This window comes from Parabacteroides caecihominis, from assembly GCF_023656785.1.
Lineage (GTDB): Bacteria > Bacteroidota > Bacteroidia > Bacteroidales > Tannerellaceae > Parabacteroides > Parabacteroides segnis.
This window is the reverse complement of record NZ_JAMOKS010000011.1, coordinates 57,672-173,014: the sequence shown is the minus strand read 5'-3', so window position 1 is coordinate 173,014 and position 115,343 is coordinate 57,672. Positions and strand designations below refer to the sequence as shown.

The window sequence follows — 115,343 nt, the reverse complement described above, 5'->3', positions numbered from 1 at the left end:
GTCATAAGCATAGACAAACACTTGGCGTCCGTCTATCTTGCCATACCCCGAAACGATCCCGTCACCCGCTATTTTGTTCTTTTCCATACCGAAATTGGTACAACGGTGAATGACAAACTTATCCAGTTCGACAAATGTACCCTTATCCAGTAACATGTCAATACGTTCACGGGCAGTCATACGTCCGGCTTCATGCTGTTTCTCTATACGTGCCATACCGCCTCCCAACGAAGCAGCCTTATCCAGTTCTTCAAACGTTTTATATAAATGTTCTTTTCCCATTTTAATCCTCTTTGTCTGTTATTATATCCAAAGTCAGAAGGACCTGGTTGCTCGTCACCGAATCCCCTTCCTTTACCTGCACATCGCGTACCGTGCAGGCCGAACTTACCTTATAATTACTCTGCATCTTCATTGCTTCGATCACTACGACAATATCGCCAGGTTCGAGACGGTCGCCTTTCTGAACAGCAACCTTCACCACCTTGCCGGGCATCGGAGAAATAATCTTATTGTCCTGCCGCTCTTCGCTATTCCTGCGCATACGCAAATATTTCACCTGCGTATCAACAATATCCACACCATAAGAGAGGAAATGGGTATTCACCGTATAGTTTTTACCACTTTCTCCGCGGATCAGTTCTGCATTATACGAAACACCGTTGTGCAAAATAGAACAGGCGCCATTTTCGGCCATTACGACATCGACTTCATAAGGGATACCGTCAATAGTCAACCGGACTTTGTTTCCATCTTTACTGACCAACGAAACATCCGCAACTCTTTTTCCAATATGTATTTCCATAAATAATAATTATTCAATAGTGCTAATGTGCCGATTATTAAATACGCAGGACTCCTTTTTGTAATCCGAATTCACGCCAGCGGCTGATCGGACGATTGTCGGAAGCCTGACCGGATCTGTTTTCCTCCAGATTGACCAGATAATCTATATAGGCAGCGATCATAGCTATATTTTCAGTCTCTGTTCCACCCTCTTCTACGGGATGTTGCAATTGTCCGGCATTTTTTTCAATAAAAGAAGTATCATACTTTCCCTGCACAAAGTCGGATGTATCCATAATCCGACGTAAGTAACCGATATTCGTTTTCAACCCGGTAATCTTATACTCATGCAATACCCGCCGCATGCGTTCGATCGCATATTGGCGCGTTGTCGCCCAAACGATCAGTTTTCCGATCATCGGGTCGTAATAAACCGGTATTTCATATCCTTCATACACATAACTGTCTACACGGACACCGATGCCGTTCGGCTCTGTCAATTGTTTAATGACACCGGGAGAAGGCATAAAACCGGCTTCTGTATCTTCTGCACAGATACGGCATTCAATGGCATGTCCGCGCTGGACGATCTCCTCCTGGCGGATATGGAGCGTTTCGTTGTTAGCCACCCGGATCTGTTCTTTTACCAGATCGACGCCTAAAACTTCCTCGGTAATCGGATGCTCCACTTGGAGACGCGTATTCATTTCCAGAAAATAAAAATTCCGATGTTTGTCCACCAAAAACTCAATGGTACCAGCACCTGAATAGTTGACAGCTTTTGCCGCAGCAACAGCCTTTTCACCCATATTTTTTCTTAACTCGGGAGTGATGAACGGAGATGGACTTTCCTCCACGATTTTCTGATTACGGCGTTGAACGGAACATTCACGTTCACAAAGATGGATTACATTCCCGTGATTGTCACCCAATACCTGAAATTCGATATGATGAGGTTCCTCCACGAATTTCTCCAGATAAACTGTGTCGTCACCAAAAGACGATAACGATTCCGAGCGGGCAGAATGATAAGCCTCCACCACATCTTCTTCTTTATAGATCAGTCGCATCCCTTTTCCTCCGCCTCCCATAGAGGCTTTCAGCATAACGGGGAAACCGATTTCCTTACATATCCGAACGGCTTCGGCAGCATCCTGCAACGGTTGTTGCGTTCCCGGAACAACCGGTACACCGGCCTCGATCATCCGCTTACGGGCTGATATCTTATCGCCCATCGCCTCCATCGTCTCAGCAGCCGGGCCAATAAAAATAATATTTTCCTCTTTACATCTGCGGGCAAAAGCCGCATTTTCCGAAAGGAAACCATAACCGGGATGAATGGCATCGGCTTTATGAATTTTCGCCGCTTGGATAATCTTTTCTATATCCAGATAACTATCTTTTGATGCGGCAGGCCCTATCAGGCAGGCCTCATCAGCATAAAGTACATGCCGTGCCGCCCGGTCGGCTTCCGAAAAAACAGCCACAGACTGTATTCCCATCTCCCGGCAGGAACGCATCACACGTACGGCGATCTCGCCACGGTTTGCAATTAATATCTTCCGTATCATATCAATGCTTTAAATGTTTATAACGGGGATTCACCTCACAGGCATAGAAATATTTCTTGATCTCATTCAAACAGGAGTTGCACAAACATCCCGGATAATGGACCTTCACATAAGCAAGCTGGAGTTCATCCAATTTCACAGGCACACAATGACAGGCGGATATATCATCTACCCGACAAACAAAAGAGCCCCCACAACGCGGACAATCTTTCTCCATAAATCTGATAAATTTAGAATAAACAATCATTTCGAACCCGTATCCTAACCCACGAGGATATGAGCCTTTAACGAACGGCAGGTCTTCTGACTGACTCCCATCCTGAAGCCTTCCCGACACATGTCAGTGGCATAAGTTATTTTCAGGATGTTATTAGAGCTTCACAGCAGCGGGACTGTCCGGGATTTACACCCGATTCCCTTTTAATCTGTATTTCCAGAATCAAAAATACAGAACCATTTCGGTGCAAAACTACAAAAATAAAAGACAAAACAATGATATAAAATAAGTTTTTTATACTTTTGCGCCCCGGTTTAGGTTTATCGCCCGTTTTTCCGCCAGCAAAAAGAAACATTCCGGAATAGAATCCGGTTCATATATAAAAAGTACGACATGAGTAGAAATGAATCTTTGCTACCCGTAGCCAAATTCATCGCAGAGTACTCCGCCCATATGATGGGATGCGGGGTACACACATCCCGGGTAGTCCGGAGTTCCAAACGAATAGGAGAAGCATATGGCGCTGATGTTAAAATCAGCATTTTTCAGAAAAATATTATTCTGACGATCTCCGACAATGATACGAAAGAAACATACAGCGAGGTGATCGATATCCCCGCTCTTCCGATAAGTTTCGAGAAGAACGCCAAACTGAGCGCTCTGAGTTGGGAAACGTATGACAAACATTTGCCGTTGGAAGAATTAAAAGATAAATATGAGGAGATTATCGCCAGCCCGCATATCGATCCGCTTTTCGTTCTGATACTGGTAGGCTTTGCCAATGCCTCTTTCTGCCGCCTGTTCGGGGGAGACATTACCTCGATGGGGATTGTCTTTTCTGCGACTATCACCGGTTTTTTCCTGAAACAACAGATGCAGATCCGGAAATTCAATCATTACATAATTTTCGTGGTATCGGCCTTTATTGCATCGCTTTGTGCCTCTACAGCGTTGATATTCGACACGACCTCGGACATTGCACTGGCAACGAGCGTCCTGTTCCTGATACCGGGCGTACCGCTGATCAATGGGGTTATCGACATTGTCGAAGGGTATATACTGACCGGTTTTGCCCGGCTGGTCAATGCGCTGATGCTGATTATCTGTATCGCGATCGGGCTTTCTTTCACATTAATGATGGTAAAAAACAATTTGATATGATAGTATTGGATATTCTTTTAGACGGACTTTTTGCAGCCATTGCAGGTATTGGTTTCGGTGCGATTTCCGACCCACCTATGCGAGCGTTTCCTTACATTGCCTTGCTGGCTGCCGTAGGCCATGCCTGCCGATTCTGCCTGATGACTTTCTTCGGGGTGGATATCGCTACCGCCTCCCTGTTCGGGGCATTGGTGATCGGATTCGGAAGTTTGTGGCTGGGAGGCAGGATTTACTGCCCGATGACAGTGCTTTATATCCCGGCTTTATTGCCGATGATCCCAGGCAAATTTGCCTACAACATGGTTTTCTCGCTGATCATGTTCCTCCAGACGATGGACGAACCGGTACAGAAAGCGAAATATATTGAAATGTTCATGTCGAACGGTTTCGTTACCTTCACCGCGATCTTCATGCTGACGGTCGGTGCGACACTGCCGATCTTCCTCCTGCCGGGTAAGGCTTTTTCATTAACACGACGCAAATAAAATCATCAGCATACGAATAACTCTATGGAAATTTTCTGGAAAACGATAGGACTCTACAATGCAGCAACCTGGGAATGGCAACTGGGAATTATCCTGATCGGGATAATATTGACCGTCCTGCTGACCCGCAACCCTCAGCCGTGGGTAAAGAACGGAATGAAAATCTATCTGATTGCCGTCTATCTGTGGATATCGGTCATCTACTACTACATCTACTGTGCCGAGCGCAGCTACAACGAAGTGATGGCCTTATTCTGGGCGATCATGGCGATACTATGGGGATGGGATGCCTTGTCAGGATACACTACTTTCGAACGTACCCGCAAATATGACTGGTTGGCGTACTTCCTGTTTGCCATGCCGTTTATCTATCCGCTGATATCGATGGTACGGGGACTGACTTTCCCGGAAATGACTTCGCCGGTCATGCCTTGTTCGGTCGTTGTTTTCACCATCGGACTCCTGTTGTTCTTCTCTAAGAATATCAACATGTTCATAGTCCTGTTTCTGACACACTGGTCGCTGATCGGCTTGTCGAAAACATATTACTTCAATATCCCGGAAGATTTCCTGCTGGCCAGTGCTTCCGTCCCGGCGTTATATCTTTTCTTCAAAGAATATTTCGCCAACAACCTGCACACCGGCTCGAAGCCGAATGCGAAATATGTAAACTTATTACTTATCCTGGTCTGCGTTGCCATTGGGATATTACTGACGACAACCATGTTTATCGAATTACTGAAAGACAAATAGCAATCCGAATAAGCAATTATAGATATTTCGTACCATCAACAGACAGGGCGATCGACCGGAATCGCCCCTGTTTTCTCTGTTTTTTTGCATAAGCAATTGATACCTTTCACATTATACATCATTATCACCAAGCAGACTTTTTGGGAAAACTTTTTATCATCAAAATCTTCAAAGTTTTCCATTTTCTCGATTTTCATATCTAATTATCAACGATTTGACATAATTTAACTCGTTAAAAGTTTTCCAAAAAGAAAACCATATAATAATTGGACATACCTTTGCAGAAGAATAAAAAGTAATACACCAATACAATTATCATGATTCAGACAGTTATCAAAAGGGATGGACGTATCGTCGGATTTAATGAGGAAAAAATAGTAACGGCGATCCGTAAAGCGATGCTGCATACGGAAAATGGAGAAGATTTGCAGTTGATCCGACAGATCACGGATCATATTTCATTCAAAGGAGAACCGCAAATGACAGTCGAAGCGATTCAGGACGCTGTCGAACTGGAATTAATGAACAGTAGCCGCAAGGATGTGGCTCAGAAATACATTGCCTACCGCAATCAGCGCAGTGTTGCCCGTAAAGCAAAAACCCGCGATATGTTCCTGGAAATCATCAATATCAAGTCGAACGACATTACCCGCGAAAATGCAAATATGAACGCAGATACCCCCGCAGGTATGATGATGAAATTTTCCAGTGAGACGACCAAACCGTTCGTTGACGATTACCTGTTGAGCGAAGAGGTAAAAGAGGCGGTTGCCAACAATTACCTGCATATTCATGATAAAGATTATTACCCGACCAAGAGCCTGACTTGCGTACAACATCCGCTGGATCGCATCCTTAAATATGGATTCTCGGCCGGACACGGTGAATCGCGCCCCGCCAAACGTATCGAAACGGCAAGTATCCTGGGATGTATCTCTTTAGAAACTGCACAAAATGAGATGCATGGCGGACAGGCGATCCCGGCTTTCGATTTTTACCTGGCACCTTATGTGCGTAACAGCTATATCGAAGAAGTCAAAAATCTGGAAGATCTGAATGGCGTAGACTATTCACACCTTTATAATAAAGAAATAGACGATTATGTAACCCGTCCGCTGGATGGCCTGGCCGGAGACAAACGACTCGTACAGCATGCTATCAATAAAACCGTCAGCCGCGTTCATCAGTCCATGGAGGCTTTCATCCACAACATGAACACGATCCATTCACGCGGTGGTAACCAGGTGGTATTCAGCTCCATCAACTACGGAACGGATACGTCTGCCGAAGGCCGCTGCATTATCCGTGAATTGCTGAAAAGCACATACCGGGGTGTCGGCAACGGCGAAACTGCCATTTTCCCGATTCAGATATGGAAAAAGAAACGGGGCGTAAGTTATCTGCCGGAAGACCGGAACTATGACCTGTATGAACTGGCCTGCAAAGTGACAGCCCGCCGCTTCTTCCCGAATTTCCTGAACCTGGATGCCACATTCAATCAGCATGAAGACTGGAGAGCCGACGATCCCGAACGTTACAAATACGAAGTGGCAACCATGGGATGCCGTACCCGCGTATTCGAAAACCGTTTCGGACCGAAAACATCTATCGGACGCGGCAACCTGTCGTTCTCGACGATCAACATCGTACGTCTGGCAATCGAATGCATGGATATTAAAAATAAGGAAGAGCGGATTGCCCGTTTCTTCGCAAAACTGGATGAAATGCTGGAAACCACGGCCCTTCAACTTCATGAACGTATGGAATTTCAGAAAACGGCTTATGCCAAACAGTTCCCACTGCTGATGTCCTCTTTATGGCTGGGCAGCGAGAAACTGAAACCGACCGATACAATTGCCCCGGTCATCAACCAGGGCACACTAGGAATCGGATTCATCGGACTGGCAGAATGCCTGGTTGCCCTGACCGGCAAACATCACGGCGAAGATGCAGCCTCACAGGAACTGGGATTACGGATCGTGACTTATATGCGCGACCGTGTAAACCAGTTCTCGGAACGTTATCAGCATAATTACAGTGTACTGGCAACTCCGGCAGAAGGACTTTCCGGTAAGTTTACCGCTAGAGACCGCAAAAAATTCGGACCGTTACCCGGTATTACCGACCGCGATTATTACACGAATTCCAACCATGTCCCGGTATATTACAAATGTAGCGCCCGCCATAAAGCAGAAGTAGAAGCCCCTTACCACGCACTGACAGGCGGCGGCCATATCTTCTATGTGGAAATAGACGGCGACGCCACCCACAACCCGGAAGTGATCATGAAGGTGGTCGACATGATGGATAAATACAATATCGGCTACGGCTCGGTAAACCATAACCGCAACCGCTGTCTGGATTGTGGCTACGAAAACGCAGCAAACCATCTGGACGAATGCCCCAAATGCGGCAGCAAACATCTGGACAAGCTACAACGCATCACCGGCTATCTGGTAGGTACAACCGATCGCTGGAACAATGCCAAGTTAGCGGAGTTGAATGACAGAATTATTCATAATTAGAAAAATACGATGTTATCGATTATTGATATTATAGAAGATACGACTGTAGACGGTCCGGGATTCCGGACCGCTATCTACGCTGCCGGCTGCCCAAACCAGTGTCCGGGTTGCCATAACCCTGAATCGTGGGATATCAATAAGGGCCGACCTGTTCCTACTGAAGAGATACTGGAAAAGGTTCTCGCAGATGATTTTGCAGATGTAACTTTCAGCGGGGGCGACCCGATGTTTCAGCCGGAAGAATTCACCAAGCTGGCACGAGCCATCAAAGAAAAAAGCCGGAAAAACATCTGGTGTTACACCGGATATAAATTTGAGAAACTGCTGGAAAACCCGAAACAGGCCGCACTGCTTCAATATGTAGACGTTCTGGTAGACGGCAAATTCAAACAAGCCCTCCATGACGAAAGCCTCCTGTTCCGAGGCAGTAGTAACCAGCGATTGATCGATGTCAAAAAATCACTGAAAGAAAATAAAGTCGTTTTCTATAATTATAACCCGTTTATATAAAAAGCAAAACGACAAAAGAATAAGATATATACAAACATTATGACAGATAACAACCTTAAATGAGAACAGACTTATTTTTCATTTAGTCATTCCAGAAAGGCTCACTACACATTTATTAACACATAGACTATCCAATAGCTACTTTTTATCTCGTTTTAAACGAAGTTCGAATTTGTTTAAAACAAAATTTAATTCGTTTAAAACGAGATAAAATTTTGTTGTAGTAGAAATTGCGCCTTTTTTAGACTAAAAATTTGTTAATTAAGACATCCGCAATACGACTATCAGTACTATTAAAAGAGAAAATTACATGTTTTTAGGCAGCTTTTATTTCCAGAACAACCAAAAATCAGCATCTGCAGCGAATAGCAATATATCAACATAACAACAGAAAACATAACAGATCAGCTATAGTTCATAAACAATATGCAACATTCTGCTAAAGTTATCACAACAATCAAGACACAACGAGCAGAAGAAACCTCACGAGAGGCTCATAAAAACAAACCAACATTCCCACCAGCCCGTACAAACCATCCACCCCACACACAAATATCATTTTGATAATCAATTAATTTCCCTGTGACTTTTCTGACAGAAAGATTTTTTAATGAATAAATATTATTTGTATTCAAAAATACTTTACTACTTTTGCAGCGGATTAAGGTGAATCACAATGCATTCTGCAAGTGATGAGAGGGAATCCGGTGAAAGTCCGGAACAATGCCCGTTGCTGTAATCCCGTTCCGGTGACTGCCGGAAATGCTTGCAACTCCATGCCACTGAATAATTGAAAATGGAGAATTGAAAATTGAAAATTACAGACTAACTAATTTTCAATTTTTAATTTTCAATTTTCAATTAATTTGGGAAGGCTTTGCAAAGCCGGGAAAGTCAGAAAACCTGCCTGATCAATTGTATTCATGCTTTCGGGATAAAAAGCAGGGATTAACAAGGCGGAATTTCAAAACAAATTCTTCCAACTTATTTGCTTACTTATATGAGACTGAAAGGTATTGCTATGTCTTTACTTTCGGTGTGTGTGCTTACACCTGCAACAACATTTGCAGAAACACTGGCTACTGATACACCGGATAAAGAACAGGTACAAACCGGCATTTGTGTGTTGACCGGCAAAATCATTGACTCCGAAACAGGAGAAGGTATACCTATGGCTACAATCAATGTTCCGGGAACATTGATTGGCACCGTCTGTGACGCAGACGGTCGTTTCCGGCTGGAACTAATCGAAGGCAAAAGTTATAATTTATTGGTCCGTTCCACCGGATACATGGAACAACGCATCAAAATCGATGCCAACGGAGCCGCCAAACAGATGAATATCCAAATGAATGCAGGGATATTCGACCTAAACGAGGTGGTCGTTACCGGGACGCGCACAGAAAAACTCATCAAAAACTCTCCCGTACTGACCAAACTGATCCCGGCCTCACAACTGCAACGCAATGATTTTGAAAACATCATGGACGCGTTGGAGTTTACAATTCCCGGATTACAGTTCAATAGTGACCCGCGCGGCGACAATATTCGCATCCAGGGACTTGAGAACAAATATATACTCATACTGGTAGATGGCGAGCGCCTGTCCAATACACCCGGCGGTCCGATTGATTTCGAGCGGCTGAGTACATCCAATATCAAACAGATAGAAGTTGTAAAAGGCGCAGCCTCAGCATTGTATGGTTCCAGTGCAATCGGTATGATCATTAATATCATCACGAAAACACCCGAACGTCCAGCAGAAGGATGGGCCAAAGTACGCTATTCACGCTACAATGAGCTTCTGATGGATGCAGCCTTTGGTACCAAATACAAGAATTTTACATCGCAGACATTATTCAACCGGAACTCGACAGACGGGTATGACCTGACTCCCGATTCACCGGGAAACTATACCCAGAACCCGTCGGCCAATATGACAATATCCGAAAAACTGGGATGGGAATATAATCACACGAAGATAAACGCATCGGCCGATTTCTTCCTTAATGAAGAAAAAAATCCGAAATTAAGCGATGAAGTAACCCATTACAAGAGTTTCAACAAAACATTCCGTGCCGGTATAGAGCAGCAATTGGGAGAAAAAAATCTGTTGAAAGGGGTTTACTACGGAGACTTTTACATTCGTCGTACAGTTTTTGAAAAGCTGGATTCAATTGGTAAAAATGCCACATCCAATGTACAGACTCTGCGTCTGACGGATATTTATACCCCACTCGATAATCTGCAGGGAATAGGCGGCATTGAGTTCAATTGGAATAAAGATTATAATGTCAAACAATACGGTGAAAATCTGAAAACCCGCAAGGTAAACGATATCAATGGATTTGTACAACTGGATTGGAAAGTAATCCCGGAACTCGATATTATCGGCGGTTTCCGTTACACGCATCATTCTGTTTTCGGAGATGCCTACACACCGAAAGTCAACGTCATGTATTCACCCGGAAATCTCCGTTTACGTGCCGGTTACAGTAAAGGATTCAAGGCTCCGGATGCAACCGAATTATTTTCTGATTTTCAGATGGGATCGGTATCCCACAATATAGGAAACCCGGATTTAAAAGCCGAACATTCCAACTATTATTCTTTTTCTGCCGAATACACATTCAGCAAATTGAATATAAGCGGAGAAATCTATCAGAATGACATTAAAGACAAGATACAGTCGTATAACGTTATTGTCGATCTGCCCGGCGGAGGCCAGGAAGCACAACTGCGATACAGAAATGTAGATAACGCCCGTATCCGGGGTGCCGAAATCTCCCTCACTTATAAACCGTTCCAATGGGTAAATCTGCAAGGGACTTATGACTTTACAGATGCTCAGGATAAAGCGACCGGATTGCAATTAACCGGAAACACCAAACATGCACTCAGCTGTAATGCCATGTTTATGTTCGATTTGTTCAAACGGGAAACGACGGTTTCTGTTGCCGGAAGATGGACTTCAAAGAAAATCAATTTCCGCGAAAAGACTATAACAGATCCCGAAACCGGAGAAACCACCCAGCAAATGGTTGACAGTCCGCAGGATGCCTACAGTTTGTGGAAACTGACCGTACAATACAGTATCTGGAAACACAAATATATGAACTTGCTGTTAACGGCTGGCGTACAAAATATTTTCAATTACACCGATCCGGTCAACTTTACGACTTACGATTCGGGACGTCGTGTTTTCGGCTCCGTTATTTTCAAATTCTAATATGCGATTATGAACATTATAAATTTTAATCATTTTATGAAAACGAGTAATTTTAAATTTTCAGTATCCGGTCTAAAACAGATCATGGTACTTGTTACATTGTGTTTGCTTTCTTCCGGATTCATTGCTTGTAGTGACGATGAGAAAGAGGAACCGGAAGTTCCGGCAGAGGCTAAATCTTTCACGGTTCATGCAACCAGTACCAATCCTGATGATTGGTGTTATTTTTCTTTTGAAAAAGGAGACAGTGTAGTAATAGACAAAGCAAATGCTGCTAAAGACCAAACCTGGGATATCGCATTCCAACGTTTTTATGTACGCACCAACAGCGGTACTTCCGGCAACGGACAAGGAGGAGCATTGGACACAAAACAAACAACATTCGATGCTGTAACTACAGTTCCGACAAGCGGTTTCATTGCTGACTCAAAAGAAAAAATGATGTTGATTATGAGCAAATTTGAGGAACACTCACTCAACACGGCTTATATGCTTTTTATAGCCTGTTGTTATCACCCACCAAGATTGCGTTGGTGAATTTCCCCTCCTACCAGGTATCCAACATCGCGATGGCCAACGACAGCCGCTTGATAAAAGTGATAGAAGTCAAGGCCGAAGATGCGTCATCGCTCAAAAGCTACGATGCCATCCTCCTTTTCGGACCGGGATTGCGCCTGACGGAAGAACAGACAGAAAATATCGAGACCGCCGGAAAGAAAGGAACTGCCGTATACACCTTTGTCTTCTCCTCCGGCTCCATCAACAACCACCATGTAGATAGTTTACAGGAACAGCAACTGGATATTTATTATAACAACCGAAGCCGTAAGAACTACCGGAACATGCTGCATTATATCCGCAGCACGTTCGACAGCCGGAAACTTTTCCAGACAAAAGCCGGGGAACCGTTATTGATTCCTTCCGACATTTTTTTCCACCTGGAAGACGGTGTGTTCTTCCGGACAGCCAACGAACTGACCAACCACCTTCGCGAAAAGAAACTATATAAAGAGAATGCCCCGCGTATCGCCTTCGTTTCAGGTATGACCTCACCGCTGGAAGGCAACCGGAGTTATATCGACAGTCTGATCACCCGACTGACGGATGCAGGTTTCAATGTCTATCCGATTGCCTCTGCTGCCCGACGCCAGGAACTGATGGAAAGTGTACATCCGGATGCCGTCGTTTACCTGCCAATGGGACGGCTGGGCGGTGACAAGACTGTAGAGTGGCTGACAGAAAACAATATCCCGCTCTTCTGTCCGCTTTCCATCATGCTGAGTCGCGACGAATGGCTGAGTGATGACAAGAACAAAGGCGTAACCGGCGGTTATCTGACTGCACGCATCGTTCTTCCCGAAATAGACGGAGGCATCGATCCGCTCGTTATCTCTACACAGAACCAGCATCCAAACGGCTATTTTATGTTTGATGCGGAAAGTGAACGCCTGGATAACTTTACACGAAATGTAAAAAACTACCTGCAACTGCGCAATAAACCCAATAAAGAGAAACGCCTGGCAATCTGTTATTTCAAAGCAGCCGGACAAGCATCACTCGTAGCCGCCGGGCTGGAAGTAGCTCCCTCTCTTTACGAATTGCTGAAACGGCTGAAACAGGAAGGCTACCAGGTAGACGGACTGCCCGACACCTTCAACAGTTTCAACCAATTGCTAAAGAAACAGGGGGCCGTATTGGGAGCTTATGCCAAAGGGGCACAGGACGATTTCATGAAAAACGGGAATCCGTTATGGGTTAGTAAAAGTACATATGAACAGTGGGCAAGCCAGACGCTCGTCCCTGAAAAATATAAGGAGGTTGTCGACAAATATGGCGAAGCACCGGGCGATTACCTGAGTACGACACGGGACGGAGAACCTTCGCTGGCTATCGCACGCCTGCAATTCGGAAATGTCGTATTATTTCCTCAACTACATGCTGCCGAAGGGGATGACGAGTTCCAAATCGTACATGGAGCAAGCGTAGCACCGCCACATGCTTATCTGGCTCCTTATCTTTGGGTGCAAAATGAATTCAAAGCTGATGCCCTGATCCATTTCGGGACACACGGTAGTTTGGAGTTCACCCCAGGCAAACAGGCAGGATTATCCAATAGGGACTGGCCGGATTGCCTGATAGGCAGCCTGCCTCATTTCTACTATTACAGTATTGCCAATGTAGGTGAAGCGATCATCGCCAAACGGCGTACGCATGCCGTCATGCTATCGCATCTTACGCCTCCGTTCATGGGAAGTCGTACACGGGGACGTTTCTCCGGCTTGTTCAGCGACATCGATGCCTGGTATCAGGCACCGGAGAGCAAACAGCAGGAGATTGGTCTGAAAATAAAAGCCTCCGTATTAAAACTGGGATTACAAAGGGACTTACAACTCGACAGCATCGCCAATAAGCCCTATACGGCAGAAGAGATAGAACGTATCGAAAACTTCGCCGAAGAAATTGCCAATGAGAAGATGACCGGGCGACTTTATACACTCGGACAGACTTACACCCCGGAAGATATCGAATCGACCGTGATAGCCATGTCGGCTGACCCGTTGGCATACAGCCTGGCACGCCTGGATGCTCTGAACGGAAAGATCACCCGCAAACAACTGGAAAACAACACCTATATTTCCCGTCGCTATCTCACTCCGGTCAAAAGTAAGCTGAAACAGCTGCTCGCTTCGCCGGTACAAAATCCGGAACGGCTGATGCAGGATTTTGCCTCACTGAGCCGCGCCGACCTGATGAAGGCACGTGCTACTGATATGGCCGTCAATCCCCGCCAGTTATCCATGAGTGAAATGATGGCAATGGCCGCCGGCGACGAGAATGACAATTCCGGTAAAAGCGACGAAAGCGGAGGCATGAAAATGCCGGCTGGCATTCCTAAAGTAGGTAAAATGCCGGACTGGGTAAAAAAACGAATCGAAGCCCGTAAACAGGCAAAAAAAGAAGGAAAAAAAGCCGTTCTGCCGGAAGTACCGCAGGAAGAGAAAGACTTTTCTTTCGCCGTTCTGGAAATCGAACGTACACTGAAAAACGTACTCAGTTACAAACAATTACTCGAATCATCCCCGGAATCGGAACTACAAGGTTTCTTGCATGCCCTGAACGGAGGCTATATCGCCCCCAGTCCCGGTGGTGATGTGGTTCTCTCGCCCAACACCCTGCCAACCGGACGGAACATGTACTCCATCAATGCCGAAGCAACACCCGGCACACGTGCCTGGGACAACGGAAAAGCATTGGCTGAAGCTACTTTGCACACTTATTTCAAGAAACACGAAGACTGGCCTCGAAAGGTCAGCTATACTTTCTGGGCCGGCGAATTTATCGAGACCGAAGGCGCCACCCTGGCACAAGCCCTCTATATGCTGGGAGTAGAGCCGGTACGTGACGGCATGGGGCGTGTTACCGATATCCGCCTGATTCCTTCTGAGGAATTAAAACGTCCGCGTATCGACATTGTCGTCCAGACTTCCGGACAACTCCGCGACCTGGCCGCCTCCCGTCTGGCAATGTTGAGTAAGGCGGTAGCCATGGCCGCTAAATCGGAGGGGGACCAATATGGCAACTATGTAGCTGAAGGCACCGTCGAATCGGAAAAACGACTGGTTGAAAAAGGCATATCCCCCAAAGAGGCCCGCGAACTGTCGACGATGCGCATATTCGGTGCCGTAAACGGCGGCTACGGAACCGGTATCACCGGACTCGTAGAAAAAGGGGATGCTTGGGAAAAAGAGTCGCAGATTGCAGACACTTATCTGAACAATATGGGAGCCATTTACGGTGATCCTGATAAATGGGGAGAAGTCGTCAAAGACCTGTTCGAAGTTGCCCTGCAAAACACCGATGTTGTGATGCAACCACGTCAGAGCAACACCTGGGGGGCTTTAAGCCTGGACCATATGTATGAATTTATGGGAGGATTGAATCTCTCCGTACGTAATGTCACCGGCAAAGACCCGGAGGCTTATCTGTCCGATTACCGCAACCGCCATAATATCCGCCTGCAAAACCTGCGGGAAGCAATCGGAGTAGAAAGTCGTACAACCCTGCTTAACCCGGAATACATCAAAGAAAAGATGAAAGGCGGAGCGACAACGGCTGAGAATTTCTCCAAGACATTCCGCAACACCTATGGCTGGAATGTAATGAAACCTTCCACCATCGACAATGAATTGTGGGATGACCTGTATAAGATGTATGTCCTCGACGAGCAACAACTGGGAATACATAACTTCTTCCGGAAAGAAAGTCCAGCCGCCCTCGAAGAAATGACTGCCGTCATGCTCGAAACCGCCCGCAAAGGATACTGGAAGGCGACAAACGAACAATTGCAGCAAATAGCCGAACTGCATACGAACCTGGTCAACGAATTCAAACCGGCCTGCACAGGATTTGTCTGCGACAATGACAAACTGAAAGAGTTTATCGCCTCCCATACCTCCACAGAACAAGCCCGCACATATCAGCGGAATATCACTGCAATAAAAGAGGCTTTGGTAGAAACCGGACAACAAGTCGTTCTGAAAAAAGACCAACTGACACAACAGCCTCAAACGGAGAGCCAGACATTGGATGGTATATTAATCGGCGTTACGGTTATAGCCTTATTCGTCATGTTGGTATTTATCCTGAAACGGAGAAAAAAGTAACGGATGGAGTATGTTATAGGCATATTACTCGGATTCATCACCCTGAACTTCCTGTTGAAAATAGGTTTCTATGAATCGTTCTACGGGATACTCGCTGCCGGTCTGGGGTGCAGCCTTTTTGTCCTGGCAATCTGGCCCTGGGCTACGGAACAGTCGAAAACACAGATAGCCGACTTTCTGGCCTCTCCGGAACGAATGCAGGATGCGGCTGTTATGATAACACTGGAATCAACGGTTATGATTGCTTTCTGTTTCGATTGTTTCGCCGGTTTACGGCAGCATGATACGTTTTTCAAACGTAACCTGACCCGTCTGCTTACCTATTATCCGGGAATACTTATCTCTGTGGTACTGGCCTATACACTCACCCAGACAATCTTTGCTTTTCCGGGAACAGACTTCCGCACTGTGGCGTGGTGCTTTGCTACAGTCACAGGGGTAGGCGTGATTGGTTGCGGTTGGTTCCTGAAAAAATTTCTGGGCGACAACAGCCTGCGATTGGAATTGCTATTTATTACGAACCTTTTTATCATTCTGCTGGGAATTATCGCCACCTAGAATGGAAATTAATAAAAAACACACGGATATGACATCTATCTCAAATGCTTTATTCTGGATATCGAATGGATTACTGGTGCCTGTAGTGGTACTGTTACTACTATTTTTCATTCGTGCCATCCTAATGGCCGGAGGTTTTTTCGAAGAATTCTGGCAGAAAACACGTTTGCAGCAGCAAATAAACAATATGCTTGAAGAAATGACACCCGGCAATGCAGAAGAACTTTGCCGTCAATTGCCCGAAAACAAAAACATTCCGTTGCTGCGTTGCCTGCAAAAGCTCTACAGCCACAAGGAAAATAGCCCTTACTGCGAACGCCTGCTAGCCAATTACGAAGTAGAAGCGGAAAAAGAGCTGGGACGCTCGCGTAGCTTTATCAAATTAGGCCCTATGCTGGGACTTATGGGGACACTGATTCCGATGGGACCGGCGCTGGTCGGACTTTCTACCGGCGATATTGCATCTATGGCTTACAATATGCAGGTCGCGTTTGCCACCACCGTAGTCGGCATGGTTATTGCCGCAATCGGTGTAGTTACCCTGCAAATAAAACAGCGATGGTATGCACGTGATATGAACGATTTGGAATATATCTATAAAAACCTGCATCATGGCACAGCGAAATAGGTTACTTCATTCGGACGGAGATTCCGACCCGATGGGCGTGGTTGCCAATCTTTTCGATGTAGCCATGGTATTTGCCGTAGCCCTGATGGTAGCGCTTGTCACCCGTTTCAATATGACGGAACTTTTCTCCAAAGAAGACTTTTCATTAGTTAAGAATCCGGGGAAAGAAAACATGGAGATAATCACTAAGAAGGGAGAATCCATCCAACGGTATACCCCTTCCGAAAACCAGGAATCGGAAGGGAAGAAAGGCCGCAAAGTCGGCATCGCTTACGAACTGGAAAACGGGGAGATTATTTATGTCCCGGAATAATGTTCTTTCTAGTCTTTTGCATATTGCCGTTTGAATGCCAACGGTGAAATATCCCGGTGCTTTTTGAAGAACTTTCCGAACGAAGACTGGTCGGAAAAGTTCAGCATATCTGCAACCTGTTGGATTGTAAGGTCCGGATTACGTAACAAAATCTCGGATTCACGTATCAGCGCCTCGCTAATCCATTGGTTGACTGTTTTTCCACTAAAACTTTTCATAATGCGTGAAAGATATTCGGGAGTAATACATAATTCGCCGGCATAGAAAGAGACGGAATGTTCCGTACGGCAATGTTTGTTCAGCAACTGGATGAACAGGAACAACAGCAAATCGCGGCTGGGAGGATTCGGACTGACATTTCCGCGGTTAGCCTGATAAACGATATTATTCATTTCCAGCAGAAAACCGCGAAGTTCATTCATGATAATATCCCGTTGCCAGGCATGTTCCGTACGTTCGATATTCCGTTCGATACGGTGCAGGCACTTTTCCAGCAAGACGCCTTCTTCCTCATTCAGTTTCTGTATCGGGCGGCTATGCCGGGAAGCGATATAGGCAGCGGGCATACGGCGGCTGTTCAGCATAATCTCCGAAAACAGGTTTCGCTCGATAATCAGGTGGTATCCCCTGAAATCAGGAGAAATACGGAAGTCCTTTACCGAATGCATATCCATAATATCCAACAGCAGGTTATCCGACAAATGATAGGTAAAATCATCTATCGTAATATCAATCTCTCCCTGCCGGACCAGAAAAATAGAAAATGCATCCAACCGGATGGAAGCCCCTTCCTTGAATCCCGGATTCTTATGGTCGCCGCCACTAAATTCTACAATAATCAATTTATCTTGATAGGACTTGGAATTCATACCAAAAGAAAGCAAGTCCTCAATAGTTAACTGCAAAACGGATTGTTCCATGAATAATTTTCTATGAACGGCAAAGATAAGAAATATATCTGAAAGCAATCCTTATCATTTTGCGGACGTCCGCAAAATGATAAGTCCTACTTCTAGCATTGAAAAACAGGGGAATATAAAATAAAAATATATCACGAATCCTATCTTTATCAGATACTAATTCTTATATTTGCAGAAATCATAATAAAAACTGTAACTATGAAAACAGAAGAAATCAAAGAGTTATTCACACGATTCGAAAGTATTGTCTGTGATTATAACGGAGTCGAATGTTGGAGTGCACGAGAATTGCAAAAATTACTAGGTTACACTAAATGGGAGAAATTCATAAATGTAATTGACAAAGCAGAAGAAGCGTGTAAAAATGCAGGAGAAATTATAGAGTATCATTTTCCCCACGTGGGGAAAATGATAAATCTAGGAAAAGGTGCTGAAAGAGAGATAGATAACATCCTCCTTACGCGCTATGCCTGCTATTTGATCGCCCAAAACGGAGATCCCCGAAAACCCGAAATCGCTTTTGCCCAAAACTATTTTGCCGTTCAAACTCGCCGTGCAGAGCTTGTAGAACAGCGCTTATTAGACTTCGAACGCATCAACGCCCGCACCAAATTAGCAGAAACAGAGAAGTTACTTTCCGGTGTTTTATACGAAAGAGGTATCGACAGTAAAGGCTTTGCCACAATACGCTCAAAGGGAGACAAAGCTCTGTTCCGCATCGATACTAAACTGTTAAAACGCAAGTTAGGTGTACCGGACAGTCGCCCACTTGCCGATTTCCTGCCAACAATCAGCATAAAAGCAAAGGACTTTGCCGCGGAAATGACATCTGTGAATGTACAGCAAAAAGATTTGTACGGACAAACCCCTATCGAAAACGAACACGTAGATAATAATCTGGCAGTAAGAGATATGCTGATTAACAGAGGTATCTTTCCCGAACAGTTCCCAGCCGGAGAAGATATAAAAAAGGTAGAAAAGCGCCTGAAAGGAGACGCCAAGAAGCTAAACGACTCCAAGAAGAAAAAAAAATAACACAGTAAAGAGTATGTTATAACGAAACCATTTTGCTGACGTCAGCAAAATGGTTTCGTGTGATATCCCCTGTTCAATTTTGGAACAACAATATTCAATTTTCAACCACACTTCATTTGAGAAAAAGTCGGACATTTGCACCGGTTATTAGTTAAGGCAGTAAATATCAAAGAGTAACAAACTATTCTCACTTGAATATCACCCTATTGATGTTTTTTATTTTGGAACAATCCGGCTGCCGGGATTATAAATAAAATAAGTACGTAGAAATGAAGAAAAATTTAATTACCAGATGCCTGGGTGGCATCGGGGTAGGGTTCTTATGCCTTGTTGCCAGCTCATGTAAAGAACAGCCGGCCATGATGGTGAACAATGAGTACAAAGTACTAAAAGTGTCTACAACCGACAAAACCCTGAGCAGTCTCTATTCTGCCACTATCCGCGGACGTCAGGACATCGACATCTATCCGCAGGTTTCAGGTTTTATCACTCAATTATGTGTGGAAGAAGGACAGGCTGTACGCAAAGGACAGTTATTGTTTGTAATCGACCAGGTGCCTTATCAGGCGGCTTTGCAGACAGCCCAAGCCAATGTGGAAGCAGCAGAAGCAGCGTTAAGCACTGCAAAACTGACGTTAGACAGCAAAAAAGAATTACATGCACAAAATGTAGTCTCCGCTTTCGACCTACAGACTGCCGAAAACTCCTGGCTAAGTGCCAAGGCCCAACTGGCACAGATGAAAGCCCTGGAACTGAATGCCCGCAATAACCTTTCCTATACAGAGGTGAAAAGTCCGTCGAACGGAGTTGTCGGAACACTCCCCTACCGCGTCGGAGCACTGGTCAGCGCCAGTCTGCCTAAGCCGTTGACCACGGTTTCGGACAATTCGGACATGTATGTCTACTTCTCCCTGACGGAAAACCAACTGCTGGGACTTACCCGCCAGTACGGCTCCAAACAGAAAGCGCTGGAAATGATGCCGGAAGTGGAATTACAACTGAACGACAAATCCGTTTACCCCGTAAAAGGAAAAGTGGAGACTATCAGCGGTGTGATTGACCGTAGCACGGGAACCGTAAGCCTGCGTGCTGTGTTCCCGAATGAAGACGGCATACTTTACAGCGGCAACTCCGGTAACATCATCCTGTCTACCGAAAAATCCGGCAGTATCGTAATTCCGCAGACAGCGACTTTCGAGATACAGGACAAAGTATATGTCTATAAGGTGGTAGACGGCAAAGCAACTTCTGCCCAGGTAAATGTCACCCGTGTAAACGGCGGACAGGAATATATCGTGAACGATGGTTTGAAGCCGGGTGACGTGATTGTTGCCGAAGGCGTAGGTTTGCTGCGTGAAGGAACCCCGATTCAGGTTAAACAATAATTGAAAGAAGGAATATGAAATTAAGAACCTTTATAGAACGCCCGGTACTATCAGCCGTTATCTCTATCGTGATAGTATTCATGGGTATCATCGGATTGACGAGCCTGCCCGTCGAACAATATCCCGATATCGCACCGCCTACCGTCATGGTAAGCACCACTTATTTCGGAGCCAGCGCCGAAACACTTCAGAAAAGTGTTATCGCCCCGTTGGAGGAAGCCATCAACGGCGTTGAAGATATGACCTATATGACCTCTACTGCGACTAATGCCGGTACCGTCTCCATCATGGTCTATTTTAAGCAAGGTACTGATCCGGACATGGCCGCTGTGAATGTGCAGAACCGTGTGTCGAAAGCCAGCGGTCAGCTTCCCGCAGAAGTGAACCAGGTCGGTGTAACGACAACGAAGCGGCAAACCAGTATGTTACAGATATTTTCCATCTACAGTCCAGATGACTCATATGATGAGAACTTCCTTTCAAACTACCTGAGCATCAACCTTAAACCGGAAATCCTCCGTATTTCGGGTGTAGGAGAGTTGATGGTAATGGGAGGCGACTATAGCATGCGTGTCTGGATGAAACCGGACGTAATGGCACAATACAATCTGATCCCGGCCGATGTTACAGCCGTCCTGGCCGAACAGAATATCGAGTCGGCTACCGGTTCGTTCGGTGAAAACTCTAAAGAGGCTTACCAGTACACGATGAAGTACAAAGGACGTCTGATACAACCGGAAGAGTTCGGAGATATCGTGATCCGCTCATCGGAGGACGGCGAAGTGTTGAAACTGAAAGATATAGCCGAAATAGAACTCGGTCGCGAAAGCTACGCATATATCGGTGAGACATCAGGACATACCGGTATCTCCTGTATGATCTTCCAGACAGCCGGTTCGAATGCAACCGAGGTAAACAATAATATCGACGCCTTTCTGAACGAAGCGCGTAAGGACCTGCCCAAAGGGGTAGAGATCGTACAGATGATGAGTTCGAACGACTTCCTCTACGCTTCTATCAATGAAGTGGTGAAGACGCTGATCGAAGCGATTATCCTGGTTATCCTTGTTGTATACATATTTTTGCAGGATATCCGTTCGACGTTGATCCCGCTGGTAGGTATCATCGTGTCGCTGGTCGGTACGTTTGCCTTCATGTCGATTGCCGGATTCAGTATCAACCTGATTACACTGTTTGCACTCGTGCTGGTGATCGGTACGGTGGTGGACGACGCCATTGTCGTCGTCGAGGCGGTGCAGGCCCGATTCGACGTCGGGTATAAATCATCGTACATGGCAAGTATGGATGCCATGAACGGTATCAGCACCGCCATTATTTCTTCTTCACTGGTATTTATGGCTGTATTTATTCCGGTATCGTTCATGAGCGGTACTTCGGGTACGTTTTACACCCAGTTCGGTCTGACGATGGCGGTTGCCGTAGGTATTTCGGCTATCAACGCATTGACGCTGAGTCCTGCTTTGTGCGCCCTGATCCTGAAACCGTATATCAATGAAGACGGTACGCAGAAAGAAAACTTTGCCGCCCGTTTCCGTAGAGCGTTCAACACGGCTTTCGATGCAATCATCACCAAATATAAAAAAGGTGTATTGTTCTTTATCAAACGGAAATGGCTTACATGGTCGTTACTGGCTTGTTCGATTGTCGTACTCGTTTTACTGATGAAGACGACTAAAACCAGTCTGGTACCTGACGAAGACCAGGGAGTACTGTTTGTCAATGTAACCACCGCAGCCGGCAACTCACTGGCTACAACCGATATCATCATGACGGATATCGAACAACGTATCAAAGATATTCCGCAGATAAAGGAATATAATAAGGTTTCCGGCTACGGACTGATCTCGGGACAGGGTAATTCGTTCGGTATGTTTATTCTGAAACTGAAACCGTGGGACGAACGTACCGCCAAAGAAGATCATGTACAATCTGTCATCGGACAGGTGTACGGACGGACTGCCGATATAAAAGATGCCAGTATCTTCGCCATGGCTCCGGGTATGATCCCGGGTTACGGTATGGGTAACGCATTGGAAATGTACATGCAGGACAAAAAGGGAGGCGATCTCACCGAGTTCTTCAATACCACCCAGCAATATCTGGCCGCCCTGCGCGAACGTCCGGAGATTGCGGCTGCTTATTCGACCTTCGCTATCAACTATCCGCAATGGGAGGTGACAGTAGACGCGGCGAAATGTAAACGTGCCGGCATTACACCGGATGCTGTTCTAAGTACCCTCTCGGGTTACTATGGCGGACAGTACGTTTCCAACTTCAACCGTTTCTCGAAGGTATATAAGGTCATGATTCAGGCTTCGCCGATCTACCGTCTGGACGACTCTTCGCTGGACAACACGTTTGTCCGTATGGCAAACGGTGAAATGTCCCCGTTGAGCCAGTTCGTAACGCTGACAAAAGTATACGGTGCAGAGTCGCTGAGCCGTTTCAATATGTACAACTCTATCAATGTGAATGCCATGCCTGCGGCAGGATATAGCTCCGGTGATGCGATCAATGCAGTAAAAGAAGTGGCATCAACCGCTCTTCCGAAAGGATATGGTTACGACTTTGCCGGTATCACCCGTGAGGAAAATCAACAGAGCGATACGACAACGGTAATCTTTATCATCTGTATCCTGATGATCTACCTGATCCTGAGTGCGCTTTACGAGAGTTTCCTAATCCCGTTTGCCGTGATCCTTTCAGTACCATTCGGCCTGATGGGTAGCTTCCTGTTTGCAAGAATGATGGGGTTGGAGAATAACATTTACCTGCAAACCGGTTTAATCATGTTGATCGGGTTATTGGCAAAGACGGCGATCTTATTAACCGAATATGCAACCGAACGCCGTGCAGCCGGTATGAGCCTGACTTCGGCCGCCCTGTCTGCCGCCAAAGTTCGTCTGCGTCCGATTCTGATGACGGCATTGACGATGGTATTCGGTCTGCTCCCGCTGGTTGTAGCGACCGGTGTAGGTGCAAACGGTAACAGTTCGTTGGGAACGGGTGCCGTCGGCGGTATGCTGATCGGAACGCTCGCCCTGCTGTTCGTCGTTCCTTCGCTGTTCATTGTATTCCAGTATCTGCAGGAAAAAGTACGCCCGATACAGTTCGAGCCGACACACGACTGGCAGATTCAGGAAGAAGTAGAAGAAGTAACTGCCGAGCGGAAAGAATATCTCGATAGTAAAAAGAAAGAAAAATAAGCAGATGAAAAATAATATCATTCTATTATCTGTCGCCACCCTCTCGCTACTGAGCGGGTGCGGCATCTACAAATCCTACCAACCGGAAACCTCCGTCCCTGACAACCTGTTCAGGGAGGAGGCGCCGGCTACGGATACGACAAGCATCGGCAATCTCGACTGGCGGGAACTTTTCACAGACCCTCAGTTGCAGGCACTGATTGAAAAAGGGTTGGAAAACAACACCGACTTCCGCACCGCCCACCTGCGGGTACAGGAGGCCGAAGCCGCCCTGATGACGTCGCGCCTGGCTTACCTGCCGGCTCTTAACCTGACTCCGCAGGGTACCATCAGCAGTTTCGACGGTTCGAAAGCCGCCAAAAGTTATCAGCTGGCGGCCTCAGCAAGTTGGGAAATAGATATATTCGGGAGACTGACAAACGCCAAAAGAAGTGCGCAGGCAGCTCTCGAACAAACCAAATCATACAAACAGGCCGTCCGGACACAGCTAATAGCCACTATAGCCAACTCCTACTACACTTTATTATTGCTCGACAAACAACTTGTCATCAGTGAACGGACGGCCTCTCTTTGGAAAGAGAATGTACAAGCCATGCAGGCATTGAAAAAGGCGGGCCTGACAAACGAAGCCGCCGTCTCGCAGTCGGAAGCAAACTGCCTCAGCGTAGAAGCCTCCCTCCTGACCTTGCGCCAGCAGATTAATGAGATGGAGAACAGCCTTTCCAACCTGCTCGGAGAAGTACCGCAGCGAGTAGAACGGGGCAACCTGGACTGCCAGGAGTTTCCCGAGACATTGTCGACCGGCGTTCCGCTCGCCCTCCTAGGCAACCGTCCGGACGTACGGCAGGCAGAATACTCGCTGGCACAGGCGTTTTATACAACGAACGGGGCACGGAGCGCTTTCTATCCGAACATCAACCTGAGCGGTGTGGCCGGATGGACCAACAGCGGAGGAGGCATCATCGCGAATCCCGGCGGTTTGCTGTTGCAGGCTATCGGTTCGCTGACACAGCCGTTATTCAACAAAGGCGCCAACATCGCCCAGCTGAAGATTGCGAAAGCGCAGCAGGAAGAAGCCTCACTGACTTTCCAGCAAAGCATCCTGAATGCGGGCAGCGAAGTGAACAACGCCCTGACCCAGTGGCAAACGGCACGCGGACGCATCACACTGGCCGACCGGCAAATCGCTTCCCTGCAAAAGGCCGTAAAAAGCACGCAGTTGCTGATGGACCACGGAAATATCACCTACCTGGAAGTGCTGACTGCCCAACAATCATTGTTGCAGGCCGAACTTTCCCAAGCGGCTGACCGCTTCGACGAAATACAAGGTGTCATCAACCTCTACCATGCTTTGGGAGGAGGGCAGGAAGAATAAAAATTCTAGCCTACCTAGAACCTCCTTTCGAGGCAGGCTAGAAAGGGGTTTCCAGGCAAGATAGAAAGTAGGTTCTAGGTTAACAAGAAAGGTGCCGCGTCTTTTAGCAGATGCGGCACCTTTTTTTATCTCTTTCCGGCAGTGCGGTCAGAGCCGGGCGGTTATATAATCGATAATATCGAGGCAGAGATTGGTTGTCAAATCATTCGTATCCAGATCAGGATTCAGCTCGACCAGGTCCATCGACTTTATCAGGTTCGTAGATAGCATATGTTCCACAAAATCTTTAAACTCGTCGGGGATCAGGCCTTCGCTGACCCGCGTTCCCGTTCCCGGAGCAAAGCGGGGGTCGATACTGTCCACATCGATACTGAAATGGACGTTGCGTATTTTCCTTTCCTTCAGTTTCCGTTTAATATCTTCCGCTACAAAGCCGATGCCTTTCAGATGGATCGTTTCCATCGTGTAGACACTTAAATGTTCCCGGTCTATCAGTGCCAACTCTCCTTCATCCAGGCTACGGGTACCCACCAGAAAGACATTCTGCGGATTCACCTTATTCCCTTGTCCGTATATATTGACAAGTTCCTCGCTACCCATGCCCATCAAAGCACTCAACGGCATACCGTGGATATTTCCGCTGGGAGAAGTTTCATTCGTATTGAGATCGCCGTGTGCATCCAGCCAGATGATACCGAAATCCTCAAAACTTTTTCCAACCCCGGAGGCACTGCCCAGTCCAAGTGAATGATCGCCACCGATAACCAGCGGGAAAGCTCCTCCGCGTAGCGTATCATAGACCAGTTCCGCCAGGTTATTGTTCACCTCCACTATCGCATCGAGGTATTTCATACTCTTGCTCCGGGCAAACTTATCCGCTTCCGACACAAGCGGGACATAGAGGTTGCCCAAATCAAAGGCACGATGCCCATTCTTCCGGATAACCTGCATCAGTCCCCGTTCACGCAGATGGTTCGGGGCCCGTTCAACGCCTTCCCGGTCACAACCTAGGTTCAAGGGGACTCCTATTACGTTTATTTTCATATGATAATTTATTTCGATTATTATCAAAAGTGAATGAATGTAGCGTCGTTGGTAAGGGCGGGACAAGATAAATATCAACCATTTCCATCTTGTCGCACCCCTACAGGGTGCCTCAGAAAGAGAAGGATTCAAAGGAACCCAGGGTTAGAACCCTGGGCTAGTTTGTTACAGGCCTACAGCCTGAAGACACCGTCACTAACTGGCTCATCCTATAATTAGCAGATAGCTCAATTATTTTTAAATTAGCACATTGCCATATTGCCACATTATTCTTCTAAAACTGAGCAAACGTTTCCCGTATGATCCCTACCGCCTCCATCATCTGGTCGCGGGTAATAATCAGCGGTGGTGTGAAGCGAATGATATGATCGTGTGTCGGTTTGGCGATCAGGCCGTTCTCTTTCAGGGCGAGGCAGATATCCCAGGCTACCTTTCCACCGTGCGGTTCAGTGACTACGGCATTCAAAAGACCTTTTCCTCTCACCTTTTTAACCATCGGATTGTCAATCCTTTCCATCTCGTTCCGGAACAGTTCTCCCATTGCATAAGCATTCTCCGACAGCTTCTCATCCCTCACCACTTCGAGGGCGGCGATACCGACAGCGGCAGCCAGCGGGTTTCCGCCATACGTAGAGCCATGTTCGCCCGGCGCGATCGTCAGCATGATCTCATCATTGGCAAGGACGGCGGAAACAGGGGTTACACCGCCCGACAATGCCTTACCTAGGATCAGGATATCGGGATGGATGTTTTCATAATCGCAAGCCAGCAGTTTCCCGGTACGACCGATACCGGTCTGTATCTCATCTGCGATGAACAGGGCGTTATGTTGTTTACAGAGGTCGTAGCACCGGCGGAGATAACCGTCATTGGGAACAACTACGCCTGCCTCTCCCTGTATCGGCTCCAACAGGAAACCGACTACATCGGGATCTTGCAATGCTTCTGCCAATGCTTCTACATTATTATATTGTACTTTAATAAAACCCGGCGTGTATGGTCCGAAGTCTTCATAGGAACTCGGGTCGGTACTCATCGAGATGATTGTAATCGTCCGCCCGTGGAAGTTCTCGCTACAAACAATAATCTTTGCTTTTTCGGGAGCGATACCCTTGATGCGGTATCCCCAACGGCGTGCCAGCTTCAGGGCGGTCTCGACCGCTTCTGCTCCGGTATTCATCGGTAACAGTTTGTCGTAGCCGAAGAACTTACAGGCAAACTCCATGTATTCACCCAATATATCAGCGTGAAATGCACGCGATACGAGTGTCAGCTTCTGCGCCTGTTCGGTTAATGCTTTGATGATTTTAGGATGACAATGCCCCTGGCTCAGGGCGGAATAACCGGACAGGAAATCAAAATAACGTTTGCCTTCCACGTCCCACACAAATACGCCTTCTCCTTTCTCGAGAACAACAGGCAGGGGATGATAGTTGTGTGCACCAAACTTCCCCTCACGGGTGATGTAATCTTCCGGTCTCATACTATTTCTGTTTTAATTGTTTTTGTCAGACTGTAAGCGTTTCATACAGCCATTGAGCCAAAGGTAGTAATTTGAGTGACAGTATGTCACCGAAAGATATATGTTAAGAAACACACTACCCCCATAGAATCAAAAAGGTATTGCCACGGTCATAGCAATACCTTTTTAACTTTATAGCGTTTTTTTACCGGAAGCCGAAATACAAATTATTGTACGGCAGCGGCACGATAGGAGTCTGGAAACTCCAGGTCTTATTATCGTCGAAGTCGAAGGGACTTTGCGTATCGGTGTAGGTCGATTTGAGTGCCAGTTCCTCTCCTGTACAACCACCGGACTTCGATTTGCCAGAACCGTCAACCAGGAAGAAAAGACCCTGGTTGGCAACGGCTGCACCACTCTTAAAAGGATCCTGGTTGATCATGCCGATCGAAATGATACGGCGGGGTTTCACATCGTCCAGGCCGTCGAGCGCCGTGTCGCCTACACCGTAACCGGAGGCAGCACCGGCCGAGAAACAATTGTGCAGTTTCAGGTGGTCACCCTGGAAAGCGATGATTCCGTAACCGTTTTTCCCGGCACTGATATCACCGAAATTGCTGCACTGAGAGATTTCGATACAATTGTCCATGCGTTCGGTCAGGTTGCCGACTGTCGATACGGCCGCAGAACAAATAACCACAGCTGCGGTAGCGGCCCCACCAGAAACGACTGCCCCGGCAACAGCCAGGATACAACCGGCAACAGCGAGTGCTATTTCGCGGTTCTGCTCAATCTTAGCCACTTGTACACTAATATCCGCCAGGCGTTCGTGCACAGCATCGGCATAGAGGTCATCTCCGTCTCCTTCCAGGCTCCGGGTGAAAGCCTGCGAGTTATCGTAAACCAACCCGGGCAATACCCCCGAACCAGCCAAAGGACCGTAATAGAGAGGCAGTGAACTGAAAACTTCACTATTCATCCGTGCAATCATTTCTTCGTTGCGCACATCGAGCTTCTGGTTATAGAGTTCGTCCCACATGCTTATATCCTGCATCAGCGGCGGGGTAGCGATAGCCTCAATCAAATCTTTGGCCGAAGCAGCAATCTTCACCACCTTCTTGGCTCCTTTGAAAAGAGCTTTCATACTGGACATTTCTTTTGGCGGAGTTTTCAAGGCTTTTATCAGCTTGTATTGCGTCTTTCCGGAGGAGATAACAACAGAAGCGATGTCGCGATTGGTGAACGACCGGGTTTCGCCGGCATGGGCAATGATCCCGGCTGTGAGATCGGTTCCGCTTACCGGACCATAATTGGTGCAAAAGTTGATCATACCGGTCGTACCGCCAAGGGCGAGGATACCAGCCGCCATTCCTTTTGAAGCGGCAACAGAAGCCAGGTTAGAACTGTTGGTCAATATATAATAAGAGGCACGTCCCAGTAATCCTCCGGAAAAGTTTTGAGCATCGACCTTGCCATTGTTATAACTATTGTTGACTACGACAGTAGGCGTGTAACCAGCCAATCCACCGGCAAAAGTGCCTGTTGCCTCTACGGAAGCCCGGTTATAGCAATCGGTCATCATCATTTGCGCTTCGCCGGCGATACCACCGGAGTTGTCAGCTCCATAAACAGCTCCGTAATTGTGGGCAGAAGTAATGATAAGGTCGTTATAACTCCCGTCACTTTTACTGATTACGGTGCTGCCTACAATACCGCCCGTACCTTCGTAACCGCTTATGCGGCCTTCATTCTGCACAACAGCAAGCGTAGAAGTACCCAGGCCACCTGCAATGCCGCCGGTTCCGAGAGCCGCCGGATGGGTCGCGCTGACATCACCTTTATTCATACAGTTACTGATATTTGCAGTTTCAATACCACCGATCAGACCACCTGCACAACGGCTACCAGCCGCATTGACCAGAGTCAGGTTGACACAACTGTCCATAATGGCAGTGGCATTGACGGTTCCGCCACCGACCAGACCACCTATAAACGATCCGTCGGAACGGTTACCCACCGGCAACCCTTCATTCACACAACGGTGCATGACCAGGACGGCTTGCGCATCGACACCACCGACCAGACCACCGACAAAATTAATACCGTATACTTCGCTCGCAGTAGCGGATATTCTCCGTACGCGGCAATTATCCAGATAAGTCGGAGTTTCTATTTCCCCGGAAATGCCCAACACGGCACCGATCAGAGTTCCAGTCGAGTTGGCGCCTATCGACACAGGGTCTACCATTGTGACGTTGCGAAACGTGGCACCGCAGGCATAGCCGAACAGTCCCGTAGCACGTACCTCGCTTCCGACCTGCTGGTCTTTCGAGTCGAGGGTGCGGATGGCGCAATAGGATATCGTGTGTCCTCCCCCGTCGTAACAACCTTTGAAAGGAAAGGCCTGCTGGTGAGCAATAGGACGGAAACCTTTGTTATAGGAGCCGACCATATTGATATCGGCGGTTTGCAAAAAGTATTTGCCTTCAAACGAATTTGTGCCGTCTTCAAGCAGTTTACGCATAACGTCAAAGCCTGTCGATGAAGCGATACGATAAGGATCGTCGACTGTACCGGTACCGAAATAGCCAGCCACCTTGTCGAAAGTAGAAGGTGAAACGGCATTGGTTCCGGTGGAGACATCAAGCGCACAACCGACATTGGCTTCACTGAAAACTTCCTCACTGGTTTTGTGGATAATAGAAGCCAAAATGTAGCGGCCTATCCGAAGTTGTGAGTCGAGGTAGAACACCGATTTGCCGTTCTCGACCGAATGGGTAGCTTTGACTGCCAACGGGGTATTCCTGTTATAGATAAAGCGGCAGCTTATTTCACCTGTGGGTATTTCGCTGCTAAGGTCGGCAGCCAGTTCGACGCGCTGCTCCTGCCCGTAATCGTCGTCACCTCCAGGTACGGGTGTCTTATTATCGTCGTCTTTACAACCGGCCAACATCAGGAAGGATGTTACCAGCAAAGCCAGGAAAAGGCGGCTGAAACGGAGAGTATGTATTTTATGTATCTTCATATTGTCTATGTATATTAAATGTATTTATCGGGATAATGGATTGGGATAACCGGAAGCTATCTTATTATTCTTCAAAGTTGGAGCAGACTCCCCATCGGTTCCGAAAGCCCAGATGTCGGACGGGAAAGCGGAATAGGTAGCCTTTTGGCGCATCTGGGTGGCATTTTTCGATTCTGATCCGCTCTTTTTCATATCACCGTCGGAGGCGGTATCGAGGTAATAGCAGTTCTGGCACTCCACGTTCTTATCGTCTTCACCGCCGATAATCCCCCAACCAGTAGATCCTACGTTATAGCAATTTTTGATCCGGAGGTCTTTTTTGCTTTTGTTCTCTTTCTGTCCGACAATACCGGCCAGGAGGGTCTTGCCCGATACCCAAGGCACTTCGCCCATGTTAAAGCAGTTCTCTACGGCTGCATGTTCGAATACACGCCCGAGGATACCGCCTACTGCACTGTTGGCATCGATCTTACCGGCATTGAAACATTGGTCGATATAGACGTTTTCTTCCTGCTGTCCCAAAATACCGCCTGCCGCGGAGACGTTTCGTCCGGATATATTGGCGTAATTGGCACAATTGGCGATCCGGATCTCATACCCTGGTTCGCTACGCAGTCCGACGATACCGCCGAAGCCGTCCACATTGCTGGTTGCCGTAGAGGTGAGGCTGACAAAATTTTTACAGTTCTCGATCAGGATACTCTTGTTATTCTTGTTTTCCACCCGTCCGACAATGCCGCCGACAGCTCCACCAGTAGCGGAAATACTACCGGTCAACTGAGTTATTCCGCTGAGTTTGATTTGACCGACATCGTCCTTATTGGTTTCCGCACGTAGATAACCGATCGCTCCGCCTGTACTGGTAGGGCATGAGGAGGTAATTACTATTTTACATATATTCGTGCCGTTGATAACCTGGGTTACCCCGGCTGTATTACGCATATATATATAGCCACATATACCACCGACAAAGCCACGTTCACCACTTAAACCTGGTTTGGCATATATGTTTGCATAAACAGCAGGTTGTTTGTTTATAACGTATGATGTAGAACCGAGATCCGCTTCAATCCTTCCTACTATACCGCCTATATAAGAATCACCTTCTATTTTCATAGATCCTCCTTCCTGGCTGACACGACTGTCCGTACCAAAGCGAAGCGGACTGCTACTTCGTCCGACCAGACCGCCGAGGTAAAAACCTGTAGCTTTTATCGATCCGTCATTGATCATGTTGATTTCACATTGGCTATCCATTTTATCCACATAACCGATAACACCCCCTACTTTCGTGGTACCAACGATAGTAGCCTCGTTAGTCCAGGTGCCTTTACAGGTGAGAGCGACTCCCCTGCCCACAATTCCGCCGCATTCGCCTCCTTTCGAATTGATAGGTCCACGGTTGGTGAAGATGGCATCCGTATTCATATTTTCCAGCTGACCGGCTACTCCGCCAACATAGTTATTAGCATTGAGATGAGCGTAAGAGATGAAAGAAGCCGACACCCTGGCTTCCAGATATTTACTCAACCCGACCAATCCACCTACATAGTCGTTTCCCGTTAGGGTAGCAGTTGTACCCGACTCTCGCAGGAATATATTCTCTCCCGACAGGGTAAGGGAACCGGTACCGGCAAATCCACCAACATAATTAGTACCTGTGATACTGATAGAGAACGGGCTTACCCTCGGTTGTTCTAAAAAGATTTCCCAGGGAAAAGCATACGAATTGTAGCTAAGCGTAGCTCCGACCTGACAACCGGTAAAGGAGCCACTGGCCTCTCCTGTGATTCCTCCCGTATAATTATACCCTTGTATGGAACCGCCTACGTAACAGTTGGTAAACGAGCCTCCGGCTCCGGTAATACCTCCCACCTTACTGCCTTTGGCGGCTGTAACCATTCCGGTCAGGACACAGTTCTTTATGTCGGAAGAAGTGGTTTTGCCAATCAATCCACCTACGTATTCAGCGGATTTATCGGATTTCACACTTACGGTAAGGCTGGAAACACAATTGGCAATCGAGGCATCGCCTGCTCCTATCAATCCGCCTATATTTGAAGTTCCGTTTACAAAGCCTGCCAAACTAATATTTTCTAACCGGGCTCCCGCTTCCGAATAACAGGCTACCGCTCCGATATAATCTTTTCCTATCAGCGCGACGGAGGTAAATTTGAGATCATGCAAATAGGCTTGCGAACCCAGTTTATAGAAAAGGCCGGCATAATCTTCCGTAGAGCTACTGGAGAGTAAGTCTATTGCATTGCCATTACCGTCCAGTATGCCGTTAAAGGAAGTGGGACCTCCGTTGATATTATGTCTTCCGGCAGGTTCCCAGCCTTTGTCGGTGGTAATTTCGGACATTTGAAAATTGATATTCGCTGTCAGTTCGAAATATTGCCCGCTCAAATCATTGCCGATAGTCAATCCGTTACATATAATATCATAAAAATTCTTTCCGCAGGCAATGGCGACAGGGTCTGCCGCACTTCCCGCCCCTATACGGTCGGTCTCCAGGTTGAAGCTCGAACGGAAAGCGATGTTGTCCGGATTTTCAACTGACAGGCGGGCCCCCAGGTAAACCGTATCCTGTACGGCTGCATCCGAATCTACCTCACCCGCTTTCACAGCCAGGTCTTTCTTTGGGAAAGTAATATAATTCAAATGGTACATCTGATGGGGCAGTTCACTCAATATCGGGTCTTCCGCATCAATGATTAACGAGTCTGCCGTCGCAGAAAGGAACGTGTTGACAGGATAAGTGATCCGGTCGTCTACCCCTTTCATATGAATACGGCAATTGATTTTAGAAAATAGTACTTCAAGCCGTCCCAGACGGGGCAATTTTACAGAAAGTTGGCGTATTCCAAACTCCTGCCCGGGAATACTATTCTCCGGAGGAACAGCTATTTCTTCTTTATCGTCACTGCAAGCCAGGAAGATAGCCTGAAAAAGGAATAACACCAAAGCTGCAAAAATTGGTTTGAAAGTGTTCATAAGCATTCACATTATTAAGTTTAACTGATATATTTCATAATCGCATTTTCACGAACAAATTGATAGGCATACAAAGAAATCACCGTTCACCATATCTCGCAGAACGAAGTGTTCAAACCTTATCTTCAGATGAGTAAAAGTATGTAAAGAAGTAGGATAATCCTCGAAACACCGATAGACAAAAGAATAGACAATTGCATAAGACAAAAGGGAGAGGCGGATAAACAAAGGATGAAAAAAAGGCTCCTTACATGAATTGTAGCATATTACACAAAAAAGGGATGACCTTTGTCATCCCCTTTTTCATGTTTGGCGTAAAAAATATATATAGTCTTGAGAATTAAATGCGTATTATTTATCGACAGTTTTAAGGCTTACCGGCTTAAACAGGAACATGAATAAAAACAGCAATACCGCCGTGCAAGCCGAAGAGATCAGGAACAATACCGGCCAGTCACATTTGTCGCCGTCACGGAACTGACCGATCAACCATCCGTTCCACAAAGTTCCTATCAGGAAACCGATCCCCCATACCAGGAAGAAAAGTAATCCCTGCGCCTGCGCCTTCATTTCTTTCGGTGCCACATTATCGGTATAGACCTGTCCGCCGACATAGAATAATCCGAAAATCAAACCGTGCACAATGATACCGATATAATAGAACCATTGCTGCCCTGTTTCCGCCCCAAAGAAAAAGGCCCCGTAACGAACCAGCATAGCAGCCATACCAAATATCAATGTATTCTTAATACCCGATTTTACCAGAATAGTCGTGGTAATTATCAGGAAAAACATCTCTGCCAATTGCCCGAAGTTCATCGTCACTGTGATATTCCGCACCTGTTCGTCCGCCAGAATCATGGAACCGTATACATGGTAAAGCGTAAACGGGATGATCGACAAGAATGTAAGAATCATAAACACACGGTAATTCTTATCTTTCATCAAAGAAAAAGCGGAGAATCCTGTAATATCCATCACCGATATCTTTGTACTCTTTGCTACCGACGGAGGAGTATGCGGAAGTGTCAGGTTGGCAAAAGCAGCAATGAAACAGACACCCGCTCCGCAATACATCGGCAGGTTCGTATCATCGAACGCTTCCATCCCCAACAGATGAATAGCTACCAGACTGAAAATCCCCGAAGCTACCCATCCGACCGAACCGAACATACGTATACGCGGGAACTGCTCGGAAGGAGCGTGGCTCATCGCAATCGTACTTGTCAGACTCTGTGTCGGCATGTGACAAAGCATCGCCATTACAACAAAGAACATGAGAGGAGGAAAATCCTGCTGCTGAGCAGCCAGCAGCAGGAAAACTCCCGTTAAAATATTCAAAACTGCCAAAATCTTCTCTGCGGCAAAATAGCGGTCGGCAATTGCTCCGATAAACGAAGAAGCCATTGCACCGATAGCCATTGCACTTAATACTAAAGAAACCTGATACACTTCCAGCTTGAGCGTGTGAGACAAATAAGCCGCCAGCGGCACCCACCAGACAGCACTCAGCATGTACTGCAAAAACATCATCAGACAAAGCTGAATCTTTGTTCCTATTCCTGTATTAAAATGTAGTGTACTCATGATAGTAATATAAAAAGGTTTCTTGTTGTGTTTTCCAATCGTTGCTCAAAAGTACTCCCTATCAAAAGAAAAGTCTGTTTGTTCCGGTTGCATTAATTCCTCTATTTATCTCATTCTGTGCTATTCTCACCTGGTATGATACGATTTTTGAAATCCGTGATACAATAAATGAAAACTGGTAATACAATTTTGCATATCTTGCAGTGTCAAACAACAAACTTATATATGAGCTATCTGAAGTTGATCTTATCTATACTTTTCCTGTCTTGTTCCTGCTGGCTTTTTGCAGAAGAAAGCAATTACCTTTTCCGGCATTACCAGGTGGAAAACGGGTTAAGCGATAATATGGTGACCTGTTGCGTACAGGATAAAAGCGGCTATATATGGATCGGGACCCGTGACGGTCTGAACCGTTTCGACGGCTATACATTTAAAGTATTCCGGAATGACCCGGACGTCCCGGAATCGCTCGGCAACAACTGGATCACACATCTGGACTGCGACCGTGACGGTAATTTATGGGTGGGTACCCTTTCCGGGCTATACCAGTACAATGAGACCAAAGAATCATTTCTGCATGTTCCTTTCACAAAAAACAAAGGGATCGACCTATTCCGGTTTGATAAAAACAATCAGCTGTGGTTGCTCATGGACGGAACACTGATACAATATAATGTATCCGACGGACAGTTTCATATCTTTGCCGGTAATAACGGACAGACCTATACCTCCTTTTGTATCATGGCAGACAATTCCCTCTGGCTGGGTGATTCGGAAGGCTTTATCTCCCTGTTGAACCCGGAAGACGGCAGTCTGGAATCGCACAACCTGTTTGCCCATTCACCTGCCACTACCTCCCGGAAGTTATCCATGCTATCTCCCTCCCCTTCTTCTGCCAACATCTATGTGGCATTTGAGCATGATGACGTGAAAATATTCAATGTTCTTTCAAAAACATATCAGGACCTGAATATCCAGGAAAAAAATCAACTGACTATCCTGATCAACTGTTTCCTTGAAAAAAACCAGAAAGAACTCTGGATCGGAACCGACTCGGGCCTGTTCATCTATGACCTGGACCTCGGAACCTGCAAACGTATCAGGCAGGACCCGTTGGACCCCTATGCACTATCCAGCCATTTTGTCTCAGCCTTGTTTAAAGACCGCGAAGACGGAGTCTGGATATGCTTCCACCAAAACGGAGTGAACTACTACTCTCCCTTCCGTCCTTTCAATGTATATTATCCCTGGAACGAAACACATTCGCTGAAAGGAGAAGTAATACGCGACATTTGTACAGACATCTACGGGAATATCTGGGTAGGGACAGAAGACGCCGGCATCAATTGCCTGGAAAAGAAAACCGGGACTTTCACCAACTACCAGCCTGTCCCCGGCATGAAAAGTCTTTCACACACCAATATCCGGGGTTTGGCGGCCTCCGGGGATAACCTGTGGGTAGGCCATGTGATACATGGCATCGACCTGATGGATATACGGACCCGGAAAGTAATCAAACACTACGACCTGCTGAAAGATGCACAAACGGTAAAGAACAGTACCGTCAAATGTATCAAGGTCCTGCGTGAGGGAGAAGTACTGGTCGGAACGGAAGACGGCATTTTCCGCTATGACTACCTGAACGACCGCTTTGTCTATGCTACCCAATTCCCGCCATTCGCCGTCAACTGCCTGTATGAGGACCGGGTCGGAAAGATATGGCTCGGCATGTTCAACCGCAGCTATTATTTCAATACGATCAGCAATAGCGGTATGTATCTCCAATATGATAAACTGAACACCCAGCGCCACAATTCAGTAAACGATGCTTGTGAAGACAAATCCGGCAATATGTGGTTTGCCACGGTGGAAGGAGTGATCAAGTATGACTTTCAAACCGGCGAATCATTACATTATACGGTGAAAAACGGCATGCCAAGTAACGTTGCTTTCCGTATTCTCCCCGATGATAATAATTATATTTGGATCAGTACTGCAAACGGACTGGTTCGCCTTAATACACAGACCGAAGAAATCACGACCTACACGGAAGCACACGGCCTCGTTACCCGGCAGTTCAATTATAATTCAGCTTTCAAAGATGAAGACGGTACCCTTTATTTTGGTACAGTGAAAGGGTTTATACACTTTAGACCGGCAGATGTACGTCCGGCAGGCGAAAAGATGGATGTCCATATCAGTTCCCTGGATATACAGAACGGAGCGGGCGGAAGGAAAGTTATCAACAGTTCAGCCGTATCGGAGGTCAAAAGCATTACACTGAATCATAAAGAATCGTCTTTCAATATCAATTTCTCTGCACTCAACTTCATTGCTCCCGGTTCGGTACAATATGCTTACCGGATGGTTAACCTCGACAGGGATTGGATCTCACTCGGAGAACGTAACATCGTTTACTTCACCGACCTGCATCCGGGCAGCTATACATTTGAAGTAAAAGCAGCCAATCTTGCCAATAGCTGGGGGGATGACATTACCCGACTACATATCACGGTACTCCCTCCCTGGTGGACATCCACTACAGCCTATGTAATTTATGCTTTCTTCTTCCTGATAATGATTGTTTACCTGATCTTCTCCTGGCAAAAGAAAGAAAGAAGGAATATGGCATACAACATGCAGATATTTGAAAGCAAAAAAGAGAAAGAACTTTACCAGGCAAAAATCGACTTCTTTATCAACATCGCACATGAGATCCGCACGCCGCTCACGCTGATCAAGAATCCGCTGGAGCGCCTGCTGAAATCGGACAAGATCGGAGAAAAAGAGAATAACTCACTGATACTGATGGATAAAAATGTATCCCGCCTGTTATCACTCGTCAACCAGTTGCTGGATTTCCGGAAAACAGAGATCGAAGGTTATCGTCTAAACTTCGTCCGCACGGAAGTCGTTTCACTCCTTTCCGAGACCGCCAAACGCTTTCAGGATATAGCCACGGAGAATAATCTACTGTTAAATCTGGATCTGTCTGTACAGGAACTATATGTTTTCGTTGACCGGGAAGCTCTCACCAAGATAATGAGCAACCTGTTTTCGAATGCCGTTAAGTATGCAGCCAAGAGCATCGTGGTGCGCTTGCATCTATCTTCCGATTACGAATCATTCATGATCGACTTTATCAACGACGGGGTTCCCGTTCCTATTGATATGAGGGATAAAATATTCGAACCTTTCTACCGTATCAAAGGTAATGAAGACAAGCCAGGGACCGGTCTGGGATTACCACTAGCTCGCTCGTTAGCCGAAATGCATCATGGAATACTTGAATTGGTGGACTTCCAGAACAACCAGACAATGTTCCGTATCACCCTGCCGGTAAAACAAACCGGAGCAGTAAAGACTACAGAAGAGGAATCTCAGCCACAGACTTCCCTTCCTAAAATAACTTATACCTGCGAAGAGGGGCGTCCGACCGTCCTGATCGTTGAAGACAATAAGGAAATGAGTGCATTCATCGCAGACGAGGTCAATGAGAACTATAATGTATTGGTGGCCGGTAATGGCTCCGAGGCATTGGACTGGTTGAAAAAACAAAGTGTACAACTTATTATAAGCGATGTCATGATGCCGGTAATGGATGGCTTCGCCCTCCTCCAACACGTAAAAGCGGATATTGAATTCAGCCATATCCCGATCATTTTATTGACAGCAAAGAATACCATGCAGTCACGCCTGGAAGGGTTGGAACTCGGAGCAGATGCTTATATAGACAAACCGTTTTCCACCAGCTTGCTGATGGCACAAATTTCAAATCTGTTATCAAACCGGGACAATATCCGTAAGTTCTATTTCAACTCACCGATCGCCAACATGAAATCAATGGCTTACACTAAAGCAGACGAAGGTTTCCTTGAAAAGTTGAACGAGATCATCAACGAACATATTGGTAATCCGGACCTGGATGTAAACATGATCGCCGACCTGATGCACCTGAGCCGCCCGACACTGTACCGTAAAATTCGTGCCATATCAGATCTTACTCCCAATGAACTGATTAAAATCAGCCGTTTAAAGAAAGCAGCCGAACTATTGCTACAGGGAAATATGAAGATATATGAGATATCGGATGCAGTAGGGTTCAGTTCACAATCTTATTTCTGGTCTGCATTTATCAAACAGTTTGGAGTAAGCCCGTCAAAATATGCAAAAGAAAACAGGTAAAAATACATACACCCTGTTGCACGGTAAAAGAAATTTAGATCATTGATAATCAACACCCATTAAGCAAATAGGACAGAAAAGGACAAAAAGGACACCCCCACATTTTCAGAAAGCAAGCCTTCACAAAGCGTTGCCCATGCCGCAGGCTCTCTTTTGCCGTCTGCTTCAGCTGACGGTTTTAAAGATTAAAGGCAAAGCCTTTTCCTCTGTGGGTTTTTAACCCCTTTAAAAGATAAAAAGTATCTATTATCCTATTCAATTAAAGATTATTCCTTATATTTGCGATTCACTAAAATACACTTAACTATGTCCTATTTATCACTTATCATTCATTGCGTTTGGAGCACTAAAAATAGAGCTCCTTTATTAAAAAATTCACATTACCGGTATGAATTATACTCTCATATCCGCAAATATTCAAAATCAAAAGGCATTCTAATCGATCATATTGGAGGTTTCACCGACCATATGCATCTTCTACTTTTTCTGAAATCAAATCAATCTGTCGGAGAGATAGAGAGGTTGATAAAAGGTGAATCATCTCACTGGTATTCTCAGATGAAATATGGACCATTACAATGGCAAGATGATTATTTTGCAGTTTCGGTAAGTCCGGATAGACTGAACACTGTCCGACAATATATCAGAAAACAAGAAGAACATCACAAGAAGTATAGTTTTGAGGAAGAATATGAATCTTTCGTGAGTATGCTTCATAAAAACAACTTGTAATTATTTTTATATTGAATAAGAAATAAAAGGGGTTGAAACCCACAGAGGAAAAGGCTCTGCCTTTAATCTTTAAAACCGTCAGCTGAAGCAGACGGCAAAAGAGAGCCTGCGGCATGAACAACACCTTATGAAACCTCATTTTCTGAAAATGTGGGGGTGTCCTTTTTGTCCTTTTCTGTCCTTTTCTTTTTATATTGGCTGATTTACAGCCATTTACTCTATAGCCTACCATGCAACAGGGTATAGGGTAACGAGGGGCGGAATATAGGGTATTCAACCATACCCTATAGAGAAAAACCGGGTATGACTCCCTAAACAAAACTCGCTTATAAACAACAAAAGGCATCCTTTCCGGGACGCCTTTTGCTATTCATATTTTTATATGGATTTCTTTCTATCTTATTCCTGATTTGCCAGGTGATTCTTCAATGGGTTGGTATACATTTCCAGAATCTTTGTACGCAGGAAGGCTTCATCCTTGTTTGGCAATACTATTTTATCCAACTGCCCCTGCAAATATTCTTCAAAGTGTTTTTTGTCTCTTAAACCATAGTTACTGCTGAAACGCTTTGTACCTGTCAACATATCGTATGCTACGTAATTACAAGGATAGAAACGGTAATGTTTATAGATTTCCTTGTCTATGATGTTTGCGATAGCAGCGATCAGTTCATTCTTTTCCATATCCTTATCCAAAGCAGCTAGCTGATCATTGATAGGCTGTGTCAATGTAAAATGAACGCGGCCCTTATTGTTCAGGATACCTGTTTCCATACTCAACAGGTCGTCACGCTGACTTTTCACATAATTAGGATCATCGCGTTTCATCTGGAACTCTTTCGCTTTCAGGAAATCACACGGATCATACTCATAAGAAATAGCTACCGGAAAGATATTCAGATCCATGATATTCGATACGACATCCTTGTCACCGCTCATGTTCAGCATTTTCAATACGCTACCCTGTGTACGGTCGTTCGAATCCTTGGCACGGCCTTCACGCTGTGCAATCCAGATCGATTCTTTCGTTTCGTTGATCGTATGACGGATATAAGCAGACAATGTACGGCTTACATCCAGCATCTGACGTACGGAAACGCCACGTTTCACGATAAAGCTGTTGTTCAGACGAACCAAAGTTTCTATCCAGGGACGGATCATCAGATTATCACCGATGGCTACCTGTGTCATACCATAACCTACATCATACAACATGACATTCAGGAAGGAAGCATCCAATACAATATCCCGATGATTGGAAATAAACGTACAAGGCTTTTTATCCTTCGGCAGACGGCTTCGTCCGGAGATCGTCAGCGAGAAAGTCGTCTTGTTAGCCACCATCATCACTGCCTCATAAGCCAGCTTCGATTTAAAATCTTCTTTCGTCTTGAAAGAACGCATTGTTTCGGAAAACTCTTTCCAGTTTACATCCGGTTTGATGTACCGGAAGGCCCGCTCGAAATCTTCGTTGGTTACCAATGCCTCGATTGCATCCCTCACCTCGTCGTTGTTCAGCGGACGAATGTCGTTAAAATTATAGGAAACTTCTGTATCCATATCGTTTAATTTTATTTACCTACCTTTTGCAGTTCGTTCTCAATAATGTCAGTCATGACATCTTTGATATCCAATCCGGCAGCCCGAACCTGCTGCGGAATAAAGCTGGTAGCTGTCATACCCGGTGTTGTATTTACTTCGAGCATTTTCGGTTCACCGTCTGCCTCAATAATAAAATCCACCCGGATAAGCCCTTTGGCGCCCAGTATATCGTAAATCTTTGATGCTTCGCGTTGTACCTTCTCCGTCAGTTCGGAAGAAATACGGGCCGGAGTGATCTCGTCAGACTCCCCGTTGTACTTGGCGTTAAAATCAAAGAACTCATTCTTTGTAACTACTTCGGTAAGCGGAAAAACTACTTCTTTCCGGGCTGCTCCCGAGCCACAGCCTACCTTATAACAACCACAGGTCACTTCTGTTCCGGAAATAAAACTCTCCAGCATGACCTCATTTCCTTCGGCAAAAGCCTTAGCTATAGCCGGTTGTAATTGTGAAGCATCCTTCACCTTGGTAACACCGAAGCTGCTTCCCCCGTCGTTGGGTTTCACAAATATCGGCAATCCCAAACGGCTCACAGCCTCTTCGTCCGTAACTGTCTGTCCTCTGAACAAACGGATGGAATCAGAGACTCTGACGCCAAAGCTACGCAAATAATTATTACAAACAAACTTATTAAAGGTCAGAGCGCTCACCAACTGACTGCATGAAGAATAAGGCATGCCTATCAAATCGAAATATCCCTGCAACCGTCCGTCTTCACCCGGAGTACCGTGAATAGTGATGTAAGCAAAGTCGAAATGCTTTACTTCGCCATTCTCACGGAAACTAAAATCATTTTTGTCTATTGGTGTATGTTCCCCTCCAGGAAGTTTTACCGCCCATTCGCCCTTCTTAACGATGGCAATATATAAATTATATTTGTCTTTATCAATAAAAGAGTAGATTCCTTCTGCACTTTTTAATGAAACAACAATTTCAGAGGAGTCTCCTCCGGCTACAATAGCAATGTTCTTTTTCATTTTTATATCTCTTTAGTATTTGCATATACCCGCCACTTTTCTATCAGTTGTGTCATATCGGCCGGAATTTCGGAATCAAAAAACATTTCCTCGCCGGTAGTAGGATGCACAAACCCCAACGTCTTGGCATGGAGTGCCTGCCGGGGACAGATAGCAAAGCAGTTCTGTACGAACTGTTTATATCTTGTAAAAGTCGTTCCTTTCAGTATTTCATTTCCGCCATAACGTTCATCGTTGAAAAGCGTATGCCCGATATATTTCATATGCACACGGATCTGATGCGTACGTCCCGTCTCCAGGCGGCATTTCACCAATGTCACATATCCCAGGCGTTCCAACACGGAGTAATGGGTAACGGCTGTCTTTCCCTGATCTCCTTCGGGAAATACTGTCATCTGCATCCGGTCGCGCGGGTCGCGTCCGATATTACCTTCGATACGGCCTTCGTCGTCTTTCACGATGCCCCATACCAGGGCACGGTATTCGCGTTTAGTTGTCTTATTGAAAAACTGCATACTGAGATGCGCCTTTGCCTCCGGTTTCTTGGCTATAAGCAACAAGCCGGAAGTATCTTTATCGATACGATGGACGAGTCCCAGTGCCGGGTCATTCGGGTCGTAGGTCGGATCATCTTTCAGATACCATGCCAAGGCATTCACCAGCGTACCGGTGTAATTGCCGTGTCCCGGATGCACAACCAGACCTGCCGGTTTGTCCACCACCATCAGATCGTCGTCTTCGTATACTATTTTAATAGGAATATTCTCGGGAATGATTTCCAGCTCCCGACGGGGACGTGTCATAACGATTGTCACGACATCCTCCGGTTTCACCCGGTAATTACTTTTTACCGGCTTGCCGTTTGCCAGGATACAACCGGCATCAGCAGCCAACTGTATCCGGTTACGGGTGGCACCCATCATCCGGTCTACCAGGAATTTATCTACCCGCAACAAGGATTGCCCGCGATCGGCAACGAAGCGGAAATGTTCATACAGTTGGGGAGTACCCTCCTCGTTCTGTTCTAACAGGTCATCGCCCTGTTCATCATCCATTTCGTCGAAAAATTCATCCATAGCTAAAACCAGTTTTCTTCTTCACTATCCAATGATTCGATGGGCATTGTCGACAGGGAGTCGATCGACAAAGAGTCGGGAAGCATCTCGGCCTCACCGCTGCTCACCTTCAGCACCAGCGGTGCCGTAAGCGGAACATGCTCACCTTTTGCCAACGCCCGTCCACGCAGATCGACAGAAACAGCCAGATCCTTGAAGTCACCCGGAACATACTCGATCTCCACATTTTCAAACCCGCGGGCTTTTAAAAGCGCATACGCCTGGCGGAATGACAAGTCTTCCACTTCCGGGATTGTTGCCATCTGCGAGGTCAAAGCATTCACGGTGATAAAAACGATACGTCCTTCTTTCACCTTCGAGCCGGCCAATGGAGACAGTTCGACGATTGCTCCCGGTTCCACGTCTTTAGAAAATACCGAGTCGATCACATTATAATGCAGATTGTTATTTTTGAAGAATTCAGCGGCTTCTTCTATCTTCAGTCCCTTCACATCCGGAACTACAACAGCCTCATTATGCCGTGTATAATGATCCAGCCATTTCAAAGCACCATAGATCAGGCCACAGGTCACGACCACTGCCAGCAGCAGGTTCAAGACGTACGGATTCTTTATCAGTTTAACAAAAAAGTTATTCATCTCTGTTTGTTTTTGTAGGCGAGATCAAAAATAGAAAACAAAGCCGTTAAAACAAAGAAAGTAAAGGCTTTTTAGCAAAAACCTCTACTTTCTTATAATAATTTCTTCTAACGGAGATTATCCGTTATATTCGTCAGATACAGTTAATTTAGCTCTTCCTTTAGCACGACGAGATGCTAATACTCTGCGGCCATTAGCAGTAGCCATTCTAGAACGGAAGCCATGCTTGTTCTTTCTTTTTCTGTTGGAAGGTTGGAATGTTCTTTTCATCTTTCTATATATTTATTTATTATTATCTTACATATCAATTCGGGCTGCAAAGATAGAGGCTTTTTTTTAATAAACAAAGAGTTAGCTGTTTTTTTCAAATTGATTTGACTATTTTTGCAAAAGAAAAACAAATCATCCACTGCTCAATAATCAATTAATAAACTGATATGTAGATATTAAAAAATACCTCCTTTGTACATATTATCAAAATTATGTTGTCCTTCAAACTTCTTGGCTTCCTCTCCTTCCGGATTCAGTTCGATTGATTTTTTCAGGTCTTCGAAAGCACCTTCTTTATCGCCTTTCAGGTTTTTGGCGCGTCCACGTTCGGCATAAGCCTTGGCAAAATCCGGCTTTATTTCAATGGCCTCATCGAAAAAGACAATAGCTTCGTCTAACAAGTTTTTAGTGATCAGCAGCGAACCTTTCAGTATACAGGCATCTTCATTGAACGGGTTCAGGTCGAGCGCCTGCTGGTAATCATCGGTGGCAGCATCCAAATCACCCAGCGATTCGTGTATTTTACCTCTTACCAGATATGTTGTTTCTTCTTCCGGAGCCAATGAGATCGCTTTCTCGATATCGGGCAAAGCCTCCTGTCCCTGTTTCATGGCAAGCAGCACCTCTGCACGAAGCAGATAAGCATCCGTGAAATCATCTTTCAGGGCAATGGCTTTCGTCAGGTCGCCAATGGCTCCCAATTGGTCGCCGGTTGTTCTTTTGGCTTTTGCCATCAGGAACCAGGCTAGATGGTTCGACTCATCCAGTTCGATCACCCGCAGGCAGTCGGCAATGACCTCGGCTTCCTTATCCAGCATAAAGAGCACGCTGACCCTTGTCAACAACGTCTGGATATGCTCCGGCTCCATTTCCACCATACGGTTCAATGTTTCCAAAGCCTTTTCCGTCTGGTTTGCCATTGAATAGGCCGATACCAGATGGTTCATTGTTTCAAAATCTTCCTGTATATTCAAGGCTTCCGTAAAGCATTTGATAGCATAGGCCACCTGGCCGATTTTTTGCGCACGGATACCGTCATATTTTAATATGTCGAAGTTTTTCTGATCGTTTTTAGCTTTTCCTTCTGCCGTATCCTCACTTTTGGAAGAAGAGAACAAAGATGTAAAGAAATTTCCCATGGTTATATGTTTATGTTCGAGGGGGCAAATATACCGATTATTTTGAATTTGCCATATGCAACAATATATCATAAACCATATAAAAACAGATTTATTTTAAAACAACAATCTACACATATCAGAATGTCATTTCAACCTACTTTTAGAGAAGCTGTACAGCCATCAATCAAGACCTGTTGTTGTTCATTTACTTGTCAGCGATTCAGCCAATAACACCGAGCCACGCCTGGACTCACAAATACAACATTATGAAATCTATAAAGAACTAAACCACGCAACGAGTCACAGATTATTCAAACGCACTATCAATATATCTTTTCATCCACAACCATTATTTCCCTTGTTACAGAAAATAAAAATGTTTTTCAACATGCTTTTTGGGGAGAAAAGAACTTCAAAAAGAAGCCAACTCAACACTTATTAACACAAATCTCGGTTTAAACGAATTACCTACTCATTTAAAATGAGAAAAAATTCGTTTTAAACGAGTAGGTAATTTCTTTTAAACGAATCATAAAAGATGTATTCGTAGACCATACTGTTAAATATTGTATCCGAAAACATTCCAGAGCATCGGTTTGAAAGAATATACGCGCCACAAAAATCCGACTGATAGAATCTTTTTGTTCAAGGATAACTTCATATTGATTCATTTTGTCAAACCCATCATTTCAAATAATTGCACATAAAAGTGTACATGTTATCTTTTCTTTGCCTCATACGCTCTGATTCTTTCCTCACAGCATTGTTTCGTAATATCCCGGAGTAATTCGACTTTAGACAGAAGCGTTTCAATATCCTTTCCGGCAACAACAAAGCGTGAACTATAGCGAGCCTGAACATATGCATCTTGCAGCAATTCAAAAAGTCGTTTTTCTTCTTCCGTATCCCGTGGAAAGGCCTTGGATGGTTCCAGAGAATGAGTTTTGGCTTTAGCCGATAACTTTAATAAACTATGCTCTTTGGGGCTATATAATGTAAAAGTCAGGATTATAGAATTATAAAAATTCTCACAAGCCTGATGAAGAAAAAAAGATGCTTCCTTATAATCAGCCTCATTATTGGCTATTATTGCATACTTTAAGAATTTATTTGCTCTTTCAAACTTTTCCTGGTAGTACTCTTCTGCCAATTCTTTTATTTCCTGAAAGTTCAGTTTGCGACGACGGGCCAATTTATAACGCCCGCTGTTGTAAAGCATAACACCTTCCTTCTTAATATCCGTATAAAAATAACGGCTTTTAAGAATGGCTTTATTCAGGTCATCAATGCTTTCATTGATAAATTGAACGGTAGTAGAGTCGTATCCGTACTTTCCTTTGTAATAATTATCTGCGGCCTTGTTCAAAAGATGATCAATAGTATAGTTATGAAAACGGGTTTTAGTAACTACCAGAATATCATAATCACTCATAAAACAGGTTGGTACACCGTATTCGATACGCTGGTCGTAATCAACGTAAGTATTTCGGGCATAACTACCATAGAGGATAATCATCTCGCAATCAGGAAGAACGTCCAATACACATTTTACAATTCTCTTGAGTTCATCCCGTTTCTTTTCAGGGAGGTAGTTGATGGATGTTTTCATTTTCAGCTTATGTATGTGCAACAAAGATATAACCACTATTCTACTTATCAAAATAATAGCTTATTTATCAATTAGCAAAAGATGTGGGTCCGATGATGATTGTACTGTGGATACCGCACCAACATTTATCGTTTTTTTAGACTGTCTGATTATAGCTCAACCCTTATTACAGACAATATCTGACAAAACTCAGACAAGATATGTAGGTCTGCCAAACGATTTATGCAGTCTTTTGCAATATCTAAAATACTAAAACAGGGTATTGGAAATAAACTTATTTATTAACCACAAAATCATGTATTATTATGATTGAGAAAAAAGAAGTACAACATTTTATCCTGACAAAAAGGGTATTCGCAGGAGCCGGGCTTGTTTTACTGACCAGCCTTTCGGGTTATGCCAATACGATGACAGGAAACAGTAACGAACCTGCTATCCAATCCGTTCTTCAGCAGACCAAAAACGTAACAGGTATTGTAAAAGACGCATTGGGAGATCCAATCATTGGCGTTAACGTTGTTGTGAAAGGGACTACAATCGGTACGGTGACTGATATGAACGGGGCCTATTCACTTCAGGCAGATGCCAATGCAACACTCGTTATCAGTTATATCGGTTACAAAACACAGGAAATACCTGTAAAAGGACAGACCGCAATCAACATCACACTATCCGAGGACTCGGAAGCACTTGACGAAGTAGTGGTTGTAGGTTACGGAACACAGAAAAAAGTAAATCTAACAGGATCGGTTTCATCCGTTAATTTTGCAGATCAGGCCTTAAGCCGTCCGATCACTGATGTTTCATCAGCACTGGCAGGTTTAAGTTCCGGTGTAACTGTTCGTCAGTTATCCGGCAACCCGGGTGAAGAAGCGACTTCGATACGCATACGCGGCGTCGGGACACTCAACAATGCCTCGCCCCTCGTTATTATTGATGGCATGGAAGGAGATATGAATATCCTCAATCCTAATGACATCCAGAATATATCCATACTGAAAGATGCAGCTTCTTCGGCCATTTACGGTTCTCGGGCAGCTAACGGCGTTATCCTCGTAACAACAAAGAAAGGGAATAAAGAACGCGTAAACGTAACTTATTCCGGACGTGTTTCACTTACCAGTCCAACAAACCTGTTGGATGCAGTAACGAATTATGCCGATTATATGACATTGATGAATGAGAGTGCCACCAACCTGGGAGGCAGCGGCGATTTTGCCCAAAGCACAATTGATGCTTGGCGGGCTGCCGGCAAAGACCCGAATGGAGTCAACGAAAATGGAGTCCCCAATTGGCTGGCCTATCCAAATACCGACTGGCAGAAAGAGGTCTACGGAAACAGGGTATCCCAGGATCACTCCATTTCTGTTAACGGAGGCAGTAAAAATGTAACATATCTATTATCAGCCGGTTATATGGACAATCAGGGATTGGTTGAAAGAACCGGAATGCAACGCTTTAACATGCGTGCAAACGTTGAAGTGAATGTAACCGACTGGTTAACCGTTGGTACACGGACGTATGGTGTTTACCAAACCAAAGACCCCGGGAACTTCGGTCCGCGTGATAAAAGTAGCGGTGTAAACCAGTATATAGGCCAAACAACACCCGGACTTATTCCACGTTATAACGGTCAGTACGGTTATCCGGAAGCAACCGGTGAACATCCCACTGCAAACGGATTGCTATTCATACTGAATAACACGGACGGCTCAAACGAGTCATCCCGTTTCAATACGACGGCATACACCAAGATCACCTTCTTCAAAGGTTTCAGCTGGGATGTAAACTTCAACTATTATCGTCGTTTTGATGAGATAAATAATCATACCGTTCCTCAGGAAAAGGTTAAATTCAGCACAGGTGAAGTCGTAGTTCATAAAACAGACCCTGCCGATATGACAACCAGGTATACGAATAAAGGAGAACATTCCTATACACTCGAAAACATTCTGCGTTATGAAACGACGATCAATGCAGATCATGATTTAAATGCACTGGCAGGATATCAGGAGTATTATTTCAAATATTATGATCATGAATCAGAGAAAAAAGGATTGATCGATGAAAATATCTATACGCCTTCATCCGCCACAAATATGACCAATATCAAAGGTACAGCCAAAGACCGTGCGATGCGTTCATTCTTCGGGCGTGTAAACTATGCCTATAAATCACGTTATCTGTTAGAAGCTAACCTGCGCTATGACGGTTCTTCCCGCTTTGCCGATGGACACCGTTGGGGCGTATTTCCTTCTTTCTCGGCAGGCTGGCGTATGTCGGAAGAATCATTCATGAAAGAAACGACCTGGTTAGATAACCTGAAGATTCGCGCCTCATGGGGACAACTGGGAAATAACGGAACGGGCGATTCCAATCTGGGAGAATATGATTACCAGGCCGTATACGGCACTGTTCCTTATTCCTTTAACGGAACACAGGTTACCGGCTTGAGACCAAAAAAAATATCCAATATATTCCTGAGTTGGGAAACAACTAACGTAACTAATGTCGGTATCGACGGTTCTTTCTTGAACAACAGGCTTACAGCCGAATTAGATGCATATCATAAACTTACAGACGGTATCCTGACAACAGCTCCGATCTATCTGACTGTAGGCGATAAAGATGCTCCTACAGCCAATATTGCAAAAGTAGCAAACAAAGGTTTTGAAGTTACAATCGGCTGGAAAGACCATATTGGTAAAGTTAATTATTCCATATCCGGCAACTTTGCATACAACAATAACAAAGTGACCAAATATAAAGGGAAACTGGAAAAAAGCTGGATTACAGATGAGAATGGAAACAAAGTTTTCAAGAATAACCTGGGTGAAGTTTCAAAAGGCGGAAACACTCTTGTTTTAGAGGATCATCCGATGAATGAATATTACATACAGAACACCTATTCCGGAGATGGCAGTTACTATAATAAAGACGGTACTGTCAACCCGAACGGAGGTCCTAAAGACGGTATGATCCGGTCGGAACAGGATATGAAGTGGATTGAAGACATGACTGCTGCCGGTAACAAGTTTATGCCACTTGAAACGATTGGCAAACAACAGATATGGTACGGAGACTTTATCTATAGAGACTCTAACGGCGACGGTATTTACGGGGGATCAGACGATAAGGAGTTCACCGGAACATCCGGTCAACCCAAAGTAAACTTCGGTTTACAACTGGGAGCCAGTTGGAACAACTTCGATATATCCATGAGTTTTGCAGGCAGTGCCGGTTTTGACTTATTATGGAATGAAGAAGGATATAACTCCACTGCCACACGCAAGGGATGCCAAATATCCGGACTGGCGGCAAAAGATCACTATTTCAGAGATGAAAACAATCCGTCGGCCAGTAATTTGAACGGTAAATACCCAAGACTGACTTTCGGACAGGCCGGACAGAATATTGCTGCCAGCAATTTTTATCTGTATGATGGTTCCTATCTGAAAATGAAGAATCTGACTGTCGGATATACTGTTCCACAAAATTTCTCACGCAAAATATATATGGATAATCTACGTGTATATGTATCAACAGAAAATTTATTCACGATCACTTCATTCCCGGGACAAGATCCTGAAATCGGAGCATCGTCCGGTTATCCTCCTCTAAGACAAGTTGCTTTTGGGTTAAATGTTACATTCTAAAAAACAAGTACGATATGAAACTGATTAAAAATATAATACTATTGTGTTCTGCAGCTTTTATCACAAACAGTTGCCAGCAAGGGTTATTGGATACAAACCCGTATCAAGCAATGGGATCAGGCCAGATGTGGACAAACGAAAGTCTGGCAGATATGGGAGTTAACGCGATTTATAACACATTCCGTTATGACAGGATAGGCCGACGTATATATATGTATGATGCCCTTGCCAATGTCTCTCAGAACCGTGACGGGGAAGCTCTTTTGCAGGGAACCGCAACAACAGGCGCAGACTTGTTCAGCGGTTATTGGAAAGAACATTATGAAGGTGTAAGCCGTGCAAACGATGCAATCACCAACCTGCCGGAAAAAGCTCCTTTATCAGCTGAAAAAATGGGACGTTTGGTTGCCGAATCTAAATTCCTGCGTGCATTCTTCTATTACAGATTAAACGAAGTGTTCAAAGGTGTTCCGATCTATACGACTCCCACAAGTGTCAGCGAGTATACCCTGGGCCGCGAAACAGAAGCAAAAGTATGGGAGTTTATCATCAGCGATCTGACCGATTGCATCAACGAGCCTAATTTTCCGGACCGTTATGTAAAAGGTAACTCTCTTTACGGACGTGCAACCAAAGGTGCCGCATATGCATTGCGCGGAAAGGCATATATGTGGCTAAAGGAATGGGCAAAAGCGGAAGCCGATTTCAAAAAAGTAGGAGAAGCGGGATATAAACTGTTTGAAGGAAGCTATAGCGACCTGTTCAAAGAGGCAAATGAACAATGCGAGGAAATGATCCTTACGGTTCAGAATATAGGAGTGGTAAACTGCGGATCAGATACGCAAAAGGCACTGGGTACACGTAGTTCATACGGATCAGGATGGAATACTTTTTGTCCGAACCCGGACCATGTCGACTCTTATGCAAATATAGACGGAAGCCCGTTCAACTGGGACGATATTATACCCGGCTACAATTTGATGAAGCCGAATGACAGAGTCGTATTCTTCCTGCGTGATAATATGACCGATGCTGAAAAAGGGAAAATCAATAGTCCAGAGATGTCACAATATCTTCCGGAAGGAAATGAGGCACGTATTATGAAAGCATATGAAAACCGCGATCCTCGTCTGAAAATGACTATAATCACACCGTATTCCACCTACAGAGGAGTTTTAAGCGGCAAGGAAAACACCGTGACCCTTAGACATCCGTACCGTACAGACAATCTTCCCGAACAGGATTTGCAGCTGGCATCAAGTGGTAAGTATTATTACCTGTATCGTAAGTTTGTTTACGAGGGATTGGATGAAACCCCTAGCCGTGACTACGGTCCGATCGACCAACCGATCATCCGTTATGCAGATGTTTTATTGTTGCAGGCAGAAGCCTTAAACGAACAGGGAAAAACTGCAGAAGCGATCGAATGCGTAAATAAAGTCAGGGCAAGAGCCGGAGTTGCATTACTGAACAGTAATCAATATACGCAGGTTGCAGGGCAAGACAATATGCGCGAACGTATCCGCAACGAACGTCGCTGGGAACTTAATTGCGAAGGAGTTCTTCTCTTCGATGAAATGCGCTGGAGAACATGGGAGAATACATTCAAGCCGACAAACGGGACGAAAGAAATCTGGGGAGGTATTTATAAATCATGTGCAGCATGGAAAGGTGATTATATGTATGCATGGCCAATCCCGCTCAAGGAATGCCAGATGAATACAAACCTTATTCAAAATGACGGATGGACTAACTAATCTCACTGATTGAAAGAATAAAGGGTCCGGTATTTTTAATCCGGCCCTTTTTCACTATTATTGTATCTACTTTAAAAATTACAGAATTATGATCGATAATAATATAAGAAGCATTTTATTAACCGGAGGATTCACAAGTACGATTCTTTTAGGCGGTTGTAATGTTCCCTTACCTCCTCAAACAGATCACCCCAATGTAATTTACGTATTTCCCGATCAGATGCGTAACCATGCAATGGGGTTCTGGAGAAAAGCCGGATTTCGAGATGCCGTACATTTTACCGGCGACCCGGTATATACACCCAATCTAAACCAGTTTGCCGACGAATCCATCGTGCTAACCTCGGCAATGAGTAATTTCCCGGTCAGTAGTCCTTACAGGGGGTGCTTTTTTACCGGAAAATTCCCGACAAACAGCGGAGTGCCTTTGAACTGCAAGGCAGACCGCCCTGTGAGTTCACTACCTATAGATGCTGAATGCATCAGTGATGTATTCAGCAAATCCGGTTATAATTGTGCTTATATCGGTAAGCTGCATCTGGACCACCCGACCCCGAACGACCCGGATAATCCGGGGGAATACGTAGGAGAAGCCCGTCCCGCCTGGGATGCTTATACTCCTCCAGAACGCAGACATGGGTTCGATTACTGGTATTCGTATGGGACATTCGACGTACATAAGCACCCGCATTACTGGGACACGGAAGGAAAGCGCCACGATATAAATGAGTGGTCTCCCAAACATGAAGCCGATAAGGCGATCGCTTATTTGCGTAATGAAGGGAATGTCAGGGATAAAAATAAACCGTTTTTTATGGTAGTAAGTTTCAACCCACCACACGGTCCTTATCATTCCCTGAACGATTGCATGGAGGAAGATTACAATCTTTATAAAGACAAACCGCTGGATAGCCTGCTGATACGTCCGAATGTAAATTTCAATATGTCTAAAAATAAATGTGTCCCCTATTATTTTGCATCTGTAACCGGAGTAGACCGGGAATTCGGGCGTATACTGGAAGAATTGAAAAAACTGGGGCTGGATAAAAGCACAATTGTCGTATTCACTTCCGACCATGGGGAAACAATGTGTAGTCAAGGTGTAGAAGATGCCAAAAATTCTCCTTATGCTGAAAGTATGAACGTACCTTTCCTTATCCGCTATCCCCAGAAACTGGCTCCGCGGATCGATCAGGAAATGATACTTTCCACACCGGATATTATGCCCACATTACTTGGACTCTCAGGTTTAGGGAATAAAATCCCTACAGCTGTTGAAGGCAGGAATTATGCAGACTGGTTCCTGGAAAAAAGTAAAAGAACCCCTTTACGGAATGCTGCATTATATATACGGAATGCTGACGGCGAAAAGGATGCAGATGGTAATATTACTTCTTATTTTCCTATAGCACGAGGTATCAAAACAACACGGTACACACTGGCTCTTACTATCAACAAGAATACTAAGGAATTGGAAAATGCCCTTTTGTTCGACGATCTGAATGATCCCTACCAGATGCATAACCTCCCTTTGGAGGAAAACAAGGAAGTTGTAGCTATGCTTTGCGAAAAAATGGTGCCTCTGCTTGTAGAGGCTAACGACCCCTGGTATAAAGAACATATTCTAAAAAATATGATTCCTTACAATTAAGATAAGACCTCTTTTCTTCAATTGTATGGAAAGAGGTCTTTCTTATAGCCACAGATAGATTTCAAATATCAAGCAAAAAGCTTTGATTTCTGTAATAATGATTCTATTTTTGATTCGTTGAATATGCTTGTGTATGCTAAAAATCAAACGTTGTTTCCCTATAATACTATTAATCTGCATTTTACTTAAAACAAATATAAGTCAGGCAGAGACAGATTATTTTTTCAAACAAATATCCATACAGGATGGTATGTCCCAATCTAACGTGAAATGTATTCTCTGCGACTATAAAGGACAGATATGGGTAGGTACACTTTCCGGATTGAACAGATACGACAGACAAACGATAAAACAATATGAATCTGATAGCAATGACCATTTTTCTCTCCCGAACAATGAAATTGTCTTTTGCATTGAAGATTCACTATACAACATATGGGTAAGTACCGAACGGGGAACAGCTAAATATGACCGGGAAAAGGATAATTTTATTCCGGTAGAAACGATTGACGGAGAACCGGTTAATGCACATGCCCACCTTACAACCGAAGGAGGTATCCTGTTTGCCGGACACAATAAATTCTTTAAATATTCGTATGCAGATAACAGCATACGGAACCTACCGGTAAATGGACCGGAGAAAGTAAATGCCTACATCAAGAAATTATGCCTGTACGATGCCCACACTCTATTAGTGTCAACACGCAGGAATGGAATATGGATGTACAATACAGGGACAGGCTTCATCCGGAGATGCCCGTTTATCCCGGAAAAAAATATCCGTGCACTTCATGTAGATGCCACCCAAACCATATGGGTAGCACCCTATGGAAAAGGATTATATGGTTATAATTGGGTAGGGAAACAGATATATCATTTTTCAACTGAAAATTCTGAGTTGACTAATAATATTATTCTCGATATATTGGAAAAGGATAATGAACTATGGCTGGCAACCGATGGCGGAGGTATTAACATATTAAACCTGAAAACCAAGACAATCCGCTCTATTGAGCATACTCCCGGAGATGAACATTCGTTACCCTCAAATTCTTTCAGTTGCTTATACAGCGACAGCGAAGATAATGTCTGGGCCGGAAGTATACGTTCCGGACTAATCGGCATCAAACAGGTATATCTGCGAACCTACAAGGATGCACCAATGAATATACCATACGGACTTAGCGAAAAAGCTGTTTCCTGCCTGTATGAAGACAAAGGCAGAATTATCTGGATCGGAACAGACGGGGGTGGCGTTAATCGTTTCAATCCGGAAACACGAACCTTTACCCATTATCCCTCAACATATGGGTTAAAAGTTATTTCGATTACAAACTACAGCGATACAGAATTGCTGTTATCGCTATACGGTAAAGGTATTTTCCTGTTCAACAAACAAACCGGGAAGACCGGACAACTTCTGTTCCGCAACCAAACAGAAAACGACCAATTATTCAGACGGGGAATGGCAGTCAATATCTTCCGTGCTGCAAATGAAAAAATATATCTTTTCGGAACCAAGGTCTATGAATTCAACCCAGCAAGCCAGATATTCACTGAAGTGACTTTTAATATTCCAACAGATAATTTTTTTATCCTACAACCTTTTTACTCTACCCCGGAAGAAACCTACCTATTCTGTATGTTTGGAATTTATGTACTTAAGCACAAGGAAAACAAACTCTATTCCCTTTTTTTAAGTAACGAAGAAATACTCCATACTAATGCAGCCTGCTATAGTCCCGACGGAACTATATGGATAGGGACAACCAAAGGATTATACCGGTTAGATACCAAAACTCAGGAAGTTAAAAATATTCACACTCCCCTGTTTAAAAATATAAATTCACTTTGCTCCGACCCTAAAGGCAGAATCTGGGTCGGAGCAAAGAGCATGCTCTTTGCTTATTTACCGGAAAAGAATAATTTCATCCTGTTCGATTCGTCAGATGGCGTTTCGGTAAATGAATTTATATCCAGGGCTAACTTGACTGCACAAAATGGCGATATTTACATGGGAGGCGTATCCGGAATGCTCCATATCCGAAACAACATGTCAATCCCTACTTATCCGGACCCGGTTATCAACCTACTCGACGTAGAACTGGACGGTGTTCCTGTCGGATACAAGATAACATCGGAAAATGATTTGATATCCATTCCCTGGGATCATTCATCACTTATCATCAAAATTATAGCAAAAGAAAAAGACTTGTTACGAAAAAAGGTATTCCGCTACTGGATTGAAGGACTTTCTGACAAATATATCGAAACACAGGATCATTCTATTTCACTCAGGTCGTTACCTGTTAGAAATTACAAAATATGGGTGTCGGTAAGTCAAAGAGACGGCAACTGGAGTAGTCCTGTCAAAATATTAACGGTAGAAGTACCCCCCCCCTGGTGGAAGACGACTTGGTTCTTTTTGCTCTCCATACTACTCATAACTGGTAGCATTGTGTTCTTTGTGCAACTGATCATCAAGCAAAAGGAAGATAAGTTACAATTAGAAATGAAAGAACATGAAAAAAAGACATATGAAGACAAAGTCCGGTTCCTTATTAATATCAGCCATGAATTACGGACTCCGCTGACATTGATATATGCTCCGTTAAAACGTATTCTGGGATCTGACAAAATAAAAGACGAGGAGACCAATAACCAACTGACCACGGTGTATAAGCAAGTTTCACAGATGAAGAACCTGATCAACATAGTACTGAATGTCCGGAAAATGGAAACAGGTAATGATACTGTTAATTACAAAGTCCATCCTTTACCAGAATGGATACGGTCTGTTGCCGAGGATTTCAGACAGGAACTGGATAATAAAAATATAAAACTAGCATACAACTTTGCTCCGGATATAAAAGACTTGGCTTTTGATGAAGCCAAGTCTCAGATAATATTATCCAACTTATTAATGAATGCTTTAAAATACAGCGAAGAAGATACACTGATCACTTTATCCGTCAAAAAAGTAGAAAATTACATTCGTATTTCCGTTTCAGATCAAGGTATTGGTTTACAAAACTTAGATCTATCCCGTTTATTTACCCGTTTTTATCAGGGGAACCAAAAACAAGACCTTAGCAGTAGTGGCATCGGCTTATCTTATTCACGCATACTGGCCGAACAACAAGGAGGCCGCCTCAATGCCATGGATAATACCGACAAAGGAGCCACATTCTATTTAGAATTGCCTGTTAAAAACCAGGCTGGAGAAAGTGAAAGCCAAACAAAACCCTATCTAAATGACTTATTGTTTACACAGGAAGTATCAACTCCTGAAATACAGAATTTCATGCTTGACTCTTATTCTGTCCTGATCGTTGAGGATCAGACAGACCTGCGTAACTGGCTAAAGGGAATATGCCGGGAATACTTCAAGAGCGTATATACCGCAGAAGATGGTATTCAAGCGATAGATATAACAAAACGACGTTTGCCGGATATCATTGTCAGTGATATAATGATGCCACGTATGGATGGTTTCAAACTCTGTAAGCAAATAAAAGGTAGTATCGAAATCAGTCATATTCCGGTTATCTTACTGACAGCCAGGAATGATGCAAACAGCACGACTACCGGTTATAAACTGGGAGCCGACAGTTACATATCCAAACCTTTCGATATAGATTTTCTGCTTATAGTCATCCGTAATCTCTTAAAAAATCGGGAAACTGTAAAACTGAAATACAAGGAAAGCCTATCCTTCGCAATTCCGCAAGAAAGTACATTCAGCTACGCGGACGAACAGTTTATTCAGAAATTAAATCTGTTAATCCTGGATAATCTGGATAATCCGGAACTGGACGTAAATTTCCTGATAACCAATATGGCAATGAGCCGAGCTTCCTTATACAGCAAGATGAAAGCTGTTCTGGACATTGGTCTGAACGATTATATAAACAAATTCCGAATGGAAAAAGCGACACAGCTACTTACACAAACAGAACTGAGCATAGAAGAAGTATCGGAACAAAGTGGCTTTGGAAGTCAACGCTATTTCAGTAGTTTATTTAAACAAACTTATGGTATCTCACCTTCAAAATACAGACAGGAAAAACGCAAATAGAAAAATACAAATAATAATATCACAGGCTCAAAAAGTAACCATTTATCACAATACACTATGATTTATTTACGAAACAAAACATTCAAAAGAATAAATATTCTATTCTTTTACTTTTTTTATAGTCTTCCAGCAAAGAAAATTGCGAGATTTTGTTATTTTTGCATGCAATTTATAACTTGGCGGAGATTGTTTTGATCGCTTCCCACAACACTTATTGTCATAAATATTAGATATGGAAAACATAGAAACTGGACTTTTGTTAATGGTAGTCGGAATGACCACGGTATTTGCAATTCTTTTAATCGTAATCTATTTAGGAAAAGGATTAATCACATTGGTTAACAAGTACGCACCGGAAGAAGTCATCGTAAAAAAACAAGTAACAACACAACCTGTTGCGGCCGGACAGTCCGGAAATATTCCGGGTAAGACTACCGCCGCTATCGTAGCCGCTGTCAGCATGGTAACAGGTGGACAAGGAAAGGTTACCAAAATTGAAAAATTATAATACTAGCTATACATAATATATCATGAAAAGAGAAATCAAATTCAGTTTGGTCTTCAGAGACATGTGGCAATCTGCCGGAAAATATGTTCCCAGAGTAGACCAGCTAACCAGAGTTGCCCCCGCTATTGTTGAAATGGGCTGTTTTGCCCGCGTTGAAACCAACGGAGGGGGATTCGAGCAAGTTAATTTACTATTCGGAGAAAATCCCAATAAAGCCGTACGTGAATGGACGAAGCCATTCCATGAAGCAGGTATTCAAACACATATGCTGGACCGTGCACTGAACGGCCTCCGCATGAGTCCGGTTCCGGCAGATGTACGCCAGCTATTCTACAAGGTAAAGAAAGCACAGGGCACCGACATCACCCGTACATTCTGCGGCCTGAATGACGTACGCAACATTGCTCCTTCCATCCAGTATGCCAAAGAAGCCGGGATGATCTCCCAGTGTTCGCTTTGTATCACCCACTCGCCTATCCACACGGTCGAATATTATACCAAGATGGCCCTGGAACTGATCGAACTGGGAGCAGACGAAATATGTATCAAGGATATGGCAGGTATCGGACGTCCTTATTCATTGGGACAGATCGTTGCCAATATCAAAGCGAAACACCCTGAAATACCTATCCAGTATCATAGCCATGCAGGTCCCGGATTCAATGTAGCTTCTATCCTGGAAGTGTGCAACGCCGGTTGCGACTATATCGACGTAGGTATGGAGCCGCTGTCATGGGGTACAGGCCATGCCGACCTGCTGACCGTGCAGGCCATGTTGAAAGATGCCGGTTACAAAGTACCGGAAATCAATATGGAAGCCTACATGAAAGTACGCAGCATGATCCAGGAATTTATGGATGATTTCTTAGGATTGTATATCAGTCCGAAAAACCGCCTGATGAACTCATTGCTGATTGGCCCGGGACTTCCCGGCGGTATGATGGGTAGCCTGATGTCTGACCTGGAAAAGAATCTGGAATCGATCAACAAAAACAATATCAAGAACAACAAGCCGCTGATGTCGCAAGACCAGCTGCTGATCAAGCTGTTCGACGAAGTGGCTTATGTATGGCCACGTGTCGGTTATCCTCCATTGGTAACACCGTTCAGCCAGTATGTAAAGAACCTGGCACTGATGAACGTAATGCAGATGGAAAAAGGGAAAGCACGCTGGAGCATGATCGCCGACGACATCTGGGATATGCTTCTCGGAAAGGCCGGAAGACTGCCTGGTCCGCTGGCTCCTGAAATCATCGAAAAGGCAAAAGCCGAAGGACGCGAATTCTTCGAAGGAAATCCGCAGGACAACTACCCGGATGCTCTTGACAAATATCGTAAGATGATGAACGAGAAACAATGGGAAACCGGCGAAGACGACGAAGAGTTGTTCGAATATGCAATGCACCCGGCTCAGTACGAAGCCTACCGTTCCGGAAAAGCGAAAGTTGAATTTCTGGCTGATGTTGCCCAGAAAAAAGCTGCTTTGCAGGAAAAGGCACAACCGGCAGCACTGGCCACAGCCGCTCCGGCAGCTTTGCCTACAACACCCCAGGTGCTGACTGTAGATGTAGACGGACAGCCTTACCGCGTAACAGTTGCCTTCGGAGATACAGCTAATACCGCACCGGCAACTGCTCCTGCCCAGGCCGCACAACCCGCAGCACCGGCCGCTCCAGCACCTGCCGGAGCCGGAAATGAAATTCTTTCACCACTGGAAGGAAAATTCTTCCTGGTAAAGAACACTTCCGACACGCCGCTTAAAGTTGGTGATATGGTAAAAGAAGGCGATGTGCTTTGTTATGTGGAAGCAATGAAAACATATAATGCCGTACGTTCGGAATTCAGCGGAAAGATCACTTCCATCAACTACGCTGGTGGCGACACGGTTTCTGAAGACGACATATTAATGACTATACAGTAATGAACGAGATATTTCAAAATCTGTATGAAATGACTGCGTTCAGCAACATTATTGCTGAACCGCAGTTCCTGATCATGTATGCAATCGCATTCATATTGCTTTATCTGGGTATCAAGAAGCAATACGAACCTTTGCTGCTTGTTCCTATTGCATTCGGGGTATTGCTCGCCAATTTCCCCGGAGGTGACATGGGGGTGATCCAGGCTGATGAAAACGGATTGATCAATATTAACGGGGTAATGAAAAACATCTGGGAAATGCCGCTGCACGACATTGCGCATGAACTGGGAATCATGAATTTCATCTATTACATGTTGATCAAGACCGGTTTCCTTCCGCCAATCATTTTTATGGGTGTAGGAGCATTGACCGACTTCGGCCCGATGCTTCGTAATCTTCGCCTGTCGATTTTCGGTGCGGCTGCCCAGGTAGGTATTTTCACCGTTTTACTGGTAGCGATCCTGATGGGATTCACTCCGCAGGAAGCGGCTTCACTGGGTATCATCGGTGGCGCAGACGGTCCTACGGCTATCTTTACCACCATCAAACTGGCTCCGCATCTATTAGGCCCGATCGCTATCGCAGCTTATTCATACATGGCGTTGGTTCCGGTAATCATCCCTTTGGTGGTTAAAGCGCTCTGCTCTAAAAAAGAGTTATGTATCAATATGAAGGAACAGGAAAAGAAATATCCGTCAACTACCGAGATCAAGAATCTGCGGGTGTTGAAAATTATTTTCCCCATTGTTGTGACGACTGTTGTAGCATTGTTCGTTCCAAGTGCTGTGCCTTTGATCGGTATGCTGATGTTCGGTAACTTGGTAAAAGAAATCGGAACCAATACATTCCGTCTGTACGATGCCGCCTCCAACAGTATCATGAATGCAGCAACAATCTTCCTGGGACTATCGGTAGGTGCAACCATGACGGCAGAAGCCTTCCTGAACTTTACAACGATCGGTATTGTGATCGGCGGATTCCTGGCTTTTGCCTTGTCTATCGCCGGCGGTATCTTCTTCGTAAAACTGTTCAACCTGTTCACCAAGAAGAAAATCAATCCGCTTATCGGTGCAACCGGATTAAGTGCCGTCCCGATGGCTTCACGTGTTGCCAATGATATCGCATTGCAATACGATCCCAAAAACCATGTATTGCAGTATTGCATGGCCAGCAACATTTCCGGCGTAATCGGTTCGGCTGTTGCAGCCGGCGTATTGATCTCGTTCCTGGGATAAAAAAACTGCAACTATTTATAAAAAGTCCCTGTAATCTGCTCAATGCAAGTTGCAGGGATTTTTGTTTAATACATTTTTTGGAGAACAAAGCGGTTAATTCCGGACTTTTTACACGAATATTAACCTTTTCTAATAAATAAATTGCCCGCAAATGCTGTAATCCAAAAATAAATACTTTAATTTGTGACTTGATATAGGAATGCTTTTTATCCTTTTCTTAAATGTGATTGAATATGAAGGACACTCATGAAACTAATCTGCCAGCTGAAGAGACCGGCAAATTAGAAGAAACTAAAGCACCGGAAGTAACACCGGAAAACACTGCGGCTGAAGTTGAAACAACTGAAACCCCGGATGAAGCGACAGCGAACGCTATCAGCAAATTGTCAAAAGAAGAGATTCTTGAAAAATTGGCAGAACTGGTAAATGCTGCTGCCGAAACGGCACGCAACGAAGTGGAATCGTTGAAACAGGCATTTTATAAAATCCACAGAGCCGAAGTTGAAGAATCGAAGAAAACATTCCTCGAAGGTGGTGGAGAAGAAAAGGATTTCGTCGCTCCTGAAGATGAAGGCGAAGACAAACTGAAAGAATTGCTGGCCGTTTTTAAAGAAAAAAGAGCTGCAATCCTGGCAGAAGAAGAACGCATAAAGGCTGCGAACTATGCACTGAAACTTCAATTGATCGACCAGTTAAAAGTGCTGACCGAAAGTCAGGACGACTTCAATAAGCTATACAACGACTTTAAAGACATCCAGCAGAGATGGAAAGAAATTAAAGCCGTACCACAGGAACATGCAAACGAACTGTGGAAAAACTATCAGACTTACAGCGAAAGATTCTATGATATAATCAAGATCAATAACCAGTTCCGCGATTACGACTTCAAGAAAAATCTGGAATTGAAAACTGCTCTATGTGAAACAGTTGAAAAGCTGCAAACCGAACCGGATGTCGTGTCCGCATTCCACCAGCTTCAAAAACTACATCAGCAATGGCGTGAGATCGGTCCGGTTGCCAAAGAACTGCGCGAAGAGTTATGGGCTCGTTTCAAAGCGGCTTCTACCGTGATCAACAAACGTCATCAGGAGCATTTCGAATCGCTGAAATCGAAAGAACAGGAAAACCTGGTTGCAAAAACAGCTATCTGCGAAGAAATAGAAGGTATCGACTTCGATGCTTTGAAGACATTCAAAGACTGGGAAGAAAAGAATAAAGAGGTGATCGCTTTACAGGATAAATGGAAAACAATCGGTTTCGCACCGAAAAAATCCAATGTAAAGATTTTCGAACGCTTCCGCGCTGCCTGTGATGTATATTTCAACAAGAAAAGCGCTTTCTACAAGAATATCAAGGAAGAGATGGAAAAGAATCTCGAACTGAAAAAAGCCTTGTGTGAAAAAGCGGAAGCTCTGAAAGACAGCGTAGAATGGAAGAGTACGACTGAAAAAATGATCGCTCTTCAGAAAGAATGGAAAACGATCGGTTCGGTTGCCCGCAAGCACTCGGATGTTGTATGGAAACGTTTCATTTCTGCCTGTGATTATTTCTTCGAACAGAAAAATAAAAATGTTTCCTCCCAGAAGGGCGTAGAACAGACAAATCTGGCCGCTAAAAAAGCATTGATCGAAAAGATCAATAAGCTGGACGAAACATTAAGTGCAGATGAAGCATTGGCTGAACTGAAAGACATGATGGCTGAATGGAATGCAATCGGTCATGTACCTTTCAAGGAAAAAGATAAAATCTATAAAGAATATCACGAAGCAGTAGACAGCCAGTTCGACCGTTTGAAAGTAGACCAGACAGATCGTAAGATGCAGTCATTCCGCAGTAACCTGAACGATATGGCAGGCGAACATGGAAAAGGCAAACTGTATGGCGAACGTGAAAAGCTGATGAGAATGTATGACCGCATGAAAAATGAATTGCAAACATACGAAAACAATATCGGCTTCCTCAGCATCTCCTCGAAAGGCGGTGGCGGTCTCGTGAAAGAGATGGAGCGCAAGATCGAAAAACTAAAAGATGAGATGGCGCTCATAATTAAAAAGATCGATGCAATAGATGAAAATCTTGAATAAATAAAACGAAGCCGTCTCGCTAACAGACGGCTTCGCTGTTTATATACATCTACTATTTTATATGATATCCCAGATACATTTATTTAATCCCGGACATGAAACTGCCGTACTGCTAGGCACGGAGAACTATACACCTCCGGCAAACGTACGAAGAATGATACAGGAGTTATCATATCTTCCTGTATGGTATGCCGATAGCAACGATTACGTATTTACAGAAGAGATCGCTTCGCCCCGTTTCTTTTCTTTACAACCCAAAGAGCTCAGGCCGTTTGCCACGCTTGTTTCCGTAAAAGAATTGAAAGAGTTAGCTCCTTCTCTTCCGGAACTGGCTGCGTCTCCCTGGGGAATATCTCCGCACAGCCTGTACGTCTTTGAGAAACTGAAACAAGAATTACAATTGAATTTATCCGTACCGACCTGGAAAGAAGAATATTTCCGGCTGACCGGCAGGCAGACAGCAGCAGAATGCCTTGAACGAATCCGCCAGCTGTTACCCGACCTTCCCATACCGGCTACTCCAAAATTCTGTAAAAAGATCAGGGAAATAGAAAAATACCTGATCCTACAAAATGCCCCTTTTGTTGTAAAGACTCCTTATTCTTCGTCCGGACGCGGTTTACACTGGATACCGGAGCGCAAACTCACCCCCAAAGACCGTACCTGGATAGAAGGGGCTATCAATAAACAGGGCACTGTCAGTATTGAATGCGGACTAGACAAGGTCCATGATTTAGCGATGGAGTTTTATTCCGATGGGAAAGGCCATGTCACCTATGAAGGACTCTCCGTCTTCAGTACGGAAAAAAAAGGTTCCTACTCCGGAAATGTATTGGGAAGTCAGGAATATCTGGCTACACCGATCAAACGTTGGATAGGAGAAGATGTTTACCAGCGGACCCAGGAAGCGGTTACAGAAGCCCTGAAAAGCATTTATGGAAATATATACCATGGATATCTGGGAGTGGATATGATCGTCTACAAAACAAAAGACGGTTCGTATGCCCTCCATCCCTGTATCGAGATCAATATGCGCTATACGATGGGAATGGTCGCCCTCCGCCTCAGTCAAAGATATCTGGCTCCGCATGCCATTGGCGATTTCCATATCACTTATGACAGTAAAGCCGGAGATGCCTACGAACGTCATCGTTTCATGAAAGGAGCTTACCCGCTCACCATAGAAAATGGCAAAATCAGGGAAGGATACTTGTCTTTATGCCCGGTGACAAAGGAGACAAAGTACAGAGCCTATATTTTAGTTGTGTAGATAGTTTTCTCTATCTACACAATTGTTCAATAATCTCTTTTTCCAGAGGATACCTAACGACCAGTTCTTCTTTCCGGGCCAGTTCGAAATCTTTATATTCAAATCCAGGAGCGACAGCACAACTTACCAATGTAAAACCTTTCGGATTTTTCAGGCGGGCAGCAAACCAAATATCAGGTTCAACAGTGATCTGTAACTGTCCTCCCTCCTGATCCGAAAGTTCACGACAAACAAGTTGTCCTTTTTCGAAAGAATAGATATGTAAAGGTTCGCCCTTATGGAAAAACCAGCTTTCCGGAGATTGAATACGGTGAAAAGCCGAAAAGTCCGCCTCTTCCAACAGATAATAGATCGTTGTCAACACTCTGCAGTCGGATGGATATCCGGGAATAGGTTTCCACCTGTCCGGACGATATACTTCTTTAAAATAACCACCCTCCGGATGCAGAGACATATTTAGTTTTTCAATCCAATAAGAAGAATCCTTGCTACGATCCATAAGCTGTATATCTTATTATTTATGACGACGAACGCTACGAATAGTACCCGTCTTTTCTGTTCCTAATTTATACCCCAAAGATAATCCAAATGTAAATGTACGGTCACGTATTCCATCCGATAAACAGGTGAAACTAGGTAAATAAGCGATATTAAATCCTAATTGCATATTCCTGAAGTCTTTCCGGATGCCACCCACACATTTCAAACCGAACAGGACAGGATGAATGCCATCCAACTTTTCTTTGGTGGGTTCAAAATCAGAGGGACGGTGTTCATCAAAATCAACATAAGTTACTACCACCGATTTCAATTTAAAATCAAGACGGGGACCAACACCGATAAAAAAGGTATATCCGTCATGACTTGTCTTTTTAATGTCGAATGTCGTACTCAATGTGAGGTAATGTAACTTATCTTTTTCTGTAACTCTCCCCCACTCTTCTCCTGTCACCGAATTATAAGGTATTTTCACCTGACCACCTCTTCGGGTATAACCGATATTGCTGGATAAATTATACCAGCCTTTATCCAAATACTGATACCCTAACGACATCTGATAGGGATAGACCTTATTCGTACTGGCTTTTTTTGCTCGCATAGATGTTATGCCAAAACCGTTTTCCAACGTTATCACTTGTGCATTTCCCTTTACGGCAATACATAACAACATACACACCAACCATACACAACTCTTATTTTTCATAATCTTCATTTAATTCGTTATGAGAATTAAACGAGAGTCGAAACAATTTCGTATGTTACCCCTCTATATTTAGGACGACTACAGGGGATTTTTTATTATACTGGCAAAAACAGCGTCTCTGCAATTACGTGCAACAGGTATTTCATGGCCTGCCACATTCAGGACATTCCCTTCGACCAAATTAACATGGTTCACATTCACGATATATGAACGGTGTGTTTGTATAAAACTTTCTTCGGGCAAAGAGTTGATGATATTTTTCATTGTGGAATGAACCAGAATCTTTTCTTTCAGCGTATAAATAGATATGTAGTTTTCCAGGCCTTCCACAAAAAGAATATCTTTAAAAAACACCTTCTTCATCTGTTTATCGCTCTTCACAAAAAAGAAATCCTTTACTTCGACAGGTACCTCTTTCTGAAGAAGATCATGCACTTTATTAACAGCTTTCAGGAAACGCTCAAAAGAGATTGGCTTCAATAGATAATCCGTCACATCAAGTTCATACCCCTTCAGGGCATATTGTTCATAAGCGGAGGTGATGATCACCTTGGGTGGATTTGTCAGGGTAGCCAGTAAATCCAGGCCGGAAAGATAAGGCATCTCTATATCCAGAAAGAGCAAATCCGGTTGTTCGGTTTTCAACAGGGTGTTCAATTGGATGGCATCTTCACATACTCCCGTCAACGTCAGGAAATTCACTTTCTCCACATACGACTGCAATCCCTGACGGGCTACCGGTTCATCATCGGTAATAATACATTTTATATTCATACGCTTTCTGTTTCAATCATTAATTTAGCCACAAAATGATCCGGCTGTTCCTGTAGATCCAGACTATGTTTATCCGGATACAAAAGGAGAAGCCTCCTTCTAAGATTTTCCAGTCCTATCCCCTTCCGATGTGATTTTATCTCTGCATCCAACGGTTTGGAATTAAATAGACTGAACAGGATCTTACCTTTCTCACACGACATATCCAGATCAATATGGTAATCGCCTCCTACATACTTAAAAGCATTCTCTATCAACGGAAGGAAAAGTAACGGGTAAATTTCCTGCTCCTTTAAATCTTCCGATATACGAACATTCAGCACCAAACGTTCACTCATACGTAAACGCTGAAAATTCATATAGGTCTTCAAATAATCAATTTCTTTTTGAATAGGAACTTTCTTATTTCCGCCATATAACTGATAACGTAATAAATCCGACAGCATCTCCAAAGTATGCCGGGGAACCTTATTCTTCTCATCAATCTGGAAATAAACCGTGTTCAAAGCATTAAAAAGGAAATGAGGGTGATATTGCGCCCGAAGAAATTTCAATTCGATTTCCAATTGGTCAACCTTGATTTTCTCCATTTGCAAGGATTGCTGATTGTACTCTTTCTCCAACTTGTCATTACGGATAATGATGTAATACAAAAAGAAATACAATATACAAACGACATCTGCTATTACATAATCGGCAATCTTATCCCCCAGAAATAAAATACCTATGTTATCTCCCAGGTACAATATCAGATTCACGGCAAAAAACAGATAAACCAGCAACAATGTGTATTCCAACATTACCGAAATATTTTTAGCCCTGACTCTCTTCATATAGTAACGGGCATAAAAGTCAAATGCATAACTCATTAAAACCGATACGAATAATGCCAACAGATGAAATGGTACTGAATTTGACCAAAACGGATTATGCGACGGTAAATCAGTCACCAACCGTATTGTGTTAAACATTACGACACCCAGAATCAGCGGAGATATCCAACGAGATAATGACTTCATATCCTTCTCTTTATTTTATTATTACAAATTTATTCTTTTACTCTGATCTATATCACTTTTACGACCGGAATCTTTCGTCTCATATCCTTTACTGAAGCGCCAGGAAAAAGATATGCCGACCAATGTGTTATCATACCGTTCTTTGGTAAAAGCCCGTTGTCCCGGTACTGCCAGTTCCATATTGTACCGATAAGAATGAAAAATATCCCGGGCAAATAAGCCCACCGTTGCTTTATCTTTCAATACTTTCTTCTGTATCCCACAATTCACTTGCCAGACAGGACTGAGCGTGGCTTGTCCTGCCGCCATTTTTCCGTTATAGGAACCGGATAACTCGGCGCTCCATCCTTTACCAAAGCTAAACTGATTATTTAACCCGGCAATCCAGGTACAATCTTCATTCACTTTATTGGATAATTCCTCCGACCATTGATAACGGTTATAGATAAATGCCGCATTGGCATTCAGGTTCCAGAAAGAAGCTAACGAAAGTACCCCTGTATTTACACGGGGTCCCAATGATATTGCCCGGGTCAGATTAAGGGGAGTGATAAAAACACGTTTGTTTTCTTCTACAATATAACTTTTTACTATTGCTTTACTGGTATAGGAAAATAGAAAACCGGCCTTGAACAAATCCTTAAAAGCATAGGATACCTCTATATTATCCGTCTTCTCCGGCTTTAATAAGGTATTGCCTCTTTCATAAGTATAATTGTCAAATATATAGGCAGACGGATTGAGGTCACCATAATTTGGGCGGTTGATACGTTTCCCGTAAAACAAAGAGACTTTGCCTTTTCCCAAAGGATATTCCATCAATACGGTCGGAAATAAATCTATACTATGAGCCGAGAAAGAGGAATCGCAGGATGCAGATGTTTGCCGCCCTTTATACCTCGTATGTTCCAAACGAAGTCCCGCCTGAACAGACAGTTGCCCGAACCGGGCGTTTCCTTCCACATAAGCGGCATTGATATTTTCTTTATAGGAGAAACCCTGGGTAAAATTATCATCACCAATCCATGTATCCTGTTCACGGTTTGCATACAAGGCATCGTTATCTATGGAAACATACGAAGATTTTGCTCCCAGGTTCAATATCCAGTCATTTTCGAACGGAAGTTTCAGATTTATCTGTCCGGCGTACAGATGAATGTTTCCTTTGATATCTCCCCGCAGAGAATCCTGTCTTTCAGTCTGATTGCTCAAGTTCCGGAAAGAATTATAGATAAACTGATCCTCATCCGAATGAACGTTCAGATAGTCGAACGAAGCATCCAGCACTTTGCCGGTAGAATCAAACCGGTGCGTCAGCGTTATCCCGCCGGAAAAGTTTCTTCTATGCCTGTCATTCAGGTTTAAAGTATGTGCCGTTGAATCCGGGACATTCTGCGGACATAAGGAAAAAGAAGAGTTCATATCCCCTTCATTTTCTCCATGAAACAAATTTCCATTCGTTGAAACTCCGATTGTCGTACGGGGCGACAGATAGATGTCCACACCCGTCCGGTAATAATGGGAGGCATAGGGTGATTCACTATAAGAGTCCTGATATAACTTCAATTCAGAGGACAGTCCGGTCAACTCTTCGGAATATAAGCGGTTTATTTCCAGATCATGTTGGTCGTTCCCCTGATAAAGGGAATAAGTCAGGTAAAAATTAAACTTACCATTCCGCCTGTTTAAGGAGATACTACCATTGCCTTTGCTGCGTATTCCCTGGGAGATGCCACCGTTTACCGATAAGTTCAATCCCTGAAGTTTAATCTTTTTCGTATGGATATCGATCAGTCCGGAGTTGCCGCTGGCATCATAACGGGCAGAAGGATGCGTGATCAGGTCGATCTTATCGGCAGTTGAAGCGGGAGTCGATTTCAACAGGTTAACTAGCTCCTGGCCGGAAAGGTAAGTCGATTTTCCATCGATCAGGACATTCACACCGCTTTTTCCATTCATATAGATGGTTCCATCCTTATTAACGACAATACCGGGAAGGGTTTCCAGCACTTCATACAAACTGCCTTGTTTACGGACCACAGATGCTTCCAGATGATATGTCATCTTATCCGCCTTTATTTCCAATTCGGGGAGTTTGGCAACGACAACAACTTCTTCAATATCCTGATCCGGGATGGTATCAGGCATAATGAACTGTGAAAAGGCATCCTCCGAAAAAAAGACACTCAATAATATAACCAATAAAAACTTGTTTCCACTCATATCTTTTGTTTTTACACCAAAAGTAGACGAGTGGAAACAAGCCCGGAAATTATTGTGACAAACGGAAGGATTCCTTTGACGAATGGTTATTCATCCTCAAATTCTTTCAATTCCTCCAATCCTTTTTCTATGGTTTCTATAGATTTCTTATCCACATATTTATAGCATAAATAACCGATGCAAACACCGAACAACACGCCTATCGCATCTACAATCATATGGTAAAGGCTACGGTAATGATGATGTATGAAAAAGATAGATACTATTACTATCAGAGCGACCAAAGGCCCCACAAACATTCCACAGCGCTGTATTTTTCTGAACTTTATACACCATGCCATAGCCTCATAAATAGATAGTTTATTCAAATCCAAACGCTCCAAAAAACGGAAATAACAAATACAGTAAATAAGAACGCTCCCCCCCAGCAATCCGGAAATAATCATTGCTGCCGGACGAATAACCACAATATTTTTCATAATCAACACTAAAATAAACATGATGAAAACAAGGACAATGCCTCCCCAATTCATCCATTTTAATCTTGACAGGGCCGAGTTGGTTCGTGTTACAATCATATCCTTAATAATCCTTTTATTCAATATCTCATTTTGTGCTAATCGCTCGTTCAACACATTCCAGCCTGCTTTTAATTCTTCCAGTTCCATATTCTTTTCAATTTAACTGTTTGACATGATTCTTAGTTTCTCTTTAATACGATTGAGTTTTACTGCCACATTATTACGGGAAAGTCCGGTAATATCCGCCATCTCCTGATAGCTCTTTTCTTCCAGCCAAAGCAGGATCAGTGCACGCTCCAAACGTCCCAGCCGGTTTATCATCCGGTAAAGTTCATAAAGCTGGGCTGTTTTATCTTCTTCTTCCGCAAAATTTTCCAGGTCGACCGAAATCGGTACCACTTCCGGTTTGGACTTTGACTTGCGGAAAAAAGAAATACAAGTATTCAGCCCGATGCGATACACCCAGGTGGAAGCCTTACACTCGCCCCGGAAGCGGGGAAATGCTTTCCACAGGTTTATCACGACCTCCTGATATAAATCATTCAGATTTTCCGGATCACTTGCATAGATATAGCAGACCTTATATATTACCTGCTTATATTCTTCTACAAGTGCGATAAACTCCTTCTCTTGTTGCTGTGCTTTCATTTACTAACAATCGTATTGTTTACTATATCAGTCGTATGCAAAGATGGATAATTACAAGGAAGATGAAAAATTATATTATTTATTAACAAAATAAATAGGGCCTGTTTCCTGGAAAACTCTACTTTTGTTTCAAATAAGAAACAAAGTTTCATATCAGAAACCATAAAACAATCTAAAAGGACCATGATTACTCAAGAAGAAATGCAAGAGAAAAACGCTGCAAAATACAATATTCCGATGCTGGAAAAGAGCTTCGAACTATTGGAATTTCTGGTTAACTACCCCAGCGGACTAACCATGCAGGAACTTGTGAATTTACTAGATACTCCCAAAACGACCATATACAGGCTGCTCAGCTCCATGCAAGGCATGGGCTACCTGACAAAAGATGCCGATACACAACGGTTCTCCTTATCCAAAAGATTTCTGAAACTGGGACTGGCCGCCCTGGGAGAATCAAATATCGTAGAACAATCATTAGCCCCGATGCGTGCCCTCCGCGATACGATCAAAGAGAGTGTCATGCTGGGTGTCTTTATGGAAAACCGGATAGTCCTTCTCGAACAAGTTTTAGGGTCACATAATTTCACCTTCCTGTTACGTCCCGGAACAAGTTTTTGCCTGCACGCATCGGCGCCAGGCAAAATATTTTTAGCCTATCTTTCGGACGAAGAACGCGAAAAGGCTATGCAAACCATCCAATACACAGTCTTCAACAAACATACGATAGCCGACGAAACGCAGATGCGCAAAGAGATCAACCGCATCAGAAAAATGGGGTATGCATCCGACCTGGAAGAAGAAATGGCCGGCGTTCATTGCATCGCCACTCCGATATTCAATCAGTTCGGGACCATCGCGGCCACCATTTGGACCTCCGGCCCATCCGGCCGACTGGATAAAGAAAAATTCCCGGAGACATCGAAAGAACTGATCCGGACTGCTCGTATTATCTCCGCTAACCTGGGGTATATTCCTGAATAAATTCTTACTTTCTTAATATTGGCATCATGAAAAGCTACTACAAATTCTTAATTCTTCTAACCTTCCTATGCGGAGGAAGCATACTGCTTTCTGCCGAACAGATGGATCCTAAAAAGATTGCGCTGACTCCCAAAGCAAAAGAACAGTTGGCTGGAAAACAAATAGTATATGTAGAACGGGAACAGTATGCCCCCGACCATCACAACACAGCCACCATGTTTCAGAAAGGAGAAATCAACGAAGACAGTTTCTGTCCGGGAGGAGCACTCAGGATATTTGATGTCAACACAGCAGAAATCACCACACTGATCGAACTGAAAGACGGATTGGTCCGCGACCCTGAATTGTCTTTCGACGGGAAAAAGATCATCTTTTCCATGCGGAAGAATAAGGATGATTTCTATCATATCTATGAAATAAACACGGATGGAAGCGAATTAAAGCAATTGACTTTCGCCGAAGGAGTATCCGATATAGATCCTTTATATCTGCCGGACGGAGGAATCGTGTTCAGTTCTACCCGCCAGCCCAAATATTGCATGTGCAACCGGCATATCATGTGTAACCTGTACCGAATGGAGGCGGATGGTGCCAATATCACACAAATCGGCGTTAGCACGTTATTCGAAGGGCATTCCTCTTTATTGAATGACGGCAGAATCCTGTACGATCGCTGGGAATACGTAGACCGTAACTTCGGTGATGCACAGGGATTATGGACGGTAAACCCTGACGGAACAAAACATTCTATATACTATGGCAACAATACTCAATCACCGGGTGGAGTAATCGACGCCCGGCAAATCCCCGGAACCGACCAGGTAATCTGTATCTTCGGCTCCTGCCATGACCGTCCCTGGGGAGCCCTTGCCATTATAGACAGAAAAAAAGGAGTAGACGGCGTTGAACCCGTCGTACAGATATGGCCCGAAGACAGCAGGAAACTGGTTGACAACGGCGATCTTGACTCATTCAAATGGATCGAATACTTCTTTGAAGACCCTTATCCTCTCAATGAGAACTTCTTCCTGGCTTCCCGTACAATCTGGGCAAAGCCGGGCGGATGGATGCATCTCGACTCCAAGTCCGGTATCTACCTGATTGGTCGCGACGGTACACAAGAACTGATTATCGAAGGAAACAGAAGCCTTTTCGATCCGATGATTATCGAACCGCGCCCTAAACCTCATGCCATACCATCCAACAGGAATTATACAGATAAGAAAGGTTCCTTCTACGTGCAAAATGTCTATCATGGCACACATATGAAAGGCGTCGAACCGGGAACAGCCAAATACCTGCGTGTCATCGAATCTCCGGAGAAAAGGACATGGACAAAGAATGGCTGGGGCGGACAAGGCGAACAGGCACCGGCCGTTAACTGGCACAGCTTCGAGAATAAACGTATCCTGGGAGAAGTACCGGTAGAAGAAGACGGTTCTGCCAATTTCGAAGTTCCTTCGGGTACATTCGTCTATTTCCAGTTGCTCGACAAGGATAAGAAAATGATCCAGTCCATGCGCAGCGGAACAATGGTTATGCCGGGAGAGGTAAATGGTTGTATCGGTTGCCACGAAGACCGCCTGAGTGTTCCGAGTGCAATGGGTCCCAAACCATTGGCCTTAAAAAAGGCTCCTGTAAAGATGAATGGCTGGATGGGTAAGGCACCCAGGAACTTCTCCTTTATGGAACAGGTTCAGCCGATTCTGGATAAAAGCTGTGTACGTTGTCATGATTTCGACCAGAAGAACCGTGACAAGCTGGTGTTGGCAAAAGACAAAAATCCATTCTTCAATGCCGCCTACGTCAATTTATATGTAAAGAAAGAAATTACACTCATCGGTGGAGGCCCCGCACAGATACAGGAGCCTTATTCCTGGGGATCGCATGCCAGCAAGCTGACAAAGGTCATTGAAGGCAATCATCACGATGTGAAATTATCCCCCAAAGATAAAGAGATACTTTACACCTGGATGGACCTGAACGGCGTTTACTATCCGGTTTATGAGTCCGCTTTCGACTCTACACTTGCCGGACGAAGCCCGCTATATAATTACGAAATACAAGAATTAATAAAACTGACGGAAGTAAACATCTGGGACCTCAACCACCACGGCCGAAAACTGACTGCACAAATATCTTTCGACCGCCCGGAGGTCAGTCCATGCCTGGATAAAATCAGAAACAACAAGCAGAAATATGCCCGTGCTGTCGAAATCATCCGCACCGGACAAAAGCGGCTGAAAGCTACTCCACGCGGAGATATTGAAAAAGACCTCGTTCCCTGCGAACGGCATAAAGCACAGCTACGGAAATATGCGGAACGTCTGAAAGTCGAACAGCAAAACTGTTCGGTCATCGGACAAGGTGATAAGATTTACGACAAATAATATAAACACACAACCATGAGTACACTCGATTTATTCAGCCTGAAAGGGAAAAAAGGCTTTATCACCGGAGCCGCACGCGGTATCGGAAAATGTCTTGCCGATGCATTCACAGAAATGGGCGCCTCTATCGCCATTGTCGACATAGATATTGCAGAGGCAGAAAAGACAGCCAAAGAACTGGCCGCCCGTTACTCAGCCCACACCATCGCCATCCGCTGTGATGTGACGGATGCAGAAGATGTAGGACAAATGATGGACACATTTATCAAAGAGTACGGCAGCATCGACTTTGCCATCAACAATGCCGGAATAGCAAACACTTATGCAGCAGAGGAAATCTCATCCAAAGACTTCAAGAAAGTTGTCGACATCAATCTGAACGGCGTCTTTCTGACAGCCCAGGCCGCAGCGCGCCAGATGATAAAAGAAGGGAAAGCCGGCAGTATCGTAAACACGGCCTCCATGTCCGCCCACATCATCAACACCCCACAGACAATAGCCAACTATTGTGCCTCAAAGGGTGGCGTGCTTCTGCTGACTAAAGCACTGGCAGTCGAATGGGCCAAGTATAATATACGCGTCAACTGTGTCAGTCCGGGATATATGGCAACTGAGCTGGTTGCAGAGATGAAGGACATGCACGAAGGATGGATATCGAAAATCCCGGCCGGTCGCCTCGGTGTGCCGGAAGACCTTATCGGAGCCTATTTATACCTGTTAAGCGATGCCGCACGCTACACAACAGGGACAGATTTAATTGTTGACGGCGGTTACACAAGTTTATAATCATGAGCACCCACAATCCTATCATCTCCTCCCGGGAAATCGCACGCCTGATCGATATTAGTGCCGTACGTGCAGATTCCACCCGTCAGGACGTGGAAGACATCATCGACGGAGCTATAAAACACAACTTCATCTGCGTCTTCCCCATGCCCGGCATGCTTCCGCTCGTTTTTGAGAAATTGAAAGACCATCCGCAGATCGGAATCGGAGGTGTTGTCGGTTTCCCTTCCGGCGGAGAGACAACGGCAAGCAAGCAGTTCCAGGCTAAAGAACTGAAAGAGGCTGGCTGTAACGAAATCGACATGGTTCTGAATATCGGCAAACTAAAGTCCGGCATGTTGAACGATATAGAAGACGAAATCCGGCAGATCAAAGCCGCCGTTTCCCCTCTTCCTTTAAAAGTAATCATGGAAGTCGTCCTCCTCACCGATGAAGAGATAAAAACAGCTTCCTCCATCATCCTGAAAGCCGGGGCGGATTACATTAAAACCGGAACCGGCTGGGCGGGAGCAACTACGCTCCATCATATCAATCTGATCAAAGAGACCGTCGGCGACGCCATCAAATTAAAAGTGGCGGGAGGCGTCCGCACGCTCGACACATTGCAGGAAATGTATCAAATGGGCGTCAGCCGTTTCGGTATTGGCTATAAATCGGCCCTCAGCATCATGGAAGAATGTATAAACAGGGAAACACATGAATGAAAAAGTAATATCCTATGATCTGGGAACAGGAGGGATAAAAGCCTCTCTCTTCAATCGCAACGGAGAAGTTCTACATTCCGTCTTTATCCCCTATCCGACTGCCTACCCACAACCTGGCTGGCAGGAACAGGCACCCGAAGACTGGTGGCAGGCTATCATCCGTTCCACCCGGCACCTGCTGGATAAGACTAAGATCGATAAAAATGAAATAACCGCCCTTGCCATCTCCGGACACAGCCTGGGCGTCGTTCCGATCGGCAAAGACGGTAGCCTGTTGCAGGCTGCCACCCCTATCTGGTCCGATCGCCGGGCCAGTAGCGAGGCTGAAACGTTCTTCAACCGGATCGATTATAAAGAATGGTATGAGACAACCGGCAACGGTTTCCCGCCGGAATGTTACTCGGTCTTCAAGATCATGTGGTACAAAAAACATTTCCCGGAACAATATAAGGTTACAGACAAAATAATCGGAACAAAAGACTACTGTAACTACCGGTTTACCGGCCGCCTTTGCACCGACTATTCGTATGCCTCCGGAAGCGGAGTTTTCGACTTAAAAACCTGGAATTATAAAGAGGAATATATACAGGCTTCCGGCATCCGCCCGGATATATTCCCGGAAATACTGGACTCGGACGCTATCGTCGGGACAATTACTCCCGAAGCCTCTCTCGAAACCGGATTGCCGGAACATGTCAGGGTTATCTGCGGTGGTGTGGATAACTCTTGTATGGCCCTGGGAAGCAAAGGTATCAAACCATCCCGTATTTATACCTCGCTGGGATCTTCTGCCTGGATCGCCCTGGTATCCGAAAATCCGGTGCTCGACTTTGACAAAAAGCCTTATGTCTTTGCACACGTCATCAAAGGAATGTATGCCTCCGCCACCTGCATATTCTCGGCAGGGAGTAGCCTGCAATGGGTACGAAATACGATCTGTCCCGATCTGTTATCGGCCGAAGAACAAGGTGGAGAAGACGCCTATATAGCCATGAACAAACTGGCAGAGACTTCGGCTCCGGGCGCGAATGGCTTGCTCTTCAACCCAAGCCTGGCTGGCGGTTCAAGCATCGAGCCCAGCCCGGATATGACAGGAGCCTTTACCGGACTGAGATTGGGGAATACACGTGCCGACCTGATTCGTGCCACCATGGAAGGTATCGCTTTGAATCTTCGCATCGCACTGGATCTGTTCAGGAAATATCACGCCTCATTCTCCGAGATGTTATTTGTCGGCGGTGGCACAAAAAGTGATTTCTGGATGCAGCTCTTTGCCGACATCTACGAACTGGAAATCCAAAAGACAAACATCGGGCAGGAGGCGGCTTCGTTGGGAGCTGCGGCACTCGCCCTGAAAGGTACAGGTCTTTGGAATAGTTATGAAAAGATCGACACCCTGCATCAGGAACAACAACGGTTCAGGCCCGATCCCCGTCATCAGGCAACCTACCGGAAAGCCCTCGACAACTTCAAGGCACTTGCCGACAGCATAGCTTCCCTGAATAGTATAAACAAATAAAAGTAAAGATAACATGGAACAAACAAAAGAAAAGGTATTCACCAAAAAGTACACAAATGCAGATTTTTATGTAGACGGAAAGTTCAACGGCGAAGTCGTCCTGAAAGCCTATCTCGAAATGTTTGAATTTTATGGAGTTCCCTTTACAGACTTTATGAAGGAGAACATGTGGATATCCGATTTCGGCTTAGGAGATTTCGAACATGCCGGTATGGCCGGCGTATTTTGGGTTAACGACCCGGTTAACCGCCATTTCGGACACGAAATATATCTGTTACCCGGACAAATGATCCCGGAACACCGTCATGTGGCAACCCCTGAGTATCCGGCTAAATTCGAATCATGGATGGTACGCAACGGGTCGGCTTATAATTTCGGAATCGGTGATCCTACCCCCAATCCTCCGGCATTGCCTGAAAGTCAGAAAGGGGCTATCACCGTCTCCAACTTCACTTATATGAAAGTCGGCGATATACTTCCGCTGAAGGAACTTTTGTCTCCTCATTTCCTTCGTGCAGGCGACAATGGCGCCATCATCTCAGAATTCGGAACATACCAGGATGGGAACGGATTAAAATTCACCAATCAAAAGGCTGTGTTCACAGACGTGCTACGTCCTTAAACAATCAGGTGACCGTATAATCCCGTACGGTCACCGCAAATCCTACCGGTTATTCTTGATCAGGTTCATAAATTCCTCACGCGTCTTAGCCTGCTGGAAGAAACCTGTAAAGTCGGAAGTTGTCGTCAGGGAATTCTGTTTCTCCACACCGCGCATCTGCATGCACATGTGCTGTGCTTCGATCACCACCATGACACCCAGCGGGTCCAACGTTTGCTGGATGCAGTCCTTGATCTGCATAGTCAGGCGTTCCTGGATTTGCAGGCGGCGGGCAAAGATATCCACTACCCGGGGAATCTTGCTCAGACCCGTAATATATTTCTTGGGAATATAAGCGACATGGGCCTTTCCGAAGAACGGAAGCATATGATGTTCACACAGCGAAAAGAAATCAATATCTTTTACAATAACCATCTGCTTGTAGTCCTCTTCCTGAAACATAGCAGAAGCAAGCACCTTTGCAGGGTCTTCGTTGTATCCTTTGGTTAAAAACTGCATAGCTTTTGCTACACGTTCCGGCGTTTTGATCAGACCTTCACGTTCGGCATCTTCGCCCAGCAGGCCTAATATTTGTTTGTAATGGCCGGCCAGTTCTTCGCGTGCCGCCAAGGTCTTGTCGTCTATTTCTTTTGTCATTTCTATAATTATCCGTGTCAGGCACGGGGACAAGTTTCTTATTTTCTTAGTTAATTCAATGGGATTTTTACTTCTTCCCGGACAATATACATTTCTTTTCCGAACGAAGGGAAAGCAGTCATCAACAGGCGTTGCATATGATATGCTTCTTCGTGTGAACGGAAATCACCTACACGCAGTTTCCAAAACGGTGCGGTATAGCTGACATAAGTCGGGACATCAGGGAAAAGTTCCTTGATCTTCTTTTCTTTTTCGAACGCTTCATCTTTCGACTTACGTTGGCTATTTCCGGAAAACACCTGTGTCCGGAATCCCTGTATCTTCAGGAAGGCAGTACTATCCGTCTTCTCTACATTATCACCATACAGGCGTACTCCCACCATTTTACGAAGGGCCTCCGGCTGATTGACAATCACCTCGCCTTTACCGGGCTTCGATGTTTGCAGGTCGTCAAAGATCGTCTGTGCCGATCCGTCGACACTCGTTTGTGCTGACGCCCCGGTCACACAAACCAGTAACATGAATAAGAAAGTGATACAAGGGGAATTCTTCATTGTGATTTATTTTTATGTTCAAATCGGGAGGGAAAGAGCGTTTGCCCTTTCCCTACAGGATAATGTCATTAAAATGCTTCAATGATCGGCATGAATTTATCAACAGCCAGAGAAGCACCACCGATCAGACCACCGTCTACGTTCGGTTTAGAGAACAATTCTTTTGCGTTACCGGCATTAGCGCTACCACCATACAGGATTGTGCAGTCGTCAGCCACTGTATTGCCATATTTTGCAGCCAGTGTAGCACGGATATGAGCATGGATTTCTTCAGCCTGTTCTGCAGAAGCAGTCTTGCCTGTACCGATAGCCCAAACCGGTTCGTAAGCCAATACGATCTTACCGAAATCTTCAGCAGAAAGGTCGAACAAAGATTCTTTGATCTGAGCGTCTACCACTTCGAAATGTTTACCGGCTTCTCTTTCTTCCAGTACTTCACCGATACAGAAGATCGGAGTCAGACCGTTAGCCAAAGCCAACTGAACTTTAGTTTTCAGAATTTCCGGAGTTTCGTGATAGTAAGCACGTCTTTCAGAGTGACCCAGGATTACATATTTAGCACCTGTAGAAGCAACCATAGCAGCAGAAACTTCACCAGTGTAAGCACCTTTTTCTTTGTCAGCACAGTTTTCAGCAGCTACACCGATCTTATCAGTATCGATAGCAGCAGCAACGCTTGCCAGGTGAGTGAACGGAGTACCGATGATTACATCACAGTTGATAGCTTTGCCTTTCAGAGCTTCATTTAATCCTTTTGCTAATTCCAGACCTTCCTGAAGAGTTGTGTTCATCTTCCAGTTTCCTGCAACAATATTCTTTCTCATGATTTAATTAATTAAATATATAAATACAATAAAATCTTTTATTCAGCCTTCTCTTTCCGTCTCCGGCGGAAACGGAAAAAGTCATATACCCAAACGAGCAGCAAAGGTACGGTAAAAGTCAATAAAATGGTAATAAGCCAGCCATCTTCTTTTTCTTTTGTTTCACTCAGGTTCAAATGATCTTCGATCTCAGCCTTCACATGTTCCTCGTCCGGGATATCGTTATAATGCCACTTGCCCATCACAGTACCGTCTTTCAGCAATACCAGTCCGGGATTAGAACGGACGATCGTCTTCAATAATACCTCGTCGGCCATACGGAACGGATATTCGGCACCGGTATTGTCACTCCATTCGTCGATCATTTCAGGAGAGGAACCGGTCACACAATAGAAAGGCATTTCATATTCCAACGCATAATCGTACACTCCGTTTATCTCGTCTATCTGTTCATCATCCGCCTTTTCGAGTTTCGGAGCGATCAGCAGCAGAACCGGCTGCGGATTATGTAATATTTCATCGGTGACATCGTCTCCTTCGGCGTTATAGATATTAAAGGAAGCCACAGGAGGTTCATATCCCTTCTTTATCAGTTCGGTCTTCGACTCAACAAATGTCCAGGTACTGTCATTTTGCGGATAGTTTTCCAAAGAAAATTCTTTCTGTACGCCATCTTTCTCATAGACAAAAGTATATTTATACTCATCTTCGGGAGCGCCATCGGGTATTGCCATTAAAGAAGGGATATTAGCCCCGATCTTATACGGACGAAAATCCATGACCGGCAGATGATTGTAATTCCAGTAAGCAAAACCGAGACAGAAGAAGTAAGAAAACAACGCCACGAACCAGTAAACCTTGTAAGTAAAACACTGGAACATCTTGCCGCAATTCATAAATACCATAATAGCAGCAGCCGAAAGAACCAGGTTCTTGAAAAACGTCTCCCAATTCGTAATAACGACTGCATCCCCGAAACAACCGCAGTCGGAAACCGGATTGAATATCGCAAGATACAAGGTCAGCGGCGTCATGAACGCCATAAAAAGTAAAACAAGGAAAGAGTTATAGCGGCGGTATACCCCTAACAACATACAAACGCCCATAGCAAACTCGGCAGCCGAAAGGGCAAAAGATGCCAGGACGGTAAAAGGCTGCAACATATCCAACCCGAAAGAAGTCAGATAGTCGCCTATCTTGATCGCACCTCCCGTCGGATCGACCGCCTTCACAAAACCGGAGAAGATAAACACGACCCCGATCAGCAGACGGCTGCATTCTGTCAGTATCTTTATTGCAGTCTCTTTATAGTTCATATATTATTCTTCGCCATATTCGAGTTTGATCAAACCGAACAGGGCGTAATTAATCATATCCATATAATTGGCATCCACACCTTCCGATACGATCGTCTTGCCACCATGGCTTTCTATCTGTTTGGTACGGTAGATCTTCATCAGGATCAGATCGGTATAGGAACTGATACGCATGCTGCGCCAGGCTTCATCGTAATCATGGTTCTTGGCATACATCAACTCTTTGGTTTCCGTTATGTACTTATCGTACAATGCCAACGCTTCCTCATTCGTCATATCGGTCGTATCCGAAAAACCTTTTGCCAACTGGATCAATCCGATCACTCCGTAATTAACGATCGCAACAAACTCCGGACGTATCCCTTCGTCCACCATGCTCACCCCTTTTATCTCGAGGCTGCGGATACGGTTTGCCTTAATAAATATCTGGTCGGTCACAGACAGGGGACGCATAATCCGCCAAGAGGGACCGTAATCTTTCAACTTCTTTTCGAACAACTCCCGGCATTGGGAGATCACTTTCTCGAATTGCTCTTTCGTATCAGCCATATACTAAATATATTATGCCGCAAAGATAGTAAAAAAACAACAAAGGCACAGATGAAGTTTCCATCTGCGCCTTGCCTTTATCTTAAAAATAACTTATTTACAGCGGATGGAACGACCCAGTTTCAAAACAGTAGTTTTGGATATATCGTTCATTTCGCACAACTTGCCAACTGTTGTTCCGTATTTAGCAGCCAGAGCACCCAACGTATCACCACTCTTAATGCGGTGGTAAACAGGTGTTGCTTCCTGATCAGCACTGACATTTCCAGTCAGAGAGGCAACCGGAGTGGCAGCTTCTACAGTCGTAGTCTTAACCGCTTTCGCTACAGTTTGCGTATTTGTCTTTTTGGTTGTAGATTTAGCTGCTACAGTCGCTTCTTTTCCGGCACTACAACGGATTGACTGGCCTAAACGAAGCATAGAAGTACTCTTGATGCCATTCAAACGGCAAAGCTCATTGACTGTCGTGCCATACATGCGGGCAATCTTACCCAGTGTATCACCCGATTTCACCCGGTGATAAACCATCTGGTCGCTTGAAGAAGTATAAATATTACTCTTACGCCCGTTAATCTTTATATTATGGAATACATAAACATCCTGATGAGGAACTGAGTTTTCGAAATCAATAATGTCGGCCGGATTGATAGCCTGTCCCAGGAAGCGGGTTTCGAAATGAAGATGAGAACCGGTAGAACGTCCGGTGTTTCCTCCTAATGCGATCGGATCGCCTGCACGAACAATGTCGTTTACATCAACAAGTGATTTGGATAAGTGACCGTAAACTGTTTCAAGTCCGTTCGGATGACGAACCACCAGGTAATTTCCATATCCGCGACGTTCGAAATTACGGATACGGACCTTTCCGTCAAAAGCAGCACGAATCGTATCGCCCACCTGAACCTTCAGGTCTATTCCTTTATGCATACGACGACGACGGGGACCATATTTAGAGGTAACGCGCGTCATTGTATCGATAGGAAGGATAAATGTTGAGCAATCTATAGCGCAGGAATCAGGCATTTCAACCTTAGAACTTCCACGGAAAGGATCTACCCAACGAGTGTCCCAGTTTGATCCGTATAATTCATCTGCTGGAAACAGAAGGGCTTCATTGGCTGCAAGAGATTCATCAACTCTCGCATTGATCTCTGCCAGTTCTTTCAAACCCATATCTTTACGGATGGTAACGCGGTCAGCCATCAGTTCGGATACGCGTTTATCCATTTTTACTATATGTATAGTTTCTTTTGGAGTATCTGTCCCTGTTTGTTTCTGAGCTGATACAGCCGAAACCATAAAGGAAGTACAACAAACAAAAAGTAGTGCTCTTATTTTCATTTTTATCATTTTTCGAAATGGAATCCAGAAGTAAAATAAGCTGTGAAACAGACCCTATTTTTTTACAAATCGACCAAAGTTCGTTATTTTGAGCAAGTTGACAAAATTCAATCCGGAAAAATTTCCGCAATGAAAGTGAAGAAATTCAAAACTACGCACCATTCTTTCTGAAACACAAACACTTACACAAAAATATGTTTCACAACATATTAGCTAATCATACTCCAGTTTATCTTCCGGGTAAAGAGTGTTTTTAACCTTTCGTTCAAAATCCGGTTGGGTTCGGACAATAATTCAGGATCTTTGTCCAAGACTTCCTGTGCGATATCCCGCGCATATTGCAATATCTGCCCGTCAGCAGCCAGATTCGCAATCTTCAGGTCAAGCCCTTCCCCACTTTGCTGGGTTCCTTCCAGATCTCCATGTCCGCGAAGGTGCAGGTCGGCTTCTGCAATCTCAAAACCGTTATTGCTGTTCACCATTATCTCCAGACGCTTACGGGTATCGTTGCTCAGCTTATAAGAAGAGACCAGGATACAATAGGATTGTTCCGCACCACGTCCTACCCTGCCGCGCAACTGGTGTAATTGTGACAGACCGAAACGTTCGGCACTTTCAATCACCATCACAGAGGCATTCGGAACATTCACCCCTACCTCGATAACAGTTGTTGCCATCAATATCTGCGCTTCGCCGGTAATAAATTTCTGCATTTCGGTTTCCTTGTCCGCCGCTTTCATCTTCCCATGCACCATGCAAACTTTATATTCGGGAAACACCTCTTTAAATGTTTCGAAACCGTCTTCCAGATTTTTATAGTCCAGCTTCTCACTTCCTTCAATCAGCGGGTAAACAACATACACCTGGCGCCCCAGCTGGATTTCCTTACGCAGAAAATCATATAACTGGGCTTTTTTATTATCATAACGATGCACCGTCTGGATAGGCTTGCGACCGGGAGGCAACTCATCAATAACGGAAACGTCCAGGTCACCATACAAGGTCATGGCAAGTGTCCGGGGAATAGGAGTAGCCGTCATCACCAATACGTGAGGGACAACTGCATTCTTTTTCCAGAGGCGTGAACGTTGTTCCACACCGAAACGATGTTGTTCGTCAATAATAGCCAACCCGAGTGAAGAGAATACCACAGTTTCTTCAATCAGGGCATGCGTTCCTATCACGATCTGTATTTCACCGCTGGCAATGGCCGGAAGTATTTTATTACGCTCCTTCTTTTTCGTCGATCCGGTCAATAAGGCAACACGGATGTCCATATCTTTCAGGAACTCCATCACGGTAGCATAATGCTGGGTTGCCAGTATTTCCGTCGGCGCCATCATGCAGGCCTGGCAATGGTTATCGACAGCCAGCAGCATGGAAAGTAAAGCGACCAACGTCTTTCCGCTTCCCACATCTCCCTGCAACAGACGGTTCATCTGCCGCCCGCTCCCCATATCGGCACGGATCTCCTTCACCACCCGTTTTTGTGCACCGGTCAGTTCAAACGGAAGATAATCTTTATAGAATGTATTAAAGTAATTCCCGACAGTGGGGAATACGATTCCTTTCAGCTTCAACTTCCGCAGACTGGCTGTACGGAGGATATTCAACTGTATAAAAAACAGTTCGTCGAATTTCAAGCGTAACTGTGCCTGCCTCAACTTCTCCGTCGACTCCGGGAAATGGACATTACGGATCGCTTCCTTCAACGGCATCATCCGGATACGTGACAGGACATCTGCCGGAAGTGTTTCAGGCAATATCCAGTTCAAAGAACTCAGTAATGTATATTGCAGATTCTGTATCGCCCTCGAATTAAGGAACGACTTTTTCATTTTTTCCGATGTATTATAGAAAGGTGTCAGGCCGGCTGCCACCTGGTCTGCCTGATCCACCGGATCAATATCGGGATGGGGAATATTATAAATATGACCGAACTCGGTCGGTTTGCCGAAAACAATATAGTCTGTTCCCGTTTTGTATTTATCGGTCACATAATTAAGACCTTTGAACCAGACCAGGTCGATCGTCCCGGTGCCATCGGTAAACTTAGCTACCAATCGCCGGGTCCGCCCTTCCCCCACCGTGTCATAATACAGGATACGTCCTTTCAGTTGGATATAAGGCATATTTCCCGTTATTTCGGAAACCTTATAAAACCGGCTGCGGTCGATATATTTATACGGGAAATAAAACAACAGATCCTCATACGAAGATATTCCGGCCTCTTTCCGTAATATCTCCGCTTTCTTCGGGCCTACCCCCGGCAGATACATGAGTGATCGTTTGTCTAAATCAAGCATAGCTGTCTATTTGGACAGCGAATTTATCATTTTTATGGGCATTATGCAAATAAGAAAATAGAGTATCTCACATTTTCAGTAAGATACTCTGCTTTTATTACAATTTGAATTTGTATCCGACAGATACTCCAAACAGGAACTCCTGTTCATTTATACAGTTCTGGAAGCAGTTAACGCCGACAAAGACTCTTTTCATTTCAACACCGACTTCTGCCGTAGCACCTACCTGAACTTCCGGCCCCGTACCAAAATAAGCGCCTCCATTCAGACGAAGATTTGCTTTTTCCTTCAATGGAATATGGAATGATGCATAAACCGGGATATTAAAATCAATATCCCATGTATCCGAATTGCCGATTGCCGACCTATTTGCCGTATGCAACAACACCCCGGTCTGAATTGAAAATAATGCTGATTGCGGAAAGTTTATATAGGCTCCTGCATGAAGCCCCCATACATCTCCTCCCATTATACCGGTACGCGCCTCTATATCAGCAGCCTGTACACAATTAAAAACAGAGAACAATGCAATAACAATTAATACCAGTGTCTTTTTCATCATAATTCATTTATTTACAAAGTGTGAACGGGATGAATACAGATATATTACAATCGGAAACTTGTCCCTTCCTGAACTTCTCGGTATCTATCGTATTTGTAAAGCCTAACCGGTAGTTCACAGAGATATCGATCTTATTATTGATATTATAACCGACTTTCCATAAAAGTGGAATATCAAACTTCTTCCCGTCGGAAGCCACATACCAGGTAGGCTCCAGTCCTAGACCTGCATATAAGCCTTTCACGATCTTATAATTAACGGAAGAAGACAAGGCGAGTGAAAGATTCGCATCGTTCGCCTCAACACGACCTCCGTCAGACCAGACATCTTTCGATTTAAACACTTTGGCATTAACCAGCGGATCAATATCATAGAACCACCGGGTATGTTTCTTGTCTTCAATACGGAAACGATAGCCCAATTGTAAATTAAACTTGTAATCTTCAAAGAGTTTTGTCCCCTTAGCTACTTTTTCAATAATGTCGGGATTCTTCATATTGGGAGCAACATTTCTGTCAAATCCCAAACCACCCCCTACCAGTAAACCTGTTCTCAACTGTGCATGACTACTCATAGCCACCAAAAGAAAAAGAAATAATAAATGCTTTTTCATACGCCACATTATTTAATTAATAAATAAACACAATCAACATCTCGCAAATATCACTACAAATATTCCTTCGTTTGCAAAACTAAGAATATTTTTATAGCCAACGACAAACAATACGAAAAAAGTTCAACTCACCTCATGAAAATAACAGGGTAAATACTTTTGAGGTTATTATAAATACACATATTCAACGAAAAGGAAGTTTATAGGCAACGTATGCACTCCATGTTCTGTTTTTTAAACCATCAGCACCCCTTACAGGAAAATAGTTTGATAATTTGGAAATACCCAAATCATACAATACTCCTATTTGTAGATTATACATGACTAATTCTACATTAAAACTACAACCTATATCCCAGCGATTAATGCCTGGGAAAACCTTTCTCCCATAAGCTGATGTCTCAAAAGACATGGAATCAAAAGGTCTTATTCCTGCCTTATAAGTATTATCCAGTCGACCTATAGAACCTTTTCCCGAAAGTCCGTAAGAAAAATAAGGTCCACTTTTTAAACGGATAGATAAGTCTTTATACAAAGAATGACCTATTGACAACATCAAAGGTATTTTCATATATGTTGTTTTCAAATCCATAGATACCAAATCAGCGTTTATCGGATATTCTGATATGTTTATAGTTCCTTTTATATTATTAGCCCCTTTCTGAGTTATATAAATTCCGCTTTCCAATCCCCAAAAGGAAGAAAAATTATACAATGCAGACACTCCTGCATTACAGGAGATAAGAGATTGAGAAGACTCTACTCCGGATAAAGATGAAATATTAATCCCAACATTGGGTGATATAGATAGCTGTGAATACAGCGAAGTAAAATTCAATATACAAATTGAAATTATACAGACGAATATTTTCATAAATTCTAAATATGCTAAAACGCTATATCAAAGGATACAAAAAGTTCCATTGATATAGCATTTTGTTTACACTCTATTTATCTGTGAGGATTGGCAGGGAGTAGGCAACTCCATTTTCTGAATACATTCTCCAGATACCCCATTCATTCGTATTTATTTGAGCTATATTTTTTCTAGAATTTATAAAATCACGATCCAAAACAACTTCAACAATTTCATCATCATGGTTTTGAAATGGTATTTTTGCATTTACCCCATAATCTTTCCCATTAAATTTAATTCCCAAAGAAAACTCCCAATTCTTAGCATCACCATTATCTTCCTCTATGATCTTCAAACCACATTGGAGTTGATCCTGTCTCCAGTTAGTCATCAAAGGGGTTGAAAATGCTTTTATCCTACTTTTTGATATTTCTTTTCGTGTCCAAGTTTTTTTCAGCCTGGTTACTGGAGCTTTCATTCCTCCTTCTATTTCCGGATATGCACATTGCACAACTATCTCTGAGCCTCCAGCAAAGACTCCATCTAACTGTTTATAAACCCTCATATTTTGAATATAAAAAGAATAAACTAAACTAGGATCAGTCTTAGGTTCCCAAAAAACATATCGTGGTTCAGGATGGATCATATTGCTATCAACCGGCTGATCAAACACCACTCCATTTTTTTCATATACACCATTCTCGAAATCAGGTAAATCTTCATACTTTGTTTCATTTTTATTTATAATCCATACTGGATTCTTTGTAACATATGTTTCATCAACAATAACTGTATCAACACCAATTGAACCGTCAGCTTTTTTCACCTGTTTATAGCCATAATTCCAATCTTCATTACCATTTTCAGGATTAAATGTAATTACAGGTAATGTTTCACCATCCCACTCATCAGAGTAAGGCCAATAAATTTGAATATCATTTTTGGATAAGTATTCAAAAAAGTCAGAAGGAGAGATTGAGGATTTTAATAAAGAACTTGATATTTTATCGCTCATTTTCTGTATTAAACTTGAAGTTTGTCCCATACGACATAACTTACTATTAGAAGGACTTAACATATCAGTAAATCGAAACTCTTCATCCAATCCATAGTTTACAGAACGATCAATCCCCATTTTCACTTCATTCATTATCGCCCGATCTATCTCTACAGATACTAACAATTGAGCTACAACCGAGTTATCAACTATACTCCCTACCGATTTTGTTTTAGGATTTTGATCTGGTACAGGTACATTTTCTAAATCTTCATTTGAACAGGATACTACAGTAAATAAAGATACTATAGCCACACATAATTTAAATACATTCATTACATTAATAATTAGTTAATATTTTATTTCAAAAAAACCTTGTAATTCTACATCTTCTAAAAATATGTACAAGATATAATCACCTTTCTCAATCATAGGCAATGGCAGTAGACATGTACTATCCACTCTCACTTCCTCATTACATATACTATTACCAGAAAAATCAGTTATAACAACTCTGACATTTTCTTTGCCTTTCCTCAAATCCAATGTCAACTCCTGACTTTCTTCATCAATAAACACCTCTATCGGAGGTTTAGGAAACCTAGCTTGGCTATTCAAATGAATTTTCCTTTTTGCAAAACCGGAAACTGTTGCACACAATAATACCATGACTACTAATAACAATCTATTCATATTCATTCAAGATTAAATTTCAGGGGCAAAGGTACAGGTCTTAATAGTAACGAGGGGGAACAAACCTGCTAAAAGGCATGTATGGGGAGAGTACTCCAGGCGAACAGTAAGCTGCTGATAATAAAGAAAATAAAAAACTCATACATATAAAAACATATGTATGAGCCCTATTTTCACCCTTCCGGAGAGGTCATTTACAAACCGAAAATAAATTTTTCCAACGTAATATCAGTATTCTCCAACTGCCCCTTTTTCATAATACGATAACGCTTATGACTGACAGATGCAGACTGAATATTTAATAGGATAGACAACTGCTGACTATTCAGTCCAATCTTCAATAGACAACAGAAACGTATTTCATCTTCAGTCAGATTTGGGATTTGATTCTGCAAATTATCAATAAAAAGAAAATAAGTAGTCTTCAGTATTTCTTTTAATGTTAACCAATCCTGATCTGTTAGCGGATACTTTTTTGCTTCTTCAATTGATTGAGAGTTTTTAATAATCTTCTTATAAACAGCGGAACTCCTCAATATATTTTCTCTGATATTCAATATATCATCATTTAACCCTTTTACTGCAAATTCCTTTTCTTGTAAAGCCTGATTTGCTTCACTAATCCTTTTTTGCTGATTAAGTATATATTCATTTTTTAAAGCAATTCTATATTTATACAATACAAGCAAAAACAAACTCACCACCAACAACGAAACACAAGCAATAACAATCCATTGATTTCTATTTTCCAACTCATTATTATCATTCAATAAGTCAGCATACTCATATCGTCTTTCAACTTTTAAAACATCTGCTCGAGCTTGTAAATCCGCTATAGAATCAGCATAATTAACATACTGCTCATAATAATTCAAGGACAAGAAATAATTGCCCTGTTCTTTTTCCAGCAGATATAATTGATATAACAGACCACCTGTCAATTTACACTTCGGTGTACAACGCATAGAAACCATTTCTATATATTCCCGCGTCTTTTCATAGTCCTTTTTCCGTGTATACAAATCAGCTAAAGCCAAATAAGTCGGAGCACTTCCCGCCTCATCATAAGCTATTGATTGATACAAGTATTTTTCTGCCAATGAATAATCCCCCAATTCTTTATAATTAATCCCCAAGCGATTGGTCATGGAACTCAATAACAACGAATCATTCATATTCAATGCTAGCTGATAAGCCTTTTGATATGATTCCGAAGCCTCTCCATATTCTTCTTTCAACGTATAAATCCAACCGATATCCCGAATCGAATAAATATAATTCAGGCTATCTCCCCCCTTTAGATAATATTCGCCACTCAACAACTGGTAACGCTGTGCCTCATCATAATTATCTTCATAGTCATGTAATCCGGCAATTTTTTTATACAATTTTCCTGCCAACAAATAGTTGTTCGCCTTTTTCGCCATCTCTACCGCTTTCAAATAAGACTTCATAGCCCAATCGAAATCGGTCTCTTCTTCATAGGACATTCCCAGATACAGCAGACAATTCATCTTTTCTTCGGGAGAACCATGCTTTTCATAATAATCATTCGCCCTCTCCATTTGTGGAACAAACGGCATGTCTTCACCCAACTGCTCAGACAAACCGGCATGAATCAAGCAGAAACGGGCAAAGGTTTTATCATTTAGTACATCCGGATTGGTAATACTTTCCAACAAGGCAAAAGCACTATCCGGCTGTTCAGTCCGAATCAATTCTTCCGCCTCCTTTATCTTCAAATTAATTTCATTGTTACTTTTACAGGAAAAGAACAAACAGAAAAGAATAAATAGTAATATGGCGTTTTTCATATCAATACTTGTGTGTTATTCGGACTGCAATATCCAAATAAAAAACTAAAAAGACAAATTATCCCTGTGATATTTAACGCACATAATACAAAGAGAAAGAGATATTTCCATAAATAGCTTCTTTAGTAGACCACAAGCTCTCTGATACTTACACAAAAGCTCTTATTTTTCAGACGGTTTCCAAGGTTACAATGTAAACCTATAGCCAACAGAAAGATTTACTCTGGAATAATTCTCGCCTGCAATATCTTTGAACCAGAAAAAACCCGCATAAAATCTGTAGAACTCCAAACCACCCTCAACAGCAGTTCCGGCATTGAACTGCAATGATGATCGCCCAACAAAAGGTCCCACATTCATACGAATATTCATTACTCTGTTAACTGGTATAAGATAAGATGCATACAAAGGAATACTCACCCCCAGTTTAGCATTTTCTATTCTAAAAAGATGATTACTTCCACTATCCCAATTCACAAGAACTCCAGGTCGAAAATAGAACCTATCCAAGACTTTAAAAGCAGTCAATACACCAACATGAGCATCCCAATCACCATAATATCCGAAATATCCCAAACCGATACGAGTTTCTAAATCTATCGCCTTCGTATTTCCAAAAGTACTCAACAAAATCATCATCACTAACAAGGCTCTTTTCATAAATTTAATTTATTAAGATCAATACAGCACTATATACCAAACGACACTTTGTTTTTCTTATTGTCCCAATAGGTTATTTCACAGCCGGACAGTCCTATTTCACCAGCTGAACCAGTCATCTCCCCCTAATGACACTTTGCTTCTAATTTCACTTATTTTGAGCATTTTAATACGTTAAAAAATATTACCTGGCAGGGTATTTTATTTTACCCGGTATATTAATCCGATTTACCCGGTTAGGTAGTGTCATTTTGATAGTTACCATCCGGAGTAGCAATTATTAATCCAAACACAACCACCTTTCTTTTTTGACATTTCTCTTTTCATATTTGACAAAGCTATTTCAGGATATTTGAACACCTGCAAAAATCACCTATATTTGTCAGCAATCCTTATCATGTAATTAAACTTTGTACGATATGAAACCTAAATCAGGCATCTTGATTCTTTTATCACTGCTTTTTGTTTTGACAGCAAATGCAGCACTGACACCTCTCAGGCTTACCTGTGAATATTTAGTTAATCCCACTGTAATAGATAGTCGCCAGCCCCGTTTATCATGGATCAACATGGCAGCTCCTGACGAAAGGGGACAGTATCAGACGGCCTATCAGATACGGGTTGCCTCATCGCCCGGCAAACTGAAAAAGGAACAAGCCGACCTATGGGACAGCGGAAAGAAAAAAAGCGACCGCTCCTTCCTGATCCGTTACGAAGGGAAACCGCTGCAATCGAGACAGGAATGCTGGTGGCAAGTCCGTGTCTGGGATGCCCGGGGAAAAGTATCCGGTTGGAGCGAACCGGCCCACTGGAATATGGGACTACTCGATGCCGCCGAATGGGAAGCCGACTGGATAGGTGCTCCCTGGCAGGGAGAAGAAGCGACAGCCAAGTCGACGGACAAAACAGTTCCACCGGCGCCACTGTTCAGAAAGGACTTTTCAGTATCCAAAGAAATTGCATCCGCTAAAATATACATAAGCGGACTAGGCTATTTTGAATTATACCTGAACGGTAAAAAGGTAGGCGATGACGTATTGGTCCCCAATCAGACCAATTACAGCAAACGGGACGGCCTTGATGCCACCGGCGTAACACTTGACGACAATTTCAGAGGCTATAATGTGCTTTATCTTTGCTACGACCTGAAAGACGCATTGATACAAGGAAAAAACGCCCTGGGCTGCCTGCTGGGGAATGGGTTTTACAATGCTAAAATAGGATGGACAATGCCTTACGGTTCACCGCGCCTGATCGCCCAGCTACATATCGGCTATACCGACGGTAGCGAAGAAGTGATCGTCTCAGACACTTCCTGGAAAGTATCCCGAAGCGCCATCGTCTCCGACGGGATTTACGAAGGGGAACATTATGATGCACGGTTGGAACAGCCGGACTGGTGCTCGCCGGACAAAACAACAGACAGATGGGAACCGGCTGCCCTGCGGAAAGCTCCGACCGGGGAACTACAGGCACAAATGTCCTATTCCGACAAAGTCATGGAAATATTGAAACCGAAAAAGATTACCAGACTGGAAAACGGAAATTATAAAGTCGATTTCGGAGAAGAAATATCCGGCTGGATACATCTGCATAATATGCGGGGAGAGGCAGGCAGAAAGGTAGAGATACGTTATATCTGTGAATCACCCAACGGATCAAACTCTTACACAATGAAAGGCGGCGGACCGGAATCGTATGCCGCCCGCTTCACCTGGTTTGTTTTTCGGGAAGCGGAGATCATCAACTGGCCGGGTGAACTCCGGGAGGATAACCTGACAGCAGAAGCCGTATATACGGAAATCGAAACGACCGGACATTTCGAATGTTCGAACCCTCTTTTCAACCAGATCAATAAAATATGGAGACGAAGCCTGACGGATAACTCTCATGGCAGCATTATCAGCGACTGCCCTCACCGGGAACGCTCGGCCTATACCGGAGACGGACAGGTAGCTTGTGTCACTGTCATGCACAACTACGATGCCGCAGCTTTATATACCAAATGGATCAAAGATATATGGCTTGCCCAAAACCGGGAAACCGGCTATGTACCGAACGGCGCCCCCTGGCAACCCGGTTGCGGAGGCGGTGTAGCCTGGGGAGCAGCAATGAACATCATGCCGTGGGAATTCTATCAGCATTATGCAGACAAAGACCTGTTGGCAGCCAATTATGCTGGAATGAAAGAACAGCTCCGTTACATGCAAACCTGGGTAGCCCCCGACGGCATCATGCTTTCCCAGATAAAAAGCAACGGTAATGTCAGTGAATGGCATAACCTGGGAGAATGGTGCCCGGCAGACGGATTCCCTCCGAAAGACTTGGTTCATACATTCTATTTATGGCGCTGTGCCGATTTCACGGCAAAAGCGGCTGCGGAGCTCGGACATAAAGAGGATGCAGTAAACTTCTCGGCATTGGCGGAAAGAACCAGACAGGCATTCCATAAACGTTTCTATAACCCGGAAACAAAAACGTACGGTCCTTCAGGCAGTAATATCTTCGCTTTAGTCATGGGCGTACCCGATGATATTAAAAAAGACGTACTGGAGACAGTCCGGGAAGAAATACGTGCCCATAACGGCCATCTGTATACCGGTATTTTCGGTACACAATTTTTCTTTGAGACATTGGCGGACAACGGAATGAACGAACTGGCTTACGAAGCAGTGAATAAAAAGGATATGCCTGGTTATGGATGGTGGATTTCACAGGGAGCCACAACGACCTGGGAGGAATGGAACGGTAACAACTCACGTAACCACCCGATGTTCGGTGGCGGTTTTACCTGGTTTTACAGGAAGATGGCAGGAATGAATAGCGACCAACAGGAACCCGGCTATAAACACATCATTATAAAACCTTATCCTCCTAAAGCGATCAACTATGCTTCCTACTCTACCCGTACCCCTTTCGGACAAGCGGCTGTGAGTTGGGAAAAACAAAATGATACGTTCAAAATGGACGTAGAAATACCCGTTGGAAGCCGTGCCACTGTCTATCTGCCGGTTATTTCCGGAAAGACGGTAAAAGAATGCCGTACCGGCATCAAACAGGCAAAAGACATTAAATACAAAGGGATACAGGATGGTTATGCGATTATGGAGGTGTCTTCCGGAAAATATTGTTTTGAGACTGATTAAGAAGCAGTCCCTGTGCTATCAGCAGATCGAACGGGGTCGTTATTTTGATATTCTCACGGTTGCCGGTTACCAACCGGACCGGTACTCCGGCAGCCTCAACGACCGAAGCATCATCCGTGAAAAGAGATGTGAACGGTTGTTCGTATGCTTCCAGCAAAATATCACTGCGAAAAACCTGCGGTGTCTGTACAGCTACATAACGGCTACGATCTACCGGATGCGAACCGTTTTCATCGGTTTCACGCAACGAGTCGATCATCGGCATAACCGGAATAGCAGCACCGCTTTTTTCTGCCTCATCAAAACAGGCACAGATTACTTCGGGAGAGACAAACGGACGGACACCGTCATGTACCGCGATCAAGACTTTTTCATTTCGTCCGGATGCATTTCCAATTTCTTCCGAAAGGAATTGTAATCCGTTTCGAACGGAATGAAAACGGGTCTCACCGCCATTCGCTATCCGGTGAGGCGCCTTACACCCGATCTCCCGGCAAAGCATATTCCAGTAAGGCTGGTGATCTTCGGGAAGGACCAGCAGCAATTCTGCCGCATCATCCCAGCGATGGAAGGCTTCCAGCGTATGCATCAGGATCGGTTTACCTTCCAGTGGAATGAACTGCTTAGGCAGATCGCCTCCCATCCGGAGACCTTTCCCTCCGGCCACGATCAATACATATTTGCGCATTACTCCAGTTCCTCCAATACCTTTTTGACTTCTTCGTCTACCTTATACAGTTTCTCCTTACACAACTTAATCAGCCGGGTAGCCTCTTTCACCTTTTCTGAAAGGACATCCACATCCAAGTCACCGTTCTCTATATCGGCCACAATTTTACGGAGTTTCTCTACCGCTTCATTGTATGTTTCTTCTTTCTTTGTCATATTCTTATATATTTCATTTGCACTTAACTTGCAAACATAAATAATTGCAAGCTTAGAATAAATACATCTATTCGACTGTTTTTCAAAGCAATAACTTGCAAACAACTTACAAATAACTTGCAAGTTTATAATCTGTCTAAATAATCCAATCCTTTCCTTGTTATCATATAGGACTGCTTGGGAGATTTTTTCTTCTCCTGCGAAGATTTTATTAATTTGTTGGAGAGAAGTGGATTCAAATATATTCCTTTATAATACCAATTATCAGGAACTTCAATCATACCCAAAATCTCTGATCGGCTCATTTCCTTTTCAGATAGAGCTGTAAGCACCCTTTTTACGACTTCTTTTAACTTATCTTCTATATAAATTTCTTCCATTTGACCTGACTGGAATTCCGGATGACAAGGTATATCTATTAAAAAATAACTGCGCCCCTCATCTGTTTCCAAAATGGCGGGAGTAGAACCATTATCTCTCAGTTCTTTTTGAATAGTAGGAATACCAGTCCCTCTACCCTCCGTCAGTTCCAGTTCTTTAAGATAATCACCTAACCGCCGATTCTTATATCTTCTTGAACGCAAATTTTCAGCTTTAAAGATGGCATCCATGCTAATTGAGCGGTCAGGACCAGAATAGCTCAAAATAGAAATGCGATTAGGCTCTATTGTAATCTCAACAGGTTCTTGTATCTGGTAATCCCGGTGATAAAGTGCATTTACCACAGCTTCTTCCAGCGCCTGATAAGGATAATTAAAAAACCGGACAGCTTCTTCCTTTTGCCTCTGTTTTATAATTTTTTCTTTAATCACATGAGTTCGCAAATAATTAAGTGCAGTTGTAATCATATAAGGTACAGGTCCCTTTATAGCCGGTACTTCTATGAAGTTATCTGGGTTCACAACTTTTCCCTCTGGAAAAATAACAATATCAATTTGTGTATAAGGAAAGAATTTTTCCGGAGTATCACAGAACATCATTAACGCCAAATTTTTTATATACCAATGTTCTGCAGTCCCAGATAGAAGATCCATACGGTCCAATATCTCTTTTAAAGTATAATCAGACAGTCGCGAAGCCAATCTACTTTTTACTTTCACCAGATAATCTCTTATTAAAATAAAAGAAAGATCATCTAAGGTTGCTTTATGATTAGGACGATCGTCAAAAGGTGTTTGATTAGACAAACTTATAAGTTCCGTTTCCATTTCACCTTTCGCAATAATGGAATTTGAACCATATCGAATATAATATTGATATATCTTATTTTTTTGAGTTATATATTCCGGACATTTATAAGGACGTCCCTGGCCTGCCATTGCCCAAACAACAGCAATATATCCACCATCCACCTCTTCTATAAATAGTTTAGGAAAATAAACCGGCTGCATTAAATTATTAAATTGAAGAATCTCCCTCTGTATCTTATCTAACTGTTCAACCGGTAAACCTTTAACCGGACGTTTAGCAACTCCATTTTCTTCTTCTACACCTATCAGGATATAACCACCTCCTATATTGTCAAAATCATTGGCAAAGGCACAAATACTTCTGTAAATCCGATCAGGATTCCAACCCTCTTTAAACTCGATACGGTTAGATTCTACTTTATTTTTTTGTAGAAGATCCTCTAAATTCACAGGTATTGCCATAATATATCCTTCAATTATTAACTTATTGCAAAAGTAATCAAAATACAAACGGTATTTTGATTCACTTTGCGTTTTTAACGATACTCTTCACATCTCCATCCGCAAACCGGGTCACCAGTTCATCGCCGGGATTCAGATCGGTTGCATGTTTGATGATTTTACCATCTTTCAGGGACAAGCTATAACCACGCTTCAAGACATAATCGGGAGATGCCATTTTAATGAACTGCTCCGTCAACTGAATAAACCGCGTGCCTTCCGCCAGGCGCGAAGCAGCACGGTTCTGCAACTGCATTTGCAGGCTTTCAAGCGTTGAACGACGGCGGAGCAACATAGCCGAAGCGGAAGCCGGAAGTTTATTGCCTGCCATTTGCAGGAAAGAACGGTTACGCTCGATCCTGTTCGTGACAATCACCGGTAAACGTGCCCCCAGCAATTGCAGGAAGTTTTTTTGTTTCAATAAGATCGTGCTTGCCAGTTCGCTCACCTCCTGCTGAAGGTCTTCCAGTTCTTCCGCCGCTGCATCCATACGGCCGATCAGAAATTCGGCTACGGCAGTCGGCGTTTTCATCCGCGTATGTGCCACCATATCCAGAATGGTATCATCACGCTCATGGCCGATACCGGTTATCACCGGCAACGGGAACTGGGCGCAATTTGCCGCCAACAGATAGGAGTCGAAACTATTCAGATCGGAAGTTGAACCACCGCCGCGGATAATGACCACCACGTCGAAACAATCGATATGATGGTAAATACGGTCCAGCGCCGCGATGACAGACTCTTCCGTTCTCTCCCCCTGCATCAGGGCAGGAAATAATTTCGGATAAAACGGATAGCCCGCTTTATTATTTGCCAGCTGATTCAAGAAATCCTCATACCCGGCAGCCGTCGGGGAAGTAATAACAGCAATACGTTTAGGCAGGACGGGGAACGGTAATTCTTTATTCAATGTAAATACGCCCTCTTCCTTCAACTGGCGGATAATCTCCATCCGCTTTCTCAGCATATCCCCCAATGTATAAGCAGGATCGATATCCAACACCGTCAGGCTGTATCCGTACAGTTCATGAAATTCGACCGATACTTTCACCAGCACCTTCAGTCCGGAAGCAAACAACTGCCCCGTCTCCATCTCAAAGTAAGGTTTCAGCATCCGGAACGTTTTAGCCCATATCGAGCCGCGTGCCCTGGCAACCAATTGCCCGGTTATAGGATTTTTTTCAATAAACTCCAGATAGCAATGCCCGGAAGAAGCATTCGTCCGCACATCACTCATCTCCGCACGAACCCAGCAAGTGCCGGGGAAAGCCTCACTGACTGCACCGCGCACCAGGTTATTCAATTCCAGCAAAGACAGTTCCCTGCGTTCATTGCCCATATATTCCGGATTAATGTTCAGTCCTGGCATACTGCATTCCTTTCTTATAGGCTTTATATATATTCGGGATACCATACCCCAGTTCGGCATCAGGCTGTTTGAACTGGCTGGAAACCTGCTGTAATAAAGCAATGACTTCCTTATTACTCAACTCCGGCAACGCCTGCCACAGACAGACGCCCAATCCCGCCAGTATAGGAGTTGCAAAAGATGTTCCGCTGGCATAACGCACATTTCCTTGTGGATCGATCACACAACTGCCCGACCCTAATGCCACCACATCCGGTTTCACCCGGTAATCGGCTGTAAAACCTACCGAACTGAAAATACTTTTCTTTTTATCTTCTGTAATAGACCCAACCGTCAAAATATCCGATGCATCGGAAGGGAAAGTAATTTTCCCCCAACTGCCGTTTCCTTCATTTCCGGCACTGCAAAACATCAGGATCCCCTTTTGCGCTGCGATATGTGCCGCCTGGCTGATCAAAGAACTCTTTCCGTCCAAAGCGGACTGATCGTAAGATAATTCATCTGCATCAAAAGCGAAATAACCTAATGAAGAAGAGATCACATCGACTCCTACACTATCGGCATATTCAACAGCCGCCGCCCAATAGTCTTCTTCTATCGGGTACTCGGAATCGCTGTCTTCGCTTTTTATAAGCAAATAAGACGCTTTGGGAGCTGTCCCGACCATGATCCCGGGCATATTGGCTGCCATACAGGACAGAACCCTTGTCCCATGGTCATCTGCTTCATAAACACTGCGACCCGGATAAATCACATTATGCGTCCCGATCAATTGCAGGGAATCGAAAACGCAGATACGGTCTACATTCTGGAAGCCGGCATCTATCACTGCCACACGCATCCCTTCCCCACGAAAGCCGGCATCATGCAGTTTGATTCCATTCAGCATTTTGATCTGCCTTTCAGCATATCCGTATTTCTCTTTCAAAGGAGCATCAGAGGGAGAAAGACGGATCTCCTGATCATCTTCCTGGGCCGGAGTCACATCATGCCCTTTCCATACCCATTTTACTGAGTCGACCATCGTCAGGTTTTTCAGACGGTCGGCAACTGTGCTGTCTTTACTGGTCACAACTACGGTAGAAAGCCATTTACTCTGTACCACCGGTTCAGCGCCGGTAGCGACCAATGTATCCAGATAAGCATGCGCAATGGGAAGATCGGAAGCGGTGACCGGCGTTCCCGCTTTTTTACGCCGCTGAATAGATTCTTTCGACAGGAAAGCCTCCGGTTCTTCCACTGTAAAGCCGGAATCGCCTTTATCTTTCAAATAGACACGAAAACAGTAACTTTCTCCGGCAGTAAGCCACGAAGAAAAACAGCATAGCAAAACAAACAGTCCTATATATTTTTTCATGGGATCATATAACTCAACTCTACAAAAGTAGTAATTGCCTTGGATATAAAAAAACCCGGCAACTCATCAAGAGGCCGGGCCATTATTTTTTAAACTAATTTATTCGTTTACGTTACAGATAGGAATTTCACGCTTAACACTTTGACGCAAAGAAATCAAAGTCTCTGTAGCAGTAACCCCCGGTATCTCCTGAATCTTTGTATTCAGCAATTCCATCAGATGTTCATTATCACGGGCATATAACTTGATCAGCATTGTATAAGGACCTGTTGTAAAATGACACTCAACCACTTCGGGTATCTTCTCAAACTCAGGCACAACGTCTTTATACATAGAACCCCGTTCCAGTTTCACGCCGATATACGTACAGGTATTATATCCCAGAATCTTAGGATTAATATGATAACCCGACCCAACGATCACATTCATATCAATCATGCGCTGTACCCGTTGATGGATGGCTGCACGCGACACACCACACTCTTCAGCTACATCCTTGAAAGGGATCCTGGCATTCTTTGAAATAATGTTCAATATCTGCCGGTCCAGTTTGTCTATTTTCTCCATTTCTACTATCGCTTTATTATACGCTCTTTTTATTTATATATCAAAAGTATATAATTATTTTCAACAATCTATCATTCTGAAAGAAAAAAGTAGCAAATAAATAATAAAAGCGGGCAAATAATGCTTTTTAGCATAATTTACCCGCCTCTTTATCTACAAAATGAGATATTACTTTTTCTGATCGTCTTTAACGATATCCAATAATTCTATTTCAAACTTCAGAAGACTGTTCGGTTTAATGCTGCTTCCACGAGGAGGCTGAGGACCATAACCCAGTTCAGAAGGAACCCAAACTATATATTTAGATCCGACCGGCATAACCTGCAGGATTTCAGTCCATCCCGGGATTACACGATCAACTCTGAATTCAGCAGGTTCGCCACGGCTAACAGAACTATCGAATTCAGATCCGTCCAACAGAGTTCCTGTATAATGTACTTTCACATTATCTTCTTTTGCCGGTTTTGCTCCAGTACCTTCTTTTTCTACTTTATACTGCAAGCCGCTTTCTGTTGTGATAACGCCTTCTTTAGTTTTGTTTTCAGCCAGGAACTTTTCACCTTCTTCCTTAGCCTTCTGAGACTCTCTAGCCTGAGCTTCTACGAAGTAAGTGTTCAGATAAGTCTGAGCCTGTTCCGGGGTCATCTTTGTAGAATCACCTTTAATAGCCTGAACAAAACCTGCGATCAGTGCATCGATATTGGCTTCGCCACCAGGTAATGTTTTCAAATTTTCTTTATAACCGGCACCGGTAGAAACACCGATAGCATAGCTTGCGCTATCTACTGCCGATTTCAGATTTGCACTAGGCTTAGAATCACAAGAAGTGGCAGCAATGCCTAAAGCTACAATCGCTGTAGCAGCTAAAACATTAATCTTTTTCATTTTTCTCTATAAATTATTTTACTATGTCTAACAATTCAACATCAAAAACCAATGCACTGTTCGGTTCGATAGCTTCTCCTGCTCCATGTTCGCCATAAGCCAGGTCTGACGGGATAAACAGTCTCCATTTAGATCCTACCGGCATTAACTGCAATGCTTCCACCCATCCCGGGATTACCTGTGATACTCCGAATACAGCCGGTTCACCACGCTGTACCGAACTATCAAACACTGTTCCGTTGATTAATGTTCCGTGATAATGACATTTCACCTTGTCAGAAGCAGTCGGTTTAGGACCTTCACCTTTCTGAAGTACCTGATATTGCAATCCGCTGGGCAGGGTAACTACACCTGCTTTTCCTTTATTGATATTCAGGAATTCCTCTCCGGCTTTCTTATTTATTTCAAATTTTTCTTTTTGCAGCTCCATGAAGTAATCGTTGATCACCTGCTTAGCTTCGTCATAACTGATTTCCGGGGTCTGACCACCTAAAATATCTTTCAATCCTTTCACAAAGTCTTCAATCTGAAGATCATTAATGCCCGAGTTCTGGAAATTATTTCCGATACTTAAGCCAAGTGCGTAACTTACTTTATCCATTCTTTTTCGTTTTCAACTAATTACAAGCTACAAAAGTAATGCTTTTAACTACACAAACGTCATCAGAAGGCACTTTTTTATTACTTTTGCATCTGTTATGGGAGAACAACAAACGGAATCTTCACTATTTTCAACGCTCTTCGGTCAATTCAAAGAGCCGTTCATTCTGTTTGCCAATTCATACGTAAGGGATATGGCCGCCGCGGAGGATATTTACATGGAGGCAATTATCCAATACTGGGAAAAAAGAAAAGAACTGCCAGCCGACACCAATATTCCCGGATACATATTAACAACTGTAAAAAACAAGTCACTCAACCACTTACGCCACCAGACCATCCGTACGGATGTGGAAGACCAGTTATATGATCACCGGCAACGGGAACTGAATTTTCGTATCTCGTCTCTGGAGTCGTGCGACCCGTCAGACCTCTTCACCGTCGAAGTCAAAGAGATCATCCGAAAAACATTAAACGAACTGCCGGAACAGACCCGCGCGATCTTCTTTAAAAGCCGGTATGAAAGCAAAACCAACCGGGAAATTGCAGCCGAACTGGAAGTCAGTATCAAAACAGTAGAATTCCATATTTCGAAAGCACTGAAACTATTCCGTAGCCGGTTGAAAGATTATCTTCCGGTACTCCTGGTACTGACCGGAATAAGCGATTTCTGACCAATTCCTTAAATCCACTCTTCTACAGCGTAAAAAGAGTCAGATTACTTAAACATTACAACCTCTTCATCGTTTATATATGAAGTAAAACGATAAGATTATGAGACGTATACAGAAATGGGGTATAGTGCTAGCCACAATTACAGCGGGCGCCCAGTTAAATTCCACTGAAGCCTGCACCAGGGTTGTTTATCAGGGAAAAGACAATACGGTTCTGACCGCCCGGTCGATGGACTGGAAAGAAGATACCCGCAGTAACCTGTGGATATTTCCGCGAGGTATGAAGCGTAATGGAGAAATAGGAAAGAATCCGCTTGAATGGACTTCCAAATATGGAAGTGTAGTTGCTTCCGCCTACGATATTTGCAGTACGGACGGGATGAACGAAAAGGGACTGGTCGCCAACCTGCTCTGGCTGGCAGAGTCGGAATACCCGCAGTGGGATGGCAAAAAACCGGGACTGTCCATTGCAGCCTGGGTTCAATATATACTGGATAACTTCGCCACGGTCGACGAAGCGGTTTCTTATGTTGAAAAAGGCACCTTCGAAGTTGTATCGGACATGATGCCTGACGGAACCCGCATGGCAACATTACATCTTTCCATCTCGGATGCCGACGGTGACAATGCGATATTTGAATATATCGGCGGAGAATTGAAAATCCACCACGATAAGTCATACCAGGTAATGACTAACTCTCCGGTTTTCGACCAGCAACTGGCCTTGAATGATTACTGGAAAAATATCGGGGGAACGACATTCCTACCTGGAACCAACCGCGCTGCCGACCGTTTTGTCAGAGCCTCTTTCTATATTAATGCTATTCCGAAAGTGGCGGATACCCGTACGGCTGTTGCCAGTGTATTCAGTGTAATCCGTAATACATCAGTACCATTAGGTATCACAACACCTAACGAACCGAATATCTCATCGACAAGATGGAGAACCGTTTCCGACCAAAAGAACAAGGTTTATTTCTTCGAATCGACCATTCAGCCCAATGTATTCTGGGTAAATTTACAGGATGTGGATTTTTCAGAAAAGGCACCGGTGAAGATGCTTGACCTGGTTAGCGGTAAAACCTATGCTGGCAACACAGCAAACCAATTTGTCGAAGCTAAACCATTCAAATTCCTGGGAGTCGATTAAGACTCCCTTTTTTCAGGCTATATCTTCACTAAGTTTCACGCGCAGGTCATTCTGATAAGTATGCATAAACTTTTCCAGATCAAAGAAAAGGCGGGAAGCGACTTTCAGAAAAGGATTCTTCATCCGGATTATTTCCGTCGATGTAAAATGTGTTCCTCCCGTACTGGTTACTTTCAGTTCGCCTTTCCAGTACCCGGTGAATCCGTTTCCTTTCACAATTTCAAATTCATATAAGGAATGAGGTACTTTACGGGCTGTCCTGAACCGAATAACAGAGCCGTTTTTCGCTATTTCATCCCAGACTTCTATGCCGTCTTTCTCTTCCACAATAACAATCTCTTCCAGATCACTGCGATAACCGTAATCGGCATTATTGATGAGTGCATTATACACCTTCTCGGGTGAAGCATTATAAAAACATTCACTGGTTGCAGTTCTTTCATCCGGCAAAAGAAGGCCGGCAATAAAAACTAAAAGAATAATCCCTGCTATAGCAATAAATATATAAGTAAAGATAGATATCATTTATAATCGATTTTATAAACAACTGGGTTGCTGATTATTCACAAAAGTAACCAATAAAACTCATATAACAGAAATATTCCGGGTAAAAACAATTAAAGCCTGTCTCACGACAAGCCCTAATCAAACTTTGTTAACCTTAAATCTAATACTATTATGAAAAAACCACAGTACAAAGATACACCTGTAATAAGCGTTTGTCAAGCTTTTTACAGACAATATATGTTAAGCCTCCAAGCATCTTTCGCCAAAAAGTGTTAGCTAAGATAAAACTATATACAATACTGGCAAAAACTGCTAAAATTAACAATTCAATTGCATTCTTAGTTCTTTGCAAGCTTCATAATAAATGCCTACATCTACAGAATAACAAAAATATTGCAAACCCAATCTTTTCCACAAGTTCAGGTCATCCAGCTTATCCAAAAATGTACCAACAACAATATGACGTTCACGAGCCTTTACAACTATATTTTGTATTTGCGCGATTACTAATGGATTAGTTACATCTCCGGGAACACCCAATGATTGAGAAAGATCATAAGGTCCCACAAAAAGTATATCATACCCACTTACACTCAATATTTCATCCAAGTTTTCTATCGCTTCTTTTCCTTCCAGTTGAAGAACCAGAATCGTATCATTAGCTCTTTTGAAATATTCGTTTCTATCCATAGATGAATAGTTTGCTGCACGAACAAAACGACAGACCCCCCGCTCCCCTTTCGGATAATATTTAGCTGCATATACTGCGCTCTTAGCCTCTTCCGCGCACGTGATTTGTGGAATCTGTACCCCACCTGCACCAATATCCAACGCCTGAGACACGGATTCAGGCAAATGGTCTCTCACCCGGATAATCGGTAACATTCCTGCTATCTGAGCCGCACGAACATTATTTTGCATTGTTTCCAAAGAGACAGGGCCATGTTCCATATCCAATATAGCAAACTCAAAACCAGCATATCCTGTCGTTTCAACAAATGCAGCATCCCCACTTTTCATAAAAGGTCCATACACCGGTTTACCTTCATATATTTGTCGTTTGAAATTATCTATAATGTTTTTCATCTCTTTCTTTATTAAATCCTACCACTCTGCAATTGTGCCATCCTCAGTACGCCATACCGGATTATGCCAGTCATGTCCTTGCTTTGCCATTTCCTTTACAATATATTCATCTACGACAACCCCTAATCCGGGTTTGTCATTACATGAAATAAAACCATTGAAAATAGAATAATCTTCTTTATTGGTAACATAATCCAATAAGTCGCAACCTCCATCCAGATTGTAATGAATCCCCAGGCTAGACTCCTGAATAACGGCGTTAGGAGTACTGAAATCAAACTGTAACGCCGCAGAAAAAGCGATAGGACCTAATGGACAATGCAACGCGACTGCAACATCATAAGCCTCAGCCATTGCTGCAATCTTTCGGGTCTCCCATAACCCCCCGGCATGACTCAAATCCGGTTGGATGATATCTACAGAGCCTTCCGTCAATATTTGTTTAAAATCCCAGCGAGTATACATTCTTTCTCCGGTTGCTATAGGTATAGAAGTATATTGCGATAAACTTTTCAGTATTTCATTATGCTGCGGTAATACCGGTTCCTCAAAAAACATAGGATAATAAGGTTCCATTTCTGCAACTAGCCGACGCAAAACCGGCTTGTGTACTCGTCCATGAAAATCAATGCCAATATCGAGTTTATCTCCAAACTCCGCACGTAATTCCTTCAATTGATCCTTCACCAGATTTATATCCCGAATGGTTGCCAGCCAGTCCATTTTCCCACATCCGTTCATTTTTATTGCATTATAGCCTTGCTCCAAACGTTGAGATGCACCTTTTATCACTTCACTTGGAGTATCCCCCCCAATCCAGGTATACACACGCATCTTATCTCTGACACGTCCCCCCAACAATTCATAAACAGGAACTCCTAAAGCTTTCCCTTTTATATCCCACAAGGCTTGTTCTATTCCTGATATGGCACTCATTAGAACAGGACCACCACGGTAAAACCCACCTCTATACAACATCTGAAAAATATCCTCAATATCTCCTGCTCTTTTCCCGATAAGACAGGATTCAAATTCTTTTACAGCCGCAATAACTGTATCTGCACGTCCCTCGACTAAAGGTTCTCCCCATCCCTCATAACCAGATTTTGTCGTTATTTTTAAAAATACCCATCTGGGAGGGACTTTATAGATTGTAAACTTTTCTATAATCATAATCTCAAATCCATTACGTTTCTTAAAAATCTAATTTGTTAACCGGAGTCAGCGGATTTCTTCCGCTCAATACTTCCAATACATTTTTTGTTGCCAATTGTTGAGATTGGTACCGACTGGTCACAGTCCCCCCCCCAACATGAGAAGTCAAAAAGACATTATCCATTGTCAGTAATTCAGAAGATACTTCAGGTTCATTTTCAAACACATCCAACACCGCTCCTCCTAACTGCCCGGATAATAACGCATCTACCAAGTCTCTCTCTTTAACCAAAGGACCACGGGAGGCATTAATAAAAATGGCACCTTTCTTCATTTTGCTAAACATTACCTTATTAAACATCCCCTTATTTTCATTTGAAAGAGGAATATGAACAGATATAAAATCACTTTCTGCCAATAATGCATCCAACGTATAATATTTTTCTCCATCAAGAGGATGAACATCATAACAAATGACTTTCATACCGAATGATTCAGCAATAGGTTTTAGATAATGTCCTATTTTCCCATACCCTATAATTCCCAGCGTTTTATTCTGTAAAGAAAAACCATCCCATCGTCCCGGCTCAAAACGTTTCCATGTTCCGGATCGGACAAAACTCCCAACTTCTATCAACCGCCGGGAAACACAGATCATTCCAGCAATCACAATTTCAACAACCGGATAAGCAAAAAAATCAGGAGCATTCGTCAACCATATTTTTCGCTTGGTAAGTTCTGCGACATCAACATTATCATAACCGATCGCAACATTGGATACGATTTTTAGTTTATCCGCCTTATCCAGCAACTCTCTATTTATAATTAAATCTCCAACATTAATAATTGCTGTGATATTTTCTATCCCATCTAAAGCCTGTTCACGTGGCATCAAATCATAAGCATTAGTATTCCAAACTTTCACTTCACCTATTTTCTGTAGTTCATGTATCAAGTTCTCCGGAAACAATGAAGTAATTAGAATTTTTTGTTTTTCCATTTTTCTCATTTTTATTGTGTCTAATCTATTTATTTCTTAAAACTATCAGTTCTGAATGGAGCCACAGGCAAATCTGTTTCATTAAAAAGACAAGCTTCTCCATCATCATTAAAACAATACCGCACATAAGCTGGGGCTCTGACTTTCTCCGACCATAGTATCAATTCATTATCTTTAATACATCCCTCTGCATCATAAAATCTTCCATCCCAACTTGCTATTTCTAACTCCTTAAAGGAAGTTGCTTTTAGTTTCTCCAAATCACGAAATCTTACTATCGCTTTTCCCTTCCGAAAAAATATATTATCCAATATTGGAGTTTTATACCCTTTAACAGGTAAGCAATAATGATCCCCGAGTGCCCAATTCGCCAAACGCACACCAACCTCTTTCTTCCGAATCGGATGAATATCACCTATATCATTTACTAAATCAGATATAGTAACCAAACCTGTATGTTTCACATGCTTGGTAAAAAGTTCTTGCTGTTCCCTCAACAAAGCAGGTGCATTATCTGTTGAATAATATTGATAAGGAGCTATTTGTACTACATAAAAAGGGAACTCACTATTGAATCTTTTTCTCCAAGAAGTTACCATCTTATCCAAAAGCTGGCTATATGTCTGATAATGCAAATAATTAGACTCTCCCTGATACCAAATACAACCCGAAATCGTATACGGAATAACCGGATGTATCATCCAATTATATAAAACACCAGGTTTACTTGGACGCGTATTCCATAATTCTCTACAAAGGTTATTTGAAATAATACTATCTGAGAAAACTATTTCTTCAGGTGTCCACGCTTCAGCTGGTGTTCCACCTACTGCTGATACGATTATGCCTATTGGTACCTTTAATTCCATATAAAGTTTTTCTGCAAAATAATAAGCAACAGCACTGGTTCTACCTGCAACATCTGGAGAACAAATATTCCACACTCCATCACAATTATTTTGGGGTGTATCAGCACCTTTTGTCGATACAGAAAAAATTCGTATTCGTGGATTTGTAGCTTTTACTATATTTTCCTTAGCGTTTTCTGTACCACTCAAAGGCATAGCCATATTCGACTGTCCACTACAAAGCCAAACTTCTCCTAACAAAATATTCTTATAAATAATTCTTCTAGATCCAATGATAGACAAAGTATAAGGACCGCCAAATTCACTCGTACGAATTTTTGTACTGAATTTTCCTAAAACATCAGCTTTCGCAAATATTGTATCTTTTGGAGCCCAACTTCCGACAATTTTAATTATTTCATCCCTATTTCCATATCCCCAAATCGAGACATCTGCATTTTGTTGTAATACCATATTATCACAAAAAACAGAAGGCATTGATATCTGAGCAGTCAAAGAAAAACAGGAAATCCGCAAAAAGAACAAAAAAATATATTTGCTCTTCTCTTTTCTTATTTGATATAGTAACATTCCCTATTTAAATTTAGATTCCAGCTGTTGAAATAATGATTTTGTAAGGTATTTTCCCAATAAAAAATGCTTTCGATCCGGATACCAAAAAGTACAAACTCCATTCTTTTCAGTGACACTTGGATATGTTGCTACTTCCGTTGTTCCTTTTGGACCAAAAGAAATATCATTTGTCGACAGAAACTCCAAAGAAGAACTGAACCAAATAGGTTGATGAGCACCCGGCACAAATTTCCCCAAACAAAGACTAGCAGGATTTCGCAAAAAGTTCGACTGATTCCCATTATCCCACACTTTTTTAAACTGGTCATATTCGCCTCTCCTCCCATCATTATCATAATGGATCAGAATAAATTTATTGTCCGACAAAGCATATATAGGACATGACACCAAAGGATTTCTTATTTTCTCTCCATCGTCTTTATATCTAAGAACTTCCGGAGTCCTCCAAGTTTCACCATCATCATCTGAAACCGAATACCAAATATATCCAGTCATAGTCCTCATAACAGTAAAAAGACGTTTATCTGGCAACATTACTATTGCGGGTTCCTGACAAACAGAAATTTGTGAGTACATTTTATGAGCCACTTCTAACCCCTCCATATTTACCGGCAACCAAGATATTTTCAAATCTTCGGGTAATGGATTCTCATCTATATTTTCAAAACGGACAAAAGAAGCCCGACTATCCTGATCAGTCCAATTCCTACCTGGACTTTTTACAACAGATTCACTACTCCATTGAGTATAGCCGCTTATATAACGTCCTTTACTATCTCTGATAGGTTTTTGCCAAACAATCCAATTAGGGGTATATAGAGTATCAGGATTATCAAATTGATTTTTAGGCACCATGATATCTTTTCCTCGAATCCATTGATATCCATTATCATCCGAATAAAAACACCCCATAACTCCTGAATGCTGACGAGTATCTGGATATTGTGTTTCTTTGGTATAAAAACAATATATCCTTCCTTTCTTTGAAACTATGGGAAATGCCCAACTCGCTTGTCCTTCAGACCTAGTACTGGATTTTCCTGCGATAATGACAGGAGCAGTCCAATGTTTACCATCCATGCTTCTAGCAATAACTGCCCGATTATCCCCCTTACCTTCCACACTGCTTTGGGTCCAAAGAGCTAATAATTCATCACTATGAGGAGCTTCAAAAACTAAAAAATGTTCATTATCTCCATCCTCTTTTCCTTTAGGTAAATAAACTACTACATCTGGGTTTGTCCTTAGCCATTCTTTACTTATCTCCAACTGTCCTGATCTAATATCCTTTATTCCAAACAGTTTTCCTGATTGGAAATTACCTATCGCTTCTGAAGTATAAAGAGATCTATCATAAACCCTAAACACAGAAATCGTACCTTCAAAGTCTTTGGAGAAACAGACCTCACGTTCACCATTCACGTCAAATATATAAGGATTAAACCGGGCAAATCCCCAAGGGCGTTCACCTCCGTCACAAAGTACACCATCAATCACAAACATGAGAATTTTTGCATTCGCATCAATAGTCACCACAATATGGTGCTTTTGTCCTGGTCTAATACTACCTATATCCGATCTCCAAAGTAATGGAGAACGACCATCATCCAATAAAATTTCTATCGCACCTTCCTTTTTTAATGTTAAACGCATTCCGTTTCCGGCATATTTAGCAGAAGTATTTACCCCTGTCGTTTCGCGAATTCGCGTATCTAAAAGAAGTTGATCTCTATCCAACGTACCAGGAGTAAGAACCAACTCCAAAGAAAAGCTCTTTCCTTTATATAGTTTTCCCAAATCCGGCATTTCAAAAATTGTCCCCTGTCTTACTTCTGCTGATGATAAATTCAAAATGAGCCCCTTTGTTGTCAAAGATTCATTCTCTGCTTGTGTCCATAACATCTCTAAATAATCAGTAGGAATACAATGAATTCTAGCTTTTGTTTTTTGGGTTTCCGTGAAAAAGTATTCCCCATTATCCTCTATCCAGTCTGGATAAGAAATTCCGTTTTCATAATTATCATCATAAATGAATATTTCAGGCTGACTCCAATAAATATATCCGTTTCTCTCAACACCGCCTGCCAACCAAGTCGGATTCCTATTTCCTATAGGCTGATTTGAATACCAGCGTGTACCATTATTATGGAAAAACATAGCATATTTTCCATTTTTAAATTTATAGATTTTACTGAAACATCGGGGTTGTTTTATTTTTCTCCCTTCAGGCGAATAAGTAGCCCATTCAGGATGAGTCCATGTACGTCCATTATCTCTGCTATATGCCTGTACATTATTACCTAGATTAGTCCGATATACACAATATAAACTACCATCACTCAGAGAAACAATATTATGTTCATCTGCTACTTTTCCTGCAGGAGGCAACAATCCTTTATTTCCATCTGGTAAAGTTTCCCATTTTATTTTTTCCGGATCATTCTCTGTCAAAATATTCGAACTTTTCAATATTGCACCAGATCCGCTATCCATAAATCCTTCACCAAAATTTCCAACTTTTGATAAAGGAAAGAAGACTGCATTCTGATGAATGACAGGTAATGCGACACTCCAGAAAAATTGTATTTTCCCCTCGTATACATTTGTATTATCTATTTCAAAATTGCGAACTGGGACTTCATAACGTTTAGATGACCAAGTATATCCCCCATCATCTGAATATTTCATCATCATTTTACCAAAAGTATCAACCCGTTTTATTGGTTTTCTATTAACATCCAATATCTCCCGCAGATTATTTGAATTGTAAGTATAAAATACATATATCCTGCCGGAAGGTACTATCAAAGGAACAACCCAGGAAGCTTCCGGACCATCAGATGGTTCAATATCAATCAGAGGACTCCAATTCTTCCCACGATCACGACTGATTGTCGCAACAATATGCTGCCCTTGTGCCCCTTCTTCACCAATGCCCGTTGTTAAAGTACAAACCCATTCATTTTGTTTATTAATCACAACATAAGGTTGATCACAATAACCCTCTGCTGGAATCTCTGCCATTGCATTTTCTATATTTCTCCAATCATTACTTGATTGTGCTTGTATAGTAACCGAACATGCAACAAACAAAAAACATACTATTGCATTTTTCATATTCACCTGATTTATTTTGATTTATAATATCTATGAATTCCTATTATTTCTGTATTTAGGAGCGGCCGGTTATAAATATCCAATCGCAATAATTTTCCGCCAGGCCTGATATTATCAGCTTTCAACTTCGTAATTAATAGCTGACCCAGTTCAAAATCAGTTATATCCGAAACAAATCGTCCCCAACCATATTGGCGGGAATTATTCCCATTACAAACATTACCATCTACTACAAATTGAATGATTTTAGGGCCATTATCAATGGTGACAGTCACATGATGTTTTCCATAGACAGAAATCAGCCCCGGATCCGAATTCCATTTACTCTGTTTCTCTCCATCATCTATAATCAGTTCAATATCACCATACAGTCCTGTTTGCATTATTATATTTTTTCTTCCACAGCGACTACTCATTTTAAAAAGAATTTGAGCAGATGCCGGTGACGATAATTCCAAACAGAAATCAAAAGTGACACCTTTTTCAAAATTCACTATTCTTTCTCCTTCCATCGATAAATTACCAGGAAACAATAAAGCTTCTCCATAAGAAAAGCACAAACCACTCGTTGTTTTCTCACATATATCAAATTGTTTCCATAACATTTCCATAAAAGAAACTGGTATTTCATGACAACGGGCATTTTCCTTATTAGTTTCTGTTATCCAATATTTTCCGTCTTGCTCTATCAAATCCGGATAACTCATTCTTACATTTATATCCGGCTCATACAGCAGTATTTCAGGTTGCCCCCAATAAATTTTTCCGTCTTTTTCAATTCCTCCGCTAATCCATACAGGATTTCTGTCGGCAAATGTTTTACCACTATGGTTATGATACCAAAATAAATATTTCCCATTTTTACATTTCCAAATTCTGGGACATGCCCTTGGAGTCTTTAAAGCAATCCCGGTTTCATACCGTGGAGGCAATGGTAAAGTCCATGATTTTCCGCCATCAAAGGAGTAAGACTCTAATGGATACCCTGATATCGTTCTATGCATACAATATAAACTACCATTATTCAACTGAAAAAGATTCTGTTCTGAATTCACTGGACCATAAGCACTATTTTTTACACCATTGTCTCCATCCGGAAGCATTACAAAACGAAGTCTGCTCACATCTTTTTCTGTATTAATATTATCACAGCGAAAATACCACCCTTCGCTATCATCCAGTAAATAATGCCGTATTTTAGAAAAAGCAAACATCATTCCCTGATCAACATCTACAGGTTTCCCAATCCCCCACAATATTTGAACTTTCCCCTTCCAGTCATTCGCATAATCCACATTAGTCTTTCTCACATCCAAACGATAACGCCGAGACCATGTTTTACCTTCATCGTCCGAATAACGATAACAATACCAGCCAAGCATATCTTCTCGTATATTCTTCTGTTCTCTTAAAGTATGAATCTTATCTCCATTATAATCATAAAAAACATAGACGCGCCCAAAAGATGTAACATAAGGCATAGCCCACGATGCAGACTCTGAACCAGGCTTTTCTATTTTAACCGGCTTGGTCCACGTCCGGCCATGATCCTCGCTAAGTGTACTAACAATATGTTGTCCTCCGGTTCCTTCCGCCCCCTCGCCTGTAGTAAAAACACATAACCACTTTCCTCCGGGTAAAATAACAACATAAGGCTGATCACAATATCCATTTGTATAAATTGGAAATGCACCTATCGTCACATTTCTCCAATCTTGATATTGAGCACTCAAGAAATAAAATGGACAAAGCATCAACAGAAATATA

General features: G+C 43.5%; 89 protein-coding genes and 2 riboswitches (2 of these 91 cut by a window edge). Of the genes, 35 read left to right on the top strand and 54 right to left on the bottom strand.

Annotated features, from left to right (window positions below):
* The 4 genes in view from NBH14_RS11420 to NBH14_RS11405 are tightly spaced (at most 37 nt apart) and all read right to left on the bottom strand, a layout consistent with a single transcriptional unit that may run on beyond the window.
* Nucleotides 1-282: the 5' portion of an acyl-CoA carboxylase subunit beta gene (locus tag NBH14_RS11420; protein WP_186958398.1), read on the bottom strand. 1,251 nt of this gene lie to the left of the window's left edge; the window shows 282 of its 1,533 coding nt (coding positions 1-282); the start codon lies at nucleotides 280-282; its stop codon lies beyond the left edge, outside the window.
* Between the two features lies 1 nt (nucleotide 283).
* Entirely contained in the window at nucleotides 284-805 is a 522-nt protein-coding gene (locus NBH14_RS11415) for an acyl-CoA carboxylase biotin carboxyl carrier protein subunit (RefSeq protein ID WP_128133873.1), read from the bottom strand.
* Nucleotides 806-842: 37 nt separating this feature from the next.
* Entirely contained in the window at nucleotides 843-2,357 is a 1,515-nt protein-coding gene (accC, locus tag NBH14_RS11410) for an acetyl-CoA carboxylase biotin carboxylase subunit (RefSeq protein WP_128133872.1), read from the bottom strand.
* Nucleotide 2,358: 1 nt separating this feature from the next.
* Nucleotides 2,359-2,574, bottom strand: a complete 216-nt coding sequence (locus tag NBH14_RS11405) for a cysteine-rich CWC family protein (RefSeq protein ID WP_128133871.1) — start codon at nucleotides 2,572-2,574, stop codon at nucleotides 2,359-2,361.
* 59 nt (nucleotides 2,575-2,633) lie between these two features.
* A riboswitch (cobalamin riboswitch) is annotated at nucleotides 2,634-2,831 on the bottom strand.
* Between the two features lie 136 nt (nucleotides 2,832-2,967).
* Here NBH14_RS11405 and NBH14_RS11400 point away from each other — a divergent pair.
* From NBH14_RS11400 to NBH14_RS11390, 3 genes are read left to right on the top strand one after another with little or no spacing between them, the layout of a single operon-like run.
* Nucleotides 2,968-3,735, top strand: coding sequence for a threonine/serine exporter family protein (locus tag NBH14_RS11400; protein ID WP_186958399.1), 768 nt, complete (start codon nucleotides 2,968-2,970; stop codon nucleotides 3,733-3,735).
* Nucleotides 3,732-4,220, top strand: coding sequence for a threonine/serine exporter family protein (locus tag NBH14_RS11395; RefSeq protein WP_007655663.1), 489 nt, complete (start codon nucleotides 3,732-3,734; stop codon nucleotides 4,218-4,220). Before NBH14_RS11400 ends, NBH14_RS11395 begins: the two co-directional genes overlap by 4 nt.
* A gap of 24 nt (nucleotides 4,221-4,244) precedes the next feature.
* Entirely contained in the window at nucleotides 4,245-4,973 is a 729-nt protein-coding gene (locus NBH14_RS11390) for a DUF6064 family protein (protein ID WP_128133870.1), read from the top strand.
* Nucleotides 4,974-5,008: 35 nt separating this feature from the next.
* On the opposite strand, the gene NBH14_RS11385 is transcribed toward NBH14_RS11390, so the two are convergent.
* Complete coding sequence (locus NBH14_RS11385) at nucleotides 5,009-5,170, bottom strand: hypothetical protein (protein ID WP_222622076.1); 162 nt, start codon at nucleotides 5,168-5,170, stop codon at nucleotides 5,009-5,011.
* Between the two features lie 120 nt (nucleotides 5,171-5,290).
* On the opposite strand from NBH14_RS11385, the gene NBH14_RS11380 reads away from it, so the two are divergent.
* The 8 genes from NBH14_RS11380 to NBH14_RS11345 all read left to right on the top strand — a co-directional run bounded on the left by NBH14_RS11380 (nucleotide 5,291) and on the right by NBH14_RS11345 (nucleotide 17,400).
* A complete protein-coding gene (locus tag NBH14_RS11380; protein ID WP_186958400.1) occupies nucleotides 5,291-7,498 on the top strand; it encodes an anaerobic ribonucleoside triphosphate reductase in 2,208 nt (735 codons plus the stop codon).
* 9 nt (nucleotides 7,499-7,507) lie between these two features.
* Entirely contained in the window at nucleotides 7,508-8,008 is a 501-nt protein-coding gene (gene nrdG / locus NBH14_RS11375; RefSeq protein ID WP_046145588.1) for an anaerobic ribonucleoside-triphosphate reductase activating protein, read from the top strand.
* A gap of 646 nt (nucleotides 8,009-8,654) precedes the next feature.
* Nucleotides 8,655-8,933, top strand: a riboswitch (cobalamin riboswitch).
* A gap of 75 nt (nucleotides 8,934-9,008) precedes the next feature.
* On the top strand, nucleotides 9,009-11,237 hold the full coding sequence (locus NBH14_RS11370) for a TonB-dependent receptor (protein WP_186958401.1): 2,229 nt from the start codon (nucleotides 9,009-9,011) through the stop codon (nucleotides 11,235-11,237).
* 36 nt (nucleotides 11,238-11,273) lie between these two features.
* Nucleotides 11,274-11,774 carry an HmuY family protein gene (locus tag NBH14_RS11365; RefSeq protein WP_250817440.1) on the top strand — a complete coding sequence of 167 codons (501 nt, stop codon included), beginning with the start codon at nucleotides 11,274-11,276 and terminating at the stop codon, nucleotides 11,772-11,774.
* Entirely contained in the window at nucleotides 11,744-15,901 is a 4,158-nt protein-coding gene (locus tag NBH14_RS11360) for a cobaltochelatase subunit CobN (RefSeq protein ID WP_250817438.1), read from the top strand. The genes NBH14_RS11365 and NBH14_RS11360 overlap by 31 nt, the downstream gene beginning before the upstream one ends.
* A gap of 3 nt (nucleotides 15,902-15,904) precedes the next feature.
* Nucleotides 15,905-16,459: a hypothetical protein gene (locus NBH14_RS11355; protein WP_128133866.1), complete on the top strand. Its 555-nt coding sequence runs from the start codon at nucleotides 15,905-15,907 to the stop codon at nucleotides 16,457-16,459.
* A gap of 28 nt (nucleotides 16,460-16,487) precedes the next feature.
* Nucleotides 16,488-17,087 carry a MotA/TolQ/ExbB proton channel family protein gene (locus NBH14_RS11350; RefSeq protein WP_186958404.1) on the top strand — a complete coding sequence of 200 codons (600 nt, stop codon included), beginning with the start codon at nucleotides 16,488-16,490 and terminating at the stop codon, nucleotides 17,085-17,087.
* On the top strand, nucleotides 17,071-17,400 hold the full coding sequence (locus tag NBH14_RS11345) for a DUF2149 domain-containing protein (RefSeq protein WP_186958405.1): 330 nt from the start codon (nucleotides 17,071-17,073) through the stop codon (nucleotides 17,398-17,400). The genes NBH14_RS11350 and NBH14_RS11345 overlap by 17 nt, the downstream gene beginning before the upstream one ends.
* Nucleotides 17,401-17,408: 8 nt before the next feature.
* On the opposite strand, the gene NBH14_RS11340 is transcribed toward NBH14_RS11345, so the two are convergent.
* Complete coding sequence (locus NBH14_RS11340; RefSeq protein ID WP_233567057.1) at nucleotides 17,409-18,320, bottom strand: helix-turn-helix domain-containing protein; 912 nt, start codon at nucleotides 18,318-18,320, stop codon at nucleotides 17,409-17,411.
* Nucleotides 18,321-18,518: 198 nt separating this feature from the next.
* Between NBH14_RS11340 and dinD the strand changes: the two genes are divergently transcribed.
* From dinD to NBH14_RS11320, 4 genes are all read left to right on the top strand, one after another.
* A complete protein-coding gene (gene dinD / locus NBH14_RS11335; protein ID WP_186958406.1) occupies nucleotides 18,519-19,355 on the top strand; it encodes a DNA damage-inducible protein D in 837 nt (278 codons plus the stop codon).
* A 269-nt stretch (nucleotides 19,356-19,624) separates the two neighbouring features.
* A complete protein-coding gene (locus NBH14_RS11330) occupies nucleotides 19,625-20,740 on the top strand; it encodes an efflux RND transporter periplasmic adaptor subunit (protein ID WP_122328001.1) in 1,116 nt (371 codons plus the stop codon).
* Nucleotides 20,741-20,754: 14 nt separating this feature from the next.
* Nucleotides 20,755-23,967, top strand: a complete 3,213-nt coding sequence (locus NBH14_RS11325; RefSeq protein ID WP_186958407.1) for an efflux RND transporter permease subunit — start codon at nucleotides 20,755-20,757, stop codon at nucleotides 23,965-23,967.
* A 4-nt stretch (nucleotides 23,968-23,971) separates the two neighbouring features.
* The gene (locus tag NBH14_RS11320; RefSeq protein WP_186958408.1) at nucleotides 23,972-25,342 is read left to right on the top strand and encodes a TolC family protein; all 1,371 of its coding nucleotides are present in this window, start codon (nucleotides 23,972-23,974) and stop codon (nucleotides 25,340-25,342) included.
* A 147-nt stretch (nucleotides 25,343-25,489) separates the two neighbouring features.
* Here the strand turns inward: NBH14_RS11320 and rocF are convergent, their stop codons facing one another.
* The 5 genes from rocF to NBH14_RS11295 form a co-directional block, all read right to left on the bottom strand.
* Nucleotides 25,490-26,386: an arginase gene (gene rocF, locus NBH14_RS11315; protein WP_128134565.1), complete on the bottom strand. Its 897-nt coding sequence runs from the start codon at nucleotides 26,384-26,386 to the stop codon at nucleotides 25,490-25,492.
* A gap of 274 nt (nucleotides 26,387-26,660) precedes the next feature.
* The gene (rocD, locus tag NBH14_RS11310; RefSeq protein ID WP_186958409.1) at nucleotides 26,661-27,869 is read right to left on the bottom strand and encodes an ornithine--oxo-acid transaminase; all 1,209 of its coding nucleotides are present in this window, start codon (nucleotides 27,867-27,869) and stop codon (nucleotides 26,661-26,663) included.
* A 184-nt stretch (nucleotides 27,870-28,053) separates the two neighbouring features.
* Nucleotides 28,054-30,873 (bottom strand): GLUG motif-containing protein, encoded by a 2,820-nt coding sequence (locus NBH14_RS11305; RefSeq protein ID WP_186958410.1) that lies wholly within the window; start codon nucleotides 30,871-30,873, stop codon nucleotides 28,054-28,056.
* Between the two features lie 24 nt (nucleotides 30,874-30,897).
* Nucleotides 30,898-33,870 carry a GLUG motif-containing protein gene (locus NBH14_RS28930; protein WP_186958411.1) on the bottom strand — a complete coding sequence of 991 codons (2,973 nt, stop codon included), beginning with the start codon at nucleotides 33,868-33,870 and terminating at the stop codon, nucleotides 30,898-30,900.
* A gap of 351 nt (nucleotides 33,871-34,221) precedes the next feature.
* The gene (locus NBH14_RS11295; protein WP_186958412.1) at nucleotides 34,222-35,457 is read right to left on the bottom strand and encodes an MFS transporter; all 1,236 of its coding nucleotides are present in this window, start codon (nucleotides 35,455-35,457) and stop codon (nucleotides 34,222-34,224) included.
* A 225-nt stretch (nucleotides 35,458-35,682) separates the two neighbouring features.
* Between NBH14_RS11295 and NBH14_RS11290 the strand changes: the two genes are divergently transcribed.
* Together NBH14_RS11290 and tnpA are read left to right on the top strand one after the other, a co-directional pair.
* The gene (locus NBH14_RS11290) at nucleotides 35,683-39,642 is read left to right on the top strand and encodes a hybrid sensor histidine kinase/response regulator (RefSeq protein ID WP_186958413.1); all 3,960 of its coding nucleotides are present in this window, start codon (nucleotides 35,683-35,685) and stop codon (nucleotides 39,640-39,642) included.
* Between the two features lie 306 nt (nucleotides 39,643-39,948).
* On the top strand, nucleotides 39,949-40,374 hold the full coding sequence (tnpA, locus tag NBH14_RS28790; RefSeq protein WP_128134559.1) for an IS200/IS605 family transposase: 426 nt from the start codon (nucleotides 39,949-39,951) through the stop codon (nucleotides 40,372-40,374).
* Nucleotides 40,375-40,773: 399 nt separating this feature from the next.
* Here tnpA and NBH14_RS11285 read toward each other — a convergent pair whose 3' ends face one another.
* The 7 genes from NBH14_RS11285 to NBH14_RS11255 all read right to left on the bottom strand — a co-directional run bounded on the left by NBH14_RS11285 (nucleotide 40,774) and on the right by NBH14_RS11255 (nucleotide 47,667).
* A complete protein-coding gene (locus tag NBH14_RS11285; protein ID WP_186958414.1) occupies nucleotides 40,774-41,934 on the bottom strand; it encodes a 1-acyl-sn-glycerol-3-phosphate acyltransferase in 1,161 nt (386 codons plus the stop codon).
* Nucleotides 41,935-41,945: 11 nt separating this feature from the next.
* Entirely contained in the window at nucleotides 41,946-42,953 is a 1,008-nt protein-coding gene (locus NBH14_RS11280; protein ID WP_186958415.1) for a D-alanine--D-alanine ligase, read from the bottom strand.
* Nucleotides 42,954-42,955: 2 nt separating this feature from the next.
* A complete protein-coding gene (locus NBH14_RS11275) occupies nucleotides 42,956-44,029 on the bottom strand; it encodes an RluA family pseudouridine synthase (protein WP_186958416.1) in 1,074 nt (357 codons plus the stop codon).
* Between the two features lie 2 nt (nucleotides 44,030-44,031).
* On the bottom strand, nucleotides 44,032-44,667 hold the full coding sequence (locus tag NBH14_RS11270; RefSeq protein WP_186958417.1) for a PASTA domain-containing protein: 636 nt from the start codon (nucleotides 44,665-44,667) through the stop codon (nucleotides 44,032-44,034).
* A gap of 117 nt (nucleotides 44,668-44,784) precedes the next feature.
* On the bottom strand, nucleotides 44,785-44,937 hold the full coding sequence (rpmH, locus tag NBH14_RS11265) for a 50S ribosomal protein L34 (protein WP_005633099.1): 153 nt from the start codon (nucleotides 44,935-44,937) through the stop codon (nucleotides 44,785-44,787).
* Nucleotides 44,938-45,113: 176 nt separating this feature from the next.
* The gene (locus NBH14_RS11260; protein ID WP_186958418.1) at nucleotides 45,114-46,076 is read right to left on the bottom strand and encodes a tetratricopeptide repeat protein; all 963 of its coding nucleotides are present in this window, start codon (nucleotides 46,074-46,076) and stop codon (nucleotides 45,114-45,116) included.
* A 700-nt stretch (nucleotides 46,077-46,776) separates the two neighbouring features.
* The gene (locus NBH14_RS11255; protein ID WP_186958419.1) at nucleotides 46,777-47,667 is read right to left on the bottom strand and encodes a HEPN domain-containing protein; all 891 of its coding nucleotides are present in this window, start codon (nucleotides 47,665-47,667) and stop codon (nucleotides 46,777-46,779) included.
* A gap of 305 nt (nucleotides 47,668-47,972) precedes the next feature.
* Between NBH14_RS11255 and NBH14_RS11250 the strand changes: the two genes are divergently transcribed.
* The 9 genes from NBH14_RS11250 (at nucleotide 47,973) to NBH14_RS11210 (ending at nucleotide 65,827) form a co-directional block, all read left to right on the top strand.
* On the top strand, nucleotides 47,973-51,323 hold the full coding sequence (locus NBH14_RS11250) for a SusC/RagA family TonB-linked outer membrane protein (RefSeq protein WP_250817436.1): 3,351 nt from the start codon (nucleotides 47,973-47,975) through the stop codon (nucleotides 51,321-51,323).
* 14 nt (nucleotides 51,324-51,337) lie between these two features.
* Nucleotides 51,338-53,080: a RagB/SusD family nutrient uptake outer membrane protein gene (locus NBH14_RS11245; protein ID WP_186958420.1), complete on the top strand. Its 1,743-nt coding sequence runs from the start codon at nucleotides 51,338-51,340 to the stop codon at nucleotides 53,078-53,080.
* An 88-nt stretch (nucleotides 53,081-53,168) separates the two neighbouring features.
* Nucleotides 53,169-54,731, top strand: a complete 1,563-nt coding sequence (locus NBH14_RS11240) for a sulfatase family protein (RefSeq protein ID WP_186958421.1) — start codon at nucleotides 53,169-53,171, stop codon at nucleotides 54,729-54,731.
* A 250-nt stretch (nucleotides 54,732-54,981) separates the two neighbouring features.
* Nucleotides 54,982-58,809 carry a hybrid sensor histidine kinase/response regulator transcription factor gene (locus NBH14_RS11235; RefSeq protein ID WP_186958422.1) on the top strand — a complete coding sequence of 1,276 codons (3,828 nt, stop codon included), beginning with the start codon at nucleotides 54,982-54,984 and terminating at the stop codon, nucleotides 58,807-58,809.
* Between the two features lie 232 nt (nucleotides 58,810-59,041).
* On the top strand, nucleotides 59,042-59,317 hold the full coding sequence (locus tag NBH14_RS11230) for an OadG family protein (protein ID WP_010801500.1): 276 nt from the start codon (nucleotides 59,042-59,044) through the stop codon (nucleotides 59,315-59,317).
* A gap of 22 nt (nucleotides 59,318-59,339) precedes the next feature.
* On the top strand, nucleotides 59,340-61,238 hold the full coding sequence (locus NBH14_RS11225) for a biotin/lipoyl-containing protein (RefSeq protein WP_186958423.1): 1,899 nt from the start codon (nucleotides 59,340-59,342) through the stop codon (nucleotides 61,236-61,238).
* Nucleotides 61,238-62,473: a sodium ion-translocating decarboxylase subunit beta gene (locus NBH14_RS11220; RefSeq protein WP_186958424.1), complete on the top strand. Its 1,236-nt coding sequence runs from the start codon at nucleotides 61,238-61,240 to the stop codon at nucleotides 62,471-62,473. The genes NBH14_RS11225 and NBH14_RS11220 overlap by 1 nt, the downstream gene beginning before the upstream one ends.
* Before the next feature lie 233 nt (nucleotides 62,474-62,706).
* Nucleotides 62,707-64,557, top strand: coding sequence for a DUF349 domain-containing protein (locus NBH14_RS11215; RefSeq protein ID WP_186958425.1), 1,851 nt, complete (start codon nucleotides 62,707-62,709; stop codon nucleotides 64,555-64,557).
* Nucleotides 64,558-64,618: 61 nt separating this feature from the next.
* Nucleotides 64,619-65,827 (top strand): ATP-grasp domain-containing protein, encoded by a 1,209-nt coding sequence (locus NBH14_RS11210; RefSeq protein WP_186958426.1) that lies wholly within the window; start codon nucleotides 64,619-64,621, stop codon nucleotides 65,825-65,827.
* 10 nt (nucleotides 65,828-65,837) lie between these two features.
* Here NBH14_RS11210 and NBH14_RS11205 read toward each other — a convergent pair whose 3' ends face one another.
* The 7 genes from NBH14_RS11205 to NBH14_RS11175 all read right to left on the bottom strand — a co-directional run bounded on the left by NBH14_RS11205 (nucleotide 65,838) and on the right by NBH14_RS11175 (nucleotide 72,216).
* Complete coding sequence (locus NBH14_RS11205) at nucleotides 65,838-66,326, bottom strand: cupin domain-containing protein (RefSeq protein ID WP_186958427.1); 489 nt, start codon at nucleotides 66,324-66,326, stop codon at nucleotides 65,838-65,840.
* Nucleotides 66,327-66,341: 15 nt separating this feature from the next.
* Nucleotides 66,342-67,031, bottom strand: coding sequence for a hypothetical protein (locus tag NBH14_RS11200; RefSeq protein WP_186958428.1), 690 nt, complete (start codon nucleotides 67,029-67,031; stop codon nucleotides 66,342-66,344).
* Nucleotides 67,032-67,109: 78 nt separating this feature from the next.
* A complete protein-coding gene (locus NBH14_RS11195) occupies nucleotides 67,110-67,805 on the bottom strand; it encodes a LytR/AlgR family response regulator transcription factor (protein WP_186958429.1) in 696 nt (231 codons plus the stop codon).
* On the bottom strand, nucleotides 67,802-68,824 hold the full coding sequence (locus tag NBH14_RS11190) for a sensor histidine kinase (RefSeq protein ID WP_186958430.1): 1,023 nt from the start codon (nucleotides 68,822-68,824) through the stop codon (nucleotides 67,802-67,804). Before NBH14_RS11190 ends, NBH14_RS11195 begins: the two co-directional genes overlap by 4 nt.
* A gap of 21 nt (nucleotides 68,825-68,845) precedes the next feature.
* Entirely contained in the window at nucleotides 68,846-71,047 is a 2,202-nt protein-coding gene (locus tag NBH14_RS11185; protein WP_186958431.1) for an outer membrane beta-barrel protein, read from the bottom strand.
* Nucleotides 71,048-71,133: 86 nt separating this feature from the next.
* Nucleotides 71,134-71,715, bottom strand: coding sequence for a hypothetical protein (locus tag NBH14_RS11180; RefSeq protein WP_186958432.1), 582 nt, complete (start codon nucleotides 71,713-71,715; stop codon nucleotides 71,134-71,136).
* Between the two features lie 12 nt (nucleotides 71,716-71,727).
* Nucleotides 71,728-72,216, bottom strand: a complete 489-nt coding sequence (locus NBH14_RS11175) for an RNA polymerase sigma factor (RefSeq protein WP_186958433.1) — start codon at nucleotides 72,214-72,216, stop codon at nucleotides 71,728-71,730.
* Nucleotides 72,217-72,399: 183 nt separating this feature from the next.
* Between NBH14_RS11175 and NBH14_RS11170 the strand changes: the two genes are divergently transcribed.
* From NBH14_RS11170 to NBH14_RS11145, 6 genes are read left to right on the top strand one after another with little or no spacing between them, the layout of a single operon-like run.
* Nucleotides 72,400-73,200, top strand: a complete 801-nt coding sequence (locus NBH14_RS11170; protein ID WP_186958434.1) for an IclR family transcriptional regulator — start codon at nucleotides 72,400-72,402, stop codon at nucleotides 73,198-73,200.
* Nucleotides 73,201-73,226: 26 nt separating this feature from the next.
* Nucleotides 73,227-75,590 carry an HzsA-related protein gene (locus NBH14_RS11165; protein WP_186958435.1) on the top strand — a complete coding sequence of 788 codons (2,364 nt, stop codon included), beginning with the start codon at nucleotides 73,227-73,229 and terminating at the stop codon, nucleotides 75,588-75,590.
* 15 nt (nucleotides 75,591-75,605) lie between these two features.
* A complete protein-coding gene (locus NBH14_RS11160; RefSeq protein ID WP_186958436.1) occupies nucleotides 75,606-76,376 on the top strand; it encodes an SDR family oxidoreductase in 771 nt (256 codons plus the stop codon).
* Between the two features lie 2 nt (nucleotides 76,377-76,378).
* On the top strand, nucleotides 76,379-77,080 hold the full coding sequence (gene deoC, locus NBH14_RS11155; RefSeq protein WP_186958437.1) for a deoxyribose-phosphate aldolase: 702 nt from the start codon (nucleotides 76,379-76,381) through the stop codon (nucleotides 77,078-77,080).
* On the top strand, nucleotides 77,073-78,599 hold the full coding sequence (locus tag NBH14_RS11150; RefSeq protein WP_186958438.1) for a xylulokinase: 1,527 nt from the start codon (nucleotides 77,073-77,075) through the stop codon (nucleotides 78,597-78,599). The genes deoC and NBH14_RS11150 overlap by 8 nt, the downstream gene beginning before the upstream one ends.
* 13 nt (nucleotides 78,600-78,612) lie before the next feature.
* Nucleotides 78,613-79,221: a cupin domain-containing protein gene (locus tag NBH14_RS11145; protein WP_186958439.1), complete on the top strand. Its 609-nt coding sequence runs from the start codon at nucleotides 78,613-78,615 to the stop codon at nucleotides 79,219-79,221.
* Nucleotides 79,222-79,263: 42 nt separating this feature from the next.
* Here NBH14_RS11145 and folE read toward each other — a convergent pair whose 3' ends face one another.
* From folE to NBH14_RS11075, 14 genes are all read right to left on the bottom strand, one after another.
* The gene (gene folE, locus NBH14_RS11140) at nucleotides 79,264-79,857 is read right to left on the bottom strand and encodes a GTP cyclohydrolase I FolE (protein WP_010801487.1); all 594 of its coding nucleotides are present in this window, start codon (nucleotides 79,855-79,857) and stop codon (nucleotides 79,264-79,266) included.
* Between the two features lie 50 nt (nucleotides 79,858-79,907).
* Entirely contained in the window at nucleotides 79,908-80,411 is a 504-nt protein-coding gene (locus NBH14_RS11135) for a cell division protein (RefSeq protein ID WP_046145613.1), read from the bottom strand.
* Nucleotides 80,412-80,479: 68 nt separating this feature from the next.
* Nucleotides 80,480-81,235, bottom strand: a complete 756-nt coding sequence (gene tpiA, locus NBH14_RS11130) for a triose-phosphate isomerase (RefSeq protein ID WP_186958440.1) — start codon at nucleotides 81,233-81,235, stop codon at nucleotides 80,480-80,482.
* 38 nt (nucleotides 81,236-81,273) lie between these two features.
* Nucleotides 81,274-82,551 (bottom strand): BT_3928 family protein, encoded by a 1,278-nt coding sequence (locus NBH14_RS11125; protein ID WP_186958441.1) that lies wholly within the window; start codon nucleotides 82,549-82,551, stop codon nucleotides 81,274-81,276.
* A 3-nt stretch (nucleotides 82,552-82,554) separates the two neighbouring features.
* Nucleotides 82,555-83,100 carry a DUF1599 domain-containing protein gene (locus NBH14_RS11120; RefSeq protein ID WP_007655754.1) on the bottom strand — a complete coding sequence of 182 codons (546 nt, stop codon included), beginning with the start codon at nucleotides 83,098-83,100 and terminating at the stop codon, nucleotides 82,555-82,557.
* A 93-nt stretch (nucleotides 83,101-83,193) separates the two neighbouring features.
* Entirely contained in the window at nucleotides 83,194-84,441 is a 1,248-nt protein-coding gene (locus tag NBH14_RS11115; protein ID WP_186958442.1) for a peptidoglycan DD-metalloendopeptidase family protein, read from the bottom strand.
* A gap of 209 nt (nucleotides 84,442-84,650) precedes the next feature.
* Entirely contained in the window at nucleotides 84,651-86,747 is a 2,097-nt protein-coding gene (gene recG / locus NBH14_RS11110) for an ATP-dependent DNA helicase RecG (protein WP_186958443.1), read from the bottom strand.
* A 97-nt stretch (nucleotides 86,748-86,844) separates the two neighbouring features.
* Entirely contained in the window at nucleotides 86,845-87,309 is a 465-nt protein-coding gene (locus NBH14_RS11105; RefSeq protein ID WP_250817434.1) for a hypothetical protein, read from the bottom strand.
* 7 nt (nucleotides 87,310-87,316) lie between these two features.
* On the bottom strand, nucleotides 87,317-87,922 hold the full coding sequence (locus NBH14_RS11100; protein ID WP_186958444.1) for a hypothetical protein: 606 nt from the start codon (nucleotides 87,920-87,922) through the stop codon (nucleotides 87,317-87,319).
* Nucleotides 87,923-88,106: 184 nt separating this feature from the next.
* Complete coding sequence (locus NBH14_RS11095) at nucleotides 88,107-88,796, bottom strand: porin family protein (protein WP_186958445.1); 690 nt, start codon at nucleotides 88,794-88,796, stop codon at nucleotides 88,107-88,109.
* 73 nt (nucleotides 88,797-88,869) lie between these two features.
* Entirely contained in the window at nucleotides 88,870-90,111 is a 1,242-nt protein-coding gene (locus NBH14_RS11090; protein WP_186958446.1) for a hypothetical protein, read from the bottom strand.
* A gap of 15 nt (nucleotides 90,112-90,126) precedes the next feature.
* On the bottom strand, nucleotides 90,127-90,468 hold the full coding sequence (locus NBH14_RS11085; RefSeq protein WP_186958447.1) for a DUF3244 domain-containing protein: 342 nt from the start codon (nucleotides 90,466-90,468) through the stop codon (nucleotides 90,127-90,129).
* A 194-nt stretch (nucleotides 90,469-90,662) separates the two neighbouring features.
* A complete protein-coding gene (locus NBH14_RS11080) occupies nucleotides 90,663-92,282 on the bottom strand; it encodes a tetratricopeptide repeat protein (RefSeq protein ID WP_186958448.1) in 1,620 nt (539 codons plus the stop codon).
* Between the two features lie 186 nt (nucleotides 92,283-92,468).
* Nucleotides 92,469-92,942, bottom strand: coding sequence for a hypothetical protein (locus NBH14_RS11075; RefSeq protein WP_186958449.1), 474 nt, complete (start codon nucleotides 92,940-92,942; stop codon nucleotides 92,469-92,471).
* Between the two features lie 419 nt (nucleotides 92,943-93,361).
* On the opposite strand from NBH14_RS11075, the gene NBH14_RS11070 reads away from it, so the two are divergent.
* The gene (locus NBH14_RS11070) at nucleotides 93,362-96,088 is read left to right on the top strand and encodes a family 78 glycoside hydrolase catalytic domain (RefSeq protein WP_186958450.1); all 2,727 of its coding nucleotides are present in this window, start codon (nucleotides 93,362-93,364) and stop codon (nucleotides 96,086-96,088) included.
* Here the strand turns inward: NBH14_RS11070 and NBH14_RS11065 are convergent.
* The 8 genes from NBH14_RS11065 to bamJ (NBH14_RS11030) form a co-directional block, all read right to left on the bottom strand.
* On the bottom strand, nucleotides 96,045-96,776 hold the full coding sequence (locus NBH14_RS11065; protein ID WP_186958451.1) for a 2-C-methyl-D-erythritol 4-phosphate cytidylyltransferase: 732 nt from the start codon (nucleotides 96,774-96,776) through the stop codon (nucleotides 96,045-96,047). The genes NBH14_RS11070 and NBH14_RS11065 overlap by 44 nt on opposite strands.
* On the bottom strand, nucleotides 96,776-96,973 hold the full coding sequence (xseB, locus tag NBH14_RS11060; protein WP_007655765.1) for an exodeoxyribonuclease VII small subunit: 198 nt from the start codon (nucleotides 96,971-96,973) through the stop codon (nucleotides 96,776-96,778). Before xseB ends, NBH14_RS11065 begins: the two co-directional genes overlap by 1 nt.
* Nucleotides 96,974-97,098: 125 nt before the next feature.
* Nucleotides 97,099-98,625: an RNA/DNA-binding domain-containing protein gene (locus tag NBH14_RS11055; protein ID WP_186958452.1), complete on the bottom strand. Its 1,527-nt coding sequence runs from the start codon at nucleotides 98,623-98,625 to the stop codon at nucleotides 97,099-97,101.
* Nucleotides 98,626-98,686: 61 nt separating this feature from the next.
* Nucleotides 98,687-100,036, bottom strand: a complete 1,350-nt coding sequence (xseA, locus tag NBH14_RS11050; RefSeq protein WP_186958453.1) for an exodeoxyribonuclease VII large subunit — start codon at nucleotides 100,034-100,036, stop codon at nucleotides 98,687-98,689.
* Entirely contained in the window at nucleotides 100,017-101,393 is a 1,377-nt protein-coding gene (locus NBH14_RS11045; protein WP_186958454.1) for a S8 family peptidase, read from the bottom strand. The genes xseA and NBH14_RS11045 overlap by 20 nt, the downstream gene beginning before the upstream one ends.
* 99 nt (nucleotides 101,394-101,492) lie before the next feature.
* Nucleotides 101,493-101,960: an Lrp/AsnC family transcriptional regulator gene (locus NBH14_RS11040; protein WP_007655775.1), complete on the bottom strand. Its 468-nt coding sequence runs from the start codon at nucleotides 101,958-101,960 to the stop codon at nucleotides 101,493-101,495.
* Between the two features lie 168 nt (nucleotides 101,961-102,128).
* The gene (gene bamJ, locus NBH14_RS11035) at nucleotides 102,129-102,845 is read right to left on the bottom strand and encodes a BamJ family beta-barrel-assembly machinery protein (RefSeq protein ID WP_186958455.1); all 717 of its coding nucleotides are present in this window, start codon (nucleotides 102,843-102,845) and stop codon (nucleotides 102,129-102,131) included.
* Between the two features lie 13 nt (nucleotides 102,846-102,858).
* Nucleotides 102,859-103,446 (bottom strand): BamJ family beta-barrel-assembly machinery protein, encoded by a 588-nt coding sequence (gene bamJ, locus NBH14_RS11030; protein WP_186958456.1) that lies wholly within the window; start codon nucleotides 103,444-103,446, stop codon nucleotides 102,859-102,861.
* Nucleotides 103,447-103,543: 97 nt separating this feature from the next.
* On the opposite strand from bamJ (NBH14_RS11030), the gene NBH14_RS11025 reads away from it, so the two are divergent.
* Both NBH14_RS11025 and NBH14_RS11020 read left to right on the top strand, forming a co-directional pair.
* Nucleotides 103,544-104,119: an RNA polymerase sigma-70 factor gene (locus NBH14_RS11025; protein ID WP_186958457.1), complete on the top strand. Its 576-nt coding sequence runs from the start codon at nucleotides 103,544-103,546 to the stop codon at nucleotides 104,117-104,119.
* 100 nt (nucleotides 104,120-104,219) lie between these two features.
* The gene (locus tag NBH14_RS11020) at nucleotides 104,220-105,269 is read left to right on the top strand and encodes a linear amide C-N hydrolase (protein ID WP_128133114.1); all 1,050 of its coding nucleotides are present in this window, start codon (nucleotides 104,220-104,222) and stop codon (nucleotides 105,267-105,269) included.
* Between the two features lie 12 nt (nucleotides 105,270-105,281).
* On the opposite strand, the gene NBH14_RS11015 is transcribed toward NBH14_RS11020, so the two are convergent.
* The 7 genes from NBH14_RS11015 to NBH14_RS10985 form a co-directional block, all read right to left on the bottom strand.
* Nucleotides 105,282-105,794: a hypothetical protein gene (locus tag NBH14_RS11015; RefSeq protein ID WP_128133115.1), complete on the bottom strand. Its 513-nt coding sequence runs from the start codon at nucleotides 105,792-105,794 to the stop codon at nucleotides 105,282-105,284.
* 300 nt (nucleotides 105,795-106,094) lie between these two features.
* Nucleotides 106,095-106,862, bottom strand: coding sequence for an HpcH/HpaI aldolase family protein (locus NBH14_RS11010; protein WP_186958458.1), 768 nt, complete (start codon nucleotides 106,860-106,862; stop codon nucleotides 106,095-106,097).
* A gap of 18 nt (nucleotides 106,863-106,880) precedes the next feature.
* Nucleotides 106,881-108,035, bottom strand: a complete 1,155-nt coding sequence (gene dgoD / locus NBH14_RS11005; protein ID WP_186958459.1) for a galactonate dehydratase — start codon at nucleotides 108,033-108,035, stop codon at nucleotides 106,881-106,883.
* 22 nt (nucleotides 108,036-108,057) lie between these two features.
* On the bottom strand, nucleotides 108,058-109,017 hold the full coding sequence (locus tag NBH14_RS11000) for a 2-hydroxyacid dehydrogenase (protein ID WP_186958460.1): 960 nt from the start codon (nucleotides 109,015-109,017) through the stop codon (nucleotides 108,058-108,060).
* A 29-nt stretch (nucleotides 109,018-109,046) separates the two neighbouring features.
* Complete coding sequence (locus NBH14_RS10995; RefSeq protein ID WP_250817432.1) at nucleotides 109,047-110,456, bottom strand: sialate O-acetylesterase; 1,410 nt, start codon at nucleotides 110,454-110,456, stop codon at nucleotides 109,047-109,049.
* Nucleotides 110,457-110,459: 3 nt separating this feature from the next.
* The gene (locus tag NBH14_RS10990) at nucleotides 110,460-113,576 is read right to left on the bottom strand and encodes an exo-alpha-sialidase (RefSeq protein WP_186958461.1); all 3,117 of its coding nucleotides are present in this window, start codon (nucleotides 113,574-113,576) and stop codon (nucleotides 110,460-110,462) included.
* 11 nt (nucleotides 113,577-113,587) lie between these two features.
* On the bottom strand, nucleotides 113,588-115,343 hold the 3' portion of the coding sequence (locus tag NBH14_RS10985) for a sialidase family protein (RefSeq protein WP_186958462.1). It continues 23 nt past the right edge of the window; 1,756 of the gene's 1,779 nt are visible here — the last part of the coding sequence; its start codon lies off the right edge, out of view — the gene reads right to left on this strand; it ends in the stop codon at nucleotides 113,588-113,590.

Coding starts and splice junctions, on each gene's coding strand:
- NBH14_RS11415 (WP_128133873.1), bottom strand. CDS start 805: ATGGAAATACATATTGGAAAAAGAGTTGCGGATGTTTCGTTGGTCAGT.
- accC (WP_128133872.1), bottom strand. CDS start 2,357: ATGATACGGAAGATATTAATTGCAAACCGTGGCGAGATCGCCGTACGT.
- NBH14_RS11405 (WP_128133871.1), bottom strand. CDS start 2,574: ATGGAGAAAGATTGTCCGCGTTGTGGGGGCTCTTTTGTTTGTCGGGTA.
- NBH14_RS11400 (WP_186958399.1), top strand. CDS start 2,968: ATGAGTAGAAATGAATCTTTGCTACCCGTAGCCAAATTCATCGCAGAG.
- NBH14_RS11395 (WP_007655663.1), top strand. CDS start 3,732: ATGATAGTATTGGATATTCTTTTAGACGGACTTTTTGCAGCCATTGCA.
- NBH14_RS11390 (WP_128133870.1), top strand. CDS start 4,245: ATGGAAATTTTCTGGAAAACGATAGGACTCTACAATGCAGCAACCTGG.
- NBH14_RS11385 (WP_222622076.1), bottom strand. CDS start 5,170: ATGAAAATCGAGAAAATGGAAAACTTTGAAGATTTTGATGATAAAAAG.
- NBH14_RS11380 (WP_186958400.1), top strand. CDS start 5,291: ATGATTCAGACAGTTATCAAAAGGGATGGACGTATCGTCGGATTTAAT.
- nrdG (WP_046145588.1), top strand. CDS start 7,508: ATGTTATCGATTATTGATATTATAGAAGATACGACTGTAGACGGTCCG.
- NBH14_RS11370 (WP_186958401.1), top strand. CDS start 9,009: ATGAGACTGAAAGGTATTGCTATGTCTTTACTTTCGGTGTGTGTGCTT.
- NBH14_RS11365 (WP_250817440.1), top strand. CDS start 11,274: ATGAAAACGAGTAATTTTAAATTTTCAGTATCCGGTCTAAAACAGATC.
- NBH14_RS11355 (WP_128133866.1), top strand. CDS start 15,905: ATGGAGTATGTTATAGGCATATTACTCGGATTCATCACCCTGAACTTC.
- NBH14_RS11350 (WP_186958404.1), top strand. CDS start 16,488: ATGACATCTATCTCAAATGCTTTATTCTGGATATCGAATGGATTACTG.
- NBH14_RS11345 (WP_186958405.1), top strand. CDS start 17,071: ATGGCACAGCGAAATAGGTTACTTCATTCGGACGGAGATTCCGACCCG.
- NBH14_RS11340 (WP_233567057.1), bottom strand. CDS start 18,320: ATGGAACAATCCGTTTTGCAGTTAACTATTGAGGACTTGCTTTCTTTT.
- dinD (WP_186958406.1), top strand. CDS start 18,519: ATGAAAACAGAAGAAATCAAAGAGTTATTCACACGATTCGAAAGTATT.
- NBH14_RS11330 (WP_122328001.1), top strand. CDS start 19,625: ATGAAGAAAAATTTAATTACCAGATGCCTGGGTGGCATCGGGGTAGGG.
- NBH14_RS11325 (WP_186958407.1), top strand. CDS start 20,755: ATGAAATTAAGAACCTTTATAGAACGCCCGGTACTATCAGCCGTTATC.
- NBH14_RS11320 (WP_186958408.1), top strand. CDS start 23,972: ATGAAAAATAATATCATTCTATTATCTGTCGCCACCCTCTCGCTACTG.
- rocF (WP_128134565.1), bottom strand. CDS start 26,386: ATGAAAATAAACGTAATAGGAGTCCCCTTGAACCTAGGTTGTGACCGG.
- rocD (WP_186958409.1), bottom strand. CDS start 27,869: ATGAGACCGGAAGATTACATCACCCGTGAGGGGAAGTTTGGTGCACAC.
- NBH14_RS11305 (WP_186958410.1), bottom strand. CDS start 30,873: ATGAAGATACATAAAATACATACTCTCCGTTTCAGCCGCCTTTTCCTG.
- NBH14_RS28930 (WP_186958411.1), bottom strand. CDS start 33,870: ATGAACACTTTCAAACCAATTTTTGCAGCTTTGGTGTTATTCCTTTTT.
- NBH14_RS11295 (WP_186958412.1), bottom strand. CDS start 35,457: ATGAGTACACTACATTTTAATACAGGAATAGGAACAAAGATTCAGCTT.
- NBH14_RS11290 (WP_186958413.1), top strand. CDS start 35,683: ATGAGCTATCTGAAGTTGATCTTATCTATACTTTTCCTGTCTTGTTCC.
- tnpA (WP_128134559.1), top strand. CDS start 39,949: ATGTCCTATTTATCACTTATCATTCATTGCGTTTGGAGCACTAAAAAT.
- NBH14_RS11285 (WP_186958414.1), bottom strand. CDS start 41,934: ATGGATACAGAAGTTTCCTATAATTTTAACGACATTCGTCCGCTGAAC.
- NBH14_RS11280 (WP_186958415.1), bottom strand. CDS start 42,953: ATGAAAAAGAACATTGCTATTGTAGCCGGAGGAGACTCCTCTGAAATT.
- NBH14_RS11275 (WP_186958416.1), bottom strand. CDS start 44,029: ATGGATGAATTTTTCGACGAAATGGATGATGAACAGGGCGATGACCTG.
- NBH14_RS11270 (WP_186958417.1), bottom strand. CDS start 44,667: ATGAATAACTTTTTTGTTAAACTGATAAAGAATCCGTACGTCTTGAAC.
- rpmH (WP_005633099.1), bottom strand. CDS start 44,937: ATGAAAAGAACATTCCAACCTTCCAACAGAAAAAGAAAGAACAAGCAT.
- NBH14_RS11260 (WP_186958418.1), bottom strand. CDS start 46,076: ATGGGAAATTTCTTTACATCTTTGTTCTCTTCTTCCAAAAGTGAGGAT.
- NBH14_RS11255 (WP_186958419.1), bottom strand. CDS start 47,667: ATGAAAACATCCATCAACTACCTCCCTGAAAAGAAACGGGATGAACTC.
- NBH14_RS11250 (WP_250817436.1), top strand. CDS start 47,973: ATGATTGAGAAAAAAGAAGTACAACATTTTATCCTGACAAAAAGGGTA.
- NBH14_RS11245 (WP_186958420.1), top strand. CDS start 51,338: ATGAAACTGATTAAAAATATAATACTATTGTGTTCTGCAGCTTTTATC.
- NBH14_RS11240 (WP_186958421.1), top strand. CDS start 53,169: ATGATCGATAATAATATAAGAAGCATTTTATTAACCGGAGGATTCACA.
- NBH14_RS11235 (WP_186958422.1), top strand. CDS start 54,982: ATGTCCCAATCTAACGTGAAATGTATTCTCTGCGACTATAAAGGACAG.
- NBH14_RS11230 (WP_010801500.1), top strand. CDS start 59,042: ATGGAAAACATAGAAACTGGACTTTTGTTAATGGTAGTCGGAATGACC.
- NBH14_RS11225 (WP_186958423.1), top strand. CDS start 59,340: ATGAAAAGAGAAATCAAATTCAGTTTGGTCTTCAGAGACATGTGGCAA.
- NBH14_RS11220 (WP_186958424.1), top strand. CDS start 61,238: ATGAACGAGATATTTCAAAATCTGTATGAAATGACTGCGTTCAGCAAC.
- NBH14_RS11215 (WP_186958425.1), top strand. CDS start 62,707: ATGAAGGACACTCATGAAACTAATCTGCCAGCTGAAGAGACCGGCAAA.
- NBH14_RS11210 (WP_186958426.1), top strand. CDS start 64,619: ATGATATCCCAGATACATTTATTTAATCCCGGACATGAAACTGCCGTA.
- NBH14_RS11205 (WP_186958427.1), bottom strand. CDS start 66,326: ATGGATCGTAGCAAGGATTCTTCTTATTGGATTGAAAAACTAAATATG.
- NBH14_RS11200 (WP_186958428.1), bottom strand. CDS start 67,031: ATGAAAAATAAGAGTTGTGTATGGTTGGTGTGTATGTTGTTATGTATT.
- NBH14_RS11195 (WP_186958429.1), bottom strand. CDS start 67,805: ATGAATATAAAATGTATTATTACCGATGATGAACCGGTAGCCCGTCAG.
- NBH14_RS11190 (WP_186958430.1), bottom strand. CDS start 68,824: ATGAAGTCATTATCTCGTTGGATATCTCCGCTGATTCTGGGTGTCGTA.
- NBH14_RS11185 (WP_186958431.1), bottom strand. CDS start 71,047: ATGAGTGGAAACAAGTTTTTATTGGTTATATTATTGAGTGTCTTTTTT.
- NBH14_RS11180 (WP_186958432.1), bottom strand. CDS start 71,715: ATGGAACTGGAAGAATTAAAAGCAGGCTGGAATGTGTTGAACGAGCGA.
- NBH14_RS11175 (WP_186958433.1), bottom strand. CDS start 72,216: ATGAAAGCACAGCAACAAGAGAAGGAGTTTATCGCACTTGTAGAAGAA.
- NBH14_RS11170 (WP_186958434.1), top strand. CDS start 72,400: ATGATTACTCAAGAAGAAATGCAAGAGAAAAACGCTGCAAAATACAAT.
- NBH14_RS11165 (WP_186958435.1), top strand. CDS start 73,227: ATGAAAAGCTACTACAAATTCTTAATTCTTCTAACCTTCCTATGCGGA.
- NBH14_RS11160 (WP_186958436.1), top strand. CDS start 75,606: ATGAGTACACTCGATTTATTCAGCCTGAAAGGGAAAAAAGGCTTTATC.
- deoC (WP_186958437.1), top strand. CDS start 76,379: ATGAGCACCCACAATCCTATCATCTCCTCCCGGGAAATCGCACGCCTG.
- NBH14_RS11150 (WP_186958438.1), top strand. CDS start 77,073: ATGAATGAAAAAGTAATATCCTATGATCTGGGAACAGGAGGGATAAAA.
- NBH14_RS11145 (WP_186958439.1), top strand. CDS start 78,613: ATGGAACAAACAAAAGAAAAGGTATTCACCAAAAAGTACACAAATGCA.
- folE (WP_010801487.1), bottom strand. CDS start 79,857: ATGACAAAAGAAATAGACGACAAGACCTTGGCGGCACGCGAAGAACTG.
- NBH14_RS11135 (WP_046145613.1), bottom strand. CDS start 80,411: ATGAAGAATTCCCCTTGTATCACTTTCTTATTCATGTTACTGGTTTGT.
- tpiA (WP_186958440.1), bottom strand. CDS start 81,235: ATGAGAAAGAATATTGTTGCAGGAAACTGGAAGATGAACACAACTCTT.
- NBH14_RS11125 (WP_186958441.1), bottom strand. CDS start 82,551: ATGAACTATAAAGAGACTGCAATAAAGATACTGACAGAATGCAGCCGT.
- NBH14_RS11120 (WP_007655754.1), bottom strand. CDS start 83,100: ATGGCTGATACGAAAGAGCAATTCGAGAAAGTGATCTCCCAATGCCGG.
- NBH14_RS11115 (WP_186958442.1), bottom strand. CDS start 84,441: ATGAAAATAAGAGCACTACTTTTTGTTTGTTGTACTTCCTTTATGGTT.
- recG (WP_186958443.1), bottom strand. CDS start 86,747: ATGCTTGATTTAGACAAACGATCACTCATGTATCTGCCGGGGGTAGGC.
- NBH14_RS11105 (WP_250817434.1), bottom strand. CDS start 87,309: ATGATGAAAAAGACACTGGTATTAATTGTTATTGCATTGTTCTCTGTT.
- NBH14_RS11100 (WP_186958444.1), bottom strand. CDS start 87,922: ATGAAAAAGCATTTATTATTTCTTTTTCTTTTGGTGGCTATGAGTAGT.
- NBH14_RS11095 (WP_186958445.1), bottom strand. CDS start 88,796: ATGAAAATATTCGTCTGTATAATTTCAATTTGTATATTGAATTTTACT.
- NBH14_RS11090 (WP_186958446.1), bottom strand. CDS start 90,111: ATGAATGTATTTAAATTATGTGTGGCTATAGTATCTTTATTTACTGTA.
- NBH14_RS11085 (WP_186958447.1), bottom strand. CDS start 90,468: ATGAATAGATTGTTATTAGTAGTCATGGTATTATTGTGTGCAACAGTT.
- NBH14_RS11080 (WP_186958448.1), bottom strand. CDS start 92,282: ATGAAAAACGCCATATTACTATTTATTCTTTTCTGTTTGTTCTTTTCC.
- NBH14_RS11075 (WP_186958449.1), bottom strand. CDS start 92,942: ATGAAAAGAGCCTTGTTAGTGATGATGATTTTGTTGAGTACTTTTGGA.
- NBH14_RS11070 (WP_186958450.1), top strand. CDS start 93,362: ATGAAACCTAAATCAGGCATCTTGATTCTTTTATCACTGCTTTTTGTT.
- NBH14_RS11065 (WP_186958451.1), bottom strand. CDS start 96,776: ATGCGCAAATATGTATTGATCGTGGCCGGAGGGAAAGGTCTCCGGATG.
- xseB (WP_007655765.1), bottom strand. CDS start 96,973: ATGACAAAGAAAGAAGAAACATACAATGAAGCGGTAGAGAAACTCCGT.
- NBH14_RS11055 (WP_186958452.1), bottom strand. CDS start 98,625: ATGGCAATACCTGTGAATTTAGAGGATCTTCTACAAAAAAATAAAGTA.
- xseA (WP_186958453.1), bottom strand. CDS start 100,036: ATGCCAGGACTGAACATTAATCCGGAATATATGGGCAATGAACGCAGG.
- NBH14_RS11045 (WP_186958454.1), bottom strand. CDS start 101,393: ATGAAAAAATATATAGGACTGTTTGTTTTGCTATGCTGTTTTTCTTCG.
- NBH14_RS11040 (WP_007655775.1), bottom strand. CDS start 101,960: ATGGAGAAAATAGACAAACTGGACCGGCAGATATTGAACATTATTTCA.
- bamJ (WP_186958455.1), bottom strand. CDS start 102,845: ATGAAAAAGATTAATGTTTTAGCTGCTACAGCGATTGTAGCTTTAGGC.
- bamJ (WP_186958456.1), bottom strand. CDS start 103,446: ATGGATAAAGTAAGTTACGCACTTGGCTTAAGTATCGGAAATAATTTC.
- NBH14_RS11025 (WP_186958457.1), top strand. CDS start 103,544: ATGGGAGAACAACAAACGGAATCTTCACTATTTTCAACGCTCTTCGGT.
- NBH14_RS11020 (WP_128133114.1), top strand. CDS start 104,220: ATGAGACGTATACAGAAATGGGGTATAGTGCTAGCCACAATTACAGCG.
- NBH14_RS11015 (WP_128133115.1), bottom strand. CDS start 105,794: ATGATATCTATCTTTACTTATATATTTATTGCTATAGCAGGGATTATT.
- NBH14_RS11010 (WP_186958458.1), bottom strand. CDS start 106,862: ATGAAAAACATTATAGATAATTTCAAACGACAAATATATGAAGGTAAA.
- dgoD (WP_186958459.1), bottom strand. CDS start 108,035: ATGATTATAGAAAAGTTTACAATCTATAAAGTCCCTCCCAGATGGGTA.
- NBH14_RS11000 (WP_186958460.1), bottom strand. CDS start 109,017: ATGGAAAAACAAAAAATTCTAATTACTTCATTGTTTCCGGAGAACTTG.
- NBH14_RS10995 (WP_250817432.1), bottom strand. CDS start 110,456: ATGTTACTATATCAAATAAGAAAAGAGAAGAGCAAATATATTTTTTTG.
- NBH14_RS10990 (WP_186958461.1), bottom strand. CDS start 113,576: ATGAAAAATGCAATAGTATGTTTTTTGTTTGTTGCATGTTCGGTTACT.